This is a genomic window from Streptomyces sp. NPDC054783 (genome assembly GCF_053611725.1).
On record NZ_JBSHAY010000014.1, the window covers coordinates 1 to 112,236 of the forward strand.

Below are 112,236 nucleotides of genomic sequence, written 5' to 3' on the forward strand. Positions count from 1 at the left end.
GCCCGGTCCACCGATGTGGACCGGGCCGTCGCATGTCCGCACGCCGGCGGAGCCGCACGGCAGCCAGAGCCCCGCCTCTTGGGGGCGCTCCGATAGCCTCTCCCCATGAGCAGGCCCGCCACCTTCGTCCCGCCCCCCGGCGCCCGTGCGTACTCGCTGCGGACCGCGCGCGGGGAGTTCGCCGTAGTCGACGCTCCCGTGGCCGACGGGGTCGAGCCCCGAGGGGTGGCGCTGTTGCTGCCGGGGTTCACCGGGAGCAAGGAGGACTTCAATCCGCTGCATGTGCCGCTCGCGCGGCGCGGCTACCGGACCGTGGCCGTGGACGGGCGTGGGCAGTACGAGTCGGACGGACCCGAGACCGACGAATCCGCTTATGCGAGGCAGGAGTTGGCGCGGGACGTGCTGGCCCAGGCCGAGGCGCTCGGGGAGCCGGTGCATCTGCTGGGGCACTCCTTCGGCGGGCAGGTCTCGCGCGCGGCCGTGCTGCTCGACAACGCGCCCTTCCGGTCGCTCACCCTCATGGCCTCCGGCCCCGCGCAGATCTCGGAGTCCCAGCAGCAGCGCGTGAAGCTGCTGCGGGACGCGCTCGCGGTGATGACCATGGCTCAGGTGTGGGACGCGATGCGGGCGATGGAGACGCCCGAGGAGACCGAGACGGCGGCACTGGACGGCGGCCTGGACGACCGCGACGACCTGCAGCACCGCTGGCTGGGCACCAAGCCCGCCCAACTCATCGCCGCCGGACGCCAGTTGTGCACGGAACCGGACCGGATCAAGGAACTGGCCGCGCTGCCGCTGCCGTTCCACGTCCTGTCCGGGGCACGGGACGACACCTGGCCGCTGCCCCTGCTGGACGACATGGCGCTACGGCTCAACGCACGGCGGACGGTGATCGAGAACGCCGAGCACTCCCCCAACACCGACCAGCCCCTCGCCACGGCCCGCGCGATCGCCGACTTCTGGGACACCGCGGCCGGGCGGGGTTAGTACTGCGTCTGCAGATGCTCCCAGAAGCCGTCCCTCAGGGCGCGGCGCAGGTCCGCCTGGCCGCGCAGGGAGTACTGGAGCAGGCCCTCGGCCTCGACCAGCAGGTCCTGGTCGACGGAGCCGGGGAGGTAGGGGTGGCCGGGGAGCAGCTCGACCAGGGACTCGCGGCCCCGTGCGGCCAGCCACTTCGCGGCGATCTGGGCGCCGACGAAGCGGACGTCCTCACGGGTGGGGCGGGTGCCGGCGGTGGCGTCGTAGACGGCGGCCGTGCGGCGGGAGACGTACGGCTTGAAGAACTCGAGGTCGAGGGTGCGCTGGCTGTCCACCTCCCACAGCAGCGGCTCGGCCTGGTTGCGGCCCTCGGGGGCCTCGATGCCCCACAGGTGGACGCGGGCGCCGTAGCCCTGCGCCGCCTCGACCGCCGAGACCAGGTCCTCGTCGCCGCCGAGCAGGGCGGCGTCGCTGATCGCGCGGTGCCTCGCCAGTGATTCGAGGTCGCTGCGGATCAGCGAATCGACGCCCTTCTGCTGGTTGTTGGCGTTGAGGTTGCCGAGTCGGACCTTGACGTCGGGGAGTTCGGCGATGGACTGCTGCTCGGCGGTGTGGATGCGGCGGCGGGCACCGTCGTACCAGTACACACGCAGCAGGCGGCTGTCCGCGAAGACCTGGCGGGCCCGGTCGATGAGGGCCTCGATCAGGCCCTCGGCGTCGAGGTCGAAGGCCCGGCGGTCCTCGGTCCCGGCGACCAGCCGGCCCGCGGCCGCGTACAGATAGCCCGCGTCGACGAAGATCGCGTGAGTGGAGGGCGTCTTCGCCACCTCGGCGAGCATGCGTTCCAGCAGCTCGTTCGTGCGGTCGATGCGGGCGCCCAGGGCCGCCAGGTCGTCGTTCATCGCCTCCATTGTCCCGGTGGTCACGCTGCGAACACAACCGGTCCCGATGGGTCCGGCCGACCCGACTTACCAGTCAGTAATTAGACGTTCGAAAATTTTCTTTAGCGTAGGGAATGTTTGTAACAAGCACCGCGTTGGCTCCCTACGAACGCCGGATACACATCCGGCGCACCAAGTAGTTCTCCTCAGGAGGATGACCAGACGAAGGGAGAAGCCTGTGCGCTTCGAGATCATGCGACTCGACGAGGTCGACGGCACCACCGTGGACAGCACCGTCGTGGACGCCGCCTCCGTCAACCGGATCGTTCAGCAGGCCGCCGCCATCGGACAGCGCCTGTGGATCCGCCCGGCCGACACCCAGGCCTCGTAACGCTCACGCGCTGCGCGCCACTCAAGCTTTCCGGGGGAGCCGAGCCGACGAGGGCTCAGCTCCCCCGGATCACCTGAGTGATCCCGTTGATGATCTGCTGTACGGCGATGGCGGAGAGCATCATGCCCGCGAGCCGCGTCACCAGCACGACACCCCCGTCCTTGATGACCCGGATGATCAGCAGCGAGTAGCGCATCACCAGCCACAGCACGACATGGATCGCGAGGATCGCGGACCACACCGATACCTGCGTGGCCACGCTGTCGGCCTTCTGCACGGCCAGGATCACGGACACGATCGCACCGGGCCCGGCCAGCAGCGGCATGCCGAGCGGTACGAGCGCCACGTTCACGTCCTTGGTCTGCTTCGGCTCGTCGGTCTTGCCGGTGAGCAGGTCCAGCGCGATCAGCAGAAGCAGCAGGCCGCCCGCGATCATCAGCGCGGGGACGGAGACGTGCAGGTAGTCGAGGATCTGGTGGCCCAGGACACCGAAGGTGGCGATGACCCCGCCCGCCACGCAGACGGCCTGGAAGGCCATCCGCTTCTGCACCTTGGCCGGGCGCCCGGCGGTCAGGGCGAGGAAGATCGGGGTGATCCCGGGGGGATCCATGATGACAAAAAGGGTCAGGAACAGAGAGCCGAAGACGGCGACGTCGAACATGGGGAAGTACTGGCCTTGCTGGAAAAGGGTGAACTGGGGGCGCGTGGGGGCCGCTGACGGCGTCAGGCTCCGCCGGTGCCCGGCACCGGGAACGCGCCGGTCGCCCGTCGCGTGATCTCCCCGTACACCTCGGGGTCCGTCGCGTACGCGCCGAGCGTGACGGTCTTGCGGCTGCCGTGGTAGTCCGAGGAGCCGGTGACCAGCAGATCCAGGTCCTTCGCCAGGCCCCGCAGCCGGTCGCGCGCGTCGGCGTCGTGGTCCATGTGGTCGACCTCGAGGCCGTCCAGGCCGGCCCCGGCCATCTCGGCGATCCGCGCCTCCGGGACCGTACGACCGCGCTTGGCGGCGGCCGGGTGCGCGAACACACAGACCCCGCCCGCGTTCTTGACCAGCCGGATCGCCTCGAAGGGGTCCGTCTCGTGCTTCTCCACGAAGGCCCGGCCGCCGTCGGCCAGCCACTCCTCGGTGAACGCGTCGCTCACGGTCGGTACGACGCCCAGCTCGACCAGCGCCGTCGCGACGTGCGGGCGCCCCACGGAACCGCCGGCCGCGATCCGCTCGACCTGCTCCCAGGTGACCGGCACGCCCAGCGCGTCGAGCTTGGCGACCATGCCCTTGGCCCGCGGCACCCGGTCGTCCCGCACCAACTCGCGCTCGGCGAGCAGGGCGGGCTCCGCGGGGTCGAAGAGGTAGGCCAGCATGTGCATCGAGATGCCGTCGATACGGCAGGACAGCTCGGCCCCGGTGACCAGGGTGAGCCCCTCGGGCAGCGCGGCGATCGCCTCGGCGTACCCACGGGTGGTGTCGTGGTCCGTCAGCGCGACGACGTCCAGCCCGGCAGCGGCGGCATTGCGCACCAGCTCGGCCGGGGTGTCCGTGCCGTCGGAGGCCGTGGAGTGACAGTGCAGATCGATGCGCACGCAGACTCCAGGCGAAGGGCGGACGGAAGGGGACACCTAAGGATAGCGGGGTTTTGCAGCCCGCCTGTCACACCCGCACCCGGGAAGCACCCTTTACTGATCGGCCCAGGGGGCGCGGCGCTCTGTTCGATGTGCGGCTCCGTCGCCTGGGCGCGAGCGACCACCGACGGACCCACGCCCGCCGACGGACACACCCCCCGGTGAGCGCTACGGCCTGAGCAAGCGCGGCGACAACGCTCCGAAGGGCACCAGATCCAGCTCCGCCCCCGCGTCCCGCAGATCCGTCAGCACCAGCTCGTCGTACATCAGCAGGCCCGCCTGCTCGGGCCACATCACCGCCCACAGCCACATGCCGAGGGCCTCACCGGCGAAGACGGCCCGGTCGTCGGGGGTGCGGTAGACGTGCCAGAGCGGGGTCGGGCGACCGACGGCCAGCACCTTGGCCTGGGGCGGCTTCTCGACGTTCATGTACGACCCCGGGTCCGGGCCGTCGATGCCCGCGTACCGCGCGCCGAGGCCGACGCCGAGTTCCTCGGCGACCAGGATGAGTTCGGCCGGGCCGCCGAGCGGGCCGGGTCCGGAGCAGGCGACGGCGGTCGCGCGGCCACCGCTGCGGTCGTCACCCGCGTAGGCCACGCCCGTGAAGAGCCAGCCGACGGGCAGCGGCCAGGGCATCCACAACGGCACGTGCGTGCGGTGCACGACGGCACCGAGGGCTTCGACACTGGGCGGGATCACGGGCTGCAGCGGATACACCGTGCCGTGCACATCGCACTGCCACGCATCGGCGAAGAGACCGGGCGCCCTGACCCGGCCACCGCACCTCGGGCAACTGGGTTCGCCCCTCATAGGGCTCCACGGTCCTACCCCTGCCCGCCCACGTCAAGGACGATCACCCGTCCGGCAGATTTGATGCAATGCACATTAATTAGCCGACCTAACTTGCTCCGCACGTGACCACCGGCCAGGTGTCCCTGCTCTTCACCTCGCATTTCCTGATCACCACGTTCGCGATGCTGCTGACCGGGTTCGTCTCCAGCCGCATCGGCGGCCGCAGGACCCTGCTGCTCGGCCTCGCCCTCGTGGTCGCCTTCGCGGGCCTCGCGGGCACCTCCGACAGCGTCGGCCGGCTCGTCGGCTCCCGGGCGGGCTGGGATCTCGGCGACGCGCTCTCCGTCTCGACCGCGCTCGCGGTGATCGTCGGCGCGTCGGCCGGGGGCAGTGCGGCGGCGATCCTGCTGTACGAGTCCGCGCTCGGCCTCGGCATGGCCTGCGGCCCGCTGCTCGGCGCGGTCCTCGGCAACATCAGCCGGCACTACCCCTTCTTCGGCACGGCCACGCTGATGGCGGTCGGCTTCCTGTGCATCACGGCGTCCCTGAAGGAGCAGCCGAAGCCGGCCCGCAGGACCTCGGTCCTGGACCCGATCAGGGCACTCGGCCACGGCGGTCTCGCCTCGGCCGCGATCTCCGCGTTCTTCTGCAACTACACGTTCTTCACGGTGCCGGCCTTCACGCCGTTCGTGCCGGACATGACCCCCTACCGCTCCGGCGCGGTGTTCTTCGCCTGGGGTGTGCTGCTGGCGGTCTTCTCCGTGATCGTGGCGCCACGCATGCAGGAGCGCTTCGGCTCGCCGCAGGTGCTCGGCGGCTCGCTGCTGCTGCTCGCCGCGGACGTCCTGGTCCTCGACTACGGCAACCACACCACCGCGATCGTCTGCACGATCCTGTCCGGCGCGTTCATCGACGTGAACGCGGCCGTGGTGGCCGTACGCCGCAAGGCCCTGGCACTGCCCCACTCTCGGCTTCGCTCGAGCGGGGGACCCCCATGGCGGACGAGCTGAAGACGGCGCACGCCACCGAGGACGGCGTCACCGTCTTTGCCAACTGACCGAATCCGGCCTTGCGTTGGTGAGATCGGTCACTTCCGGCTCAGTCGAGCGGGACGGACCTGCGGGCGGGGTCCCTCAGGTCCGTCCCGCTCGCGAGCCAGCGCTCCTGGAGGGCCTGGGCGCCGTGCACCCGCTTCCAGGCGGCCTCGTTCGGGGTCATCGGCAGCAGTGGCAGGAACCGTACGGGCTCCATCGGGTCGTCCAGCTCCAGGTCCTCGACCAGGCCGCCGGGCTCGCCGACCAGGAACGAGGTGAAGGGGGCGCCGGGCCACAGCGGCTCACCCACGTCCAGCGAGGCGCCCGGGGTCACGATCAGACCCTCCACCTGCGGGGACGCGGCCAGTACGGCGAGCGGGCGGAGCACCTTGTCGGTGTCGGCGAGGCCCGCGCGGACGGAGAGGACCAGCTCGGCGCGGGGGCCCTTGACCGGGTCGGCGAGCATCGCGGTGGGGTCGGTCATGGGGTGGGCGGACATGCCGAGGGTGGCGTATCGCAGGACGTCCCCCTCCTGGAACCGGAGCACCTCGATGCGGTCCGTGCCGAGGAAGGTGACGGCGGCGCGCGCGTCCGGTTCGCCCAGGGCGGTGGTCAACCGTGCCTCGACCAGAGGAAGAACATCAACCATGACGCGAGCATAGAACTCGTCAGCAGCGGGCAAAGCGGCGCCTTGACACATCGGGCGGCTGCTACGCTGAGCCGGTGGTTCGGGACAGCACGCAGTAGCGTCGCTATCGAGTCCCGACGCCGATGAGACTCCCTTACGAGGGACCGGCCGGAGGAGGTGGGGCTGTCATGGATCGAAGTCGACCGTGCAGTACCACTCGCTCTTCCGCCCGTTGATGTAGTCACTGGCTGGTTTCCGGCTGTTCTACGCCTTCCTGTGCGCGTTGCCCTTCGGAAGAGCACTTCGTTTCGCTTTGCCTGATCCGTCTGATCATCCGATCCGTCTGATCACCCGATCTGCCGATCGCATCAGTTCTGCATCAGTAGCGAAGTCGCCACCGCGACGGTGCGGTGCTCCCCGCTTTGCGGACGTGCCAAACATCCTTCCCCTGCCTTGAGGGCAGGGAGACCCCTTGTCAGGACGTCCCCATTCCGGGTAGTTCCACCCGTAGCCGGCGGTCTTTCGTTGCCTGTCGCGAAGGAGCCTGCCCATGTCGATGATCCGCGACCTGCGCGCCGTGGTCCGTCCGTCCCGCGTCTCGCCGCGCAAGCCCACGAGCGCGTCGAACGCCTCGTACGACACCACCCGCGACCCGGCCACCCCGTCGGCCGTCGTGGACTGCGCCGTCTACCGCGACGGCGTGCGGGTGCGCAGCGACAAGCCGCTGAGCCCGCACGAGGCGATGCGGCTGGTGCGGCGCGACGGCGGCTTCGTGTGGATCGGGCTGCACGAGCCGACCGAGGCCGAATTCGCCGGTATCGCAAGCGAGTTCGGGCTGCACCCGCTGGCCGTGGAGGACGCGGTGCAGGCCCACCAGCGGCCCAAGCTGGAGCGCTACGACGACTCGCTGTTCACCGTCTTCAAGACGATCCACTACGTCGAGCACGACCGGCTCACCGCCAACAGCGAGGTCGTGGAGACCGGCGAGGTCATGTGCTTCACCGGCCGGGACTTCTTCATCACCGTCCGGCACGGCGGCCAGGGCTCGCTGCGGGCGCTGCGCCACCGGCTGCAGGACGACCCGGAGCTGCTGGCCAAGGGTCCCTCGGCCGTGCTGCACGCGATCGCCGACCACGTCGTGGACGGCTACATCGCGGTCGCCGACGCGGTGCAGGACGACATCGACGAGGTGGAGACCGAGGTCTTCTCCCCGGGCCGCAAGGGCGGGGTCTCGCGCGGTGTGGACTCGGCGCGGATCTACCAACTCAAGCGTGAGGTGCTGGAGTTCAAGCGCGCGGTGGCTCCGCTGCTGCGCCCGATGCAGCTGCTGAGCGAGCGGCCGATGCGGCTGGTCGACCCGGACATCCAGAAGTACTTCCGGGACGTCGCCGACCACCTCGCCCGGGTCCAGGAGCAGGTGCTGAGCTTCGACGAACTCCTCAACTCCATCCTCCAGGCCAACCTGGCGCAGGCGTCCGTCGCGCAGAACGAGGACATGCGCAAGATCACGGCCTGGGCCGCGATCATCGCCGTGCCGACGATGGTGACCGGCGTGTACGGAATGAACTTCGACTACATGCCCGAGCTGCACTGGAAGTACGGCTACCCGCTGGTCCTGGGCGTCACCATCGCCATGTGTGTGGGCATCCACCGGGTGCTCAAGCGCAACGGCTGGCTGTGAGCGGGCGCTGGAATAGGCTGGGCGCATGACAAGCGAGCTGCTCGACCGGGCCCTCATCGAGGAGGCCTCGAAGAAGTCCGGCCTCATCTGGGTCAGGGGCGCCGGGGCCTCCGCCGCACGTGCGCTGTGGCACGTGTGGCACGAGGGCGCGGTGTGCCTGGTCGGCGGCGGCCCCGGTGAGCAGCCGCTGGAGGGGCTGGTCGACGGGGGCACCGCCGAGGTGACCGTGCGCAGCAAGGACAAGGGCGGGCGGCTGGTGACGTTCGCTGCGACCGTGTCCGAGCTGCCCTCCGGCTCCGAGGAGTGGGAGGCGGCCGTCGCCGAGCTCAAGGGCAAGCGTCTGAACGCCCCCGACGGCGAGGAGATGCCGGCCCGCTGGGCCCGCGAATGCCGGGTGCTGCGCCTGGCTCCGGCCGGGTCCTTGGCGCCCTTGCCCGACGGCAGCCTGGCCGCGCGACCGGTCGCGACTGCGGCGACCACTCGGCGACCGGCGCCGGCGGGCCTGCCGAAGCTTCTCGTCAAGCGCCGCAAGGGCCGGTAGGCCGGGGGCCGGACGCCTGCTCACCGGCGCCCTTCGAGCACCGGCGCTCCTTCACCACCGGCACCCGGGCCCCCGGAACGACTAGGACGCCGGCAACTGCTGCCCGTAATCCACCGTGTCGGACTTGGCGGGCTCGGCGACGGCGAAGTCCTTGCCCCAGTCGGAGAAGCTGAGCGTTCCCGCCCCGCCGCCGCGGACCAGGCGGAGGGGGTACGGCGTGCCCTCCAGGGAGACGTCGAGGCTGCCGCCGGAGCCCTTGTCGCCGGTGATGCGGATGGTGCGGGTACCCGCGTCGTCGTGGTGGCCGTCCGTCGCCAGTGAGCCGTGCAGTGTGAACAGTCCGTCCAGGAGGACGTCCTTGTCCGTGAAACCGCTGAACTTCCTGTACGCGGGATCGTCCTGCGGCACCTTGACGTACTTGCCGTCCAGCTTGGTGGCCGCACCGTCACCACTGCCGCCGCCCTTGCCGCCCGCCTGGTTCCAGAAGTCCGCGTCGGCCTTCAGATACAGCTGCTTCCCCACCCGCAGCAGCTTGAAGGTCGCCCCCTTCGAGGTCACCGACCCGGTCCCGCCGTCGGCCTTCAGCCGCATGTCCAGCCGGTACGTCCGGCCGCTGGTGACGACGGTGCCGGACAGCCGCACCGCAGGTGCCCCCTGGGCGGCCGCGCGGGTCTTCGCCTGGATCCTGTCGGCGGGCAGCTTGCCGACGCCGTTCGTCCCCGCGTCCGGATCCTCACCGCCGCACCCGGCCAGCACCGCCATCCCCGTCAGGGCGCATACGCAGATCGAGGTGACCAGCGCGGCCCGGCGGGTACGGCCCTGGGGAATCGCAGTCACAGGTGGGGTCGCCTTTCTGACGGTTCCTGAGCGGTGGACCGCAGCGTACCCGTGCCTCGGCCGCCCGGCGGAACGAGACCGTCCGGACCCCCCACCAGGGCGTATCCGACCGGTACGGGCTAGCCTGAAGCGCACCCGAGCGGGCAACTCCGAGCAATTCACAAAGAAAGCGGAACACCCCGGAAAGGGGTGATTCCCAGGCCACGTCAGCAGAGGAAGCAGAGCCATGGCAGCCGGCGCCCCCCGGATCTTCGTCTCGCACCTCGCCGGGGTCCCCGTCTTCGATCCGAACGGCGACCAGGTGGGCCGCGTGCGCGACCTGGTCGTGATGCTGCGCGTGGGCCGCAGACCCCCGCGCCTCCTGGGGCTGGTCGTCGAACTGGTCACCCGGCGCCGTATCTTCCTGCCCATGACCCGGGTCACCGGCGTCGAGTCCGGGCAGGTCATCACGACCGGCGTGATGAACGTCCGGCGCTTCGAGCAGCGGCCCACCGAGCGGCTGGTCTTCGGTGAGCTGCTGGACCGGCGGGTGACGCTGGTGGAGACCCGCGAGGAGGTCACCGTCCTCGACCTGTCCGTGCAGCAGCTGCCGGCCCGCCGCGACTGGGAGGTCGGCCGCGTCTTCGTGCGCAAGGGCAGGAAAGCGAGCGCCTTCCGGCGGGCCAAGGGCGAGACGCTGACCGTCGAGTGGTCGGCCGTCACCGGCTTCTCCCTGGAGGAGCACGGCCAGGGCGCCGAGAGCCTGCTCGCCACCTTCGAGCAGCTGCGCCCCGCCGACCTCGCCAACGTCCTGCACCACCTCTCCGCCAAGCGGCGCGCCGAGGTCGCCGCCGCCCTGGACGACGACCGGCTGGCCGACGTACTCGAAGAGCTGCCGGAGGACGACCAGATCGAGATCCTCGGCAAGCTGAAGGAGGAGCGCGCGGCGGACGTCCTGGAGGCCATGGACCCCGACGACGCGGCCGACCTGCTCGGCGAACTGCCCGAGGAGGACAAGGAGCGGCTGCTGAGCCTGATGCAGCCGAGCGACGCGGCCGACATGCGCCGCCTGATGTCGTACGAGGAGCACACGGCCGGCGGTCTGATGACCACCGAGCCGATCGTGCTGCGCCCCGACGCCACGGTCGCCGACGCGCTCGCCCGGGTCCGCAACCCCGACCTCTCCCCGTCTCTCGCCGCCCAGGTCTACGTCTGCCGCCCGCCGGACGAGACCCCGACCGGCAAGTACCTGGGCACGGTCCACTTCCAGCGGCTGCTGCGCGAGCCGCCCTACTCCCTGGTCAGCTCCATCGTCGACACCGACCTGCAGCCGCTCGACCCGGACGCGGCGCTGCGCGTCATCGCCGGGTTCTTCGCCACGTACGACATGGTCGCCGCGCCCGTGGTGGACGAGTCCGGATCGCTGCTCGGCGCGGTCACCGTGGACGACGTACTGGACCACATGCTGCCGGAGGACTGGCGGGAGACCGAGTTCCACCTGAACGACGAGAACGAAGGGGTGGGGACCCATGGCTCCTGAGCGCGACGCCGCAACCCGCGAGCGCACCCCGGCGGGCGCCACCGCCGCCACCCGGCCGCGCACGCCCCGCCTGGACCAGCCGCGCCCGCCGCGCCACCGCGTGCTGCCCGAGTGGGACCCGGAGGCCTTCGGCCGGCTGTCGGAACGGATCGCCCGCTTCCTGGGCACGGGACGCTTCATCGTCTGGATGACGGCGGTCATCATCATGTGGGTGCTGTGGAACATCGCCGCGCCCAGCCACCTGCGCTTCGACGAATACCCCTTCATCTTCCTGACCCTGGCACTGTCCCTGCAGGCCTCCTACGCGGCCCCGCTGATCCTGCTCGCGCAGAACCGGCAGGACGACCGTGACCGGGTCAACCTGGAGCAGGACCGCAAGCAGAACGAGCGGTCCATCGCCGACACCGAGTACCTGACCCGGGAGATCGCCTCGCTGCGCCTGGGCCTGGGCGAGGTCGCGACCCGCGACTGGATCCGCTCGGAGCTGCAGGATCTGGTCAAGGAGCTGGAGGACAGGCGCCGGCACGACGGGCACCCCGGGCACGTCGTATTCCCGGCGGAACGGTCAGATCGGTCTCCGGGACGTGACACAGACGACCGCTGAGGGGCATCCCGGACGCCCCTCGGCGCGCCGTACCATCGTCCTTATGGCTACGGAAGACGCGGTGCGCGAGGCACTGGCGACGGTGAACGACCCCGAGATCAACCGACCCATCACCGAACTGGGGATGGTCAAATCGGTGGAGATCGGGGATGACGGCGCGGTAGCCGTCACCGTGTACCTGACGGTCTCCGGCTGCCCCATGCGCGAGACGATCACCCAGCGTGTCACCGAGGCGGTCTCCCGGGTCGAGGGCGTCACCCGCGTCGACGTCACCCTCGACGTGATGAGCGACGAGCAGCGCAAGGAGCTGGCCAACGCGCTGCGCGGCGGCCAGGCCGAGCGCGAGGTCCCCTTCGCCAAGCCCGGCAACCTCACCCGCGTCTACGCGGTCGCCTCCGGCAAGGGCGGCGTAGGCAAGTCCTCGGTGACGGTGAACCTGGCGGCCGCCATGGCCGCCGACGGCCTGAAGGTGGGCGTCGTCGACGCCGACATCTACGGCCACAGCGTGCCGCGCATGCTGGGTGCGGACGGCCGTCCCACGCAGGTCGAGAACATGATCATGCCGCCGTCGGCGAACGGCGTGAAGGTCATCTCCATCGGCATGTTCACCCCGGGCAACGCGCCGGTCGTCTGGCGCGGCCCGATGCTGCACAGGGCGCTCCAGCAGTTCCTGTCGGACGTGTACTGGGGCGACCTGGACGTCCTGCTCCTGGACCTGCCGCCCGGCACCGGCGACATCGCGATCTCCGTCGCCCAGCTGATCCCGAACGCCGAGATCCTGGTGGTGACGACCCCGCAGCAGGCGGCGGCCGAGGTCGCCGAGCGCGCCGGTTCCATCGCGGTCCAGACCCACCAGAAGATCGTCGGCGTGGTCGAGAACATGTCCGGCCTGCCCTGCCCGCACTGCGGCGAGATGGTCGACGTCTTCGGCACCGGCGGCGGCCAGGTGGTCGCCGACGGCCTCACCCGCACCACGGGTACGGCGGTCCCGGTCCTCGGCAACATCCCGATCGACGTCCGCCTCCGCGAGGGCGGCGACGAGGGCAAGCCGGTGGTCCTGACCGACCCGGACTCCCCGGCGGGTTCCGCCCTGCGGGCGATCGCCGGGAAGCTCGGCGGCCGGCAGCGCGGCCTGTCGGGCCTGTCGCTGGGGCTCACACCGAAGAACAAGTTCTGAGGATTCTCCGCAGACCTCTACGACAAGAAGATTTCCACGACAAGAAGACCTCGACGACGAAGGGGCACCGAAATCGATCGGTGCCCCTTCGTTGACCGCATGGGCGGATGTCACGCGTAAGCGGAGACGTCCTTCACCACGGCGAACCCAAGACCGTACGCGCTCATCCCCCGTCCGTACGCCCCCAGGTGCACCCCCGCCTCAGTAGTGCCGGCGAGCACCCATCCGAACTCGGACTCCCGGTAGTAGAAAGAGGCGGCGACCCCGTCCACCGGAAGAGAGAGCCGACTCCACTCCGGCCCCTCAAGATCGTCGGCCAGGGCCCACGCCGTCTCCGTCTGCTGATCCAGCCAGTCGTCCCGCAGGCTGTGGTCCATCTGCCCGGGCCAGGTGAACGACAGCAGCCCCACCCCGGCCAGCCACGCCGCCGAGGACACCGACGTGGCCTCCAGCAGCCCCGTACCGTCGGCGCTCCTGCGCGACGGCTGCGCGGCGACGGTGACGACCACCGCGAACTTCTCGCGCGGCTCACCGGCGGAGCCCGCCTCCCCCCGCACGGAGGGCTCGTCGCCGTGCCCGATCGACCCGTGCTCCACGGCACCGTCGGCCGCCGTACCGACCTGCATCAGCCAGCGCGGCCCCGTGAACGCCTCGTCGAGGCCGTACCACGGGAAGGATGCCTGCAGATAACCGTCGACCGTACGCCGGGCGGAGGGGAGCTGCTGCGCACCCTCCGCGGCCGGCGCCTGCGCGCCCACCCGACTCGTCGTCTCCATCTGCCCGGACGCCTCCTCGCTCTCGTCGGACCAGCGGTGGCCCGCCCCCCTTCGGGCGTACTCGTCCGGTCCGCACAACAACTCGGCAGCATATCCACACCGATGGGAGCCTCAGGGCAGGCGCTGGATGCGTGGGTCGCGCGAACGGCCTGTTCAGGCCGTGTGCGACGGGTGCGTGCTATGAAACGCGTCACGTGCGCGGCGTACGCCCGCGTGCGCGTGTCGGCGCCTGAGGGTGCGCCGGGTGGCGTCCGTCAGGTGGCGTCCGCGTCGAAGGGCGGCCGCTCGTCACTGGCGGGCTCCTCCGGCTTCTTGGTCATGTCGATACGGCCCGAGGAGGCCGAACCCGAGGAAGACGCGGACGACGAGGAGGACGAGGACGACGTGAGGGCTTCGCTCTCCCGCCCGTGGACGGCGTCCGTGACCTCGGCCATCTCCTTCTTCAGGTCGAACCCGTTGCGGATCTCCTTCAGGCCCAGTTCGTCGCCGTCCAGCTGCTTGCGGATGAACGTCTTCGGGTTGAGGTCCTCGAACTCGAAGTCCTTGAACTCCGGGCCCAGTTCGCTGCGGATGTCCTGCTTGGCGCTCTCCGAGAACTCGCGGATCTTCCGGATCGTGCGCGTGACGTCCTGGATGACCTTCGGGAGCTTGTCCGGACCGAAGACGAGCACGGCGAGCACGATGATCGTCACCAGCTCCAGTGGTCCTATGTCATTGAACACCTGACGCTCCTTGCGATGTCCTCGGTCGCTCAACGGTACCCGGCGTTCCCGTCCGACCGGTACCGTCCCGAGGTGAGACTTGTGTCAGTTCTGCTCCGCCGCGCCCAGTCGGAGCGGGACGTCCCGGTCCGTGCCGGCGCGGCGGACGGTCAGCCGCAGCTGGTCGCCGGGCCGGTGGGCGCGGATCTTGACGATCAGCTCCTCGGCGGTGTGCACGGGCTGTCCGTCGACCTCGGTGATGACGTCGCCGGCCTTGAGCCCGGCCCGTTCACCGGGACCGCCCTTGCTCACGGCGGGGCCGCCGCCCGCGCTCCTGCTGTCGATGCGGGCGCCGTCGCCGGTGTACGCCATGTCGAGCGTGACACCGATCACGGGGTGGGTCGCGTGGCCGTCGTTGATCAGTTCCTCGGCGACACGCTTGGCCTGGTTCACGGGGATGGCGAAACCGAGCCCGATGGAACCGGCCTGGCCGCTGTCCGAGCCGGAGCCGCCGTCGGCGGAACGGATGGCGGAGTTGATGCCGATGACCTGGGCCCGGGAGTCGAGGAGCGGGCCCCCGGAGTTGCCCGGATTGATGGGGGCGTCGGTCTGCAGCGCGTCGACGTAGCTGACGTCGCTTCCGTCGCCCTTGTCTCCCCCGGCCGTGACGGGCCGCTCCTTGGCGCTGATGATGCCGGAGGTGACGGTGTTGGCGAGGTCGAAGGGGGCGCCGATGGCGACGACGGGGTCGCCGACCCGGACGTCGTCGGAGTTGCCGAGGGGCAGCGGGGTGAGCCCGTGCACGCCGTGGATCTGGACGACGGCGAGGTCGTAGCCGCTGTCGTGGCCGACCACCTTGGCCTTGACCGTGTCGCCGCTGCTGAACGTCACGGATATGGTGCCGTCTGATCCGGCCGGCGCTACGACGTGGTTGTTGGTGAGGATGTGCCCCTGTGTGTCGAGTACGAAGCCGGTGCCGGTGTCGCTCTGTTCGGTCCCGGTGACGTGCAGGGTGACGACGCTGGGCAGCGCGCGGGCGGCTATCCCGGCCACGCTGTTCGGCGCCCGCCCGGCGGGCACGCGCCCGGCCTGCGGCAGGTGGACGTCGTCCCCCAGCCCCTGACGCTGGACCCAGGCACCGGCCACCCCGCCGACACCTGCGGAGAAAACGGCGACCAGCAGGCTCCACACGACCAGCAGCCGCTTCCCCCGTCGCTTGCGCTGCTCCTCCGTCAGCACCCGCACGCCGCTCTGCTGCAACGCCCCCTGCCCGAACACCTGCTCCTGGGGCGACCCGACACCCCAGGGGTCATAACGCGGAGCCTCCTCGCCCCCCGAGGGGGGCGGTACTGGGGGGCCTGCGGGGGCTGGAGTGGCGGGGGTGACGGTGGCGGGGACGCTGGGGTTGGGCGCCGTAGGGGCGGGGGTGCCGGGGGCGGAAGCACCGGGCGCGGGGGCCGCGGGGGCGGGGGTGCCGGGAGAGAGGGCGCCGGTGGCCGGAGCACCGGGGGCGGGGGCCGCAGGGGCGGGAGCGCCAGAGGCTGAAATACCGGGTGCAGGCATCCCGGAGTCCGGAGCGGCGAGGGACGGAACGCTGGGAGCGGGCGCCGCAGGCGCGGGCGCGGGCGCGGCGGGGGACGGAACGCCGACTGCCGGTGCGCTGGGCGCGGGCGCGCCGGGCGCCGGGAAGGGTGTGGTGCCGCCTGGGACGGGTACGCCGGCTGCCGGGGTGTGCGGACCCGGTGCGGGTGCGGGTATGCCCGGTACCGGCGTGTGCGGACCCGGTGCGGGCGCGGATGCGGGCGGGCCGGATGCGGGCGCCGGTGCGGGGGTGGGAGCCCCGGGTGCCGCAGGCGGAGCCGTAGGCGTCGGCGCAAGTGGGGCCGCCGTGACCGCGGGGTGCTGTACAGGGGGTGCGGGCGCCCAGGGGCCCGGCTCGCCGTATGGCGGGGTGCCGTAGGGGTCCGGGTCGTGCAACGGCTTCGGCCGCTCGCTGGGAGCCGCCCAGGCGCCTTCCGCGCGCTCGGGCGACACCGACACCGGCTTGGCCAGCTCGAAGTCCCCGTCGGCCTCGGCCGACCCGAGGCCGACGGGCGTCTCACGCTGCCCGGCGCTCTCCCGCTCCGCGGTGTCGGTTCGGTCGGTCGGTGGCGCCGCCGCCGTACCCTCCGGGTCGTCCTCCGGTGGGACACGGTTCCCCTCGTTCATGCTCTCCCCACGGCTGGCCGCGGCCGCACGCTTCGGCGGCGGCCGCGGAACGTCGACTACGCCCCCGGGTCATCGCCGCGGGAACGGTCCTCACCGGATTCAACCAGGTTCGCGGGCCGTGGCGTAGTGGCCGGTCGGGGCCGGTCAGGGGGTCTGGTCGGGTGTGGAGGGGGAGGGCGTGGCGGCGGGGGAGGTGTCGGGGACGGAGGCGGACAGCAGGCTGGAGCCGTTCACTCCGGGGACGGCGGACCAGGCGTTGAGCGGGTAGACCACGGTGTCGTCGAGCGGACGTATCAGCGGGGAGACCGCGGCCGCACCCGCCATCAGCGGCGCGGTCAGGCCGCGCACGGTGCCGTCGCCCTGGGTCCGGCCGGTGCCGGGGGTCGGCAGTCCGGGCACCAGCGGCGCGGCCATCGAGGTCGGGACGGCCGGCGCCGGTCCGAACCCTGTACCGCCCTGGGCGAACAGCGGTCCCAACGCGCGGCGGCGCTGGCTGTCCGGCGTGGCCGCCCCCGAGCCGGCGCCGCTGCCCGCCGAGCGCGCCGGGATCACGTTGTTGCCGGTGCCCGAGCCGCCGCGGCCGTCCGCGGTGGTGTCACCGGGGATGGCGGTGGTCATGCCGCCGAGGGCGACCGCGGCCAGCGACACCGCACCGGCGGCGGCGAACGCGAACCGCAGACCGCGCGAGGCGGAGCGGCCGTCGTCCGGGCGGCCGACGGGATGGATACGGAAGCCGCGCTCCTCGGCGGCCGGGACAGGGCTGTCCGGATACGCGGGGCCGTGCGGGCGGGCGGGGACGTAACCGAACGTGAAGCGCTCGCCGCGCCTCACTCCGAAGACCCCGAAGACGCCGGAGACGCCGGAGGCTCCCCCCGCCCCGGGGGGTTCGTCGTCCCCCGAGCCGCGGCCGAAGAGTCCCCCGGGCGGCGACATTCCGTCGCCGTCCAGGTCACCTCCTCCGGGCAGGCCCTGCAGGCGGGCCAGGAGACTCGCCGAGGGGGGCGGCGGGGCCGCCTCCGCGAACACGTTCTTCAGTCGGCGCTGGGCGTCCGCCTCCGCCTTGCACCGGGCACAGGTGGCCAGGTGCGCGAGGACCCGCTCACGCGACTCATGACCGAGCTCTCCGTCCACCAGGGCGGAGAGCCGGTCTCCCAGGTGCTGCTCTGCGAGGTGTGCCTCCGCAGGTTTGGGCCGGGATCCACTCACGCGGTCGCGCCCCCTCCCCCCAGAGCGGGGACACGGGCCACGAAGGAGCGCCGCTCGGCCGCGCGGGCCTCCGGGGAACGGTGCGCGAGGGCCTTGCGGAGCTGGGAGCGGCCACGGTGGATACGGGAGCGGACCGTGCCGAGCTTGACGCCGAGGGTCGCGGCGATCTCCTCGTACGACAGTCCCTCGATGTCGCACAGGACGACGGCGGCGCGGAACTCGGGCGCGAGGGTGTCCAGGGCCTGCTGGACGTCGGCGTCGAAGTGCGCGTCGTTGAAGAGCTGCTGCGGGGTGGGCTCGCGGCTGGCCAGGCGCTCGGCCGCGTCCTCGCCCAGGGCGTCGAAGCGGATGCGCTGCTTGCGCCGGACCATGTCCAGGAAGAGGTTGGTGGTGATGCGGTGCAGCCAGCCCTCGAAGGTGCCCGGCGAGTACGTCGACAGGGAACGGAAGACGCGGACGAAGACCTCCTGGGTGAGGTCCTCGGCGTCGTGCTGATTTCCCGTCAGGCGGTAGGCCAGCCGGTAGACCCGGCCGCTGTGCGTGCTGACGATCTCCTCCCACGTGGGCGGAGTCCACGCCTGCCCGTCCGCGTCGGTGGAGAAGGTCGCGGTCTGGGCCTCGCCTGCGGCGAAACCGGCGTGATGGTCAGCAGCGGTGTCGGTCACGGATTTCGGCCTGCCCGCCGACCCGAGGAAGCGCCGCAGCACTCCACCCCGGTTCCCGGGCGCAGCCGCACCTCCCCTGTCAGCTCTGGTGGTGTCCAGTGGAGCCCCTACCATAGCCACCTCGCCCGTTAGCTCCCCATAAGCGGTTTTACGAGAATTTGATCTGGGCTGATACGGCTCATACGGCTGCGTCAGCTGCTCCTCGGTGTCCTGATCCACCCCTTGCACCCCCGTCTTACCCCCGTCGCATCCCGGGCCACCGTCTCACCCCTTTAAACGCCCGGTCCCATCTGCGGGTTCCCGCCGCCAACGGATACAGTCACGCCCAGGCAACCACGGGGACAGGAGAGGGTCATTACCGGCAACCGGCAGACGAGCTGGGCGTTCGCCGACGCCTTTGTCGCCGAGGACGAAGCGCTGCGGTGGGCCCGTGACCGGGCCCGCGAGGCAGGGCTGCGCTCGGTGTCGCCCGGCACCGGCGCCGCGCTGCGACTGCTCGCCGCCTCCGTGGACGCGAAGGCGGTGGCGGAGATCGGCACGGGCTGCGGGGTGTCCGGGATCCATCTGCTGCACGGCATGCGCCCGGACGGGGTGCTCACCACGGTCGATCCGGAGCCGGAGCACCAGCAGTTCGCACGGGAGGCCTTCCGCGGCTGCGGTTTCGCCAGCAACCGGGCCCGCTTCATACCCGGCCGCGCCCTGGACGTACTCCCCCGGCTCGCGGACGCCGGCTACGACCTCGTCTTCTGCGACGGCGACCGGCTGGAGTACCTGGACTACCTCGCTGAATCGTTGCGCCTGCTGCGGCCGGGCGGTCTGGTGGTCTTCGAGGGTGTCTTCGCCAACGGCCGTACGGTGGACTCGGGACCGCAGCCCACGGAGGTGCTGCGGCTGAGGGAGCTGCTGCGTGCGGTGCGCGAGAGCCAGGAACTGGTCCCTTCGCTGCTGCCGGTGGGCGACGGGCTGCTGTGCGCCGTCAAGCGTTGACCGGCCGCCGCGGGACGGCATACGCGACTGCCCCGGCACCGCGTACGATGCCGGGGCAGCCCGAAGGACAGGATCGTTGGGACGTCAGACGACGACCTTCTTGAGGGCGTCGCCGAGCGCCTCGGCCTCGTCAGGGGTCAGCTCGACGACGAGTCGACCGCCGCCTTCGAGCGGAACGCGCATGACGATGCCCCGCCCCTCCTTGGTCACCTCGAGCGGGCCATCGCCCGTCCGCGGCTTCATGGCCGCCATGCTCGTTCCCCTTCCTGAAACCAGCTCATCGTCTGCCGAGAACCCCGGGAGGGCATTCGCGTTTCCGAAACGGACACGCGACACCGGCATCGAACACATTGCTTCCCAGCCATTATCCCGCATCGCAGGACCCGATGACCAACATCAGTCGGCATCGCTTGGGCAACGCGCGCGAGCAAAACCACCCAATTCGGCGATGTGGCTGCGATACTGCACCGCCACACGGACATCCACCGGTCGGCACCCCTCCGTTTTTCTTTGACGCAGCTCACACGACAGGTCCGGCCCTCGGGCGGCGATCTCCGCCATGCTGTCCTTCATACGGACGTACTGAGCGGTACGTCACCCGCGAACCGGAGGGGATGCGCCATGGCCGACACCGTGCTCTACGAGGTGAGCGACGGACTCGCGACGATCACGCTGAACCGCCCCGAGGCGATGAACGCGCTGAACGTCGCGACCAAGGTCGCCCTCCGGGAGGCAGCGGAATCAGCGGCAGGCGACACGGCCGTACGGGCGATCTTGCTGACCGCCGCCGGGGACCGGGCGTTCTGCGTCGGCCAGGACCTCAAGGAGCACATCGGGCTGCTCGCGGCGGACCGTGAGACCGGGTCCGGGCAGACGATGAGCACGGTCAAGGAGCACTACAACCCGATCGCGCGGGCCCTCGCCGGGGCGCCCAAGCCGGTGGTCGCCGCGGTGAACGGGGTCGCGGCCGGGGCCGGCTTCGGCTTCGCGCTCACCGCGGACTACCGACTGGTCGCCGACACGGCCTCCTTCAACACCTCCTTCGCGGGCGTCGCTTTGACCGCCGACTCCGGTATCTCCTGGACCCTGCCCCGGGTGATCGGCCCGAGCCGCGCCGCCGACCTGCTGCTCTTCCCACGCAGCATCAGCGCCCAGGACGCGCTGGAGCTGGGCATCGCCAACCGGGTCGTCCCCTCGGCCGAACTGCGCGCCGAGGCGGAGAAGACGGCGCGGGCGCTGGCCGAGGGCCCGACCGTGGCGTACGCGGCCATCAAGGAGGCGGTGGCCTACGGCCTCACGCACTCCCTCGCCGAGACCCTGGAGAAGGAGGACGAGCTGCAGACCCGGGCCGGCCAGTCCGAGGACCACGCGATCGCCGTGCAGGCGTTCGTGAACAAGGAGAAGCCGAAGTACCTGGGCCGCTGACACGCCATCCGCCGCCTGCGGCGGACCAAGCGGCCGTGCCACGCGATGCGCAGGGCCTTTCGCGTTGGCCCAGAGAGCGGAGCGGGCGGCGGAATTGGTGGCCTATTGTGCGATGAGCAGGGCCTCCGCGCCCACGGGCCGGTAGCCGGCCGCCTGGAAGGCGCGCACGCTGCGGGCGTTCCCGGCGGCCTGCTGCGACCAGACCCATGCGCCCGCGGGAACGAGGTGCCGGGCGGCGGTGGCCAGCGCCCGGCCCAGCCCCCGGTGCCGTACGTCCTCGTCCACCTCGACGGCCGTCTCCCAGCGGCCCGCCACGCCCCGCCCGAGGACGACCACTCCCCCGTCCGTCGCCCAGACGCGCACATCGTCCCGGCGCACCCGTGCACGGCGCACCCGCGGATGGTCCGGGTCGGCGAGCTCCCGCAGTTCCAGCGGGGGGCCGTCGGGCAGGGAGCTCGCCACGGTGAGCAGGTCGATCGTGTCGGTCGACCGGCCCGTGCGGGCCAGGAACGAGGCCAGGAAGCGGGGGTTCATCGCCGCCGCCAGCTCGTCGCAGTCGAGGGACGCGAGCGTGCTGCGCACCCAGTCGGGGTCCTCGTCGGTGAACACCACGGAGTGCGCGGTGAACGCGATCACGCCGGCGTCGCGACGGCTCGGCTGCGGCACCACCGTCGTACCGCCGTCGGGCGCCGGGAAGCGTCCCCGGGCCGCCGCGTCCAGGATCTCGGCCAGGGTTCGGGACACGGCGGTCAGGCGCCCGCTCCTCTCGCCACGCACGCTTCCAGGTGGTCGTCGACCAGACCACAGGCCTGCATCAGCGCGTACGCCGTCGTGGGGCCGACGAATCTGAGGCCCCGTTTCTTCAAGGCCCTGGACAGGGCCGTGGACTCCGGGGTCACGGCCGGGACGTCGGCGAGGGTCTTCGGGGCGGGGCGGCCCGCCGGGGCCGGTGCGTGGGACCAGATCAGCTCGTCCAGCTCGCCCTCCGCCCAGTCGGCGAGCACGCGCGCGTTCGCGAGCGTGGCGTCGATCTTGGCGCGGTTGCGGATGATGCCCGCATCGGCCAGCAGGCGCTCGCGGTCCTCGTCCGTGAAGGCGGCGACCTTCTCGATGCGGAAGCCGGCGAAGGCGGCGCGGAAGCCCTCGCGGCGGCGCAGGATCGTGATCCAGGACAGGCCCGACTGGAAGGCCTCCAGGCTGACCCGCTCGAAGAGGGCGTCGTCGCCGTGGACCGGGCGGCCCCACTCCTCGTCGTGGTACGACACATAGTCGTCGGTTGACAGGGCCCAGGGGCAGCGCAGGGCGCCGTCGGGCCCGGCGAGGGCGGTGCCGTCGCTCATCGCTGGTCCTCGGGGTGATCGGGCTTCTCCATGCGGACGTGTGCCGCCGCGGCTCTGGCGCCTGCCAGTGCCGACTCCAGGTCGGCGATACGGGCGTCCCGCTCGGCGAGCTCGGCGCCGAGGCGGCCGAGGGCGTCATCGACGTCCGCCATGCGGTAGCCGCGCGGGGAGACCGGGAAGCGCAGGCTGTCCACGTCCGCGCGGTTCACCGGGCGGTCCGGGGGCAGCGGGTCCTGCAGCCGCTCCGGTGCCACCTCCGGCAGGGGGCCGCTTCCGCTGCCGCCCACCACGGCGAGCGTCACCGCGCCGACCACGACGGCCAGCGCGACGACCAGGAACAAGAACATCACCATCGCCAGGGGTCCCCACGCTCCGTGCCGGACGTTGTGCCGGACGCTGAATCTGTCTGGGTCCGATCGTGCCATGCGAGTCTGACAGTTAGGGTCACAGACGGTTGTACCGCGGAACGTACAAGGAGAGGTCACAGCTGATGCTCAGGCTGGGCAGGCGGGAATTCGGGCCCCATGAGCCGGTGATCATGGCGATCGTGAACCGGACTCCGGACTCCTTCTACGACCAAGGGGCCACGTTCCGCGACGAGCCGGCCCTCGCACGCGTGGAGCAGGCCGTTGCCGAGGGCGCCGCGATCATCGACATCGGCGGGGTGAAGGCCGGGCCGGGCGAGGAGGTCACGGCCGAGGAGGAGGCGCGGCGGACGGTCGGTTTCGTGGCCGAGGTACGGCGGCGTTTCCCGGACGTGGTCATCAGCGTGGACACCTGGCGGGCCGAGGTCGGCGAGGCGGTGTGCGAGGCGGGGGCGGATCTGCTGAACGACGCGTGGGGTGGCGTCGATCCGGGGCTCGCGGAGGTCGCCGCGCGGTACGAGGTGGGGCTGGTGTGCACGCACGCGGGGGGTGTGCAGCCGCGTACGCGCCCGCATCGGGTGACGTACGACGACGTGATGGCCGACATCCTCGACGTCACCGTGGGTCTGGCCGAGCGGGCGGTGGCGCTCGGGGTACCGCGGGAGTCGGTGCTGATCGATCCCGGACACGACTTCGGGAAGAACACGCGGCACAGCCTGGAGGCGACGCGGCGGCTGGACGAGATGGTCGCCACGGGGTGGCCGGTGCTGGTGTCGCTGTCCAACAAGGACTTCGTCGGGGAGACGCTGGACCGGCCGGTGAAGGAGCGGCTGATCGGTACGTTGGCGACGACCGCGGTGTCCGCGTGGCTCGGGGCGCGGGTGTACCGGGTGCACGAGGTGGCGGAGACCCGGCAGGTGCTGGAGATGGTGGCGTCGATCGCCGGGCACCGGGTCCCTGCGGTGGCTCGGCGGGGTCTGGCCTGACCAACCGGGGGGGGGCTCCGCCCAGTGGACGTCGGCCGAAGCCCCGCGCCGACGGCCCGCTACCGGCCTGCTAGCGGCCCGCCTCCTTCGACACCAGGGCCACCGCCTCCTCCACCTCGTCCGTGACGTGGAACAGCAGCAGGTCCTTCTCCGCCGCCTTGCCCTGGGCCACCAGGGTGTTCTTCAGCCAGGACACCAGGCCGCCCCAGTACTCGCTGCCGAAGAGGACGATCGGGAAGCGGGTGACCTTCTGGGTCTGGACCAGGGTCAGCGCCTCGAAGAGTTCGTCGAGCGTGCCGAGGCCGCCGGGCAGGACCACGAAACCCTGCGCGTACTTCACGAACATCATCTTGCGGACGAAGAAGTAGCGGAAGTTCAGCCCGATGTCGACGTAGGGGTTCAGCCCCTGCTCGAAGGGCAGCTCGATGCCGAGGCCGACCGATACGCCGCCCGCCTCGCAGGCGCCCCTGTTGGCCGCCTCCATCGCGCCCGGCCCGCCGCCCGTGATCACGGCCCAGCCCGCCTCGACCAGGCCGCGGCCGAGCCGCACCCCGGCGTCGTACTCCGGCGAGTCCACCGGCGTACGCGCCGAGCCGAACACGCTGATGGCAGGCGGGAGTTCGGCCAGCGTGCCGAAGCCCTCGATGAACTCCGACTGGATGCGGAGCACGCGCCAGGGGTCGGTGTGGACCCAGTCCGAGGGGCCGCCGGCGTCCAGCAGGCGCTGGTCGGTCGTACTGGCCGTCACCTGCCCGCGCCGCCGGAGGACCGGTCCGAGCCGCTGCTCGTCCGGCGGGATCTTCTTCCCCTCGGGGTTGCCGGTAGGCATGTGCGCTCCCTCCGCTCGGGGGTGGTTCCACCTCAGCGTAGATCCACCCCGGTTACGGAGGGGGGACAAGCGCGTGTCCGGCACGCGTGCGCCGTACGGGCGTCTTACGCCGCGCCGCCCGCCGTACGGCGTCCTACTCGGTGAGCCAGTTCCGCAGGCGTTCCTCGCCCGCGAGGATCTTGGCCGTCTCCACCCGCTCGTCGCGCTTGTGGGCCAAGTGCGGGTTGCCGGGGCCGTAGTTGACGGCCGGGATGCCCAGCGCGGAGAAGCGGGAGACGTCCGTCCAGCCGTACTTGGGGTGGGGGGTGCCGCCCACCGCCTCGATGAAGGCCGCGGCGGCCGGGTGGGAGAGGCCGGGCAGGGCCCCGCCACTGTGGTCGTCGACCACGAACTCCTCCACGCCGCAGTCCGCGAACACCTCGCGGACGTGCGCGATCGCCTCCTCCTCCGTGCGGTCGGGGGCGTAGCGGAAGTTGACCGTCACCACGCACTCGTCGGGGATGACGTTGCCCGCGACCCCGCCGCTGATGCCCACCGCGTTCAGGCCCTCGCGGTACTCCAGGCCGTCGATCACGGGGTAGCGGGGCTCGTAGGCGGCCAGACGGGCCAGGATCGGGGACGCCGCGTGGATGGCGTTGGAGCCCATCCAGGAGCGTGCCGAGTGGGCGCGCTCGCCCCTCGTCTTCAGCAGCACCCGCAGGGTGCCCTGGCAGCCGCCCTCGACCTCGCCGTCGGAGGGCTCCAGCAGGACCGCGAAGTCGCCCTCGAGCCACTCCGGGTGGGCCGTGGCCACGTGCTTGAGGCCGTTGAGTTCGGCGGCGACCTCCTCGTTGTCGTAGAAGACGAAGGTCAGGTCGCGGTTGGGGGCGGGGACCGTGGCCGCGATCCGCAGCTGCACCGCGACGCCCGACTTCATGTCGCAGGTGCCGCAGCCCCACAGCACGCCGTCCTCGTCGAGCCGGGAGGGCACATTGTCCGCGATCGGGACCGTGTCGATGTGGCCGGCCAGGATCACCCGCTCGGCGCGCCCCAGGTGCGTACGGGCGATCACGTTGTTGCCGTAGCGGTCGACCGTCAGATGCGGCAGGGCGCGCAGGGCGGTCTCGACGGCGTCCGCGAGCGGCTTCTCGGTGCCGCTCTCGGAGGGGAAGTCCACGAGCTGCGCGGTGAGCGCGGCGGCGTCGAGCGTGAGGTCAAGCGAGGTGTCGGCCATGGCGTCGACCCTAGCGCGCCGCCTGGCGGGGACTGCGGGCAAGCGCTGTCCGGTAACCCCCCGTGAGGTCGCGTCGGGCCTCAAGTACCTTGTACGCGTGCCAGAGCCGTCCCCCACCCGTCCCAAGCGTCGCGGCCGCCTCTTCCGTTTCGGTGCGGCCCTGTTGGTCCTGTGCGGCGTCGCCGCGTACCTCGTGGTGCAGTACGTCACCGGAGGCGGCGGAGCGCGCGGCTGCAAGGTGGTCTCGGACTACGGTGACAGAACGTCGTACGAGTTCACGCCGGAGCAGGCGGTGAACGCGGCGACGATCGCGGCGGTCGGCACCGGGCGCGGGATGCCCGAGCGGGCGGTGACGATCGCGCTGGCGACCTCCCTGCAGGAGTCGGGGCTGCGCAACATCGAGCACGGCGACCGGGACTCGCTGGGCCTGTTCCAGCAGCGGCCCTCGCAGGGCTGGGGCACCGAGCAGCAGATCATGGACCCGGCGTACGCGGCGGGCATCTTCTACGCGCACCTGGCCAAGGTGCCGAACTACACCGATCTGCCGCTGACGAGGGCTGCCCAGGAGGTCCAGCGCAGCGGCTACCCGGAGGCGTACGCCAAGCACGAGTCGGACGCGCAGCTGCTCGCGGCGGCGCTGACCGGGCGCTCGGCGGCCACGCTGACCTGCGACGGGCGCCCGGAGACCACGGCCTCGGCGACGGGTCCGGACGCGGTGCGGGCCGCGCTGGTACGGGATTTCGGGCGGGACGCGCTGCAGGAGACCGGTGCGGAGGTGGGCGGTACGCCCGTGCCGTCGCCCTCTCCCGCGCCGAGCGTGACCGCGACCGCGCAGGGGCGGACGGTGACCGTGCCGGTGCCGCAGGGCACGAAGGTGGACGCGATCGGGCGCGGCGAGCGGCAGCGGGGCTGGCAGCTGGCGCAGTGGGCCGTGGCCAACTCCTCGGTGCTGCACATCCAGCGGGTGGCGTACGCGGGGCGGGAGTGGGCCGCGGGAAGCGGTGGCGGGCAGTGGAAGCCGGCCGCGTCGGACGGGACGGGCGGCGTGGGGCCGTCCCTGGGGGTCGTCCGGATCGTGACCGGACAGTAGATCGTGACCGGACAGTAGTACGGGAGATCCCTCTCAGGGGTTGTACGGGGCCGGTTGGGGCGGCGGTTGGGACGGGCGGCGTACCGTCTCCCGAGTTCCCTGGAAAATCAAGGGCCGTAAGGATTCTGCGGGATTTCGGGCAGACGTTCTTTGCCCGTTTTTATCCACACCTGATAATGCGATGCGTTATCCATTCTTTACCTGGGGCGTCCGCAACCTTCGCGGGCTTCGAGCGGTAGTCACGGCGTCCGAGCCACGACACGGACCGGACACACAACACCGTTCTCTTCCGTCGAATGGAGCATCATGTCCCTCCCTCTGACCCGCCGGATCGCCCGTGCCGCGCTGCTCGTCGCAGCGGGAGCGGCAGCCGGGGTCGGTGCGGCCGGTTCCGCCGGTGCGGCCACGAACCTGCCGGCGGCCCCGAACGTGGGTGGTCTGACCGCCCTGGACGGAGCGCACGTCGCCGACAGCGTCGACGGTGCCGCGCAGAACGTCACCTCACTCGCGGGCCACACGGGCGGCAAGGCGGTCGAGCAGACGGTGCCGGCCGCGGCCAAGACCGGCGGCGGTGCCGTGAAGAAGACGGCGCCGGTCGCGCAGCAGGCCGCCGGCGGCGCTGCCGGGGCGGCGGGGGAAGTCCTCGGGGGCGCCGCGTCCGGCGCAACGAAGGGTGGGGTGACCAACCTGCCGGTGCAGGGGCTGCCGCTGGGTGGCTGAGCGCCGCTTCGACCGGTGACGGGGTCCAGGGAGTTCCCTGGGCCCCGTTGCCTTGTGTGTTGCGTTGTTGCGGTTGTTGCGGTTGTTGCGGTTGTTGCGGTTGTGCAGGGGTACGGCGGGGCTCTACGCCGTCAGGCGGGACACCGCTGCCTGGACGCGTTCGTCCGTCGCTGTCAGGGCCACGCGTACGAACCTTTCGCCCGCCTCCCCGTAGAAGTCGCCGGGGGCGACGAGGATGCCCAGGTCGGCCAGGTGGGCGACCGTGGTCCAGCAGGGCTCGTCGCGGGTGACCCAGAGGTAGAGGCTCGCCTCGCTGTGCTCGATGCGGAAGCCGTGGCCCAGCAGAGCCGCCCGGAGGGCCTCGCGGCGGGCGGCGTAACGCTCGCGCTGGATGCGGACGTGCTCGTCGTCGCCGAGGGCCGCCACCACGGCCGCCTGGGTCGGCGCCGGGGTCATCATGCCGCCGTGCTTGCGGATCTCCAGCAGCGGGCCCAGGACGGCCGGGTCACCGGCGATGAAGGCCGCGCGGTAGCCCGCCAGGTTGGAGCGCTTGGAGAGGGAGTGGACGGCGACGATGCCGTCGTAGGAGCCGCCGTTGACGTCCGGGTGCAGGACGGAGACCGGGTCGGCCTCCCAGCCCAGCTCCAGGTAGCACTCGTCGGAGAACAGCAGGACGCCGTGCTCGCGGGCCCAGGCCACGATGCCGGTCAGATCCTCCTTCGAGAGGACCTTGCCCGTGGGGTTGGACGGGGAGTTCAGCCACAGGAGCTTCAGGCCGGCCGGGTCGAGGTCGCGCGGGTCGTCGTAGACCTCGTAGCCGGCGCGGGCCAGGCGGGCGCCGACCTCGTAGGTGGGGTAGGCGAGGCGCGGGTGGGCCACCCTGTCGCCGGGGCCGAGGCCGAGCTGGGTCGGCAGCCAGGCGACCAGTTCCTTGGAGCCGACGACCGGCAGGACGTGGCGGTGGGTCACGTCCCGGGCGCCCAGACGGCGCTGAAGCCAGCCGATGATCGCGTCGCGCAGCGCCGGGGTACCCCAGACGGTCGGGTAGCCCGGAGAGTCGGCCGCGTCGATCAGGGCCTTCTGGATCAGTTCGGGCACCGGGTCGACCGGGGTGCCCACGGAGAGGTCGACGATCCCGTCCGGGTGCGCGGCGGCCGTCTTCTTGTACGGCTCCAGCTTGTCCCAGGGGAAGTCAGGCAGGCGGTCGCGAAGCGACTCCCTGGAAGGGTGGTGGCGGGCGACGGGCGGGCGGTCGGAGACTGCGGACACGGTCGGTGGCTCTCTTTCGTCGGTGGCGGCAAACGCCTCGGCCCCGTACGGCCGCGATCTGGGCGATCGGGCCGTACGGGACCGAGGCGGCGCGGTTGGCGAGCCGCTTGGCGCTTAGACGGTCACTCGCCCTGCGGCGGCAGCGCGGCGACGAACGGGTGGTCGCGCTCGATCAGCCCCAGCTTGCTGGCGCCGCCGGGAGAGCCGAGCTCGTCGAAGAACTCGACGTTCGCCTTGTAGTAGTCCTTCCACTCCTCCGGAGTGTCGTCCTCGTAGAAGATCGCCTCGACCGGGCAGACCGGCTCACAGGCACCACAGTCGACGCATTCGTCCGGGTGGATGTACAAGGACCGCTGGCCCTCGTAGATGCAGTCGACCGGGCACTCCTCGATGCACGCCTTGTCCTTGACGTCGACACAAGGCTGCGCGATGACGTAGGTCACGCTGTCGTTCCTCCTCGATAGGGCGCTGGCGGGCCTCCTCAGGCTCCGCCGCCTGGCGCGCGGGAGCGCGGCGTCGTCGATGCCCGCCTCTAGTATCTCCGTTCCGGAGCATGATCCGAACAGGAGGGGTGAACTGACCAGTGGAAATCTCGGCGACAGGACACTTGGAAGTCCGCATCACCCCTTCTGACGTGGGAAAACGCGTCTCCGTACGGCGCTTGAGCGAAACTGGTGCGACGCAAGAGAAGTTCACCGACACGGTGGGTGTTCTCACATCATGGGATGCTGGCGTGCTCATGATCACACGACGCGACGGGCAGAGCGTGCGGATCGCCGAATCCGCGTTGGTCGCGGGCAAGGTCGTACCGGCCGCTCCCGCGCGCCGCCGGGGGCCCGCCGCCTCGTACGAGGAACTCGCGCGGGTCTGCTCGCGCGGCTGGCAGCCGCTCGAGACCGAGCGGCTCGGTGAGTGGGAGCTGCGGGCCGCCGACGGGTTCACGCGGCGGGCCAACAGCGTGCTGCCGCTCGGCGATCCCGGCCTTCCCCTCGACGCGGCCCTTGCTGCCGTACGACGCTGGTACGGCGAGCGTGGCCTGCCCGCCTACGTCCAGACGGCCACCGGCGCCGAGGGCACGCAGGAGCTGCTGTGCGCGGAGCTGGAACGGCGCGGCTGGGTGCGGGAGGTGACGGCCGAGGTGTGGACCGGTGCCCTGGCGCCGGTCGCGGACCGCGCCGAGGGCACCGGTGTGGTGCTGTCCCGGCAGGCGGACGAGGCGTGGCTCGCCCGGTACCAGCGCAAGGGGGTGAGCGAGGTGGCCCTGCGGGTGCTCGGTGGGGCTCCGTCGGTGTGGTTCGCGACCGTGCCCGGCGCCGGGGGTGAGCCTCCGGCGGCGATCGGGCGGTGTGTCGTGGACGGGCGGTGGGCCGGGTTCGCGGCGGTCGAGGTGGACCCCGGGCGGCGCCGGCAGGGGCTCGCCACCGAGGTGATGGCCGCGCTGGCCCGGCGGGCGCTGGACGAGGGCGCGTCAGCGGCCTGGCTGCAGGTCGAGACGTACAACGAGGGCGCGCGCGCACTGTACGCCGCCCTGGGCTTCACCCCGCACCACACGTACCACCACTACCGCGCACCGGACGCGCCGGAGACGGACGCGTCCAAGGCCAGGGCCCGGCAGACGCAACCACCCGCCGCTCCGGTCCGGAACCGGGCAGCCGGCCGGCCCGAGGACCGGGGCCGGACAGCGGACACGATCGGCAACCGGGACACGGCCACGGACACACCGGTCCCCCAGGGCCACGCCACCCCACCCACCGACCATCGGAACCCGGCAGCCGCCGGCTCCGAAGACCGGGACCGGACAGCAAACGCGGACAACGACCGGCACGCGGCCACGGACACACCAGGCCACCCCAGCCACACCGCCGCGCCCGCACACCACCGCAACCCCGCAATCACCCCCGTCGGAGCCCCGGAGGCGGGCGATTTGCGGCCGGGCGGGTCGTAGAACCGCTGTGGAAGGGCATGAGCCTGGCATGCGTCACCCGTATCTGCCGCCGCCGTACCCGCCCCCGCCGGAGCGGTCGGCCGAGTTGCGTCGGAGGTTCGCCGAGGAGGCGCGGTCCGAGCGGCCGGACCTGTCGACGCTGTGCCTGCTGATCGGCGCCGAGGCGGACGGTTCGCTGGACGAGGCCGGGATCGACGCCGCGCAGCTGGAGCTGGACCGGCTCGCGGGCGAGCTGCCGTACCGGCCGGGCGGGCCGCACGCGTGGGCGGAGGCCGTACGGCGGCTGCTCGGCGGCCGGTACGACTTCCACGGCACCCCGGCCGACTACGACCGGCTGGAGTCCTCCCTGCTGCACGAGGTGCTGCGCCGGCGGCGCGGGCTGCCGATCCTGCTGTCGGTGGTGTGGCTGGAGGTCGCGCGGCGGGCCGGGGCCCCGGTGTACGGCGTCGCGCTGCCGGGGCACTTCGTGGTCGGCTTCGGCGCGGCGGAGGAGCAGGTGCTGGCCGATCCGTTCGACGGCGGGCGGCTGCTGACCGGGGCCGATACGGAGATGCTGGTGGTGGGCGCCACGGGGGCGCCGCTGGACGCCTCGATGCTGGAGCCCGCGGCGCCGCTGGAGGTCGTCCAGCGGATCCTGAACAACATCCGCGCGTGGGCCTCGGCCCGGCCCGAGCGGTCGGACGTGGCCCTGTGGGCCGTGGAGCTGGCGCTGCTGGTGCCCGCGCATCCGGCCCGGCTGCGCTACGAGCGGGGGCAGCTTCTGGTGCAGCGCGGGGAGTTCGCCTCGGGCGCGCAAGAGCTGGAGTACTACGCCGACCTGGTCGAGGTGGTGGACGAGTCGACCGCGCTCAAGGCACGGCAGCAGGCGCACACCGCGCGCGCGATGCTCAACTGATCCCTCAGAGCCAGCCCTTCTCCCGTGCTGTCCGTACCGCCTCCGCCCTGTTGCGTACCGCCAGTTTCTGGATGGCCGTGGACAGGTAGTTGCGGACCGTGCCCTGGGAGAGGTGGAGGGCCTTGGCCAGTTCGGCGTTGGTGGAGCCGTCGGCGGCCGCGCGCAGCACCTCGCGTTCGCGCTCGGTGAGCGGGTTCGCGCCCTCGGCGAGCGCGGCGGCGGCGAGCGTGGGGTCGATGACCCGCTCGCCGGAGAGCACCTTGCGGATCGCCTCGGCGAGCTGCGCGGCCGGCGCGTCCTTGACGAGGAAGGCGTCGGCGCCGGCCTCCATGGCGCTGCGCAGATAGCCGGGGCGGCCGAAGGTCGTCAGGACGACGAGCTTGACCTGCGGAAACTCCCGGTGGACCTGCGCGGCCGCCTCGATGCCGGTGCAGCCGGGCATCTCGATGTCGAGCAGCGCCACGTCCACGCCGTGCGCGCCGACGGCGGCCAGCACCTGGTCGCCGCGCGCGACCTGGGCGACGACCTCGATGTCCTCCTCCAAGCCGAGCAGCGCGGCCAGGGCCTCGCGGACCATCGACTGGTCCTCGGCGAGAAGGACCTTGATCGTGATCGTCATGCCCCGGATCCTACGTGCCCCCCAGGGGCCGCGGGGACGCGGGCGACCAGCCGGAACCCGTGCCTGATCCGGCCCGCCTCCAGGGAGCCGCCGGCCTTCTCCAGCCGCTCGGTGAGGCCGATCAGACCGTTGCCGGGTCCGCTGCCGGAGCCGCCCGAGCCGTTGTCCTCGACGGAGAGTTCGAGCATCGCGCCGTCCAGGGTCTGCCGGTGGGCGAGCTGGACGAGGCACTTGTCGGCGCCGCTGTGCCGGACCACGTTGGTGATCGCCTCGCGCAGCGCCCAGGCGAGCGCGGACTCGGACTCCTCGGGGACGCCGTCGAGGCCGGGCTCGGCCGGCACCTCGGCGATGACACCGGCGGCGGTCAGGGCGACCTGGGCGCCGGCGAGCTCGGCGGCGAGCCGGGGGCGCCGGTAGCCGGTGACGGCCTCCCGGACGTCGACCAGGGCCTGCCGGCTGACCTGCTCGATGTCGGCGACCTGCTGGGCCGCCCTGTCGGGATGGTCGGGCAGCATCCGGCCGGCCAGCTCGCTCTTCAGCGTGATCAGGGAGAGCGAGTGGCCGAGCAGGTCGTGCAGGTCGCGGGCGAGGCGCAGCCGCTCCTCGTTGGCGGCGAGATGGGCGACGGTGGCCCGCGCCTTGCGCAACTCGACCGTGGTACGGATGAGTTGACCGACGCCGACCATCGCGAACCCGATCAGCGGGACGAGGAGCAGGCTGTCGTCCGGCTTCTCGTGCCAGCGCAGTCCGACGAGGAACATCACCGCGGTCGCCGCGGGGATCGCCCAGAACGCGGCCCGGACCGGGAGGGTGGCCCCGCAGGCGACCGACAGGTAGATGAACAGGCCGATCCAGGCGTCGCCGAGGGTGTATGTCAGCAGGGGGGCGAGGACGGCGAGGACCGAGAGCAGTGAGATGACGACTCGCGGCGTGAAGTGCCGGCCGATGTTCCGGAAGACCAGGGTCAGGTAGGCGGTGACGAACGCGGCGAGGCCGGTCGCGCCGGCGACCGTGGCGAGCGTGGTGTGGTGGCCCGAGGTCAGGTCCTTGACCGGCGAGTTGAGGAAGACCAGCCAGACCCCGATCCACAGGATCTTGACCATCAGCTCGCGTCGGTTGTGCGGCCCCTGCCCGATCCGCACCTGGGGCTCCGGCCGCTTCCCGCCGGCCTGCGGGTCTTCCGTCATCGTGCTCACGCCTTCAGCGTGTCCTTCCGGTACAGCCAGGCCGCGCCGCCCGCGAAGAGGACGAAGTAGACGGCGAGGATGGCCACGTCCGTCGCGTGCGGGGCCTGGCTCTGTTCGATCGCCCGCCCCAGTGCAGCGTACGCGTGCGTGGGCAGCCACTTCGCGATGTCCTGCAGGAACTGCGGGAAGGTGGTGGACGGCATCCACAGGCCGCCGAGGATCGACAGACCGAAGTAGATGATCATCGTGATCGGGCGGACCGCGTCACCGGAGGCGACATAGCCGATGGCGACGCCGAGCGCGGCGAAGACGAGGCTGCCGGCCCAGATGACCCCGGTGAGGGCGAGCCACTGCCAGGCGTCCAGGTGGACGTGCTTGATCGCGGCGGCGGCCACGAACACCACGATGATCGACGGCAGGCTCACCACGGCGGCGCTGGCGGTCTTGGCGAGGACATAGCCGCGTCCGGGCAGCGGGGTCAGCCGCAGCTGCCGTACCCAGCCGCTCTCGCGCTCCTTGGCGATGCGCTCGCTGTTGCCCATCAGGACGGCCGTCAGGGCGCCGAAGGAGGCCATGGAGACCATGAGGTAGGTGGCGACGGTCAGGCCGGTGCCGTCGACCTTGGAGGTGGAGCCGGAGCTGCTGGAGAAGATCAGGAACAGGATCGAGGGGTAGAGCACCGAGAAGAACAGGAACTTCCGGTTGCGGAAGGCACGGGCCAGTTCGAGCTTGATCAGGGAGTTCATGACTGCTTGGCCTCCTCGGCCTCCGTGATGGCGACGAAGGCCTGCTCCAGACCGAGACCGGCGACTTCGAGGTTGCGGGGGTAGACACCGAGGCCGTACAGGGCGTGCACGGTGGCGTCGGCGTCGGACGACTGGATGCGGACGGTCTGACCGGAGACGTCTATCGAGGTGAGGAACGGCAGGGCGCGCAGGGCGGCCTCGTCGGTCTGCCCCTCCAGGTCGAAGGAGACGCGGCGGGCGCCGGCCTTGGCCTTGATCTCGGCGGCGGTGCCGTCGGCGAGGAGCCGGCCGCGGTGCAGCACCAGGACCCGGTCGGCGATGGCGTCGGCCTCTTCGAGGTAGTGGGTGGCGAAGAGGACCGTACGGCCCTGGTCGGCCTGCTCGCGCATGGTGGCCCAGAAGGCCTGCCGGGCGGAGACGTCCATGCCGGTGGTCGGCTCGTCCAGGATGATCAGGTCGCTGTCGCCCGCGGTGGCGAGGGCGAAGCGGACGCGCTGGGCCTGGCCGCCGGAGAGCTTGTTGACCTTGCGGTCGGCGATCTGCGCGATGCCCGCGCGGGCCATCACGTCCGCGGCCTTGTACGGCTTCGGGTGCAGGGAGCAGCTCAGCCTGACCAGTTCCGCGACGGTGACCTCGTCCATCAGCCCGCCGCTCTGCAGCATCGCCCCGACCCGCCCGGCGACGATCGCGTCGCGGGGGGTGCCCCCGAAGAGGCTCACCGTGCCGCTGTCGGGGTGCTTGAGGCCGAGGAGGAGGTCGAGGGTGGTGGACTTGCCGGCCCCGTTCGGGCCGAGGAGGGCGACGGTCTCGCCCGGGTACAGCCGGAGCGAGAGCCCGTCGACGGCCCGCACGCTCCCGTACGTCTTGGTCACCTGGTCGAAGCCGACCACCGGGGTGGTGGTGGCCGGTGCCGCAGTTGTCGTCATGGCATCCATGCTCGCGGCGCGGGCCTGGCGCCGGGCAGTGTCGGGGGTCCTGGGTGCCGGATGACAGATGTCATGCCGAACGGGTGACAGGCCTGGCGAAGGGGGCGTCCGCCGAACGCGGGACGCCCCCTGTCGTGTGTGGCTCGGCTAGGTGGGGTTGGTGTCGATGACCGCGACCCGGTTGGTCGTGCTCATCAGGGCCTGGCGCAGGGCGACATAGACGTCCTGTGGGGTGACGGGCGTCTTCTTGCCGTTGGCGCGGGTGATGAGCACGCCGTCGAAGGCCTTGCCGTAGAGCTGCTTCAGGGCGTTCAGGTCGGGCTTGTCGACCAGCTTGCCGTCCGGAGTGGGCACCACCTTGAGGAACTTCCAGAGCGATTTCTCCGGGCTCATCAGCACCGCGTGCCCCGGGCCCGCCGACACCGTCACCTTGGCCGACATCGCCGGCTTCGCGAACTCCTTCATCTCCTGGTCGACCGCCGCGTTCGACACCGTCGGCTGCTTGGTCGTCGTCGGGACGGTGACCGGGGCCGCCGTGTCCGTCTCCACCAGAGTGCGGTAGGCCTGTTCGACCGCCTGGGTCGACTGGGCGGCGTCGATGGCCTTGCCCGCCTTGCCGTAGACGGCGACCGCCTGGCCCGGCTTGAAGTCGATGCCGCCCTCGACGACCGAGCCGGAGCCGCCGCCGGCCTGCTGGAGCGCGGCCTGGAGCTTCTCCTCGTCCACCGGCATCTCGGGGTCGATCACCCGCTTCTGCCCGAAGAGGGAGCCGATGACGTGCACCGGGTTGTAGTCGCTGGTCGCGGCCTTGCTGACGGTGGCCTGGAAGTCGAACTGCAGACCGGCGTTCTCCGGGGTGAGGTTGACCGTGTTGCCGCCGACGGAGAGCTTCAGCGGCTTGTTCACCCGGCCGCCGAAGGCGTCGTCGAGCTTCTTGACGGCGTCGTCACGGGTGCCGCCGCCGATGTCCACGCCGAGGACCGTGGTGCCCTTGGGCACGTCGGTGTGGTTCATCAGCAGTCCGGCGCCGTAGGCACCGCCCGCGACGACGACCACGCCGGCGCCCAGCAGCACCAGCTTGTTGCGGCCCTTCTTCTTCGGCTTGGCCTGCGCCTTGGGCGCGCCGGACGGCTCCGGCTTGGCCGGGGACTGCGGGGCCGTGCCGCCGAACGGGGAGGCACCGGCCCCGGGGACGACCGGGATGCCGCTGGTGACGGTGTGTCCGGAGACGTTGTCGGCCGGACGGTAGCCGGGCGTGCCCGGTTCGGGGGCCGGCTTCTGCGGGGTGAGGATCGCGGTGTCGTCGCTGAGGCCGCCGCCCGGGCCGAGACCGCTCGCACCGGGGCCGGCGGCCGGGGCGCCGGGTCCGGCGGGGCCACCGCCCGGCAGGCCGGGTACCGCGGGCCCGTCGAGGTCGGCGAGATCGGCGAGGGCGCTGCGCGGGGGCCGGCCGCCGGGGCCGTCGTAACCACCCGTGCCGAGCGGACCGCCCGTGCCGGACAGGCCGTCGAAGGGCTCGCCGACCGACGGGAGGAGGGGGCCGTCGCCGGTGACCGGGCCGCTGGTGGGGCCGGCCGGGCCCTGCGGGCCGCCGGAACCGCCGTGGCCGTGCGGGCCGTTGAAGCCGCTGGGACCACCGGGGCCGCCGAGGCCGCCGTGCCCGTTCGCACCGGGGGCGCCGGGGAAGCCGTTCTGGCCGTTCGCGCCCGGCGTGTCGCCGAGGCCGTCGTGGCCGCCCGCGCCCGCCGGACCCGAACCCGCCGAGCCCGTGCCGCCGAAGCCGTCCTGGCCGCTGTTCTCCGAGAAGTACGGCAGGTCGTCGCGGCGCGCGTCGCCGCCGGCCGCGCCGGGGCGGGAGCCGCCGCCCAGCGGGCCCGCGTTCAGTGCCTCGGTGACGTCGAAGGAGCCGGTGCCGCCGCCGTGTCCGGGGGCGACGGGGCCGCCGGTCGCGCCGGGCAGGCCCTTGCCGGAGCCGGAGCGGGGGCCGCCCGGGACACTCATGGAGCCCACCACACCGCCGGGACGGCCGCCGCCGGGACGTGCGCCGGTGGTACCGGCCGCGCCGGACGCTCCCGAACCGCCCGGGCGGGTGCCCGACGCGCCGGGGGCGGAGCTGGAACCGCCGGGGATCCCGGCTCCGTTCGTGCCGCCGCCCGGAGCGCCCTTGCCGCCGGACTTGCGGGGCGCGAACCAGTCGCTGGTCTTCTCCTCGGCCTGGGCTGCGGGCTCGGCGGGGGATTCGGCGGGGCCGGTGGCGGTGCGGTCGGCCGCGGGCCGCGGGCCGGTGTCGGGCGCCTCGTCACGGGTGCTCTCGCCGTCGCCGACAGGCTTGCGCACGACGACCGGCGGGATGGGCCGGGACCCGGGAATGTTGATCCGGATCCGGGTCGTCAGCGTGGTCTCGGTCTTCTTCTCCGGTCGCGTGGCCGAACGGCCGGCGTCCGTACCGTCGTCGGAAGCCATGGGGGTCCCGTACGGCGGCGTGCCGGAGGGGTATGCGGCTCCGCCGCGCCCGTTGGGCCCGGAGGACGGAGTGTCAGTTTCACGACTCAAGGCAGGTTCTCCCGGTTGGCTCCGCCGCCCTTACGACCTGACTGCTTTGGGGGTCCCCCCAACTCGAGCGAAGTCGAGAGCTTGGGGGAGGCTCGGCGGCGCGCACCACCATACTGGCCACGTCTGGCGCTTATCCCGTGACCACTGAGGAAACCCACACCGGACTCCCACGTGCGCCGCACGGCGAAGTGGTACGTCACTTGCCAAGTCGGGCGGGACCGCCCCGAGGTTGCCGCCCGGCGCCAAGGGTGGCACAGATCACAGCGAGGGCCATGCCGCCGAGCAGGAAGAGATAGGAGCCGAGTCCCGCGCCGAACAGGAAGTCGCCCTCGGGACGCGAGGTGCTGAGCAGGATGACGGTGACGACCCAGCCCACCACCGGCGCGACCGCCCCGCCCCGGCCGCCCGTGGCGTACGCCCCGCCGAGGAACAGCCCCGCCGCGCCCGCGAGGGCCAGCAGCAGCCCCCCGGGGAACCAGGCGGCCTGCACGAGGGCCCCGGCGAGGCCGATGACCGCGCCGAGCAGGAAAAGGCCGGCATAGGCGGCGATTCGCCCTGCCGAGGGCCGTCGCAGCGGCTGGGCGAGCAGCGGCCCCTGTCCCGTGTTGCTCATGAGGTCTCCTCCGCGTCGAGGCCGAGGCCGGCGAACAGGTCGGTCTCCCCGGGCCGGCCCTCGCCGCGCACCAACTCGTAGTACTCGGTGGTGAACAGCGGCTGGGCCAGTTCGTTGGAGAGCGCGAAGTAGGGCTCGGCCACCTCGATCTGGGTGACGTGGGCGCGCATCGCGGCGGCCTTGGCCGGGGCGAAGGCTGTCCCCTCGATGCTGGTGGTGACCCGCTCGTCGGCGACCACGCCGGGTACGTCCGCCGCGGTGGCGCCCTTGTCGAAGGGCAGTACGGCCAGCTCGTCCTGGAGTCGGGCGAAGGCGGCCTCGACGACGGAACGCGGCACCCGGTTCCAGTACACCTTGTCGACCCGGTGCCCGCGCTCGTCCGCGAGCTCGACGGCGCGCATGGCGACGCGGTGGGCCTGGATGTGGTCCGGGTGGCCGTAGCCGCCGTTGTCGTCGTACGTCACGAGGACCTGGGGCCGGACCTCGAGGATCACGTCGGCCAGACGCCCCGCGGCCTCGTCCACGTCGGCCTGCCAGAAGCACCCGGGGTCGTCGTTGTCCGCAATGCCCATCATCCCGGAGTCGCCGTACCGCCCCGCGCCGCCGAGCAGCCGGGCATCCGCCACACCCAGCGCGCGCACGGCGGCGGCGAGCTCCCCGCGCCGGTGCGCGCCGAGCGCGGGCCCGGTCAGGTGCCGCAGCTCCGGCGGGATGACCTCGCCCCGCTCCCCGAGGGTGCAGGTGACCAGGGTCACATGCGCGCCCTCGGCCGCGTACCTGGCCATGGTGGCGCCGTTGTTGATCGACTCGTCGTCCGGGTGCGCGTGCACCAGGAGAAGACGCCGGGCGGAGAGTTCCGTCATGGGACCACCCTACGAGGCAACGGCGCCCCTGCCGCGCCTTGGGCGGGGCCGGGTGACCTCATAGGCGCAGTTCGGCCCAGACGGTCTTGCGCGGGAACCGGCCCTCCGCGACGTCCCAGCGGTCGGCGAGCGCGTCCACGAGGAGGAGGCCACGACCGGACTCGGCCTGCACGTCCGCCGCCCCGAGCCTGGGCAGCCGGTCACCACGCGTGTCCGTGACCTCGATGCGCAGGGTGCGGCCGACCACGTAGAGCGTGAGCCGGAAGCTGCGGCCGGGCAGACGGCCGTGGGTCGCGGCGTTGGCCGCCAGCTCGGCCGCGATGAGCGTCGCGGGGTCGGTGGGCAGGCCCCAGCTGCGGAGCTGGTCCGCCGCGAGCAGCCGGGCCAGGCGGGCGCCGCGGGGGGTGCAGGACAGCAGGACGGTGAAGTTCGGGACGGTGCCGGCGAGTTGGGAGTTCGTCTCGGCGATTTTCTGATTCACGTCACTCAGAGTGGCCACAGACGCCTACCGTGATGAGTGACCAAGCAGTTGCGTACGGTGACTGTCCGGGGATTGTCCGGTGTGTCGGGGCTTGTCGGGAGGGGTGGATGACGGTCGAACTCAAGGACGAGGCGGACGAGCCGGGTTGGGAGGTGGATCCGGACGACGAGTGGGGTGTCGCGGTCATCGCCACGGTCGGTCGACAGCTGAAGCTGCGCCGGGAGGCGGTGGGGATGAAGGCCGGCGACTTCGGCAAGGCCGTCGGCTACGGCGAGGACCTGGTCTACAAGATCGAGGGCGGCAAGCGGATTCCCCGGCCGGAATATCTGGACAAGGCCGACATGGTGTTGGGGGCGGGTGGGTTGATCGCCGCGATGAAGGAGGACGTGGCCAAGGTCCGGTATCCGAAGAAGGTGCGGGCTCTGGCGGAGCTGGAGGCCAAGGCGGTCGAGATCGCGCTGTACGAGTGCCACGTCATCGCTGGGCTGTTGCAGACACCCGAGCACGCACGAACGGTCATTGGAGCAGCCCAGCCGCCGTACTCGCCGGACGACGTGGAACGCATGGTGTCCGCGCGTCTGGCCCGGCAGTCGGTCTTCGAACGCTCGCCCGCTCCAGCGCTCAGCTTCGTCCTGGAAGAGGGAGTCCTGCGGCGTCCCATCGGGGGCACAATGGCGTGGCGGCAGCAGCTCGAACGTCTGCTGGAAGTCGGGCGGTTGCACAACGTCGTGCTTCAGGTGATGCCGATGAACTGCGACACCCACTCGGACTGGACGGCCGGATCGAACTGCTCAAGTTCGCGGACGGTACTGCCGTGGGCCGCTCCGATGGCGCGTTCAACGGCCGGTTGATCTCCGAGCCCAAACACCTGCGCGTCCTTGAGCTGCGGTATGGCACGATCCGGGCTCAGGCGCTCTCTCCGCGGGAGTCGCTGGCCTTCATCGAACAACTGGTGGGAGAAAAATGAAGCTGGCGTGGTTCAAGAGCAGCTACAGCGGCGGCAACGACGGCAACTCTTGCGTCGAGGTCGCGATAGCACCCCGCACCATCCACGTCCGCGACTCCAAGAACACCACCGGCGCCCAACTCACGCTGACGCCGCAGGCCTGGGTCGGCTTCCTGCGCGGAGTTGGCGCGTGAGTCTCAGAACTTGATGCTGCTGATCATGCTGGCGACGTTGGTCGTCAGTTGGCTGATCGTGGGGGCGACGGTCGAGGAGGCGAGGTAGAAGCCGAGCAACATGCAGACGATGGCATGCCCGCCCTTGAGCCCCGACTTCTTGATCAGCAAGAAGACGATGATCGCCAGCAGCACCACCGCCGAAATCGAGAGTGCCACGGCGGCTCACCTCCAAAGATCGCCAGATCTAGATCAGTTGAGCAAATCCATGCAGACGCCAGCAGGTTCATACCCACACAGCGGTAGTGATCATAACTATCCGTGCTCGCGCATCGCTCGGCGCACGGCCGCACAAGGGGGCGCATGGCCAATATGGTCGGGGTATGACGACCGAGTCTGACTCCTTCCCCCGTCGGCACGCCCGGACGCAGCGGTTCACGCTCGGCGCGCCGCGTGCGTTCACAATGGCGCCCGACGGTTCACGTGTCGCGTTCCTGCGCTCCGGCTCCGGCACCGACCGGGCCAACTCCCTGTGGGTGATGGATCTTCCGGAGGGCGCTGAGCGCCTGGCGGCCGATCCCGGCGCCCTCCTGGGGGGCACCGCCGAAGAGCTCTCCGCCGAAGAGCGGGCGCGCCGTGAGCGCAGCCGGGAGGGCGGCGCCGGGATCGTCGGCTATGCCACCGACAGCGCCGTGGAGCTGGCGTCTTTCGCCTTGTCAGGGCGGCTTTTCACGGCCGAGCTGCGGGCCGGAACGGCGCGCGAACTCCGGGTCCCGGGGCCGGTGATCGACCCCCGCCCCTCCCCCGACGGCACGCACATCGCCTATGTCGCGCAGGGTGCGCTGCGGGTCGTGGGCGCCGAGGGCGAGGGCGACCGGGCGCTCGCCGAGCCGGAGCCGGCGGACGGACCGGGGCGGGTCACCTACGGGCTCGCGGAGTTCGTCGCGGCCGAGGAGATGGGGCGTTCGCGGGGCTTCTGGTGGGCTCCCGACGGGCGCCGGCTGCTCGTGGCGCGGGTGGACGACACGCCGGTGGAGCGGTGGTGGATCGCCGATCCGGCCCACCCGGAGCGTGAGCCACGTAACGTCGCCTACCCGGCCGCCGGCACGGCCAACGCGGACGTACGGCTGTTCGTCCTCGGGCTCGACGGGGAGCGCACGGAGGTCGCGTGGGACCGGGCCCGGTATCCGTATCTGGCTCGTGTGCACTGGTCAGCGGCGGGTGCGCCGCTGTTGCTGGTGCAGGCCCGGGACCAGCGCAGCCAGCTGTTCCTGGCAGTGGACCCGGACACGGGGGCCACCCGGATGGTGCACGCGGATGAAGATCCAAGTTGGCTTGAATTGTTCGCCGGAGTGCCCTGCTGGAGCCCGTCCGGGCAGCTTGTCCGGATCGCGGACGAGGGTGGCGCCCGGGTGCTGACGGTCGGCGAACGGCCTTTGACCAGCGCTCAGTTGCATGTGCGCGCGGTGCTGGACGTGGGCGCGGACGACGTGCTGATTTCCGCCTCGGCGGGCGCGGAGGCGCAGGAGCCCGAGATCGGCCAGGTCCATGTGTACCGGGTGAACGAGCTGGGTCTGGAGCGCGTGTCGCAGGATCCCGGCGTCCACTCGGCGGTGCGCGCGGGCGCCGTGACCGTGCTCATGTCCGCGACACCGGACGCTCCCGGCCTCCGCGTCCAGGTGCTGCATGACGGAAAACCGGCGGCGACTGTCCGGTCGTACGCCGAAAATCCCGGTTTCTCCCCCCGGGTGACGCTGACCCAGGGGGGCGCACGCCGAATCCCGTGCGCCGTGCTTATGCCACGGGACTACCACGGTGACACGCCCCTGCCCGTCCTCATGGACCCCTACGGCGGCCCGCACGGCCAGCGGGTGGTCGCCGCACACAACGCCCACCTCACCTCCCAGTGGTTCGCCGACCAGGGTTTCGCGGTGGTCGTGGCCGACGGACGGGGCACCCCGGGACGCTCGCCGGCCTGGGAGAAGGCGGTCCGGGACGAGCTGGCGGCCGTCGTGCTCCAGGACCAGGTGGACGCGCTGCAGGCGCTCGCCGGGGAGTTTCCGCTGGACCTGGGGCGGGTGGCGATCCGCGGCTGGTCCTTCGGCGGCTATCTGGCGGCGCTGGCGGTGCTGCGCCGCCCGGACGTCTTCCACGCGGCGGTCGTCGGCGCCCCGGTCACCGATCTGCGGCTGTACGACACCCACTACCAGGAGCGCTACCTGGGCCTGCCGGACGAGCAGCCGGAGGTCTACCGCCGCAACTCGCTGATCGACGACGCGGGCCTGGTCGGCCCGGCCGAGCCGCACCGCCCGATGATGATCATTCACGGCCTTGCGGACGACAACGTCGTCGTCGCCCACTCCCTGCGGCTGTCCTCCGCCCTGCTCGCCGCGGGCCGCCGGCACGAGGTCCTGCCGCTGTCCGGGGTGACGCACATGACCCCGCAGGAGACGGTCGCGGAGAACCTGCTGCGGCTGCAGCTGGACTTCCTGCGGCGTTCGCTGCCACAACAGGGAAAATGACCGTCAACTGCGTTAACACGCAGGCAACTCCACGGAAGCGGTACCGATATACGGACGCGGGACGCTGATCAGCGTACGGCCGTGCGGGTGCCGTAAGCGGGCCGGGGTGCGCCATGTCACCCCGGCCCGCTGCCGTGCGCCGGCCCCTACGAGTCCTCCGCCGGAACCACCTGCTTCTCCTCCGCGAAGTGGCAAGCGGAAGCGTGGGCCGCCGGGCCGGAGGTGTCACGGAAGACGGCCGGTACCGCGAGGGCCGGCACCTCCCGGACGCAGCGCTCCTGCGCCTTCCAGCAGCGAGTGCGGAAGCGGCAGCCGGAGGGGATGTTCGTCGGCGACGGCACGTCTCCGCTGAGGATGATCCGCTCGCGCTGTTCCCTTGCCTCGGGATCCGGGACCGGGACCGCCGAGAGCAGCGCCTGGGTGTAGGGGTGCGTGGGGTGGTCGTAGATCTCGGCGTCCCGGCCGATCTCCACGATCCGCCCGAGGTACATCACGCCGACCCGGTCGGAGATGTGCCGGACGATGGACAGGTCGTGCGCGATGAAGACGTAGGAGAGGTCGAACTCCGACTGCAGGCGGTCCAGGAGGTTGATCACCTGGGCCTGGACCGAGACGTCGAGGGCGGACACCGGCTCGTCGGCGACGATGACCTCCGGGCGCAGCGCCAACCCCCGTGCGATGCCGATGCGTTGGCGCTGGCCGCCGGAGAACTGGTGCGGATAGCGGTTGACGTACTCCGGGTCGAGGCCGACCACGTCCAGCAGTTCCTGGACCCTGCGGCGGCGGTCGCCCTTGGGCGCGGCCTCGGGGTGGATGTCGTACGGCTCCCCGATGATGTCGCCGACCGTCATACGGGGGTTGAGGGAGGTGTACGGGTCCTGGAAGACCATCTGGATGTTGCGGCGTACGGCCTTCAGGGCCTTTCCGGACAGCTTGGTGATGTCCTCGCCCTTGAACCGGATGGAGCCGGCCGTCGGCCGTTCCAGGTTGCAGAGCATCTTGGCGAGCGTGGACTTGCCGCAGCCCGACTCGCCGACGATGCCGAGGGTCTCACCCTTGGCGAGGGTGAAGTCGACGCCGTCGACGGCCTTCACCGCGCCGATCTGCTTCTTGAAGAGGATGCCCCGGGTGAGGGGGTAGTACTTGACGAGCCCGGTCACCTCCAGGATCGGTTCAGGCGTCGAGGTCGTCGAGGTCGTCGAGGTCATCGAGGCACTCCCTCCAGAAGTGGCAGGCGCTGCCGCGGGTGCCGGAGACCTCGTACAGCGGGGGTTCGTCGGTGCGGCAGACGTCCCTCGCCATGGGGCAGCGGGGGTGGAAGGAGCAGCCCGGCGGGATGTGCATCAGGTTCGGCGGCAGCCCCTTGATGGCGCGCAGCTGCTGTCCCTTCTGGTCCAGGCGCGGGATGGAGTCCAGCAGGCCGCGGGTGTAGGGGTGGGCCGGTGCCTTGTAGATGTCGCGGACGGGCGCGGACTCGACGATCTTCCCGGCGTACATCACCGCGATCCGGTCGGCCACGTCCGCGACGACGCCCAGGTCATGGGTGATCAGGATCAGCCCCATGTGGTACTCGCGCTGCAGCTCCGCGAGCAGGTCCATGACCTGGGCCTGCACGGTGACGTCGAGGGCGGTGGTGGGCTCGTCGGCGATGATCAGCGCCGGTTGCAGAGCCAGCGCCATGGCGATCATGATGCGCTGGCGCATACCGCCGGAGAACTGGTGGGGGTAGTCCCGCACGCGCTGGGCGGCGGCCGGGATGCGCACCCGCTCCATCAGCTCGACGGCCTTGCCCCGCGCGTCCTTCTTCGACATCCCGCGGTGCACGACGAACATCTCGCCGAGCTGGTCCCCCACGGAGATGACGGGGTTGAGGGCCGACAGCGCGTCCTGGAAGATCATCGCCATTCCGGCGCCGCGGATCCTCCTGCGCTCCTCTTCTTTCAGTGTGAGCAGATCCCGCCCCTGGAACAGGATCCGACCGCCGGTGACCTTTCCTGGCGGTGTGTCGAGGATGCCCATCACGGCCTGCGCGGTCACCGACTTGCCCGACCCCGACTCGCCGAGCACGGCCAGGGTCTCCCCCGCGTCCACCTCGTAACTCACCCCGTTGACGGCATGGGCGACCCCGTCCCGGGTCCGGAACTCCACCTTCAGGTCCCGCACTTCGAGCAGCACGCCGCCATCGCTTCGCACGGCCGTCACCTCAACTTCGGATCGAGGGCGTCGCGGACCGCGTCGCCGAGCATGATGAAGGCCAGGACCGTGAGGGCCAGGGCGCCCGAGGGCCACAGCAGGGCGTGCGGGGCGTTGCGGATGTAGGGGGAGGCGGCGGAGATGTCGATGCCCCAGGAGACGCTGGGCGGCTTCAGGCCCACGCCGAGGTACGACAGGGTCGCCTCCAGCGCGATGTAGGTGCCCAGCGCGATGGTCGCCACCACGATCACCGGGGCCACGGCGTTCGGGGCGATGTGGCGCAGCAGGATGCGGGAGTCGGAGGCGCCGAGGGCGCGGGCGGCCTGGACGTAGTCGTTCTGCTTGGCGGTGATCACCGAGCCGCGGGAGATGCGGCCGATCTGCGGCCAGCCGAGCAGCACCATGAAGCCGATGACCGGCCAGACCGTGTTGCTGGTGACCACCGACAGCAGGACCAGACCGCCGAGGACCACCGGGATGGCGAAGAAGATGTCGGTGATGCGGGACAGGATCGAGTCCCAGACGCCGCCGAAGTAGCCGGCCAGGGCCCCCAGGACCGACCCGAGGACACTCACCCCGAGCGTCGCCAGCACGCCCACCGTGACCGACGTACGGGCGCCGTACACCGTGCGCGTGTAGACGTTGCAGCCCTGGCCGTCGTATCCGAAGGGCGCCCCCGGGCCCGGGCCGTCCTGTGCCTTGGCGAGGTCGCACTTCAGGGGGCTGCCGGAGGCGATCGCCGAGGGCCAGACGGAGATGAAGACCAGGAAGAGGATCACCACGGCGGAGATCAGGAAGACCGGGTTGCGGCGCAGGTCCCGCCAGGCGTCGGACCACAGGGAGCGTGGCTTGCCCGCCGGGCCCGTGCCCTCCGGGCCGCCCGGGGTCCGCTCCAGGGTGGCTGCCTCGCTCGCCCCCAGGTCCATCGCGCCGCCCATGCCGGTCCCGGCGATCGCGCGCTCGGGCTCGTACTGCTGATCAGGCATAGCGGATCCTCGGGTCGAGTACGGCGTACAGGAGGTCGACGAGGAGGTTGGCGACGAGGAAGACCAGGACGAGGACCGTCACGAAGCCGACGACCGTCTGGGTGTTCTGGCGCAGGATGCCCTGGTACAGCTGGAAGCCGACGCCGTGGATGTTGAAGATCCGCTCGGTGACGATCGCACCGCCCATCAGCGCGCCGATGTCCGCCCCGATGAAGGTGACCACGGGGATCAGCGAGTTGCGCAGCAGGTGACGGACGACGACCCGGCGCCTGGGCAGGCCCTTGGCGATCGCCGTACGGACGTAGTCGGCCCGTTTGTTCTCCGCGATGGAGGTGCGGGTCAGCCGGGTGACGTAGGCGAGGGAGACGGAGGCGAGGACCAGGCCGGGCACGATCAGCTCGTCGAAGCTGCCGTAGCGCACCGACGGGCTGATCCACTGCCACTTGATGCCGAGCAGCAGCTGGAGCAGCAGCCCGGTGACGAAGGTCGGTACGGAGATCACCACCAGGGTGGACAGCAGCACCCCGGTGTCGACGGGCCGGCCGCGCCGCATGCCCGTGAGCACGCCCAGCGTCACGCCGACGACGATCTCGAAGAGGATGGCGACGATCGTGAGCCGGATGGTGACGGGGAACGCCGTTCCCATCAGCTCGGTGACCGGCTGGCCGTTGAACGCCGTGCCGAAGTCTCCGGTGAAGAGGTTCCCCATGTAGGTGAGGTACTGCTGCCACAGCGGCTTGTCCAAGCCGAACTCCCGCTTCAGCTGGGCGGCCGTCGCCGGATCGCAGGCCCGCTCGCCGCACAGCCCGGCGATGGGGTCGCCCATCACGTTGACCATGAGGAAGATCAGCAGCGTGGACCCGATGAACACGGGGATCATCTGCAGCAGCCGCCGTGCGACATAGCGCCCCATGCCGCTCAGCCCACCCTGATCTCGTTGTAGACCGGCACGCTGAACGGGTTGAGCGCCACATGGGAGAGCCGGGAGGCGTAACCGGCGCTGCCGTTCTGGTACCAGAGCGGGATGGCCGCCATGTTGTCGCGGACGACCTCCTCGGCCTGCTGGAACAGCCGGACGGCCGCGGCCTGCCCGGTCTCGGCGTTGGCCCGGTCGACGAGCCGGTCGAACCGGCTGTTGGACCACTTGCCGTCGTTGGAGGAGGCGCCCGTGTAGTACAGCGGCTGCAGGAAGTTCTGGATCAACGGGTAGTCCATCTGCCAGCCGGCCCGGAAGGGTCCGCTCATCTTGTGCTGCCCGATCTGGTTGCGGAAGTCGGCGAAGGTGCCGACCGGGTTGCCCACACAGGCCTTGTCGTTGCCGAGCGTGTTGTTGATGGAGTTGCACACGGCGTCCACCCACTGCTTGTGCGAGCCGGTGTCCGCGTTGTAGGTGATCTTCAGCTGGCCGCCGGGGATCCCGCCGCCCTCCTGGATCAGCTTCTTGGCCTGGGCGGGGTCGTAGTCGCAGGCGTGGCCGCACAGCCCGGGCTTGTAGCCGCCGGCCGCGCCGAGGACCGGGGAGGTCCAGTCGGTGGCGGGGGTGCGGGTGTTCCGGAAGATGGTCTCGGTGATCTGCCTGCGGTTGATCGCCATGGACAGGCCGGTGCGGACCTTCGTCGCCCCGGGGGTGTCCCACTTCGGGTCGTAGTAGGGGAAGGCGAGGGTCTGCAGGATGCCGGCCGGGGTGTTGATGTAGCGGCCGTTCAGGTCGGTCTCGACGTTCTTGAGCTGGGTGGAGGGCACGTCGTCGACCAGGTCGAGGTTGCCGGCCAGCACGTCGGTGTAGGCGGTGTTGCTGTCGGTGTACACCAGCAGGGTCACCCCGGCGTTCTGCACCTTGTCGGGGCCGGGATAGCCGGCCCACTTCCTCAGGTTCATAGCCGAACCCCTGGTGTACGACTCGATCCGGTACGGCCCGTCGCCGACCGGCTTCTTCAGCCAGGCGGCGTGGTCGGTGAAGAAGACCCGGGGCAGCGGGGCGAAGGCGGCGTAGCCGAGGGTGTCGGGGAAGCTGGAGAACTTCTGGTTCAGCCGGACGGTGAAGGTGTCCGGACCGGTGACCCTGAGTCCGGACAGGGTGTCGGCGGTCTGGGTGCCGCTGTCGGGGTGGACCTTGTCGTAGCCGTCGATGTAGGCGAAGAAGTAGGCGTTCTTCTGGTTGTTGCGCAGGCTCGCGCCATAGTTCCAGGCGTCCACGAAGGAGTGGGCGGTCACCTTCTCGCCGTTGGAGAAGGTCCAGCCGTCCTTGACCTTGATGGTGAAGTTCTGCGAGTCGCCGGTGTCGATGGACGCGGCGAGCCAGTTCTGCGCCTTACCGGTCCTGGGGTCGTACTTCTTCAGCCCCCGGAAGATCATGTCGAGGACCTTGCCGCCCTGCACCTCGTTGGTGTTGGCGGGCTCCAGCGGGTTCTGCGGGTCGCCCCAGGAGGAGGTCAGCACCCCGGCGCCGCCGAAGCCGCCGCTGTCCCCGCATCCGGTGGCCAGCAGCCCGGCGGCGATCACACCGGCGGCCCATCGGGCGTGCGCGATACCCCGCATGGCTGCCTCCTCCGCGATCACCGAACCGGTACCGGCCAATATCGGCTTATATGACACATACCGCATGCGCGCCGCCGGGTTGTGAGGCCGTTAGGGGGACGCGCCCACCGAAAGCGGACGGCGATCGTCAGCGCCCGGACGATCTTGGGCGGGCGACGCAACAGATCTTCGAACAACGATGCCGAAACGTTGGATTACGTCGGACCGATGTACGCATTTCGACACACCACCGTCCGCATATCGAACTCATCGCCCGATTAGCCCAATTAGTCCGATGTGAAGCACGGATTCATCACGGCACGCTACCCGCGTAGCTACGGAATGATCAAGTACAGGTAAAGAAGGTAAAGACGCAACCAAGGCGACCGAGAATTTATTGACCTTGAATGAATTGCGTTGAAAAAGTCCGGCGTAGCCCGTAGGGGAGCGCCCTGCGGAGCCTTGACCCACAAGGCACGGAGCATCATGACCACCCCCGCATCCCCTTCCCCGGCCGCCGCACTCGAGGTGACCGAAGAAGACAGCGCCGCATCGGCGAAGCCCGGCAACCCGAAGGGCACCGAGAGCCGCTCTCCGGGACGGCTGGCCTGGACCCGCTTCAAGCGGGACCGGACGGGCGTCATATCCGCCTTTGTGGTGATCTTCTTCTTCGTCGTGGGCATCGGCGCGCCGCTGATCGCCAAGATCTACGGCAAGGACCCGTACACCACGTACGGCCAGAACGACCCGAACCTGCTCAACGACTTCGGTTTCCCGGTCGCGCCCAACGGCGGCATGAGCGGGGACTTCTGGTTCGGCATCGACCCGCAGCTGGGCCGGGACGTGTTCACGTTCCTGCTGTACGCGATCCGCAACTCCCTCATGATCGCGACCGCGACGACCGTCCTGGTGGCCTTCTTCGGTGTGGTCATCGGCATCACCGCCGGATACCTCGGCGGCAAGACGGACTACGTCGTCGGCCGCATCATCGACATCCTGCTGGCCTTCCCGCAGACCCTGTTCTTCATCGGCTTCTTCCCGGTGATGCTCACGATCCTGGTTGCGCCCGACGAGGCGACCCCGACGTGGCTCATCGTCGTCTCCCTCATCACCGTCATGACGGCGTTCGGCTGGGCGCCCATCGCCCGACTGCTGCGCGGTGAGGTACTCGCCCTGCGCGAGCGGGAGTTCGTGGAGGCGGCAAAGGTGACCGGCGCGTCCCCGGCGCGGATCATCTTCAAGGAGCTGCTGCCCAACCTCTGGACGCCGATCCTCATCCAGGCGACCTTGGCCCTTCCGCTGTACGTGACGGTCGAAGCCGGTCTGGCCTTCCTCGGTGTCGGCCTCTCCGACCCGACCCCGGACTGGGGCGTCATGGTCCAGAACGCGTCCAAGTACTACCAGGACGACATCACGTACATGCTCTTCCCGGGCGTGACCATGGTGATCTTCGTCATCGCCTTCAACCTCCTCGGCGACTCGGTGCGCGACGCACTGGATCCCAAGGCCGGGCGCTGAACCTCCCGTCCCACCATCCGGTCCGGGCGACGGGGCCCGCCGGAGAAGCTCGTATCTCTCCTCGACCAGAGCAGGAAACCATGTCCCTTTCCCGCAGAAACTTCGTCATCGCCACGTCGGTCGCGGCCGGCGGCTCCATGGTCCTCTCCGCGTGCAGCAGCGGCGGAGGTGGCGGGAAGGGCGGCAGCGGCGCCCACGCCGGCACGACCAAGTACACCGGTCACGTGACCGTGGGCACCAAGGAGGACTCGACCGGCGCCGCCCCCGAGATCCCGGGTGCGCGCAAGGGCGGCAACATCATCGGCATCGGTCCGGACGACTTCTCCCACCTGGACCCGCAGCGGATCTACTTCGCCTGGAACTCCACCGTCGCCAACCTCTACGTCCGTGCCCTGACCGGCTACAAGATCGCCATGGACGGCTCCATGAAGCTGGTCGGTGACCTCGCCACCGACGCCGGCACCATGGCCGACGGCGGCAAGACCTGGACCTTCACCCTGAAGGACGGTCTGAAGTGGGAGGACGGCAGCGAGCTGACCGTCGAGGACGTCCGCCACGGCATCGAGCGCGGCTTCGCCAGCTTCACCACCGAGGGCGCGCAGTACGTCCAGTCCGCGCTCGTCGGCTCCAGCGACTTCCGCTCGAAGTACAAGGGCCCGTTCAGCAACAAGCACCTGGACTCCATCGTCACCGACAAGACGAAGAAGACCATCACGCTGAAGCTGAAGGTCGCCCGCCCGGACCTCAACTTCACGCTGGCGATGCACTCCTACGGCGCCGTGCCGGTGAGCCACGACACCAAGGACAAGTACGACAAGGACCCGGTCTCCGCCGGCCCGTACAAGATCGCCCAGCACTCGGTCGACAAGTCCCTGAAGCTGGTCCGCAACCCGAACTGGGACCCGGCGACGGACGCGATCCGCAACGCCTACCCGGACAGCTTCACCTTCCAGTTCGGCACCGAGTCCCTGCCGGCCACCGACCGTCTGATCGCCGAGAGCGGCGACGACCAGTACTCGGTCATGGCCTACAGCGGTGTGCCCGCCGAGCGTCTGCAGAAGGTCCTGGGCGACCCGCAGCTGAAGCAGCGCACCATCAACGGCCTGCTCAGCGGCCTGTACTACTACGCCATCAACTGCAAGCGCATCACCGACCCGAAGGTGCGCCAGGCCCTCAACCACGCCTGGCCGCTGGAGCAGATCCGCCGTATCTACGGTGGTCAGGCCGCCGGTGACTACGCGACCTCCATCATCAGCCCCGACATCCTCGGCTACGCGCACCAGGACGTCTACGGCAAGCTGCAGAAGCCGCAGGGTGACCCGGAGAAGGCCAAGGCGCTGCTGAAGGAGGCCGGCAAGCTCGGCCAGAAGATCGTCTACACCTACCCCAAGGGCAGCAACGACGCCTACACCAAGACGGCGGTCGTCATCACCAACGCCCTGAAGGCGGCGGGCTTCGACCCGGTCGTCAAGCCGGTGGACTCCACCAGCTACTACGACCAGGTCCAGCAGATCAACAACAGCTTCGACGTGATGTGGTTCGGCTGGTCCCCGGACTGGCCGACCGGTTACACCGTCATGCAGCCGCTGTTCGACGGCGCCACGATCGCCAACGGGTCCAACAACGTCTCGCAGCTGAACGAGAGCTGGGTCAACGACGCGATCAAGAAGAACGCGGTCATCGCCGACCCCGCCAAGGCCGGCGCGGCCTGGGAGGACCTGGACAAGAAGATCATGACGGAGCTGGCTCCGATCATCCCCGAGACCTTCCAGCGCCGGTTCTACCTGCACGGCTCGAAGGTCGGCGGCGCGCTGTTCGACCCGCTGTTCTCGGCGTTCGTCATGTACAAGCTGTACGTGAAGGCCTGACGCCCAAGCCAGTCCAGGGGCGGGGCGCCGCACACCGGCGCCCCGCCCGTCCCCCTCCGCCCCCACCACGGCGTCGCCCAGGGAATCCCATCGCCATGTTCCGCTTTCTCGTCCGCCGGACAATCGGCGCAGCGGTGATCCTGCTGATCATCAGTGCCATCACCTTCTTCCTCTTCTATGTCGCTCCGCGTGACCCCGCCCGGGTCGCCTGCGGCAAGGTCTGCACGCCACAGACTCTGGCGCTCGTAAAGCACAACCTGGGTATCGACGATCCGCTGCCGGTGCAGTACTGGCACTGGCTCGAGGGCGTCTTCATGGGCCGCGACTACGCGTCGTACGGGCACTGCAACGCGCCCTGCCTCGGCTACTCGTTCATCAACCGTGAGCCGGTCACGGGCATCATCCTGGACCGCTTCCCGACCACGATCTCCCTGGCCCTGGGCAGCGCGGTCGTCTTCTTCGTCTTCGGCGTCGGCACCGGCATGATCGCCGCCGTCAAGCAGGGCAAGGCGCTGGACAAGATCGCCTCTTCGGCGTCGCTGATCGGTTCCTCGCTGCAGATCTACATCGTCGGTATCGTCGCGATGTTCTACCTCTCCGACGAGTGGCACCTCCTGCCCCGCCCGAACGACAACTCCGGCTTCACGGACAACGCCGGGGCCTGGTTCGGGGGCTTCATCCTGCCGTGGTTCGTGCTGGCGATCATCTTCACCGCCAACTACACCCGCATGACCCGCTCCCAGCTGGTCGAGACGCTGAGCGAGGACTACGTCCGCACGGCACGGGCCAAGGGCCTGTCCGGGCGCACCGTGTTCTTCCGCTTCGCCTGGCGCGGCGCGATGGGCCCGATCGTGACGATCCTCGGTCTGGACCTCGGCTCGCTGCTCGGCGGTGCGGTCATCACGGAGCAGACCTTCGGTCTGCACGGCATCGGCGCCGTCTCGGTGAAGGCCGTGAAGGACATGGACCTGCCGATGCTCCTCGGTGTCACCATGGTGGCCGCCGGCGCGATCGTCGTCTTCAACATCATCGTCGACGCGGTGTACGCCCTCATCGACCCGCGCGTCCGCCTCGCCTAAGGAGAGACAAGATGAGCACCCCCTTCCTCTCCGTCCGCGACCTGCGCGTGCACTTCTCCACCGAGGACGGCATCGTCAAGGCCGTCGACGGGCTCTCCTTCGACCTGGAGAAGGGCCAGACGCTCGGCATCGTCGGCGAGTCCGGCTCCGGCAAGTCGGTGACCAACCTGGCGATCCTGGGCCTGCACAACCGCGAGCGCACCGCCCTGGAGGGCGAGATCCTGCTCGACGGGCAGGAGCTTCTCACCGCCTCCGAGCGGACCCTGGAGAAGCTGCGCGGCAACAAGATGTCCATGATCTTCCAGGACGCGCTGGCCTCCCTGTCGCCGTATCACAAGGTCGGCGTCCAGATCGCGGAGACGTACCGCAAGCACACCGGCTGCTCCAAGAAGGAAGCCCGGGACCGTGCGATCGAGATGCTCCGCCGCGTCGGCATCCCCCAGCCCGAGACCCGCGTGGACGACTACCCGCACCAGTTCTCCGGCGGTATGCGCCAGCGCGCGATGATCGCCATGGCGCTGGTCTGCGACCCCGAGCTGCTGATCGCCGACGAGCCGACCACGGCCCTCGACGTGACGGTCCAGGCCCAGATCATGGACCTGCTGAAGGACCTCCAGCAGGAGTTCGGCACCGCGATCATCTTCATCACGCACGACCTCGGCGTCATCGCCGACATCGCGGACGACGTGCTGGTGATGTACGGCGGCCGGTGCGTGGAGCGCGGCACCAAGAAGCAGGTGCTGAGCACCGCGGACCACCCCTACACGCTGGGCCTGCTGAACTCGATGCCGAGCCTGGACGGTCCGGTCGACGTGCCGCTGTCCCCCATCCCCGGTTCCCCGCCCTCGCTGCTCAACCCGCCCTCCGGCTGCCGCTTCCACCCGCGCTGCGCGTTCGCCGAGAAGGTCGCCGGCGGCCTCTGCTCGACCGAGCGCCCGACGCTCGAGGTGGTCGACGGCCGGGGCTCCGCGTGCCACCTGACCGCGGAGCAGAAGCGGGAACTCTTCTCCGACTTCGCCGCAACCCGGCACAACTGACGGACACCAGACGGGACTTCACGACCATGAGCAACACGAACCCCCTCCTGGACGTCTCCGGGCTCACCAAGCACTTCCCGATCAAGGGCGGTTTCCCGATCCGCCGTACCGTCGGCGCGGTGCAGGCCGTGGACGGGCTGGACTTCCAGGTCGGCGAGGGCGAGAGCCTGGGCCTCGTCGGCGAGTCGGGCTGCGGCAAGTCGACCACGGGCCGACTGATCACCCGCCTGCTGGAGCCGACCGGCGGCAAGATCACCTATCGCGGGCAGGACATCACGCACGCGGGCCGCAAGGAGCTGGCGCCGATCCGCTCCGAGATCCAGATGATCTTCCAGGACCCGTACGCCTCGCTGAACCCGCGGCAGACGGTCGGCAAGATCATCTCTGGCCCGATGGAGATCAACGGAATCGAGTCCGAGGGCGGCCGCGAGAAGCGTGTCCGCGAGCTGCTGGAGATCGTCGGCCTGAACCCGGAGCACTTCAACCGGTTCCCGCACGAGTTCTCCGGCGGTCAGCGCCAGCGCATCGGCGTGGCCCGCGCGCTCGCGCTGGAGCCGAAGCTGATCGTCGCCGATGAGCCGGTCTCCGCCCTGGACGTCTCCATCCAGGCGCAGGTCGTGAACCTGCTGCAGGAGGTGCAGAAGGAACTCGGCATCGCGTTCGTGTTCATCGCCCACGACCTGGCCGTCGTCCGCCACTTCTCGCACCGGGTCGCCGTCATGTACCTGGGCAAGATCGTGGAGATCGCCGACCGCGACGACCTGTACGGCAACCCGCGCCACCCCTACACCCGGGCGCTGCTCTCCGCCGTACCGGAGGCGACGGTGGACGAGGTGCCGCGCGAGCGCATCCGCCTGGCCGGTGACGTGCCGTCGCCGATCAACCCGCCGTCCGGCTGCCGCTTCCGCACCCGCTGCTGGAAGGCGACGGAGAAGTGCGCGACGGAGGCGCCCACCCTGGTGCAGGTGGAGGGCAACAAGCCCGGTCATCTCACGGCGTGCCACTACCCTGAGACGCAGGAGACGATCCCCGCCCCCCGGACCTCGGCGGACCGTCTCTCCAAGGACCCCGAGGCGGCGGCCTGACACACCCCTTTTCGTCAGCCGCCCCCTTGCGGAAGGGACTTTCACCGGCCCATTGACCCGAGCCCATGAACGTCCGCTTCCAGGGGACGAAGGCCCGCGCCTCCCCAGACGCGGGCCTTTGTCGTACCACGGGCGTGGCTGCGGCCCAGAGTTGAAAGTCCCTCAAGAAGTGCTCCGGAACCTGACGCACCGTTCAGCATCGTGTGTCAAACTGCCGCGGTGGTAGATCATGTGTTCACCGATCTCACGCTCGCCGCGCTCTACGACCGCCTCAATCCCTGGGGACCGGGTGACGACTTCTACCTCGGTCTGGTGCTTCGGGCCCGTTCGGTGCTGGACATCGGGTGCGGTACCGGGCAGTTGCTGCGGCGGGCCCGGGCCGAGGGGCACCGGGGCCGGCTGATGGGGCTCGATCCGGCCCCCGCCATGCTCGTACAGGCGCGGCGGGCCCGGCCGGACGTCGAGTGGGTGCTCGGGGACATGCGCACCCGGCTGTGGGACGGGGAGTTCGACCTCGCCGTCATGACCGGGCACGCCTTCCAGGAACTGGTCGGGGACGAGGAGATCCGAAGCTGTCTGCGAGCCGTTCGCGCGGCCCTCGGCGACGGCGGACGGTTCGTGTTCGAGACGCGGAATCCGGCGGCGCGGGCCTGGGAGCGGTGGACCCCGGAGCGCGTCCACGAGATCACCGCCGGCGACGGCACACCGGTGCGGGTGTGGCACGAGGTGCAGAGCGACGACCTTCACCCCGACGGCCGGATCCGCTTCACCGAGACCTACGACTGCGACGGCTGGCCGACCCCGCAGGTGTGCCACAGCGTCCTGCGGTTCCTGGACCGGGAGTCCCTGGGAGGCTTCCTGACCGAGGCCGGGCTGACCGTCGTAGAGCAGCACGGCGACTGGGGGCGGGGGCCGCTCACCCCCGCCGGCCCGGAGATCATCACTGTGGCCGCACGGGCCGTCTAGTCGTCCGTGCCCTCCTCCAGCGCCGCCAGTGCCGGGTCCAGCACGATGTCCTCGTCGCGTGCCTCGGTCGTCGGCTCCTCCGGGAAGTGGCAGGCCGTCAGGTGGCCGGTGCGGTTGCCGGAGATCTGGATCAGCGGGGGTTCCTCGGTCGCGCACTTGTCCTGGGCCTTCCAGCAGCGGGTGCGGAAGCGGCAGCCGGAGGGCGGGGAGATGGGGGACGGCACGTCGCCGGCCAGGCGGATGCGCTCGCGGCCGCCCGAGTCCTCGTCCGACAGGTTCACCTCGGGTACGGCGGACAGCAGGGCGTGCGTGTACGGGTGGCGCGGCCGGGTGTAGATGGAGTCGCGGTCGCCCACCTCGATGATCTTGCCCAGGTACATGACGGCGACCCGGTGCGAGAAGTGGCGGACGACGGCCAGGTCGTGGGCGATGAACACGAACGCGATGCCGAGTTCCTTCTGCACCTCCTGCAGCAGGTTCACGACCTGCGCCTGGATGGAGACGTCCAGGGCGGAGACCGGCTCGTCGGCGACGATCAGCTTCGGCTCCAGCGCGAGCGCGCGGGCCACGCCGATGCGCTGGCGCTGACCGCCGGAGAACTCGTGCGGGAACCGGTTGAAGTGCTCCGGGTTCAGGCCGACGATCTCCAGCAGCTCGCGGACACGCTTCTCGCGGCCGCCCTCGGGCTCGATTCCGTTGATCTCCATCGGGCCAGAGATGATCTTGCCGACCGTCTGCCGCGGGTTCAGCGACGAGTACGGGTCCTGGAAGATCATCTGGATCTCGGAGCGGATCGGGGCGAGCTGCTTGCGGGTGGCCTGGCTGATGTCCTTCCCGCGGTAGGTGATCGTGCCGCTCGTCGGCTCCAGCAGGCGGGTGATCAGCCGGCCCGTGGTCGACTTGCCGCAGCCCGACTCACCGACCAGGCCGAAGCTCTCCCCGGCGTGCACGGTGATGTCGATGCCGTCCACGGCCTGCACCGCGCCGATCGTCCGGCGGATCGGAAAGCCGCCCTTGACGGGGAAGTGCTTGGTCAGTCCGGAGACCTCCAGCAGCGGCTCTCCGTCCGCGCCGGCGCTCTTCTCGCGCGGGGCCGGGAGGACCATGTCCTCGGTCATGACGGTGTCCTCCTAGGACAACTGGCGACTGGCGACTAGCCCAGACGGGGCTTGATCTCTTCGATGAAGATGGTCCGCTTCTGTTCCTCCGTGAGATGGCACGCGGAGGCCCGGTCCGGGGCGAGCAGCGGGCGCTCGCGGACACAGCGCCCCCTGCCCTCCACCCGCTCCTGGAAGCTGCAGCGCGGGTGGAAGCGACAGCCGGACGGCGGGTTGAGCAGCGAGGGCGGGGCGCCGGGGATCGGGGACAGCGGGGCGCCGAGGTCGGAGTCCAGGCGCGGCATCGAGTTCAGCAGGCCCCAGGTGTACGGGTGCCGGGGCGCGCGCAGCACCTCGTCGGTGCTGCCCCGCTCCACCGCGCCGCCCGCGTACATCACCATGATGTCGTCGGCCATGTCGGCGATCACCCCCAGGTCGTGGGTGATGAAGATGATGCCGGATCCGAACTCCTGTTGCAGGTCCTTGAGCAGGTCCAGAATCTGCGCCTGGACGGTGACGTCCAGGGCGGTCGTCGGCTCGTCGGCGATCAGCAGGTCGGGGTCGCAGACCAGCGCCATGGCGATCATGGCGCGCTGGCGCATACCGCCGGAGAACTGGTGCGGGTAGTCCTTCGCCCGCTCCCTGGGGTTGGGGATGCCGACCTTGCCGAGCATCTCCACGGCGCGTTCCCAGGCCTGCTTCTTCGGGGCGCCGGTGTGCTTCATGTACGGCTCGGCGATCTGCCGGCCGACCGTGTAGTACGGGGAGAGCGCGGTGAGCGGGTCCTGGAAGATCATGGCGACCTTGTTGCCGCGCAGCTTCTCCAGCTCGGACTCCCGGGCGGTGGTCAACTCCCGCCCGTCCAGCAGGATCTCGCCCTCGACCGTGGTGAACATGGGGTTGTGCAGGCCGAGGATGGTCAGGTTGGTCACCGACTTCCCCGAGCCGGACTCGCCCACGATGCCGAGCGTCCTGCCGCGCTCCAGGTCGAAGGAGAGCCCGTCCACAGCCCGTACGACGCCGTCCTCGGTCTTGAAGCTGACGTGCAGGTCCCGCACCGAGAGCAGGGGACCGGTGCCGGCCGGGTTCAGGGCGCCGGCCTCCTTGGTCAGAGTGGTCAAGACAGTGCTCCTAGGACAGCCGCACGCGCGGGTCGATGAAGGCGTACGTGGCGTCAACGACGATGTTGAACAGCAGGATCATGCTGGCGGAGAAGAGCATCACGCCGAGCAGCAGCGGCAGGTCGCTGAAGAACACGGACTGGACGGCGAGGTTGCCGAGTCCGGGCAGGCCGAAGGTGTACTCGGTGATGATCGCGCCGCCGAACAGCGAGCCGAGGTCGATGCCGAAGATGGTGACGATCGGGATCAGTGAGCCCCGCCAGGCGTAGCGGAAGAAGACGTAGGCCCTGGACATGCCCTTGGCGCGGGCGGTGCGGACGTGTTCCTCCTGGAGCTGTTCGATCATCGAGGACCGGGCCATACGGGTGTACTGCGCCGCGAAGATCGTGGAGAGGATCACCCAGGGGATGATCAGCCCGGTGAACCAGGAGACGGGGTCCTGGGTGAAGTCGGTGTAGGCGGGTTTGTCGAACCAGTGGGTCTGGTAGACGAGGATCGCCAGGGCCAGCGGGCCGAGGAAGTAGATCTGCAGCGAGCTGATCACCATGGCGCCCGCGGTGGCCGCCTTGTCGATCAGCGTGCCGCGCCGCCAGGCGGCGACCAGCCCGGTGCCGAGCCCGACGAACAGGAAGCACACGGCCGCGCCCAGGGTGAGGGAGACGGTGGTGGGCAGCCGGTCCATGAGGGTGGCCCAGACCTGCTCGTTGGTGTGGTACGAGTAGCCGAAGCAGGGGGCGGGGCACGGCCCCTGGGCGAACTGGTTGCTGCCCAGGACGAGGTTGTGCAGGAAGATCCAGTACTGCTCGGTGATGGGTTTGTCCAGGCCGAGCACATGGTGGATGTTCGCGATGGCGTCCGGATTGCAGGTCTTGCCGCACATCATCAGCGCGGGGTCCCGGGGCACCCCGAAGAACAGCACGAACGTGACGATGCTCAGCAGGAACAGAATGACGACGGCACCGATGATCCGGCGGACGAGGAAGCGCAGCATGACAGGGCAGCTCTCAGACGTCGGCGGCCTTGACGGTGCCCGGCGCGTCCCTTGTGCGGGAGCGCGCCGGGTACCGGACGGGGACGGTTACTTGATGAAGAGGCGACGCGGGTCGACGCCGCCGATCACGTCGTCGTAGACGAGGCCGCCGACCTTGGAGCCGGCGATCTGGGTCTGCTTGTAGTACGCGGTCGGGACCACGTTGACGACCTTGGTGAGCAGGTACTTGTCGAGCTTCTCCCACTCGGCCGCGGCCTTGACCGGGTCGGTGATCGAGTTGATGCGGTCGATCTCGCTGTTCACGTGGGGGTCGTTGATCTGCGAGTAGTTCGACGCACCGTCGGCGACGATGCGGCCGTCGTACAGCAGCGGGAGGACCGTCGAGGCGGACGGCCAGTCGGCGCCCCACGCGGTGTGGAAGATGTCGTAGTTGTTGTTGAGCTTGGAGACCTGGTCGTAGTAGGTCTCGGACGGGATCTCCTGGCGCTGGACGTCGAAGCCGGCCTTCTTCAGGCCCGCCGCCATGGCCGTGGAGTACTGCTGGCCCTCGGGGGTGTTGGTGTAGCCGAAGGTCAGCTTCATGTTGAGCTTGCCGGCCTGCTTGAGCAGGGCGCGGGCCTTGTCCGGGTCACCGGCCGGCTTCTTCTTCTTGCCGAACGGGTCGAAGGAGGCGTCGTAGCCGCTGATGGTCGGGCTGAGCAGGCCGCCGGCGACCTCCATCGCGTCCGTGCCGCCGAAGGCGCGGACGAAGGGGGTGACGGGGAGTGCGTAGGCGATGGCCTCGCGGACCCGGATGTCCTTCATCTCCGGCTTGCTCATGTTGATGTTCATCTGGCCGACGTACGGCTGGTAGCCGGAGACCGTACGGGACTTGAGCTGCGGGTTCCTGAGGACGCTGGACAGGTTGCCCGCGTCGACCTGGTTGCTGAAGCTGAGGCCGGTCTGGTCGGCGCCGCTGTCCGCCAGCAGGGCCTTGGTGGAGGTCTCGAACTGCTGGTTGAACGTGAAGTTGAACTGGTCCACGTACTGGTGCCTGATCGGGTCCGTCTTCGGGTCCCAGTTGGTGTTCTTGACCAGCACCATCGACTTGCCGGACTTGAACGACTGGATCTTGTACGGGCCGGTCGCCAGCGGGGCCTTGTCGTACTTCTCCTTGGTGTCGCCCTTCGCGGACACGATGGAGTAGCCGGCCATGGCGAGCGCGTACGGCAGGTCCGCGTGCGGCTTCTTGAAGTGGAAGATGATGGTTTTGTCGTCGGGCGTCTCGAGGATGCTGTTCGGGAGGTGCTTGCCCTTGTACGGCCCGGCGGGGAGCAGCTTGCGGTAGTCGGCGCCCGGTGTGTCGGCCAGCCACTGCTGGAGGTAGGGCGGGCCCTGGGTGATGAAGGGCGCGAAGAGCCGCTCGAAGGTCTGGCGGACGTCCTTGGACGTGATCGGGGTGCCGTCCTGGAACTTGATGCCGTCCTTGAGCGTGTACTTCCAGGTCTTCCCGCCGTCCGTGGTGGTGCCGGAGTCGGTGGCGAGGTCGCCGACGATCTCGTGCTTGTGGCCGTCGTTGCTGGTGGCCTTGTAGCCGGTGAGGCCTCTGTGGATCAGTTGCGCGAGCGCCATCTGGTCGGAGACGTAGATCTGCCCCGGGTCGAGGTGCGCGAAGCTGTCGCGCTGCAGCACCTCCATGCTGCCGCCGCTCTTGGCGCCCGGCACGTCGGGCGCGGGGCCCTGGGATTCGGCGGTGCCGCCGAACTTGATGGCCGCCTGCTGTGCCTTGGCGTTCTGCTGGTCCTTGTTGTCCTTGGTGCCGCTGTCGCTGCCGCCCTTGCTGCAGCCGGTGAGCACGAGAGCTCCGGCGGCGAGCACGGAGAGCGCGCTGGAGACTTGGCGTCCGCCCCTACTCATCACGAAATTTCCCACCCATCCTTGAAACTGACGTTCCGTGTGGTTGACGTACTGCGGTCAGCGCGCGGTCTTGGGATCGAAGGCGTCCCTGACCGAGTCCCCGAGCAGGTTGAACGCGACGACGAAGATGATCATCGATACGCCGGGGAAGAACATGTAGGTGATGTCGTTCTGCATCACCAGTTCGGTGGACGCCTTGGAGAACATCTGCCCCCAGTCCGGCGTCGGTTCGACGATGCCGACACCCAGGAAGGACAGACCGGCCTCGGCCGTCACGAAGCCGGGCAGCAGGTACGTCGCCTGCACCAGCAGCGGGGTGACGACGTTCGGGAGGATCTCCTTGCTGATGATCCGCCACGACGAGGCACCGCTGACCTTGGCCGCCTCGATGAACTCCCTCTCCCGCAGGGCGAGTGCGGTGCCGCGCAGGATACGCCCGAGCCCCATCCAGCCCAGGAACCACTGGACGATGATCAGGGCCACCACCCGGACGTAGGTGGGCGTCTCGTCGCGGGGGCTGACGAACAGGGACACCACGACCGGCATGCTCGCGATGAAGAAGAGCTGCGCCGGGAAGGCGAGCAGGAAGTCGATGACCCGGCCGATGAAGTAGTCGGTCCTGCCGCCGAGATAGCCGGCCGCGACACCGAGCAGGATGCCGGTGACGACGACGGCGACGGTGACGGCGACCGAGATCATCAGGGAGGTGCGGATGCCGTAGATCAGCTTGGTGAAGACGTCGTAGCCGTTGCCGGGTTCGAGGCCGAACCAGAACTCGCTGCTGATACCGCCGTTGGGATGCACCGGCACGCCGGCGCTGTCGAAGAGTTCCGGTCGCTCGTCCGCGTACACCGTGTACGGATTCTTGCCGTACAGCCTGGCGATCAGCGGTGCGAGCAGGCCGATCAGGAAGAAGAAGCCCACGACGTAGGCCGAGATCACACCGGTGCGGTCGCGCTTGAAGCGCAGCCACATCAGCCGGCCGGGGGACCGGCCTTCGAGCTTGACGGCTTCGCTCTTCGCCTCCGGCCCTGGTTCGCCGTCGACGACGACCGAAGTCCCGCCGCCCTCAATGTCGATAGGACTTGTCACGGTTCGTCCGTTTCACAGGTATGAGTGTGAGAGGTGCCCGGGTACTCCGAGGACGCGCGGAACCGCGAGGCGGACGCGCGTAGTTCTACAGCCGAATCACACCGCTGGAAGCGACGAACAGACCCACCTGGTGCTTGTGACACCGCGCATGGGGGTTCCTCCTCATGACTCCACGTGTTCACCAACAGGAGAGGGTTTCCGTCTTCCCTCCGACACCCCTGACGGAGGGCCAGACACCCCCTGGTGCTCGTGAGTCGGCGCACTGTCCCCACAGTGCGCTGGACCCATTGACCCGAGCGCTACGCGGCTAACTATCTGCCATGGGTCGAGCACCGACCACTGCCCGTAGATCTCAATTCAGTCACGGATCGCGGCTGCACCTTCCAAAATCTGGACAAACTGTTCGACGGAAGACGGCACGAAACGGACTTGTTACATGGCTATCGGGCAGCGATCTCCGCATGTCGGACATACGGTCACTGGAAAATGGGTTGCAAAAAGCCCGGATGCCCCCATCCTGGGGGCACCCGGGCTCAAGAGGTCTGGAATCAGCCGTGCTTGGCGCGGCTCGCGGCGCGCGCCCGCTCCCGCTGGTCGAGGTTGACCTTGCGGATGCGAACGGCCTCCGGGGTCACCTCGACGCACTCGTCGTCACGGCAGAACTCCAGCGACTGCTCCAGCGACAGCTTGCGCGGCGGCACGATCGACTCGGCCACATCGGCCGTCGAGGACCGCATGTTGGTGAGCTTCTTCTCCTTGGTGATGTTGACGTCCATGTCGTCGGAGCGGGAGTTCTCACCGACGATCATGCCCTCGTACACCTCGGTGCCCGGCTCCACGAAGAGCACGCCGCGCTCCTGAAGGTTCGTCATCGCGAACGCGGTGACCGCACCGGAGCGGTCGGCGACCAGCGAGCCGTTGTTACGGGTCTGCAGCGCACCGAACCAGGGCTCGTGGCCCTCGTGGATGGAGTGCCCGATACCGGTGCCGCGGGTCTGGGTCAGGAACTCGGTCCGGAAACCGATGAGTCCGCGGGAGGGCACGACGAACTCCATGCGCACCCAGCCGGAACCGTGGTTGGACATGTTGTCCATGCGGCCCTTGCGGACGCCCATCAGCTGCGTGACGGCACCCATGTGCTCCTCGGGCACGTCGATCGTCATGCGCTCGACCGGCTCGTAGACCTTGCCGTCGACGTCCTTGGTGACGACCTGCGGCTTGCCGACGGTGAGCTCGTAGCCCTCCCGGCGCATGGTCTCGACCAGGATGGCGAGCGCCAGCTCACCACGGCCCTGCACCTCCCAGGCGTCCGGACGCTCGGTGTCCAGCACGCGCAGCGAGACGTTACCGATCAGCTCGCGGTCCAGGCGGTCCTTGACCTGGCGGGCGGTGACCTTGCGGTCCTTCACGGCCGCCTTCGCGTCGGCGCCCTTGCCGGTGCCGCCGCGGCCGACCAGCGGGGAGGTGTTCGTACCGATGACCATGGAGATCGCCGGCTCGTCCACCGTGATCAGCGGCAGCGGGATCGGGTTCTCGGTGTCGGCCAGCGTCTCGCCGATCATGATGTCGGGGATGCCGGCGACCGCACAGATGTCACCAGGGCCGGCCTTCTCCGCCGGCTTGCGGGTGAGCGCCTCGGTCATCATCAGCTCGGAGATGCGGACGTTGCTGACGGAGCCGTCGCGCTTGATCCACGCGACCGTCTGGCCCTTGCGCAGCTCGCCCTGCTCGACCCGGAGCAGCGCGATACGGCCGAGGAAGTTGTCGGCGTCGAGGTTGGTGACGTGGGCCTGGAGCGGCGCGTCCTCCTCGTACGTCGGCGCGGGGATGTGCTCCAGGATCGTGGAGAAGAACGGCTCCAGGCTGTCGGAGTCCGCCGGGACCGTGCCGTTGTCCGGCTTGGTCAGCGAGGCGATGCCGTCGCGGCCGCAGGCGTAGACGATCGGGAACTCGATCTGCTCCTCGTCCGCGTCCAGGTCGAGGAAGAGGTCGTAGGTCTCGTTGACGACCTCGTCGATGCGGGAGTCCGGGCGGTCCGTCTTGTTGATGCACAGGATGACGGGCAGGCGCTGCTGGAGCGCCTTGCGCAGCACGAACCGGGTCTGCGGCAGCGGGCCCTCGGAGGCGTCCACCAGCAGCACGACACCGTCCACCATGGACAGGCCGCGCTCGACCTCGCCGCCGAAGTCGGCGTGGCCGGGGGTGTCGATGATGTTGATGGTGATCGGGTCCCCGCCGTCCTTCGGGTGGTACTTCACCGCGGTGTTCTTGGCGAGGATCGTGATGCCCTTCTCACGCTCCAGGTCATTCGAGTCCATCATGCGGTCGTCGACACCTTCGAGCTGGTGGGCGGCGAAGGCGCCGGCCTGCTTCAGCATGCCGTCGACGATGGTGGTCTTGCCGTGGTCGACGTGAGCGACGATGGCGACGTTGCGGATGTCGTGGCGCGTGGCCATAGTGCGACGAACTCCCGGAGTGTGAGGATTGCCCTGCGCGTACGTCTGTGTCGCGCGGGTCCTGCCGGGCTGGACACGCCACGGCCTCACCCCATGGTACGTGGCCCCGGCGGAACCGGCCTCCTCAGGGCTGTGTGATCATCTCCGCGCAGGTCAGCCCTGGGGACTCGCGGAGGCGTTCGTGGGACTGGCGGGGACCTTCGCGCCCTTCTTCAGAAAGCCCATGTCCTCGTAGACCGGCGTCTGGAATCCGAACGCCCCGGCGTTGACCAGGTTCTTCCGCACCGCCACGAGCTGGGGCCGCTGATAGAGCGGAATGGACCCGGCCGAGGCCCAGATCCTGGCGTCCGCCTTGCGGATCAGCGACACCTCGTCGTCCTCGTCCAGGGTGGCCGCGGCCTCGTCGAACAGCTGGTCCACCTGGTCCGTGCCGACCCGCGTGTAGTTCTGCTCGACGTTCACCGAGCCGTCGGCCGCCGGCTCCGGCTTGGCGAACACCGGCCGGTCGTCCGTCGCCGGGAACGCGGAGGACGGCCAGGAGTACAGCGCGAGGTCGTAGTCGCCGGCGGCGATGTGGTCCTTGAAGTAGCTCGCGTCCGAGACCTTGCTGATCGTCGTCCGGATGCCGACCCGCTCCAGCATGGCCGAGATCCGCTCGGCGACCGAGTTCAGCGTCTCGGAGCCGGCGCCGGACGGGAGCACGAAGCGGAGCAGGAGCGGCTTGCCGTCCTTGGCGAGCTGCTGTGCCGCCGCGGCTGCCGGCGCTGCCGTGCCCTGGGGAGCGTAGGCCCCCTGTGCACCGCCGTGCCTGCCCTCCTGGGCCAGGTGCCGGTCGCCGCCGTCCCCCCGTCCGCCGTTCTTGCCGTCCTCGTCGTTGTCCTCGCCGACGATGTACTCGCCGTCCCTGCCGCCGTCGGACTTGTCCTCCTTGTCCTTCTTCTGGGTGTCCTTCTTCTCGCTCTTCCTGCCCTCGGGGCCGGCCGCCTTCTGGCCCTTCTTCTGCTCCTTGACCGGGCCGCCCGGCACCCAGCCGGCGTCGGCGAGCAGCTCCTGCGCCTGCTTGGTGTCCTGGCCGCCGATCGCGTCGCTGTTGTCGGCGTACGCAGCCTGCCCGGACAGGGCGAGATGGCTGCCGACCGGGACGGCGGGCAGGCCCAGCGGGGTGAGGACCAGCTTGGCCAGTTCCCGGCGGTCCAGGGCGCGGGCGACGGCCCGGCGGACGCGTTCGTCGGCGAGGGGGCCCCTGGAGCCGTTCAGGGCGAGCTGGGTGTATGCGGGCTCCAGCGACCTGCGGACCTCGACGTCGCGCAGCTCCTGCTGCTCGTCCAGGTAGTCGGAGATGGCCTTGTGCAGCTTCTTCCGGCCGGCCCTGACGTCGTCGGAGTCGAAGTCGTGCGCGCGCGCCCACGCGCGCAGCTTCTTCACCGAGGTCTTGCCGGAGCCCTGCAGCGGGTTCGCGGCGCCGTGCGCGGCGAGCCCGATCCGCTGGGCGTCGCCGGGGTCGACGTCGGCGATGTCCACGCTGCCGTCGGCGAGCGCGGCGGCCCGCTTGTCGCGGGGTACGGCGTGCAGCACGATCTCGTTCAGCTTGGCGGGCCGGCCCCACCAGCGCGGGTTGCGGGTGAGGACGACGTCCTTCTTGGCGGTGTCGACCTTGTCCACCCGGAAGGGCCCGGCGGTGACCTTCAGGTTGCGGCGGGCGCCGTCGTTGAAGGCGTCCGGGCTGCCCATGACGTCCTTCGGGTACAGCGGGGAGAACAGCGACTTCCAGTCGGCGTAGGGGCGGGAGAAGGTGACCCTGACCTGGAGGTCGTTGGCGCCGCGCTCGATCTTCTCGATGCGGTCGTAGCCGGCGTTGCGGGCGGTCCAGTAGGAGCTGTTCTTCCCGGACAGGGCGCGCCACTGGGCGACGAAGTCGGCGGCGCCGATCTCCCGGCCGTCGCTCCACACGGCCTGCTGGTTCAGCTTGTACAGCACGACCTGGCGCGGCTCGGTCTCGATGACCTTGGCCGACTCCAGGTAGGCGGGGTTGGGCACCGGCCGGCCGGTGGCGTCCAGCCGGAACATCGACGGCAGGACGGCCTGGGCGACACGGCTGGTGCCGGCGTCGGCATCGGCCTGGAAGGCGTTCAGGGTCTCCGGTACGCCGTCGACGGCCCACTTCAGGGTCCCGCCGTCGGCGACCAGGTCACGGGCGGCCGGGGCGATGTCCTGCCCGGCGAGGGGCTTCGCGACCTTCTCGTCGGAGCTGCATCCGGCGAGGAACGGCACCGCGAGCGCGCCGGCGGTGAGGAAGGAGACCGAGCGCATCACCGCACGCAGTCCGACGCCGTGGTGGTACATCTCTGCTACCTCCGGGAAGCCGCGGGTTTATGCTCGCTTGTGTCAATATGTGGAGCTGATCACTTTTGGCGGTATTTGGAGCTGATCAGATCTATGCGGCCCACTGAAGAGGAAGGGATCCGGACACAGCAGGCGACACGGCGACGACGGGCGGTAACCCCACCCGTGTGGCGCAACACCACCGGAGATGCACCAGTGCGCCTCCGCCAATCGCTGCACACGCCTTCACATCGACAGGCGTGACGCGCAACACTCCAAGGCGCATGAACGTTGCCGCCCAGGGCCCGCCGGATCCGCGGAAGTGAGGGCAAGTCATGTCCGTGCACGACGACATCACCTCGGTCCAGCGCTCTCTCGACGACCTGAACCGGTCGCTGGGACGCTTGGAACACCAGCTCGGCAGCGGCGGCCTGGAGATGCGCCGGGTCCGGTTGGACGCCGACCATCTGCGCGAGAGCGTGGCGCTGCTGCGTGAGGCCGCCACCACCGGGGAAGCCCCGCGCCGCCCCGACCTCGTCACCATCTCCGACGTGCCGTACGACACCAGCCTGTGGGTGGGCTCGGACGACGAGGGCCTGGGCGCCCGCGACCGGCACGCCCCCTGATCCCCGACGACCGGAGCCTGCCTTGGCCACTGGTACGGAACCCCAACAGAACAGCGGCGGCGTACGAACCGGTGCGCGCGCCGCGATCACGGCCCCGCATCTGCGGACCGACCGCTGGTGGCTGGCGCCCGCCGTCACCGCGGCCGGTCTGCTGGCCTTCGTCGTCTATTCGACCTGGCGGGCCTTCGCAGGCGCGCACTACTACGCGGCGCCGTACGTCTCGCCGTTCTACTCGCCGTGCCTGGCGAGCAACTGCCGGACCATGCACTCCGGGCCGAACGCCGACCTGTTCGGGAGCTGGTGGGGCATCTCCCCCGCGATCATCATCCTGATCTTCCCGCTCGGCTTCCGGCTGACCTGCTACTACTACCGCAAGGCGTACTACCGCAGCTTCTGGGCCTCCCCACCCGCCTGCGCGGTGGCCGAGCCGCACAGGACGTACACCGGCGAGACCCGCTTCCCGCTGATCCTGCAGAACGTCCACCGGTACTTCTTCTACGCGGCCCTGCTGGTCGCCGGCGTGCTCACCTACGACACCGTGCTGTCCTTCCGGGACACCCACTACCGCTGGGGCCACATGGGGCTCGGCACCCTGGTGTTCCTGGCCAACATCGTGCTGATCTGGGCGTACACCATCTCCTGCCACTCCTGCCGGCACATCGTCGGCGGCAAGCTCAAGCACTTCTCCCGACACCCCGTGCGCTACAAGGCGTGGCAGTTCGTCGGCAGGCTCAACGCCCGGCACATGCAGCTGGCCTGGGCGTCGCTGCTGAGCGTGGCGCTCGCCGACTTCTACGTCTATCTCGTCGCGTCCGGGGTCTTCGCCGACCCGCGCTTCTTCTAGGAACAGGTGAGCCGTCTTATGTCCGTGGTGGACCGCCAGGAGTGGGACGTCGTCGTGGTCGGTGCCGGCGGCGCCGGGCTGCGGGCCGCGATCGAGGCGCGCGAGCGGGGCGCCCGTACGGCGGTGATCTGCAAGTCACTGTTCGGCAAGGCGCACACGGTGATGGCCGAGGGCGGCATCGCGGCGGCCATGGCCAACGCCAACGAGCACGACAACTGGCAGGTCCACTTCCGCGACACCATGCGCGGCGGCAAGTTCCTCAACCAGTGGCGGATGGCCGAGCTGCACGCGCAGGAGGCCCCGGACCGGGTGTGGGAGCTGGAGACCTGGGGCGCGCTGTTCGACCGTACGAAGGACGGCCGGATCTCCCAGCGCAACTTCGGCGGCCACGAGTACCCGCGGCTCGCGCACGTCGGCGACCGTACGGGCCTCGAGCTGATCCGCACGCTCCAGCAGAAGATCGTCGCCCTGCAGCAGGAGGACTTCAAGGAGACCGGGGACTACGAGTCCCGGCTGAAGGTCTTCCAGGAGTGCACGGTCACCCGGGTCCTGAAGGACACGGCATCCGACAGCGGCTCCGCCGCGGGCCGGGTCTCCGGTGTCTTCGCCTACGAGCGCGAGACCGGCCGCTTCTTCGTCCTGGAGGCCCCCGCGGTCGTGATCGCTACCGGCGGCATCGGCAAGTCCTTCAAGGTCACGTCGAACTCGTGGGAGTACACGGGTGACGGGCACGCCCTCGCCCTGCTCGCGGGCGCACCGCTGCTGAACATGGAATTCGTACAGTTCCATCCGACGGGCATGGTCTGGCCGCCGTCGGTGAAGGGCATCCTCGTCACCGAGTCGGTGCGCGGCGACGGCGGGGTCCTCAGGAACTCCGAGGGCAAGCGGTTCATGTTCGACTACATCCCGGACGTCTTCAAGGAGAAGTACGCCGAGTCGGAGGAGGAGGCCGACCGGTGGTACGAGGACCCGGAGAACAACCGGCGCCCACCGGAACTCCTCCCCCGCGACGAGGTGGCCCGCGCCATCAACGCCGAGGTCAAGGCGGGCCGGGGCTCGCCGCACGGCGGGGTCTTCCTGGACGTGTCCACGCGCATGCCGGCGGAGGTGATCCGGCGCCGGCTGCCGTCGATGTACCACCAGTTCAAGGAACTGGCGGATGTCGACATCACGGCGGAGGCGATGGAGGTCGGGCCGACCTGTCACTACGTGATGGGCGGCATCGCCGTCGACTCCGACACGGCGGCGGCGCGCGGGGTGCCGGGCCTGTTCGCGGCCGGTGAGGTGGCCGGCGGTATGCACGGCTCCAACCGCCTCGGCGGCAACTCGCTCTCCGACCTGCTGGTCTTCGGGCGCCGCGCGGGCTGGCACGCGGCGGAGTACGCGCAGGGGGTGGCGTACCAGCATCCGCCGGTGGACGAGGCCCAGGTCAACACGGCCGCGGCGGAGGCCCTGCGTCCGTTCTCCGCCGAGGCGGACCGGGAGGGCGAGGCGGGCCCGTCGGAGAACCCGTACACCCTGCACCAGGAACTCCAGCAGACCATGAACGACCTGGTCGGCATCATCCGCCGCGAGGGCGAGATGGAGCAGGCCCTGCGCAAGCTCGCGGAGCTGCGGGTACGCGCCCGCCGGGCCGGGGTCGAGGGCCACCGCCAGTTCAACCCCGGCTGGCATCTGGCGTTGGACCTGCGGAACATGCTGCTGGTCAGCGAGTGCGTGGCCCGTGCGGCCCTGGAGCGCACCGAGTCGCGTGGCGGCCACACCCGCGAGGACCACCCCACGATGGACCGCAAGTGGCGCAACGTGAACCTGCTGTGCACGCTCGCCGACCCCACCGGCGGCCTCGCGGCGACCGACTCCGGCCGCGGCCAGATCCGCCTCGCCCGCGAGAGCACCGCCCCCATCCGCCCGGACCTGCTCGCCCTCTTCGAGAAGGAGGAGCTGGTCAAGTACCTCGCCGAAGAGGAGCTGTACGAGTGAGCAGCTACGAGGCCCGCTTCAAGGTGTGGCGGGGTGATGAGCAGGGCGGTGGCCTGGAGGACTTCACGGTCGAGGTGAACGACGGCGAGGTGGTCCTCGACATCGTCCACCGCCTCCAGGCCACCCAGGCCCCCGACCTGGCCGTGCGCTGGAACTGCAAGGCCGGAAAGTGCGGTTCGTGCTCGGCGGAGATCAACGGCCGGCCCCGGCTGATGTGCATGACCCGCATGTCGGTCTTCGACCGCGCGGAGACGATCACGGTCACGCCCCTGCGCACCTTCCCGGTGATCCGGGACCTGGTGACGGACGTCGGCTTCAACTACCGGAAGGCACGGGAGGTCCCGGCCTTCGTCCCGCCCGCCGGGCTGGGCGCCGGCGAGTACCGGATGATGCAGGAGGACGTGGACCGCTCGCAGGAGTTCCGCAAGTGCATCGAGTGCTTCCTGTGCCAGGACACCTGCCACGTCGTCCGCGACCACGAGGAGAACAAGACGGCGTTCGCGGGCCCGCGTTTCCTGATGCGGATCGCCGAACTCGACATGCACCCGCTGGACGCGGCCGCCGAGACGGGTCTGGACCGCAAGCGCACGGCCCAGGACGAACACGGCCTCGGCTACTGCAACATCACCAAGTGCTGCACGGAGGTCTGCCCCGAGGGCATCAAGATCACCGACAACGCCCTGATCCCCATGAAGGAACGCGCGGTCGACCGCAAGTACGACCCGCTGGTGTGGCTGGGTTCGAAGATCAGGAGGCGGTCTTCGTAGGAGCGGAGCGACCGGGGCGCTGGGAAAGATGCTGGACCACCATGCCCGCCATCCACAGGCACCACCCGGCGGCCGGAAGGGCTTCCAGCCCCGCGTCGGCGAGCGGCCCGAGGAACATGAACAGGCCCAGCCCGACCGCACTGGCCAGCGCCCCGTACCCCCACAGCCGGGGCCGCAGCACCCGGCGACGGGCCGGCGGCGGTATCCACTCCGCCGCGACGGCCAGCACACCGAGCACCCCCATGAGCGTCACCGCGAGCACGGCCGCCACCACCAAGAACATGTGCATGCCGATCAGGCTCTCACCAGTGCCAGGGCCTCGCACAGGTTGTGCTCCGCGATCCCGCGCATGAACTCGGCGTGCGGGAAGTCGCCGTCGGCGAGCCGCAGCGGGCCGGCGACCAGGTTCAGGTGCATGGCCAGCCGGTACAGCCGCAGCCGGTCCTCGTCCAGGCCGCCGTCGCGCAGCGCGCGGTAGTGCGGCCCGAAGCGCAGCCGCAGGAAGACGTGCTCCCACTCGGCGTCGAAGTACATCAGTCCTTCGATGTCGATCAGGGCGGGCCGGCCGTCGGTGTCCAACAGGACGTGGTCCGGCCCGAGTTCGCCATGAACGAGGGTGTGCTCCGCGCGCGGACGCACCGCATCGGCCAGCGAGCGCACGCCGTCCTCCAGTCGCTGCCGGGCGGCGGCCACACGCGGGTCGCGTACGGCGGTCTCGGCGATGTCGGACAGGGCGCGCTCGGTGACGAGCCGGGCGCAGGAGGCGCCGTACGCGGTACCGCCGCCGTCGACCAGCGCGACCTTCCCGTACTCGGCGGAGCGGCAGCCGCGCAGGGTCCGCAGGGCGTCGGCGAGCTCCCGCAGCGCCGGGCCCGCCGCGTCCGGGTCCCGGCGCAGGGCCTCCTCCAGGCAGCCGCCGGGCAGGTCCTCGACCACGGCCGCGGTCGCTTCGGGGTCGACGTGGAGCAGGCGCGGGGTGCGGACGCCGGCGGCCGCGAGACGGTCGTGGGAGGCAGTGAACAGGTCGAGCCCGGAGGCGTGCGAGAAGGGGTCGCGGGGGTCGGCGTCGGGCTGGTCCCAGTAGTCCTCGTCAGGCGACCAGACGTATGCGATCGCGGTGCCGCCGCCGTCGAGGCGAAGCCGGTAGACGCCCTTCTTGGAACCACCCCGCAGCCGGGTGACGGCCGTGAGCGTGCGGTGCCGGCCGAGGGCTGCACGGGCGAGCGGGGCGAGGTCGGCGACGGTCCTGTGCTGTCGTGTTCCGGTCACCGGACCCAGTCTTTCCGATAGGCCTCCCAGTCCGCCTCGGTGGCCGCGAAGTCGACGTAGAGGGCGACGCCGAAGCGGGCCCGGTCCCTGTCGGTGCGGGACAGGCCGAGACGGACCCCGCGCACGGCGGCCGGCACGGTCTCGGCACGGGCCCAGTGGCCGAAGCGGTTCTCGTGGTAGAAGGGCAGGCCCATGAGCAGGTCGGTGGACTCGGGGGTGACCTCCAGGGCCAGCGAGGTCTGCTGGGCGACATAGCCGCCGTACAGGCTCTGCAACGGCTGCATGGTGTCGTACGACATCACCGCGATCTGGTCGACGCGGCGCGCCACCTGCCCGAAGTACGCCTGCGACCACCACTTGGGGTGGCCGGTCACGGTGCCCCAGAAGGAGTGGAAGGCCGGCAGCGGATCGATCTGGTGGGCGGCGACGGAGAGCACGGCGTGGCGGGCGCGGGTGACACGGTGCAGGGCGTCCAGGAGGGCGAGGTAGTTCCGGTCGCCGGAGTGCAGGGGCTCCAGGTCGAAGTGGGCGCCCTCGAACCCGGCGTCCAGGATCCGGCGGGTGGACTCCACCACGGCGGAGCGGGTCGCGGGCCGCTCCAGGTGCATGGCGTACGGCTTCTCGGGGGCGACCTCGTCGCCGAGCCAGGCCTGCACACGGATGTGCGGCGCCCGGCGGCGCAGGGTTTTTGTCAGCCAACGGGCCCTGGGATACGCCGACTCGGGGAGCGTGCCGTCGTGTTCCAGGGGGCCCGCGTGGACGTACAGGTCACGGATGCCGGTGTCGCGCAGACGGCCGGCGAGTGCGGTGACGTCGGCGTCGGTCCTGCGGCCGTCGATCCACGCGTGGCCGAGCCAGATGGCGTCGCGGTTGCGGGTGTGGGTGCCGCTGTCGGGGGTGCCGGTGTCGTTGAGGCGGAGGGCGGTCTCCGCGGCGAGGACGGGAAGGAGCAGGAGGAGGACGAGGACGAGCGCGGTGCGCCTGAGTGTGCGCGGCCATGTGCGTCTCGGCCCCGTGTCGGCGGGGCCGCTTCCGTCGTCCGGTGCGGGTGGCTCTTCGGGGGCGGGCTCGGCGTCGGGTGCGGGTGGAATTCGGGTGGCGTCGGCGGCCGCGGGCGGCCGTGGCGTGAGCTCGCCGGTCTCCCCGTCCGTTTCTGCCCCGTCGCTGTCCCTGGTGTCCATTCCTGCCCCCCTGCCCATCGCGTCCCCCACCCGTATCCGTCCCGCTCGCGAAGGCGTCTACCTGCCCATACGCTCCGAAATGTGACGTCCTCCCTGATCCGCGGCCGGCCCCGGTGCGCCAAGGCGCACATATGGGTGCGGGTGGCGCACGCCGTGGTGGGTGTGGTGGTCGGGATCGGGTGGCTGGTGTTGCCGGTGATGACGGTCGGTGCGCAAGATCCGGTTCCCGTGACGCCCGGCGGGACCGTCGCGAGCGCCACCGCGCCGCAGCGGGACGAGACGTCCGCCACCGACCTCCTGCTGCCCCTGATCGCGCTGGTCGCCGCCGTGGGGCTGGCCGGATACGGCTACCTGCGCCGCACCCACCGCGCCCGTACCCGTACGACCCCCGGGATCGTCTCCGCCGCCCCGCCCGCGCCCACACCGGCCGACTCCGAGCGCCAGGCGCGCGCCGCGCTGGTCCTGGCCGACGACTGTGTGCGCACGAGCCGGGAGGAACTCTCCTTCGTCCAGGAGCAGTTCACGCAGGGGGACACCGAGCCCTTGGTGCAGGCGCTGCGGGCCGCCGAGACCGAGCTGACGGCCGCGTGCGCGATCTGGCGGCGCTACGAGCAGGGGGTGCCGGAGGACGACGTGGCCCGGCGGCAGGCGCTGGTCGGCGTGGTCGGCCGGTGCGCGGAGGCGGGGCGTCGGCTGGACGCCCAGGCTCCCGCGCTGGACCGGCTGCGGGACCTGGAGGGGCCGGGCCTGGCCGGGGCACTGGAGGTCGCCGAGGGGCGGTTCCGGGAGCTGACGGGGCGGACGCTGACCGCCTCGGACACCCTGACCGGCCTGTACGACCGCTGCACGCCTGCGGCCGTCGCGCCCGTCACCGGGTACCTCGAACAGGCCAAGGACCGGCTGCTGTTCGCCACCACGCGGCTCAACGAGGCCCGCCAGTCGGCCGACGCGGGCGAGGGCACGCGGGCCGCCGGGCAGCTGCGCGCCGCGGAGGGCGCGGTGGCCCAGGCCGACGTCCTGGTCACCGGGGTGGAACGGCTCGCCGCGGAACTACGGCAGGCGACGGAACTCGTGCCGGCCGCGCTGACCGGCGCGGAGGCGGAGATCGCGGCGGCCCGGAAAGGGGGCGTTGCGGTTCCTCTGACCAGCGGCGAGCTGCACGCCCGGCCGGCGCACGCGGACGGCGTGCTGGCCGCCGTACGGGAGGAGCTGACGACGGGCCCGTACGACCCGCTGGACGCCCTGCGCCGGATCGCGCGGGCGGTGGAGCGGCTGGAGACGGGCCACGCCGGTGCGCCGTCAGCCGCGGCGCTGCTCGTGGCCAGGAGTTCCGTCGCCGGGGCGGAGGACTTCGTCACGGTGCACCGGGGTGCGGTGGGCCCACGGGCGCGGGTCCGCCTGGCGGAGGCGGCACGCGAACTGGGCGCGGGTCACGCCGGCCAGGCCGACGACATGGCCCGCGAGGCCCGGGACCTGGCCGAGCAGAACGTACGGGCCCACGGCAACCCGCACACGAGCGCCGACGGAGACGCACCGGGCCTGGCCGCTGCGGTCCTGGGCGGAGTCCTCCTGGCAGAGGACCCGGACGGGGGTCCACCGGCGAGCTACGGCGGACCGGAGACCAGGGGCCGCCACCGCTTGTCGGCGCCTGACTAGTGCCGGTGTCAGAAGAGGCTCAGCAGGGCCTCCGCCGGGTCGGTGAGGCCTGCCTCGCCGCCGGGCAGCGGCAACTCGAACCACACCGTCTTGCCGCGAGGCGTCCGGCGCGAACCCCAGGCCGCACTGAGCAACCCCACCAGCTGCAGCCCCCGGCCCCCCTCGTCGGTGTCCCGGGCCCGCCGCCGCCGGGGCTGGACCAGCCCGGAGTCCCACACCTCGCAGACCAGCGTGCGGTCCAGCAGCAGCCGTAGCCGTATCTCCCCCTCGCCGTACCGCAGCGCGTTGGTGACCAGCTCGCTGACGAGCAGTTCGGTCGTGTCGACGAGCGGTTCCAGGTCCCAGCTCAGCAGCTGCCCCCGGGCGTACTCCCGCGCCCGCCCCACACTCCGCGGCTCACGCGGCAGCGTCCAGTCGCCGACGGACTCGGCCGGCAGCCCCTGCACCCGGGCCATCAGCAGCGCGATGTCGTCCTCGCCGTGGTGGGTGTCGAGGGTGTTGAGGACGTGGTCGCAGACGTCCTCCAGCGGGCGGGAGGGGTCGGTGAGCGCGCCGACGAAGGCCTGGAGCCCCTCGTCCAGGGGATGGTCCCGGGACTCGACCAGGCCGTCCGTGTAGAGCGCCAGCAGCGCGCCCTCCGGCAGTTCGACCTCGACCTCCTCGAACGGCTCGCCGCCCACCCCGAGCGGCATGCCCGGCGGCACGTCCAGCATCAGGGCCGGCTCACCGGGCTCGACCAGGACCGGCGGCAGATGGCCGGCGTTGGCGAACGTACAACGTCTGGTGACGGAGTCGTAGACGGCGTAGACGCAGGTCGCGAGGTAGACCTCGGACAGGTCGGCGTCGCGCGGCTGGCGGGCCGTGCGCGTCGCCTGCTGCACCCCGCCCGGAGTGCCCAGTCCCCGCGCGATCTCGTCCAGCGCGGAGAGCACCTCGGCCGGTTCCAGATCCAGTAGCGCCAACGTCCGTACGGCCGTGCGGAGTTCGCCCATGGCCACCGCCGCCCGCAGGCCGCGCCCCATCACGTCGCCCACCACCAACGCCGTACGGTGGCCCGGCAGTTCGATCACGTCGAACCAGTCGCCGCCCACCTCGGTCGCCGCGTTGCCGGGCAGATAGCGGCAGGCGATGTCCAGCCCGGAGGCCTCGGGGTCGCCCGGCGGCAGCAGCGAGCGCTGCAGGATCAGCGCCCGCTCGTGCTCCCGGCGGTACAGGCGCGCGTTGTCGATGCAGACCGCCGCGCGCGCGGCCAGCTCCACCGCAAGGTCCCGGTCGCGGTCGCCGAACGGCTCGCTGCCCTTGGTGCGGGCGAACTGGGCGAGGCCGACGACCGTGTCGTGGGCGACCATCGGCACGGCCAGGGTGGACTGCACGAGCCCGCCCTCCTCGGGCGGCACGGCCTGCGGCCGGGCGGTGCGCAGGGCGTCCGCCCAGGGCGAGTTGAAGGGAAAGTGGTGGACCGCGCCGACCTCGACGGGCTCGCCGGAGACGGCGAAGGGGGCGCCGGAGACGGCGCTCGCGAAGGCGACGCGGCGCAGTTCGGCGCTGCCGTCGGTGAGTCCGGGCGGGGTCTCGTCGCCGGTGAGCAGGCCCTGGTAGAGGTCGACGGTGGCGAGGTCGCAGAAACCGGGGACGACGACGTCGAGGAGTTCCCGGGCCGTGGTCTCCAGGTCGAGGGAGTTCCCTATGCGCGCGCCGGCCTCGTTGAGCAGGGCGAGGTTGCGCCGGGCGGCGGCGGCCTCGCGGGCGGCGGCCCGGCGGGCGGTGATGTCGGTGCCGAGCCAGGCGATCCCGATGGGCCGGCCGCTGCCGCTGCGCACGCGGTAGAGGTTGACGGACCAGTGCCGGCGTTCCTCGGAGCCGGGGACGTGACCGGTGACGTGCATGTCGGTGATGGACTGGCCGCTCTCCAGCACCCGCCGCAGGGTGGCCGAAACCCGCTCCGCCTCACCGCGGGGCAGATAGTCGTGAACTCCCTTGCCCCGGTGGTCGTCCGGGGTTCCGCCGAAGATGGAGGCGAACCGCTCGTTGGCCCGACGGACCCTCAGATCGGTGTCGATCAGCAGGAATCCGAACGGGGACTGGCCGAAGATGGCCTGTGAGGCGGCCAGATCGGTCTCGATGCTGCGCAGGGTGCGGACGTCCACGACGATGCACACGGCGGCCTTGTCGCCCTCGGCGGTCCGGGTGGGCATGACGTAGACCTCGGCCAGGCCCTCCTCGCCGCACCCGCCGTCCGCCTCGTCCGGCATCCGGAAGGGCACGACCCCGGTCCACTCCCGCCCGTCGAGAATTTCGGCCATCTTGCGCTGGCCGCGCTCGCGCAGGTCGGGGTCGATGAAGGCCTCTATCGGGTCCATGCCGACGGCGCGTGCGGCGGGGACGCCGAAGAGCTGCTCGGCGCGCAGGCTCCACTGGTCGACCAGCCCGCCGGGGCTGATGGAGAAGGACGCGACCTTGATGTAGTCGTACATGGAACCGGGCGGACTGCTCTGCCACATGGCGTCGCCGGGTGCGGCGGCCTGCGCGGCCTGGTTCATCGCGCCGTCCGACGGGTCCTCGGACTCCGTGGCCTTCGCTGGTATCTCGCTCACGCGAACCGTCCCCTCCAGCTCACCGCGCCCGGCACCGGTCACCGGCAGCGGCTGCCCGCAGTATCCAGCACTACGGCGCCGCACGACACGGTGTTCACGATCACAGCTCGGTCCAGATGTTTTTCGGACCGGTCCGTGACAACACTTCCACTCTTCTAACCAGGGAACACGCCCTCGAATCACGCACCCCGGAGCCGGCGGCGCGCCCGCGGCGCACGATGGACGTGCCGCCCCGGGGTGTACACCCCCGTGCCCCCCCGGATGCTTCCGGCTCACCCCGGCACCGTCAGTTCGAACCAGACGGTCTTTCCGCTCGCGCCGGGCCGGGTGCCCCAGCGGCGGGAGGAGCCTGCGACCAACTGCAGACCGCGCCCGCTCTCGTCCTCGTCGTGGGCGACGCGTTCGCGCGGCAGGTCGGGCAGCGGGTCGGAGACCTCGACCAGCAGCGCGTCGTGCAGCCCGACGGGACGTACGAGCCGTACCCCGATGGGACCGGTGGCGTGCCGCAGCGAGTTGGTGACCAGCTCGCTGACCAGCAACGCGGCGAGATCGGCCAGGCAGTCGAGGTGCCAGCCGTGCAACTGGCCGCGGACCGCGGCGCGCGCGGTGCGCACGGCACCCGGTTCCGCGGGAAAGGTCCACTCGGCGCAGTCGCCATCGGTGTCGATCACGCCGATCACTTCCCAGGCCAGCAAGCCCACCCATGTCCGGTTTCATGGGGTTAATGGGCACATACCCGATATCCCAGGGGCAGTACCGCACGGGAGGGCGCGCAGTGGCACGAACGGCGTAGAAGGCGCTCAGTGCAGGCCGGTGGTGAGCCGGGGTGCGACTTCACGGACCGCCGGGACGTCCTGGTCGAGCCAGTCCACCTCCCAGATCCGGTCCGGGGTCAGCCAGCGGAGTTCGTCATGGTCCTGGAGGGGGCTCGGCGCTGGGGAGCCGGGGCACAGGCGGGCGGTCCACACCTGCAGGACGTACGGCGCCCGCAGCGGCCACTGTCCGGGCACGCGCTCGACCGCCTCGGCCTCGATGCCGAGTTCCTCGCGCAGTTCACGCACCAGGGCGTCCTCGGGCCGCTCGCCCGGCTCGACCTTGCCCCCGGGCAGCTCCCAGCGGCCGGCCAGGTCGGCGGGTGCGCTGCGGCGGGCGGCGAGCAGTCGGCCGCCGTCGAGCAGAGCGGCTCCCACCACCACGATCCGGTCCTTCAGCGGTGTGCCGGGTGTCATGGGCGTCATGGGGCGGAGCCTACGGGAGGGCGCGCGAGGTCAGTTGGGGCGCCGTCGCCGTGTCAGTTGCCGGCGCCATGCCCGTGGTTGCAGGCGCCGTCCCCGTGTCAGTTGCGGGCGCCGTCCCCGTTCTGGCCGATCCGCTCGACCCAGTAGAGCTGTTTGTGTCCCCGGCCCTCGAGGCTGTCGGCGATCTTCTGGGCCTCGGCGCGCGTCGCGTACCGGCCGACGCGGTAGCGATTGCCGTTGTCGTCCTGCCGTATCACGATCCAGGGCAGGGAGACCGTCCCCTCATTCATCGGCCCCACCGCCCGCGTCGCTCCTTCTTGCACCACCCCACCCGCCCCCTGTCCCGGGTCCCCGCCGCGCCCCGCCTAAGGAAACCGCAATACGCATATGCCCGAGCGTACGCCCAACCTTTACGCAGCGAACACGGCTTTTCACAAAGAGGTATGCAACCAGCCAGAACGCAGGGGGCGCACGGGAGCAAGTGCGCCGTCGTGAGCGCCGCCGTCCCGAGTCGGGGGCATATCCGTGTGCCCCCTGGTCACCTGCTAAAACGGCCGAATTGTGGCGTCGGCCCACATCCGGTGGCCGAACGCGCGACCGCCCCTCCCCCACCGGACCCCACCAAGGGTGTGCGCTACCTCACTCGGGGGGCGCACGCCAGACCGATCCCCGTCCACCACGCCCAAGGACCGCCGACTGACTGGACCGGTCGGACAGTTGGGCGTGGGCCCGGCAGACACCGACCCGGCCACCCCGCCCAGCGGCCCGCCGGCGCCCCTCACCTCACCGGCAAGTGATAGGCCACCTGGTATCGATCCGCCGGGATCACCACATCGGCCGTTTCCACCGGGCGGCCGGAGGCGTAGTACGTGCGGTGGACGACCAGGACCACGTGGCCGGGGACGCCGCCGAGCACGTGCAGTTCCTCGGCCAGGCCGGGGCGGGCGCCGACCTCCTCGGTGACGTTGTCCACGATGACGTCGATGGCGCGCATGCGCTCGACCACGCCCATGCCGCCGAGCGGCCCCTCCTCGGGCAGCATCACCGGGGTGCGGCCGGTGACGGCGAGGGGCTCCCAGGAGGTGGAGAGCATCATCGGCTCGCCGGCCTCCCGGAACAGGTACTTGGTGCGCATGACCCGGTCGCCGACCTGGATGCACAGCCGCTCGGCGATGGCGGTCCCGGCCTCGGTCTGTTCGCTGCTCGATTCCCAGGTGCCGCGCACCGAGGCGTCGGCCTGCTCCTGCCGGAAGGGCGTGGCCCCGCTGGAGGGGCGGTATCCGGAGCGGGCCACGCGGCGGGGCACCGGACGCTCGCGCACATACGTCCCCGAACCGGACCGGCCCTCAACCAGCCCCTCCGCCATCAGCACCTTGCGGGCCTCCAGCGCGACGGTGTCCGAGACGCCGTACTCCTCGCGGATACGGGCCTGGGAGGGCAGGCGGGTGTGAGGCGGCAGTGAACCGTCGACGATCTTCTTGCGGAGATCACCCGCGACACGCAGGTACGCCGGCTGCTCACCGAAAGTCACTGGCCGCTCCCATCAGGTTGTACAGACAGCAACAGCCTGGCAACCCTGGGTTGTGCCACGCAAGCAAAGGCCAGAGAATCACTCGATGTGATTACACGGGATGCGGGAAGGCTTTACGCAGGCACTTTCTCCGTATAGATGCATAGATGCGCTCACGCGGCCGTCCTCACACCTGAAGCGTGCTCACACCTGGGCGGCGTGGCCGCACCGTCGTCGCCCCGGGGGCGGGGCGTTGCCAGGCCCAAGGCCTTTCGTACGGTGACCGACCCGTGCGGCTCGATCAGGCCGAGGGCGGTCCCCCAGCGGTCCTGGCCGATACGGCCCTTGTGGCTGATACGGCCCTTGCGGCTGGTGGGGACCGGGAGGCGGGGGTATCGGCACCGGTACCGTGCTCCTGGGGCGGGCGACGGCAGCGCTCGGGACCGGTGCACGGCCGGTGGCCGGGCGGACGTACGACCGGCATGGCAAGCGGGGCACGAACGGGGGCGGAATGAGGGTGGACACCACCCTGCCCGGGCACCGGGTGGGCGACGAGGTCGTCCGGGCGGTGAACGGGCTCACCAAGCGCTGGGCGGCAACGGCGCAGGACGGCACGGTCTTCTCGGCGGCCGGGGTCTGGCCGCTGCTGGCATTGCTGGCGGACGGCGCAGCGGGGCCGGCGCGGGCCGAGCTGAGCGAGGCCATCGGGCTGCCGGCGGATCAGGCGGCCGGTGCCGCACGGGAGTTGCTCGGCGTGCTGGGCGCCCTGCCCGGTGTGGGCTCCGCCGTCGGTCTGTGGACGAAGCGGACGGTGCAGCTCGTCCCGGAGTGGGAGGCGGGGCTGCCCGCCGAGGCGCACGGCGTGCTCACCGGGGACCTCGACGCCGACCGGCGAGCGCTGGACGCCTGGGCGGCGGACCGTACCGGCGGGCTGATCGACCGGATGCCGGCCACGCTGGACGAGGACACCGAGCTGGTGCTGGCCGGGGCGCTGACGATGCGAACCAGGTGGCTCAGCCCCTTCGACGAGGTTCCGCTGGAGACGGCGTACGAACCCTGGGCCGCCACCGAGCGGTTGGGCCTGCGGCACAGGAGCCCCCTGCTGGACCGGGTCGGCGTCGCCGACACCCCGCACGGCTGGGTCACCGAACTGAAGGTGCCCGGCACGGACGTGCTGGACGTGCATCTGCTGCTGGGCGAGGAGGGGATGGCGCCGGGCCGGGTGCTCGGCGCGGGCGTGGACCTGCTGCACGGGCCGCGCACGGTCGTACCGGGCTCCCGGCTGCCGTGCGGGGAGGCGGGCCCGGGACTGCGGGTGGTCGAGGAACGCCGCCCGGCCCCCGCCCCGCCGGTTCTCGACGTCCTGACGGCCGCGTACGAGATCACGGCGGACCACGATCTGCTCCAGCGGTCCGAGCTGTTCGGGCTGACCACGGCACGGGACGCCCGGCAGGGGCACTTCCCGGGGATCAGCGGCTTCCCGCTGGCCGTCGGCTCGGCCGCGCAGAGCGCCTTGGCGCGGTTCGGGGCGCTGGGCTTCCACGCGGCGGCGGTCACGATGGCCGGGGCGTACGGGGCCGGCATGCCGCCGCTGCGCCATGTGAGGCGGCGCGTGGACGCCGTCTTCGACCGCCCCTTCGGCTTCCTCGCGCTGCACCGGCACTCGCGGCTGGTGCTGGCGGCGGGGTGGGTGACGGATCCCGTGCCCTTGCGGCGGCACCCGGAGGATTCGTGGGACGACGAGTGAGCAAGGCCCTGTGGAAGGACGATCAGTGAGCAAGGTGACCGCCGAGACGGTCCGTCGGGTGAACGGGCTGACGGCCCGCTGGGCGCAGGCCCTGCCGGAGGGCACGGCCTTCTCCGCGCCGGGGGTCTGGCCCCTGCTGGCCTTCCTGGCCGACGGGGCCGCGGGCCCGGCGCGGGCCGAGCTGAGCGGGACCCTCGGTCTGCCGGCGGACCAGGCGGCCGGTGCCGCACGGGAGTTGCTGGCGGCGCTCGCATCGGTGTCCGGGCTGGACGCGGCGCTCGGCCTGTGGACGCACCAGGCGCTCCCCCTGCGGGAGGAGTGGCGGGCCGGGGTGCCGGCCGGGACGTACGGGGTGTTCGGGGACGACCTCGTCACCGCGCAGGAGCGGCTGGACGCCTGGGCGGCCGAGCGGACCGGCGGGCTGGTGGAGCGCATGCCGGTGACGCTGACCCGGGACGCGCGGATGGTGCTGGCCAGTGCCCTGGCGCTGCGCGCGACCTGGCGGCAGCCGTTCACCGAGCTGCCGCTGCGGCCCGGCTCCGGCCCCTGGCAGGGGCGTACGCTGCGCGGCCTGCACCGCAGGAGCGTGCGGCCGGACCGGGTGGGTGTGACGGGCACCCCGGACGGCTTCGTCACCGCGCTGACGGTGCCCGGCGACAACGGCATCGACGTGCATCTGGTGCTCGGGGAGGAGCGCATGACCCCGGGCCAGGTGCTCACGGCCGGGGTGGGGATCGTCGAGCGGACGCTGCCGCTGACCGGGGGCGGCGCGCTGCCGCACGGACATGTGGGGCCGGGCCTGTACGTGGAGCAGCAGCCGGCCCTCGCGCCGGAGCCGCTGACACTGGATGTACGGACGGTGGCGTACGAGGTGCGCGCCGACCACGATCTGCTCGCCCTGGCGGGACTGTTCGGCCTGACGGCGGCGACGGATGCGCGGCACGCCCATTTCCCCGGCGTCAGCGACCACCCGCTCGCCATCGGCGCGGCCCGCCAGTCGGCGCTGGCCCAGTTCGGCGCGCTCGGCTTCCGCGCGGCGGCGGTGACGGCGGTGATGGCGGCGCCGGGCAGCGCCCCGCCGCAGTACCGCTACGAGTCGACGGTCGTCCGGGTCGTCTTCGACCGTCCCTTCGGCTTCCTCGCCGTCGACCGGGAGTCGCGTCTCGTGCTGGTGGCGGGCTGGGTGACGGATCCGGCGCCGGAGCCCGTCATGAGCTTCCCGGGCGCTGTTCCTCCAGGACTCTGACACAGCGGGCGAGCAGCCCGGTCAGGGCGCCCCGCTCGGCGTCGGTGAACTCCGCGGCAAGGGCCCGTTCGACGCGTACGGCGGCCGTGTCGGCCTCGGTCATGACGGCGCGGCCCTCGTCCGTGAGGCGGGTCTCCAGGACGTTCTTGTGCCACTCGTGCGGGCTGCGGGTGATCAGACCACGGTCCTGGAGGTTCTTCAGGACCGTGTTCATGGTCGGCGGGGTGACCCCGCACAGCCGGGCCAGGGCGGCGGCGGAGATGCCGGGGTTGTCGGAGAGGTGGAGCAGCGCGGCGTACTGGGCGACGGTCAGGCCCGCGGGCTTGAGGACCGCGGTCTTCGTGGCGTTGAGGGCCTGCTCGGCCCGCTTCAGGTGGGAGCCGAGGCGCTCGGACGCGGGCATGGAGGTCACCCGGCCCAGATTAGTGCTTGGGCGAGGATGAAGCCGCTGACGGTAATTAATACGCTAGCAAGCATTAGGACTCTAATGTAGATTCGCACTCGTCCTACAGTGAGCAGCCGAGCCGAGAGGCACTGCCGTGTCCCGTTCGATCCACCGCCGCACCTTCCTGACCGGCGCCGCCACCGCGACCGTGGCCCTCGCCGCGCCCCGGGCGACCGCGGCCACCGGCCCCCGCATCTCCACCGCCTTCACCCTGCCGGACGACCGGGCCTACCCCGAGGGCATCGCCCTCGACCCACGCACGGGCGACGCGTACGTCGGCTCCTTCACGACCGGTGCGATCTACCGGGCCGCCGCCGGCAGCCGCGCCGCCGACGTCTTCCTGCCGGCCGGCGCGGACGGCCGCACGACGGCCAACGGCCTGAAGGCCGACCCGGCCGGCCGCCTGTGGGTCATCGACCACACCGCCGGAATCGACGTCTACGACCTGCGCGACCGCTCCCTGCTGGCCCGCTTCCAGGTGCCGCAGGGCGACCCGCACTTCATCAACGACCTCGTGATCGGCGCGGACGGCACGGCGTACGCCACCGACAGCGTGCGCCCGGTGATCTACCGGGTCACTCCGGCCGAGGTGGCCCGGGGCGGCAGCGCGCCGCTGGCCGCACACTGCGACCTGAGCGGGGCCGTCCCTCCGCACTCGCCGAACGCCTACACCCTCAACGGCATCGTCGCCGACCCCACCGGACGCCTGCTGTTCGCGGTCGACATGACCGGCGGCGGCCTGTACCGGGTCGACGTGACCGACGGGTCGGTCCGCCAAGTCGCCCTGCAAGGGGGTGACTTGGTGAACGGCGACGGCCTGGAGCTGTCCCACCGCACCCTGTGGGCGGCCCACAACCGGACCAACACCCTGACCCGCTGGCACCTCTCCCCCGACGGCACCGAGGCCCACCTGGCCCGCACGCTGACCACGCCCGACCTCCAGATCCCCACCACCCTGGCCCACACCCACCACGGCCTCCTCGTCGTCCGCTCCCAGTTCGACAAGGGCGGCCCGATGGGACCGGGGACCCCGACCACGCCCTTCACGGTGGCCCGGGTGACGGGTATGTGAGCCCAGCTGCCATCAACCGACCGGCCGACCGCCCGAGTTGAAGCACTACGTCGAGAAGGCCCTACGCCTGCGCCGGGTGCCCTCGCCCCATCAGGTGCAACACCAGGCCCGCACGGTCATGGCGGCCGCGCAGAGCGCGCTTACGGCCCTTGGGTGAACCAGCGGGATGCCGGGGACCGGCTCCCCGGTGACGTCAGGTGTTCCCGTGGCGGCCATGCCTCGGGCCGGCCGCCGTGGAGGTGGTGGCGGAAGGGAGCGAGGTGGGTGGGTTCGGGGGCTCGGTGAGGTGCTGGGTGCCGCCCGGAGAGGTGCAGGCGTGCACCCCGGAGGTGAGCAGAACACAGCCCTTGGCCGCTGAGGGGCTTGGGGCGGCGACCATCGCGCTGAACGTGTCGGTGTCGTAGTGGACCTTGTTCTGGTACGTCCGGCCCCCCTGACCGACGACCCGTGCGATGTCGCCGGGGTGTCCCCAGCTGATACGGGACCAGGCAGCCTTGCAGGCGTCGCTGTAGCGCAGCTCCACGTAGACACCGGCGACCTTGTACAGGGCAGCGGTCCACGCGTCACCGCCGCAGCCGGTTTGTCCGGGGTCTTTCCCGGTGCAACTGTCCGCGAAGCAGTTGACGTCGAGTTGCCTGGTCGGTGTGTCCGCGCCCAACGTGCCGTCCTGGCCGGCATGCGCGGCCGAAGGCCGGCCGAAAGCGCCGTACAACGAGACGGACAGGGTGACGACAGCTGCCAGGGCGACCACCGCCCAGATCAGCGGCCGCCTGCCGAACCGACGGCCCGCGGACGGCGGCTCTTCGGCCTGCGCGGCAGGAGGGCGCCCTGTTGCGGCAGCGGGTTGCTCGGACCGCCGGTCGTGACCGTCCGCGGCATCGCGCGCGCCGTCCGCGTCACTGGTCTCGCAGTCGTGCCAAGCGGTGTTCGCCAGTTCCCACAAGGCCACGAGCCGGGCGGGGTCGGCGTCGGCCAGCTTGCCGAGGGAGGCCACCGCGTGCTGCGGCGGCAGTGCCTTGCCGTTGAGATACCGTTCCCAGGAGGACTTGCTGTACGGAGTACGGCCACCGAGGGTGGCCAGGCTCAGTCCGGCGCGTTCCTTCAAGGCCCGCAGTTCGACGACGAGATGCCGGACGTCCGAGGCGAGGCCGTCGGGTAACGGCTTCCAGTCAGTCACGTACGCCCTCCGGGGCCCCAGTACTCTCTGCGGTCATCGCTTTCTTCCCTACCGTATCCACCGCGGACGGCCCCGGGAACGTTGGTTCCAGCAAACTGGGCACGTTCACAAGGCAGTTGACGTCATGACAGTAGGACGGTGCCATGGGCGGAGTGAACGCGGCGCGCGCCGCACTGTGCGTACTGGTTCTGGCGGTGGTGTGTGCGGGGGCCGTGGGCCCACGAGATCACCGGTCCGGCGACCGGCGTGGCGGCCTGCTCCTCGCCGGCGGGCCGGCCGCCACGCAGCAGCTGGCGGTCGGCCGCACCCCTCGCAGCGACTTGGTCGGCCTGTGGCAGAGCGTGCTGTGGGCCGACGGGTACTCGGCGCGCTCCGGGGTCACCTGCGCGTACGACGAGGCGACGGCCGATGCCACCCGCGCCTGGCAGAGCAACCACCACCTGTCCGCGGACGGGATCGTCGGGCCGGTCACCTGGGGCGCCGCGGAGGAGCGTATCGTCCCCGCCGGCCAGTGGATGGTCTACCAGGGCGAACGTCATGACCTTCCGCTGGCCCTGGACCGTGGCGGGGTGTACGAGGTCTACGACAGCGGGCGGTTCCACCAGCTGCGCACGGATGCCGTCACCCTCACGCGCTGCCGCTGACGGCGTCGATCCAGCTGTCGTACCGTGCGACGCCGAGTTGGTGACCACGGACGACGACCGTGGCACGCACCGCGTCCGGCCCGCTCGCCACCATCGCCGTGTACGCCCCGCCCTCGGTGGCCACTTGCTGGTCGCCGCCGGTAGTGGCGATCCGCAGCCCGGCCGTCGCCGCCGCAGTGTCGACCTTCGCCCAGCTCGCCAGGCAGGCGGAGCTGTACTGAAGCGTCAGCACGAGGCCATACGCGCGCATCCGGTGGACGACGACACCGTCGCGATCGCACCTCTCGCGGTAGGGGTCCAGGCCCCGGCAGCCGGCCGCCCGGCACCCGGCGGACGCCCGCTCCGCCGAGCTGTGCAACGGCCACGGCCAGGCCGGTGCTCCGGAGGGAGCGCCGTACGGCAGGCGGCCGGCACCCGCTCCGTCGGCCCACGGCAGGGCGAGCAGCACAGCGGCCAGCAGCGAGCAGGCGGCGGCGACAACGACGAGTACGCCCGCGTGCGGCACCCGGGAGCTACGCGGGGGCGATCCCTCCGCCGCCGGTAAGGGGTCTGCGGGCACGGTGTCCGGGTCCCGCGCGTTACCCGCCGGACGCCGCGGGGCGGGTGGCGGGCCGGTGTCGCCGGACGGGCGCTCCCGTGTCCAGGCGTGGGCCGCCGATTCCCACAGCACGCGCAGGGACTCGACGTCGGCCTGCGCCAGCCGTCCCAGCCCGGCGACCGCCGCCCAAGGGGGCAGTCTGCGCCCGTTGAGGTAGCGCAGCCAGGAGCTGCGGCTGTAGCCGGTCTTGGCGGCGACGGTCATGGTGTTCATCTCGCACCGGTCCACGTACTGGCGCAGTTCTCGCACCAGCCGGACCACTTCCGCGGGCAGGTCGCCCCGCAGCGGCTGCCAGCGTCCCACGACGGCGTCCCCCTTCTCCCGCCCGGCCCACTATCTCACAGGCGTCCCGTCCCGCAACCCACCTGACGGATGTCTCCGCAGGTCAGAGGGTTGTCCGTCCCAGGATTGAGGCAACCGGCGGGCAGCGCTGGCCCGCGGTCGTCCGCCCGCTCCAGACTCGGGGGGCACCTGCGCGACGGCCCCGATCCGGCCGCCGGTCCGGGCGTCGCGGGGTGCGCACGCCACTTATGCACGCTGCGGGGGAATTTCCGACATGACGGCTCACGGCAGCTCGCCCGGCACGGACGAGCTGGAGATCGCGAACACCACGGCGACCACCACCGGCAGGCGCCGCAGGCCGCCCGCCGCCAGAAAGCCGGGCTCGGGCGCGGGGCGGCGGTACCGCGCCACCGCCGACCGCCCGACGGCCCCGGAAGCCGGGGAAGCTCCACAAGCCCGGGAAGCCGGGGAAACCGACGTCGACCTGGGACCGGTACGGCTGTCCCTGCTGAGCCCACCAGCGCCCCCGGCCGTGCTGGAGATGGGGGGCCGGTACGCCGACGGCCTCCCGCGGACCTGGCACCTGGTCTTCGCGACCCGCGGGCCACTGCTCCTCGGCCGCGACCACCGGCTTCTCCGACTGGAGTCCGGCAGCGTGACGCTGTGGGACTTCACCGAGTGCTCCCAGCTGTCCGCCGTCACGGCCGGCCCACCGCTCCGGGCGCTGATCCTGCACGTGCCCGAAGCGGTCCTACCGATGCCCGGCGAGGTGCTGCACGACGTGTCCGGGCGTCCCGCGCCGACCCGGTCGGGGCCGGCGGCCCTCCTCGCGTCCTTCGTGGACGGGCTCGCCGTGCACGCGCCGTCCGCCGAGGCCCGGCACACCGCGTGGTGGGGCACCGCCGCGGTCAGCCTCGCGACGGCCTTCCTCGACAGCGAGACCGCACTCCTTCACGGCGGGACCGAACCAGCGCCCGCCACCGCCCGACCCGTCCCTTCGGCCACCGACGTGCTGCTGCACGACATCAAGACATACATCCAGCACCACCTGCACGACCCCGACCTGTCGCTCACCTCCGTCGCCGCCGCCAACCACATCTCGCTGCGCTACCTGCACCACCTCTTCCAGCGGGACGGCCGCACGGCCGGCGCGTTCCTGCGCGAACGCCGCCTGGAGCACTGCCGGGCCGACCTGTCCGACCCGGCCCATGCCGGGCGCGGCGTGTGCGAGATCGCGAGGCGCTGGGGCTTTCGCGACCCCGCGGTCTTCAACCGCACCTTCAAATCGGCCTACGGGGTCACTCCCGGCACCTACCGCGAGCATCGACTGGGGCAGGGTGGGCGGGAACGGCAGTGACCTGGGACCGTGACTGCCCCACCCGCCCAGAGGACGCACGAAGTTCGGCCGCTCGTCCCGGGGTCACTCGGCCTCGGGCACCCTGATCTTTCTGACGAAGTACCGCAGTGTCACTTGCTCGCCGTCCGGAAAGACCACCCAGTACCGTTCAGGCAGGTCGTCGATCTTCCCACCCAGGGCCTCCATCCCACGGTGGTCGCTCAGCTTGCCCCAGGTGACCCGTGGTCCGTTCCGGCCATCACGCACATAACCGCCTGTAGACAGCCTCGCCACGGCCATCATCCGTGCATAGTGTTCCATTGCCCGGCGGAAGACATTCGAAGGTTCCTCGCCCTCCTCCGCTTCCTCTCCGAAGATCAACTTTGTAAACCGCGGCTCGACTGCGAACACCCCACCACCCGCCGCTCCGCCGATTACTGCTTTCGAGGCCATTCCCGCAAGCCTTGCGCTGCCGAACAACTCGCCGCCGAACAACTCCACTTCCGGCAAGCCGGTCTCGACGCCGCCGGCCACGAGGACCGTTGTCATGAAGGCTTTTGCCCACTCGGAGGACTTCGCGTAGTCGAGGTGCTCCTTGTTACCGGTGTTGACCATGGCCGAGTAGAACGGCGCCAGATTCCCCAGGGTGCCGGTGATCCGCTCGTCCCATTTATCCAGATCATGCGACGGCTTGCCTATCTTGACGGAGAGATAGGCGCGCAGAAAAGCGGCCATCTGCGGAGACATTCCCTCGAAGCCGCCGCTGGTCACGGTCAGCAGGGCACGGTCGGCCCGGTTCGCCTCCCCTTTCGGATAAGTGATCAGCAGCGACTTGGCCAGGGCCAGCAGGGAATCGGCTTGCCGAGGATCGCCCAGCAGGTCCGCACGGAGGAACGCGAGGTATGCGGCCTGCTGCTCGGTCGAACCGCCTTTGAACAGCGAAGTCAACTGCTGCGGCGGATGCGTCCTGGCGAATGCCACCGCTCCGGCCGGGCTGTCGCCGAGTGCGTTGAGCAATGGGGTTACCAGATCGCCGCCGCGATCATGACTGAACACCGACTGCAAGAACAGGCGTTCATGCGCGGGATCGAGACCGCCCCCGGCCTCGGCGTTGACGAAGGCCTGGAAGAGATCCTGGAGCCCGGTGGGAAAGGCGTTCCTGCCGTTGAGGTCGGCGGACTGCCAGTGCCGGTACGCGAGCAGATTGCTCATGTCGGTGGGAGTGAGGCTGTTGAAGAACCCGGCGTTGAACGCCGGGTCGTTCAGTCCCGTTGCCCGCAGTTGCTCGAAGAACAACCGCAGATCCGGCCCGTTCGGACTGTCGAGACCTTCCCTGAGCACCTGCGCGAGGTGGGCCCCGTCCCTTCGGGCAGCAAAATCCAGGGCGGCGTCGTTCGTCCGGATGGCCGAGGTCCGCCAACCGAGACCGAAAGGATCGGATCGTACGACTCCCGGAGTTCCGGGCTGCACGTCCGCCGGCGGGGTGAGACCGGAACCCCGACCGGCCTCCTCAAACTCGCGGCCGACGCTGCTGACCCAGTGGTCCAAGGCGACGATGGCCGAAACCGCCTTCAGAACCGCGGTGTCCAGGTGCTCGGAGCCAGCGCCTTCGCCGACGCTGAAGATCCCCCGGCCGTAGTCGATCGCTGATGCCTGATAGGAGGCGATGTATCCGGAGAGGCTTCGCGTGAACGCCTGCAGGTCCTGGATGCCACTGACCGAATTCTTCGCGTACTCATAAAGGTTCTGTGGTACCGCCGACGCGTCACCTGCGTGTTTGCCCATGGACCTCTCCGGTTACTTGTTGGCTTCGCGCGCTTGGGCGGTCGCCTGGTCCACCAGCTTCATGAGGGCCGACGCCTCTCGGGCAAGCCTGCGGAGTTCCTTGTACTGATCGTCGAAGTCCGATTGGAAACGTTTCCGTCTGGCGCCTCGCCACGGGACCGATGTCGGCGGGGCGTCCGGGCAGTCCAACATGGTTGAGACCAGGTGTTGGCGGTAACCCAGATACCAATTGATCTTCGCCGTCAACTGCCTCAGGGCTCCGCTTAGTTCGTCCGCGACGGCGATGCTGTACTTGACTGGCTGGCTCGGATTTGGCAAGGGCCCTCCCGATTTCGGATTTCACGCCCGCAGGGCGGCCCACGTATTCACGCCGACCTCGCCGTCGACCCGGAGGTGTTGGTTGCTCTGGAACTTCTTGACCTCGGTCAGGGTGTCGGGGCCGAAGATGCCGTCCACGCCGTTGGGGCCGACGTTGTAGCCGCGGGCCTTGAGGATGCACTGGACCTCCTTCACGCGGGAGCCCTTCTGGCCGTAGACCGTGAGGGTGGTGCCGGAGTAGTACGTGCAGGACTTCCAGGGCTCGGCAGGGGTCGTGGGCGGCGGGGCGTGTTTCGTGGTCGGGACGGAGGCGGTGGGCTGCGTGGCCGGCGGGGGATCGTGCGGCTGCTGCGGCTGGGCAGGGGCCGTGGCGCCGCCGGCCAGCTGGTTTCCCGGCGGGGGTGGAGCCGTGACAGTCGTGCTCACCGCCGTCCCGGGCCGGGACTGCGGCCGCGGCGAGGCGTGCGGGGAGTTCGTGGTGGTGGCGGAGGAGTGTGACCCGGCGGGCGTGGTCGTGGCCTCTTGGCGGGCGGCGTCTTCTCCGGAAGCCGCGAAGGCGATGGCCGCTCCCGCGATCGCCACGGCTGCCGCCGCACCCGCCACGAGCGGCCACCGGCGTCGGCCGGACGTCTCCTTGCCCGGGTCCTCGGGCTTCGTGCGGCGCAGAATCGTCAGCTGGTCCATGGGCGGCACCGCCACCGCCGTCCCACGCCAGCCCGCCCGTGCGGCGACGGTCTCGGCGACCGCATCAGGCCACTCCTCGTCGCCGGCATGGCCCCGCGTGGCTTCGACGACGTCCCGCGCGCTCGGCCGCCGCCGCGGGTCCTTGTCCAGGCACCGGCCGATCAGTTCGGCGAGGCCCGGATCGTGCCGGGCGACCTCGGCGAGCACCTGCTCGCTCGGCGGCGCGTAGATGATCCGGTGGATGACGTCGGCGGTGCTTCCCTCCCCGAAGGGAACCGTGCCCGTGACCGCCACGGCGAGGACCGAGCCGAGGGAGAACACGTCCGAGGCCGTGCCCACCTCCCGGCCCTCCGCCTGCTCCGGGGACATGTAGGCCGGTGTCCCCAGGTGCTGGCCGGTCATGGTGAGCGAACTGGCGTCGGCGGTGTGCGCGACCCCGAAGTCGATGATGCGCGCCCCGTCCGGCCCCAGCAGGACGTTGGACGGTTTGAGATCGCGGTGGACGATGCCGACGGCGGCGATAGCGGTGAGCGCCTGCCCGATCTCGTACGCCAGCCGCCACACGACCGGCGCGGGCAGCGACCCGTACCGCACGACGGCGTCGCCCAGGCTGAGCCCTGGTACGTAGGACGTGGCCATCCACAGCAGTTCGTCGCGGTCGTATCCGGAGCCGAGCAGTTCGGCTGTGTACGTGCCGTGCACCCGGCGCACCGCCTCGACCTCGCGTTCGAAGCGGCGGCGGAACCGCTCGTCCTCGGCGTACTCCGAGCGGATCACCTTGACCGCGACGAGCGAGCGGCCCCCGTACATGCCCTCGGTGTCGGCTTCCCGGCCGAGGTACAGCCGGCCCATCCCCCCGCCGCCCAGCCGGGCGAGGACCCGGTACGGGCCGATGTCGGACGGGTCGGTCCGGCGCAGCGGTTCGGCGCCGAGCAGCGCCAGGTCGTCCGCGGACAGCTCGCCCGTCGGCGTCTCGGTCGTGCTCTGCCGGCCTGCCTCGGGCTTCGCCGGATCTGTCTCGGACATCAATGATCCCCTGGGACTGGTCTGCGGGTCCTGCGCGGCCGATGAGGCCTAGTGCACGCCGCCGGCTTTATCGATGTCGTGGAGGATCCTCTGCACCTGCTGCTGGAGTTCACGCAGCGAGTTGTGCATCTTGTCCAGGTCCCTGCTGGCCTGGGGCCACACCTCGCCGCGGAACTTCTGCGCCAGCGGGCCGTCCCAGTGCTTGGGGTCGCTGAGGGTCCGGCCGTGGCCGTTGAGTTTCCCGATGAGCGCAGGAAGCTCGTTCGTGATGATGGTCATCATCCTCGCGACTTCCTGGTGTGCGGTATCGGTGGAAATTACCGCCATTTCCTTCTCCTCTCACAGGGCGCTGCTGTCGCGAAAATTCTCCGCCGCCGGTTTCGCCCTGTCGTTGATGTGCAGCGCAGACCCGTTGACGCTGGGCGCAGGGACGGTCAGCGGGCGACATGGAGGCCGGTCGCGATGCCGTCGGTGACGAGGTAGCCGCGGCCCGGCAGGGGGGCGAGGCGGTCGTGGCGGGGCAGGGTCGTGCCGAGCAGGTCGCCGTCGAGGTCGTGGTCCGGGACGAGCAGGATGCCGCAGCGGCTGTCGCGGGCGCGTTGGGTCCAGTGGCCGTAGGTACGGCGCAGGGCGTCGGCGCGCCCGGCGGCGACGAGGTGGTGTCCGGGCCCGGGCGTGGACAGCCAGCGGTCCAGGACCCCGAGGTCGTCCTCGACCGTGTCGGCGTCGTCGACGAGGAGGAGGGTGGGTCCCGGGTGCCGGGCGAGGGCGGCTTCGAGGCCGCCGTACTCGATGACGAGCGCGGTCAGGCCGGGCAGTTCGCGCAGCGGTGAGCGGCGGGGGGCGAAGGCGACGACCGCCGGCGGGTCCGCCGCGGCGGTCGCCTGGCCGGCGATCGTGCACAGGGCGCTGGAGCGGCCGGAGCGCTGCGGCCCGGCGATCAGCGCGTGCTCCTGTTCGTACAGCCGCAGGGCCGTGCCGCCGAGGGTGTCCGCGTCCAGGCCGACCGGGATGTACCAGGGCTCGGCGGTCACCGCAGCCGGCGCCGCGAGGGCGCCGAGGGCGACCTCGGCGGGCAGCAGGCCGACGCGGGGCGCGGTGGTGACGGCGCCGGGCCTGCGGGCGCCGCAGGCGGCCACCGCTGCACCGAGGTCCTCGGCGGGCAGGGCGATCTGGATCACCTGGCGTGTCGCGGCCACCAGTGCGCGCCCGGGAACATAGGCGGGGACGGAGCCGCGTGGCACGTCGAAGTAGCCGTACTCGCCGGGGTCGGCCATGCGCATCAGCAGCTTCTGCTGGGTCAGTGCCGCCCACGCGGACGGCACCGCGCCGGACCGGTCCGCGCTGACGGCGAACCGGATGCCGACGGCCGGACCGTCCGCGTAGACCCGGGCGAGTTCGTCGATGAGGTTCATCCCGGCGACGTCCTTGTCGAAGTCCGACAGCAGCGCCCCCAGGTTGTCCAGGAGCACCAGCCAGTCCGGGTCCGGCGCCCCGTGGCCCGACGCCGCGGCGCCGCGTGCCTTGCGCTCGTCGAGTTCCCGGCGCAGCAGCCGGATGAGGCGGATCTGCCGCTCGCGTTCGGCCGGCCCGATGTGCGCCCCGGTGTGCGGCAGGCCTGTCAGCGGCGCCAGGTCGCCCGCGCCCATGTCGAGGGCGAAGATGTGGCACCGCTCGGGCGGCTGGGCGTCGGCGACGGCCAGGGCGAGGGCGGCCAGGGCGGTGGACCTCCCCGAGCCGCCGCCGCCGTAGATCAGGACGTTCCCCGCCGCGGGATCCCAGCCGACCGCGTACTGCCGCTGCCGCTCGGGGTCGTCGGCGAGGGCGTACGCGGGCAGGCCGGTCGTGTCCGTCTGCAGACCTCGTTCCGCGACGGGCGGCAGATCGGCGGTGCGTACGACGGCGGGCAGGGGGTCGGGCCACGGGCGGCGCGGCTCGGCGAAACCGGCCAGCCCTGCCGCCTCCTCGGCGGCCGCGACCAGGCGCTGCAGGTCGGTTTCCCCGTCGGATTGTGCCGCGCCCGGCTCGGCGACGGGCAGGGCCAGCAGGAAAGGGACTGCGGTCGCCGGGGCCGTGACGGCTGTCTCGGGGGTGACGCCGGTGGACAGAGCGGTCTGCACCGGTACGACTTCACGAGCGCTGAGCCGGTAGAAGGCGCGGCCCCACTGCCGGCTGCCGATCGCCGCGGCGGCCGGATTGTCGATGACGTCCTGCGAGTCGCCGGTGGATTCCAGCCGGAGCGCGATGCGGAGCTTGACGTTGTTCTTGATCGCGTCGTTGACGGAGCCGGCGGGCCGCTGCGTCGCCATGATCAGATGCACGCCGAGACTGCGGCCGCGCTGCGCGATGCCGACCAGGGCGTCCACGAAGTCGGGGAGCGCCTTGACCAGCGTGGCGAACTCGTCGATGACCACGGCCAGCCGCGGCATCGGCTCCAGTTCGGTCCGCCCGGTGTCCCGCAGCCGCTGGTAGTCGCGTACGTGGCTCAGGCCCGTCTCGCGCAACAGCCGTTCACGGTGGTGCAGTTCGGCCTCCAGGCAGCGCAGGGCGCGTTCGCTGAGCTGCTCGTCGAGGTCGGTGACCAGGCCGACGGTGTGCGGCAGGGCGGCGCATTCGTCCAGCGCGCCACCACCCTTGTAGTCGATCAGCGCGAAGGTGAGGTGCTCCGGGTCCGCGTCAACCGCCATGCTCGCGATGAGGGTGCGCAGCAGCTCGCTCTTGCCGGAACCGGTCGTTCCGGCGATGAGTGCGTGCGGACCGTCGTCGTCGAGATCCACGGTGAACAGGTCGCGTTCGGTGACGCCCAGCACCGCCCGGACCCGTAGCTCGGGCACCCGCTTCTTCCAGTGGCCGGCCACCGCGGCGCCGTCCACGCTCTCCAGGTCCAGCAGAGGGAGCAGGGAGATCCGGTCGGGCAGTCCGGCGCCATCGATCCGCAGTTCCGGATCCTCGAAGCGAGCCAGAGCCCGCGCCGTGTCCCGCGCTTCGGCCAACGGCACGCCATCGAGCACCACCCGCTCCACGGTGACGCCCAGGGCCACGTCCCGGACCTGCCCGACGCCCTCGGGCGAGGCCGTGACCACGGAGGTGCACAGCGCGGGCAGGCGGGTGGTCAGCACCAGCGCTCCGCAGCGTACGGAGGTGCCCGCGATCAGGTCCCGCAGCCGGTTGGGGCGGCCCTCCAGCAAGGTGGCGCCGTCCACGACCACGAGCAGCACCGGACCTGTGGCCGGCCGACCGGCCGCGGCCTGTGCCGGCCTCGCGGCGAGCAGGTGCCGGGCCAGCGTGTCGGCCTGCTCCGGACCGACCGCCACCAGCCGTGTCGTCCCGGATCGTACGTCGGCTGCATGCGGCAGCCACTTGGTCCAGTCCCAGTCGGCGAGCCGGTCGGCGTCGGTGAACACGGCGACCGTGACGTCCGCGGGCCCACTGCCCACCACGGCCTGGCACAGCAGGGACCGGGCGACGGCCAGGCACGCCTTCCGGTTGCCCTCGAAGCCCACCGCCTCACCGGCCGAGACACCCACCACCACGGGCACCTGCGGCAATACGGACCTGCGCGCGAGAACGGCCGCGGGTTCCGGTGCCGGCTCGCCGGAGTCCCGGTCCAGCGGCGGATCCCAGGGCAGGTCAGCCGTCCCGGCCACGAGCTGGAGGAAGTCGTCCGCGGCCGGACGCCGCTCCCACAGCGCGGTCCCGGGGGCGGTCGCCCGGTGGAGCACCTCAGCCGGATCGGGGTGGGCCGCGCGCCGGGACCGTACTTCTTCGGTGTGCCTGCGCTCCACCGCCGTCTCGAACTCCGCGAGCCGTGCGGCGTACTCACGGCTCCCCCGGCGCAGCGCGGACCTGCCGCGAAGGCGCTCCTCGGCGAAGTTGGCCAGGAACATCAGCGGGGTGAGCGCCGCGATGGCCGCGTAGCGCGGATCGCCGGTCAGCAGAACGGTCGCGGCGGCCATGGCCAGCGGGCCGAGCAGGGCCGCGACGCTGAAGGGAGCCTTGTGCGTGCGAGCCGGCGGCGCGGGGACGACGATCGGCACCGAGCCGGCCGGACGCCCGCCCCTCGGCGGGCGGTTGAACGGCAGCACCCCAGCGGGCCCGGCCTCGCGGACGGCGTTGATCCGCTGCACCGGACCGAGCCGGTCGGCGGGCAGTGCACGGAGAAGCAGTTCACCGCCGAGCGACACCAGGTCGTCCGCATGGACCTGGACCGTTTCGCGGATCCTGGCGCCGTCGACGTCCGTGCCGTTCGCCGAGCCGAGGTCGGTGACGGTGACCCGGCCGTCGGGCAGGACGTCGAATGCGGCATGGAGCCGTGACACGCCCGAGGCCACAACACGGACGTCCGCCTCCGCTCCACGCCCGACGATCGTGCGGCCCGCCGCCAGCGGGAAACCACGGCCCGCCTCCAGACCTCCCACCAACCGCAGGACGACCACCGGCTTGCGCAGCCCACCGACCACGGGCCCCCGGGCACCGGCCACCCGCGACCCGTGCACGAGGCCGGACTCGTGCACGACCGTCTCGGGGGGCATCACCCGGCCATCGACAGCAAGCACATGGCCTGGCATCCCCACGGCCGCGGCCAGATCGGCGAGGGTGGCGTCCGGCCGGCCGAAACGCACCTCCACGTCCCACTCGCGACCACCGTCGACACAGACGATCCGCACCGCGCGCCGCCTCCTCATCGCTCCAGATGACGGGGCGTCCAGTCTTCGGCGGCTCGCCGGGGAGGGCATCGGCACCGCGCGCAAACCGATTGACCGAGCACGCAATCCCAACGCCGCGGCCCGTACCACAGCACCGGCTGTGCGTTCTGTGTCAATGACGCCTCCGCCGACGGGCGGGACGCCATCCAGCAAGCCGTCGGCTTGGCCGGAGTAGATCCGCAGAGGCAGGAACCGAGCGCCCACGGAGCGGCGTTCAGCAGGTCCGGCCCGCTGCAGGAGATACACGACGTGTCTGGGCCCGACGGCCTACCCGCCGCGCTCTTCGGCCTTGCGCACGCCCGCACCGTACGTCCCGGATTCGAGGACGCCGTCACCGCGCAGCTCGCCGAACTCTTCGGCCCGGCCGCCGCCACCCCCGACGCCCTGCACGTGCAGGACTGGAGCGCCGAGCAGTGGACCGCGCCCTCCACCGTGCAGAACCTCGCCGACCACTCGCATGGCCGCCCACGGCCACGGCGCAGTCGCCTCTGGCCTGGTCATCGGCACCCAAGCCGGCGCCATGTACCTGCCGTCCCCGCTCACCGGCCGACTCGTCGACCGCTACGGCCGCCTGCCCGTCGCCGCCGCCTCAGGCATCACCCTCCTGGCCGCCGGAGTCCTGGCCGCCACCGCGCCCGCGAACTCCGTCGCCCTGCTCGCACTGGCCCTCGCCCTGCTCGGCATCGGCTGGAACTTCGGCCCGGTCTCCGGTACCGCGATCATCACCGACGCCGTCCCGCTCGCCACGCGCGCCAGCACCCAGGGCATGGTCGACGTCTCCATCGCCGTCGCGGGTGCCACCGGCGGCCTCGCCTCCGGCATGGTCGTCGCCGCCACCGGCTACTCGTTCCTCTCCCTCACCGGCGGCGTCCTCGCCCTGGCGATCCTGCCCGCCATCGCCGCCACTGCCGCCGGAAAGCCCCGGTGACCGCACCGCATACGATCCCAGCACGGGAAAAAACCAGGGGCCCGACTCCGAAGAGTCGGACCCCTTCCGACCTGCATGTTTGCCAGATCAGCGATGTGGTGATGCGTCAGCCGCTAAACATTGAAGCGGAACTCCACCACGTCCCCGTCCTGCATGACGTAGTCCTTGCCCTCCATGCGGGCCTTGCCCTTGGCTCGGGCCTCGGCCACCGAGCCGGTCTCCACCAGGTCGGCGAAGGAGATGACCTCGGCCTTGATGAAGCCCTTCTGGAAGTCGGTGTGGATCACGCCGGCCGCCTCGGGAGCCGTGGCGCCCTTCTTGATCGTCCAGGCGCGGGACTCCTTGGGGCCGGCCGTGAGGTAGGTCTGCAGGCCGAGGGTGTCGAAGCCGACGCGGGCCAGGGTGGCGAGGCCGGGCTCGTGCTGGCCGACGGACTCCAGCAGCTCCAGCGCCTCCTCCTCGTCCAGTTCGGCGAGGTCCGCCTCCAGCTTGGCGTTGAGGAAGATCGCCTCGGCCGGGGCGACCAGGACGCGCTGCTCGTTCTTGAAGTCCTCGTCGATCAGTTCGTCCTCGTCGACGTTGAAGACGTAGAGGAAGGGCTTGGTGGTGAGCAGGTGCAGGTCGTGGAGCAGTTCGTTGCGCTCGGTGCCCTGGACGATGCCGTGCGCGAAGAGCGTGTCGCCCTTCTCCAGGATCTCCTTGGCCTCCTCGACCGCCTTGACCTTGGGAGCCACGTCCTTCTTGATCCGCGACTCCTTCTGGAGACGGGGCAGGACCTTCTCGATCGTCTGGAGGTCGGCGAGGATCAGCTCGGTGTTGATCGTCTCGATGTCGTCCTTCGGCGAGACCTTGCCGTCGACGTGCACGACGTTCTCGTCCTTGAAGGCGCGGATGACCTGGCAGATCGCGTCGGACTCACGGATGTTCGCGAGGAACTTGTTGCCGAGGCCCTCGCCCTCGGAGGCGCCGCGCACGATACCGGCGATGTCGACGAAGTCGACCGTGGCCGGAAGGATGCGCTCCGAGCCGAAGATCGAGGCCAGCTTGGCCAGGCGGCCGTCGGGCACGCCGACCACGCCGACGTTGGGCTCGATCGTGGCGAACGGGTAGTTGGCCGCCAGCACGTCGTTCTTGGTCAGGGCGTTGAACAGGGTCGACTTGCCGACATTGGGCAGGCCGACGATTCCGATCGTGAGCGACACGTTGCGACTTCCCGTAAATGAGTGGGCCAGGGGCTGCCAGGGGCCAGAGACTCACACTGGCCGATCCACCAGTCTACGGCGTCCGCGCCGGGCGGCTCCGGGGAGCTTCGAACGTCCGGCCAAGCTCTGCCCACCGGCGTGTCTGATGGGCTATTCGGCACATAAACAGACCTAAGTTGGTCCAGTGGAGCAACACGGAAGGCGATCCCCGAAAGACGGACCGCGACGCGGCAGGCCGCAGCCCGCGCACCTTCCACCGCAGTCCCGGGGCGGGCCCGGCGGCGAGCGCGGGCCGGGGCAGGGGACGCGGCGGCCGGGGCGGTACGGGCACGGCGGGCGGCTGGCAGGGGCCGCCACCCGCCCCATGTCGCCGGGGCCGCGGCTGCCGGGGCCCCGGCTCACCGGGCTCGGCAGCGGACTGTTCTGCACCCTCGTGATGTTCCTGCTCGGCTGCCTGGACGCGCTGCTGCTGGATGGGGCGCTGCCCATGTACGGCCTGCTGTTCGTGCCGGTGTGCGTGCTGACCGCGCTGTGGGTGCGGGCCGGGGACGTGCTGACCGCCCCCGTGGTCGTACCGATCGCATTCGCGGTGGGGATGATTCCCGTCGCCGACGGCGGCGGGGGGCTGCTCGGCAGCCTGATGGGGCTGTTCACCGGGCTCGCGACCCAGGCCGGCTGGCTGTACGGAGGGACGGTCGTCGCCGGAGTGATCGTGCTGGTACGCCGGGTGCTGTGGGTACGGCGGCGCCGGCGCCGAAGCTGAGCCGACGCCCGCGGCCGTCCCCCATCACCCGGTCATCTCTCCTGGGCGGCTCTCATCGCCGCTCCCACGATCCCCGCGTTGTTCTGCAGCTGCGCGGGCACGATCTCGGCCTTGACGCCGTCGATGAGGTGCAGGAACTTGTCGGCCTTGCGGCTGACCCCGCCGCCGATGATGAACAGCTCCGGCGAGAACAGCATCTCCACGTGCGCCAGGTACTTCTGGACGCGGTGCGCCCACTGCTCCCAGCTCAGGGCGTGGTCGTCCTTGGCCTTGCTGGAGGCCCGCCGCTCCGCGTCGTGGCCGCCCAGCTCCAGGTGGCCCAGTTCCGTGTTCGGCACGAGGACGCCGTCCACGAAGACGGCGCTGCCGATGCCGGTGCCGAAGGTGAGCAGGATGACCGTGCCCCCGCGGTCCCGGCCGGCGCCGAACTGCATCTCGGCGACGCCCGCCGCGTCCGCGTCGTTGACGACCGTCACCGGCAGGCCGCCCAGCTTGCCGCTGAACAACGCGCGCGCGTCGGTGTCGATCCAGCTCTTGTCGACGTTCGCCGCCGTACGGACCGTGGCGCCGCCGGTGACCACTCCGGGGAAGGTCAGGCCGACGGGGCCGGTCCAGCCGAAGTGGTCGATGACCTGCTTGACCCCGTCGGCCACGCCGTCTGGCGTCGCCGGGTGCGGGGTGAGCACCTTGCAGCGCTCCTTGGCCAGGTCGCCCCTGTCCAGGTCCACAGGGGCGCCCTTGATCCCGGATCCGCCGATGTCCACGCCGAAGATCTGCATGGCACCACGTTACGACGGACGACTGACAGTCACTTCTCGGAAGTGCCGGTGCCACCGCGCTCGGCGACCAGGCCGGCGGCCTCCTCGCGCAGGTCGCGGCGAAGCTCCTTGGGGAGGGAGAACGTGATGGACTCCTCGGCGGCCTTGACGATCTCCACGTCGCCGTAACCGCGCTCGGCGAGCCACTCCAGGACCTGCTCGACGAGTACCTCGGGGACGGAGGCGCCGGAGGTGACACCGACCGTCGTCACGCCCTCCAGCCAGGCCTCGTCGATCTCGTCGGCGAAGTCCACCAGGTGGGCCTCGCGGGCGCCGGCGAGCTTGGCGACCTCGACGAGCCGCTTGGAGTTGGAGGAGTTGCGCGAGCCGACGACGATGACCAGCTCGGCCTCGGCCCCCATCTGCTTCACGGCGAGCTGGCGGTTCTGCGTGGCGTAGCAGATGTCGTCGCTGGGCGGGGAGACGAGACCCGGGAACTTGGTCTTCAGGGCGTCGACGGTCTCCATGGTCTCGTCCACGGAGAGGGTGGTCTGGGACAGCCAGACGACCTTCGACGGGTCGCGGACCTCGACCTTGTCGACGTCGCCGGGGCCGTCGACGAGCTGGATGTGCTCGGGGGCCTCGCCGGAGGTGCCGATGACCTCCTCGTGGCCCTCGTGGCCGATCAGGAGGATGTCGTAGTCCTCCTTGGCGTAGCGGACGGCTTCCTTGTGGACCTTGGTGACCAGGGGGCAGGTGGCGTCGATGGTGGCGAGACGGCCCTGCTCGGCCTCCTCGTGCACGACCGGGGCGACGCCGTGCGCCGAGAACATGACGATGTTGCCCGGTGGCACCTCCTCCGTCCGCTCGACGAAGACGGCGCCCTTGTTCTCCAGGGTCTGCACGACGTACTTGTTGTGGACGATCTCGTGCCGGACGTAGATCGGGGCCCCGTACTGTTCGAGGGCCTTCTCGACGGCGATCACGGCGCGGTCCACACCGGCGCAGTAGCCCCGGGGGGCGGCGAGCAGGACACGGCGGCCAGGCGAAGCGGTCATGCGTCCCATCGTAAGGCCGAGTCCGGCGCCGCCGAGATCGCGTGTCCGGTGCCGCGCGAGCCCTGCGGCCGCTGCGGCGGCACCGCATCCGGCAGACGACCGCGAGGGCGACGGCGCTCCGCTGTCGGTGCCCCCCGTTACTCTCAACCGCATGGCTGCGAAAACCACCCCCGAAGCCCCCCTGCCCGTGGGCGAGGTCTCCCGGCTGATCGGGGGCTGGATCGATCGGCTGGGTGCGGTGTGGGTCGAGGGGCAGATCACGCAGTTGTCGCGGCGGCCGGGCGCCGGGGTCGTGTTCCTGACGCTGCGCGACCCGTCGTACGACATCTCCGTGAGCGTGACCTGCTACCGGCAGGTGTTCGACGCCGTCGCCGATGTCGTCGGGGAGGGCGCCCGGGTCGTCGTACTGGCGAAGCCGGAGTGGTACGCCCCGCGCGGGCAGCTGTCCCTTCGTGCTGCCGAGATAAGGCCCGTCGGCGTCGGTGAGCTGCTGGCCCGGCTGGAGCAGCTGAAGAAGGCGCTCGCGGCCGAGGGGCTGTTCGCGCCGGAGCGGAAGAAGCCGCTGCCCTTTCTGCCGCAGCTGATCGGCCTGGTCTGCGGTCGCGCCTCGGCCGCGGAGCGGGACGTGCTGGAGAACGCCCGCCACCGCTGGCCCGCCGTCCGCTTCGAGGTGCGCAACGTCCCTGTGCAGGGCGTGCACGCCGTCCCGCAGGTCGTACAGGCGGTGAAGGAGCTGGACGAGCTCGAGGACGTGGACGTCATCATCGTCGCCCGTGGGGGTGGCAGCGTCGAGGATCTGCTGCCCTTCTCCGACGAGCAGCTGGTGCGGGCCGTGGCCGGGTGTCGTACGCCCGTCGTGTCCGCCATCGGCCACGAGCCGGACAACCCGCTGCTGGACCACGTGGCCGACCTGCGCGCCTCCACGCCCACCGACGCGGCCAAGAAGGTCGTACCGGACGTGGGCGAGGAGTTCGAGCGGGTGCGGATGCTGCGGGACCGGGCCCGGCGCTGTGTGAACGCGTATCTGGAGCGGGAGGAGCGCGGGCTGGCGCACGCGCTGGCCCGCCCCTCGATAGAGGATCCGCACCGGATGGTCGACGAGCGCGCCGACCACGTGGCCTCCCTGGTCGAGCGGAGCCGGCGGACCCTCGGCCATCTCCTCGACCGCGCGGACTCGGAGCTGACGCACACGCACGCGCGCGTGGTGGCCCTCTCCCCCGCGGCCACGCTCAAGCGCGGGTACGCGGTGCTGCAGAAGGCGGACGGGCACGTGGTGCGCGGTCCGGACGAGGTGACGGAAGGCGAGGCGCTCCGGGCCCGCGTCGCCGACGGTGAATTCACAGTGAAGGTGGGCGAATGACCGGCAAGGTGGACGAGGCGCTGTCCTATGAGCAGGCGCGGGACGAGCTGATCGAGGTCGTGCGGCGCCTGGAGGCGGGCGGTACGACGCTCGAGGAGTCCCTGGCGCTGTGGGAGCGCGGCGAGGAGCTGGCCAAGGTGTGCCGGCGCTGGCTGGAGGGGGCGCGGGCCCGGCTGGACGCGGCGCTGGCCGAGGAGGAAGAGCACGAGGAGGAGGAAGAGGAGGGGGACGCCGGGTAGGCATCGGCCCGTGGGCTGTGAAGCGGGTCACCGCACACCGACCTTTGTTGAAGGTTGAACTTCATTGGCGTAGGGTCATCCCTGTCAGCCGATCCGGACCCCGGTCCGGTACTCGGATCACGGCGCCACCTAGGAAGTCCACGCATGTCTCTCGTTCTTGACCCCGCCGCCCAGGACCTGCTGTTCCGCGAGGCCCGCACCGCGAACACCTTCACCGACGAGCCGGTGACCGACGAGCAGCTCCAGGCGATCTACGACCTGGTCAAGTACGGCCCCACCGCCTTCAACCAGAGCCCGCTGCGCGTCACCCTGGTCCGTTCCCCCGAGGCCCGTGAGCGCCTGGTGCGGCACATGGCCGAGGGCAACCAGCCGAAGACGGCCGCCGCCCCGCTGGTCGCGATCCTCTCCGCGGACAACGAGTTCCACGAGGAGCTGCCGACCCTCTTCCCGCACTTCCCGCAGGCCAAGGACGTCTTCTTCGGCGAGCGTCCGGCCCGTGAGGACGCCGCCGCGCTGAACGCCGGCCTGCAGGCCGCCTACTTCATCATCGGCGTCCGCGCCGCGGGCCTCGCCGCCGGCCCGATGACCGGCCTCGACTTCGAGGGCGTCCGCAAGGAGTTCCTGGACGACGACCACACCCCGCTGATGGTCGTCAACATCGGCAAGCCGGGCCCGGACGCCTGGTTCCCGCGCTCGCCGCGCCTGGCGTACGAGGACGTCGTCACGACCGTCTGAGCCCCACCGGACACACGAAGAGGCCCCCGGCACCGGGGGCCTCTTTCGCATGCCATGCGTGGCTCACTGCATCTTCAGCGCCGCCACCATCTTCGCCAGCTCCGTGAAGGACGCCGTACCGGCCACCACCGTGGTGGAGCCGGGCGTGCCGTTCAGGACGAGGGCGTCGTAGCGGCCGCCGGTGTAGCGGATCCAGGTGCGGCCGTCGATCGTCTCGGTGTTCTTCGTCGCCGACGAGCCCTGGCTGGCCTGGTCGATGAAGTCGGCCCGCTTCTGCGTGGACTGCTCGATCTGTACATACTGGCTGTCCGGGGTCTGGAAGCCCAGGTGCCAGCGGTCGCCGTTCTCGCCCTGGAAGCGTACGGAGGTCGCCTTCCAGGTACTCGGCAGGCCCTCGGGAGCGGCCACCGGGTAGCTCGCCGCGCGACGGGCCGTGAGCAGTTCGACCTGGTAGTCGACCCGCTTGAGGTCGGGAGCGTGATCGTCGTGCGGGATGGTGAGGAAGTAGACGACCGCCGCCGCGATGCCGATCAGGGCCAGGGAGAGAATCATGTCCCGGGCCGTCTTCTGCTTGCCGTTCGAACCTGCCACGCCCCCTATCGTCGCAGGTGCCCCGACCGCTCATCCGTGGGGTCCCCTGCTCATTTTGTCTGCCTAACGATAGAGTCAGGGCCAACACCCTCATCCGGCCGTCGTCGTATCAGAAAGGTGCGCTCCGATGACCGAAAATCATCACCTGCCGTCCGAGCTCGATGTTCCCTCCGAGGCCCCTGACCGCAACCTCGCCCTGGAACTCGTCCGGGTGACCGAAGCCGCCGCCATGGCCGCCGGCCGCTGGGTGGGGCGCGGCGACAAGAACGGCGCCGACGGTGCCGCGGTGCGCGCCATGCGCTCCCTCGTCTCCACCGTGTCGATGAACGGCGTCGTCGTCATCGGCGAGGGCGAGAAGGACGAGGCCCCGATGCTCTTCAACGGGGAGCACGTGGGCGACGGCACCGGTCCCGAGGTCGACATCGCGGTCGACCCGATCGACGGCACCACGCTGACCGCCAAGGGCATGCCCAACGCGATCGCCGTCCTCGCGGCGGCCGAGCGGGGCGCCATGTTCGACCCGTCCGCCGTGTTCTACATGGACAAGTTGGTCACCGGCCCGGAGGCCGCCGAGTTCGTCGACATCGACGCGCCGGTGGCCGTGAACATCAAGCGGATCGCCAAGGCGAAGAAGGCCACGCCGGAGGACGTCACGGTGGTCATCCTCGACCGGCCGCGGCACGAGGGCCTGATCAAGGAGGTCCGGGATGCGGGTGCGCGCATCAAACTGATCTCCGACGGTGACGTCGCCGGTTCCGTGTACGCGCTGCGTGAGGGCACCGGTGTCGACCTGCTGCTCGGCATCGGCGGTACGCCGGAGGGCATCATCTCGGCCTGCGCCGTGAAGTGCCTGGGCGGGACGATTCAGGGCAAGCTGTGGCCCAAGGACGACGAGGAGCGTGCGCGGGCCATCGACGCCGGGCACGACCTGGACCGCGTTCTGACGACCGACGACCTGGTGTCCGGGGAGAACGTCTTCTTCGTCGCGACCGGGATCACCGACGGTGAGCTGCTGCGGGGCGTTCGGTACCGGTCGGAGACCGCGCTGACCGAGTCCATCGTGATGCGGTCGAAGTCGGGGACGGTTCGTCGCATCGACTCCGAGCACCGGCTGAGCAAGCTGCGGGCCTACAGCGCGATCGACTTCGACCGGGCCAAGTAGTGCCAAGCGCCCCCGGTGCGGCGGGGGCGCTCCCTCTTCGGTGTCCTAACCCGCTATGCGGTTGGCCGCCGTCGCCCGTGCCGCCTTCTTCAGTTCCATCTCCCGGCGGCGCCTTCGCGCCAGGACCACGCGGCGCTCCGCTGCCGTGAGGCCGCCCCAGACGCCGTACGGCTCGGGCTGCAGGAGGGCGTGTTCGCGACACTCGACCATCACCGGGCAGCGGGCGCAGACCCGCTTGGCCGCCTCCTCGCGGGACAGCCGGGCGGCGGTCGGCTCCTTCGACGGGGCGAAGAACAGGCCCGCCTCGTCGCGCCGGCACACGGCTTCGGTGTGCCAGGGAGCGTCTTGATCCCTGTCTCGCGCTGGTACCCGCTGGGCCGGAAGGGCAGCTACCTGCAGGGACGAATGCGGCGGTTGCAGCACGGGTCTACTCCTGACGACGGCTTCGCGAGCGAGAGACGATGCAGCAAGCCCTACCCGCTGTGCGCGCGCCTATGCACAGCGTTCCCAGTCGCAGGCGCATGGGCGGCTCGTTCGCGCCCCTGCCGGGGCCGCGCAGGAGGAGCGGAACCTTCCGCTCACCGGCGGATTCGCGACCGTCAACGCCCCAGGTGTTTGCGCATCTTCCGGTCGACCTTGTCCTGGACGCGCTCCAGCTTCCGGTCGACCTTGCTCTGCACCCGCTCCAGGATGTCCGCCACGAGCTTGCCGCGCCGGGGGCGCGCCTCGACGTTGCCGAGTACGGCCCAGCCGTCGACGTAGACGACCGGCGCGTCGGAATCGACCGAGTCCAGCGTGTCCACCTCGAAGTTGCCGAGGACGCCGCCTCCGGTGCCGCGCAGCGACACGTTCTCCGGGACCCGGATCTGGACGTCGCCGAAGACGGAGACGGCCTTGATCACGACCTGCTGGTACTCGAAGATCGCCTCGCTGAGGTCGATCTCGACGCTGCCGAAGACCGAGTACGCGTGGATCCGGCGACCGGCGCGCCAGCGGCCCCGGCGCACGGCGCTGCTGAAGACGGCGACAACGTTGGCGTCCGCCTCCTGCGGGATCGTGCCCGGGGCGGGGCGGGGCGGGACGGGCGTGTAGGCGCCGGCGGCGGGGCCCTGGTGTGCGGCGGGCAGGTCCCGGATGAAGACCTCCAGCTCGCCCACCGTCTTGGCGGCGAGGACGCCCTCGACCCGCTCGGCATGCTCGTCGGCGGTCAGCCGGCCCTCGGCCAGGGCCTCACGGAGAATCTCGGCGATGCGGTCACGGTCGGCGTCCGAGGCACGCAGCTCGGCGACAGGTGCGTCGGTGTGCTTCTGAAGGTCCACGGCAACAGCGTACCGAAACGCGATAGATCGCGACTAGGGGTGTGGACAACCCCTGCGTGTCCCGGTCACGGAACCGTGGCTTCCATCACTGCGTGCAACTGGGCGTGCAACTGGCGCGCCTGCTCGACTTACCGGATATTGATCAACCTGATTCTCCGTGTCCTGCCGTTCTGGCTCCGCGAACCGCTGCTCATCGGCGTCTCCCTGCTCTTCGCCGGCCTCGGCCTCCACTGGTTCGCCGTCGCCGGAGGGTGGCAAAGAGCCGTCGTCGGCCTCGCGTTCCTCGCCCTCGCGGTCTCCCGGGCGTTCATCCTGCGTCGCACGTGGAGATCCCGCCCGAGAGCCGGCCCGGCCGCCTGAGCCCCACCTCACACCTACTGAGCCCTACCTCACAGGTTCGCTGTCAGCGGCAGGTTCTAGGCTGGTGAGGCCCGCCAGCGTCGGCGGGCAGACGTCCGTCAGAGTGAGGAATGGGCTGAGATGCCTGAGTTCGCGTACACCGATCTGCTCCCCCAGGGAGAGGACACCACCCCGTACCGGCTGGTGACGTCCGAGGGCGTCTCCACCGTCGAGGGCCCGGACGGGCGGACGTTCCTCAAGGTGGAGCCGGAGGCGCTGCGCAAGCTGGCCGAGGAGGCCATCCACGACATCCAGCACTACCTGCGCCCTGCCCACCTCGCCCAGCTGCGCCGGATCATCGACGACCCGGAGGCGTCGAGCAACGACAAGTTCGTCGCCCTGGACCTGCTGAAGAACGCGAACATCGCGGCGGCGGGCGTACTCCCGATGTGCCAGGACACCGGCACGGCGATCGTCATGGGCAAGCGCGGGCAGAACGTCCTGACGGAGGGCGGCGACGAGGCGGCACTGAGCCACGGCATCTACGACGCCTACACCAAGCTCAACCTGCGCTACTCGCAGATGGCTCCGCTCACCATGTGGGAGGAGAAGAACACCGGATCCAACCTCCCGGCCCAGATCGAGCTGTACGCCACCGACGGCGGCGCCTACAAGTTCCTGTTCATGGCCAAGGGCGGCGGCTCGGCCAACAAGTCCTTCCTCTACCAGGAGACGAAGGCCGTCCTGAACGAGGCCTCCATGATGAAGTTCCTGGAGGAGAAGATCCGTTCGCTCGGTACGGCCGCCTGCCCGCCGTACCACCTGGCGATCGTCGTCGGCGGCACGAGCGCCGAGTACGCGCTGAAGACCGCGAAGTACGCCTCCGCGCACTACCTGGACGAGATCCCGGCCGAGGGATCGGAGCTGGGTCACGGCTTCCGGGACAAGGAGCTGGAGCAGAAGGTCTTCGAACTGACCCAGAAGATCGGCATCGGCGCGCAGTTCGGCGGCAAGTACTTCTGCCACGACGTCCGCGTGGTCCGCCTCCCCCGGCACGGCGCGTCCTGCCCGGTCGCCATCGCCGTCTCCTGCTCGGCCGACCGCCAGGCCGTCGCGAAGATCACCGCCGAGGGCGTCTTCCTGGAGCAACTGGAGACCGATCCGGCGCGCTTCCTGCCGGAGACGACGGACGAGCACCTGGACGAGTCCTCCGACGTGGTCAGGATCGACCTCAACCAGCCGATGGACACGATCCTCGCCGAGCTGACCAAGTACCCGGTCAAGACCCGCCTCTCCCTGACCGGCCCCCTGGTCGTGGCCCGCGACATCGCGCACGCCAAGATCAAGGAGCGGCTGGACGCGGGCGAGGAGATGCCGCAGTACCTGAAGGACCACCCCGTGTACTACGCGGGCCCGGCGAAGACCCCCGAGGGCTACGCCTCCGGCTCCTTCGGCCCGACGACGGCCGGCCGCATGGACTCCTACGTGGAGCAGTTCCAGGCCGCGGGCGGCTCCAAGGTGATGCTGGCCAAGGGCAACCGCAGCAAGCAGGTCACCGACGCGTGTGACGCGCACGGCGGCTTCTACCTCGGCTCCATCGGCGGCCCGGCCGCCCGTCTCGCCCAGGACTGCATCAAGAAGGTCGAGGTCCTGGAGTACGAGGAGCTGGGCATGGAGGCCGTCTGGAAGATCGAGGTCGAGGACTTCCCGGCGTTCATCGTCGTGGACGACAAGGGCAACGACTTCTTCACTTCACGGGAACCCGAGCAGCCGACGTTCACCAGCATCCCGGTGCGGGGTCCCGGCCTGGCCTGAGCGATCCCGTAAGCGCCTCGCAGACCCCTCGGCGTCGCCGGGGGGTCTGCTGCTGTCCGTGGGTGGCGCTACGAGCCCCCGCTCCAGTGGCCTGAAGCGCACCCTTGACCCCAGCACGGCAGCATCGGAAGGGTACGTGCGTAGAAGTCCGTGCAATCCGCGTAGCCCGGGAGGCTGCTGTGTCGCTACGGTTCATCGCCAAGGACCCGAACACGGACGGGGCGAACTGCCCCACGGTGTGGGTTGACGAGGAGAAGCAAGAGATCGTGTTGCAGGGTTGGACGGTGGATGAGGCAACGCGCGCCGAGTGCCTGAAGACCGGCCCCATCCCCGACAGTGAGACCGTCGTCCGGCTGCCTATGCGTATGGTCGCCGCCATCAGGGAGGCTTGCAGTGCCGCAGACGGCCCCACCGTTCAGTGAGCTGCTGGCGAACTGCCAGCGATCCGCCGTGCATCTGGAGATGCGCGACTTCTACGACGACCCCGACGAAGCTCCGCGCGTGGCCGCGTGGAAGGCCGGGCATCGGCCGGACCCGAACGACCGAGCGTCCTGGTGGCGTCCCTGGCTCGACATGGTGTCCGAGGCGGTCTCCCGTGGCGTCGTCATCCGCCGCGCCCGGATCGTCTCCGAGCCGGTGAGCGAGTACACCCGCTACCTCTACGACGGCACGTTCACCAACATCGCCGCCGGTGAGCAGATCCGTTGGCTTCCCCGCCGGAACGCGTCGGATCTGGCACTCCCTGGCAATGACTTCTGGTGCTTCGATGACCGGCTGGTGAGGTTCGGCTACTTCTCCGGTGAGGGCGTGTACCTCGGCGACGAAGTGGACGACCGAGCCGAGGTGGTCAAGCTGTGCGCCTCGGCGTTCGAAGCCGTCTGGGACCGGGCCCTCCCACACGACCGCTACAGGATCTGAGAACGCACAGCACCAATGGCCCGTTCCCCTTCGTCCAGCGTCCAGGCGGCCCGCGAGGCGCTTGCAGCACGCCTGCGGGACATTCGCCTAGACGCTGGCCTGAAGGCCCGTGAGGTGGCCATACGGGCCGGTTGGCATCCCTCCAAGGCAAGTCGGCTGGAGAACGCCGTAACGCCCCCCTCGGACGCGGATATCCGCGACTGGTGCCGCATCTGCGGAGCCGACGACCAAGCGGCCGACCTGATCGCCGCATCTCGCTCGGCGGAGTCGATGTACGTCGAATGGCGACGGCTCCAGCGCACCGGACTACGCCGACTCCAGGAGTCGTACGTACCGCTCTTCGAGCGCACCCGAACCTTCCGGATCTACTGCTCCAACGTGGTGCCCGGTCTGCTCCAGACACCCGCGTACGCAACCGCGCTGCTGACTGAGATCACCGACTTCCGGCAAACGCCCAACGACGTCACGGAGGCCGTGGCCGCCCGCATGGATCGGGCGCGTGTTCTCCGCGAAGGAGATCACCGATTCGCCATCCTCGTTGAAGAAGCCGTCTTGCGGTACTGCATCGGCGACGCCGGAGTCATGGCCGGGCAACTGGGCCATCTGCTGTCGATCATGTCCTTGCCGGCCATCTCCCTCGGAGTCGTGCCGTTTAGCGCCTCCCGGCACATGTGGCCGCTGGAAACCTTCTCGATCTACGACAGCGCGCAAGCTCAGGTAGAGCTGCTGACAGCGGCTGTGAATGTGACAGCGCCATCGGAGATCGACCAGTACGCGAGAGCTTTCGAACGACTGTCGGAAGCGGCGGTCTACGGGGCCACGGCACGAACCTTGATCGCGAAGGCCATCCAGGCACTCGGCTAACTCGCGTGCAATTTCGTAGAACTTCGTAGAGCCCCGATGTGGCCCATTCCTAACGTGGTCTGCACGACCAGAGGAGGGGCGAGCGATCACGGCGAGCGACGCAAGAGCCCGGCTGTCTGAGGCGTTCGACGTGTTCGGCAGCAACGGCATGCTGTTGGTGTTCCACGACTCGGATGATCCGTTGGGAACGACGGCTGAAGGGGCGGACGCTCCGCCTCATTCGGGAGTGGCCCGTACGAGCCTGCGGGAACGGGTCGCCGAGGCCGATGCTCGGAGCCGTGGCGAAATCCTCTGATGG

General features: G+C 70.7%; 103 protein-coding genes and 4 pseudogenes. 44 read left to right on the plus strand and 63 right to left on the minus strand.

All coding sequences use genetic code 11. The features are described from left to right. Nucleotides 1-105 precede the first annotated feature (105 nt). Nucleotides 106-987 carry an alpha/beta fold hydrolase gene (locus ACWGJ5_RS23900; RefSeq protein ID WP_453311708.1) on the plus strand — a complete coding sequence of 294 codons (882 nt, stop codon included), beginning with the start codon at nt 106-108 and terminating at the stop codon, nt 985-987. Here ACWGJ5_RS23900 and ACWGJ5_RS23905 read toward each other — a convergent pair. Next, nucleotides 984-1,880 carry an NYN domain-containing protein gene (locus ACWGJ5_RS23905; protein WP_453311709.1) on the minus strand — a complete coding sequence of 299 codons (897 nt, stop codon included), beginning with the start codon at nt 1,878-1,880 and terminating at the stop codon, nt 984-986. The two genes, ACWGJ5_RS23900 and ACWGJ5_RS23905, sit on opposite strands and share 4 nt — an antisense overlap. 193 nt (nt 1,881-2,073) lie before the next feature. On the opposite strand from ACWGJ5_RS23905, the gene ACWGJ5_RS23910 reads away from it, so the two are divergent. Next, nucleotides 2,074-2,250 carry a hypothetical protein gene (locus ACWGJ5_RS23910; protein ID WP_453311906.1) on the plus strand — a complete coding sequence of 59 codons (177 nt, stop codon included), beginning with the start codon at nt 2,074-2,076 and terminating at the stop codon, nt 2,248-2,250. Nucleotides 2,251-2,305: 55 nt separating this feature from the next. On the opposite strand, the gene ACWGJ5_RS23915 is transcribed toward ACWGJ5_RS23910, so the two are convergent. The 3 genes from ACWGJ5_RS23915 to ACWGJ5_RS23925 form a co-directional block, all read right to left on the minus strand. Continuing rightward, the gene (locus tag ACWGJ5_RS23915; protein WP_453311710.1) at nt 2,306-2,911 is read right to left on the minus strand and encodes a MarC family protein; all 606 of its coding nucleotides are present in this window, start codon (nt 2,909-2,911) and stop codon (nt 2,306-2,308) included. 62 nt (nt 2,912-2,973) lie between these two features. Then, complete coding sequence (locus ACWGJ5_RS23920) at nt 2,974-3,831, minus strand: PHP domain-containing protein (RefSeq protein WP_453311711.1); 858 nt, start codon at nt 3,829-3,831, stop codon at nt 2,974-2,976. Nucleotides 3,832-4,038: 207 nt separating this feature from the next. Further along, nucleotides 4,039-4,680, minus strand: coding sequence for a DUF6758 family protein (locus ACWGJ5_RS23925; RefSeq protein ID WP_228623358.1), 642 nt, complete (start codon nt 4,678-4,680; stop codon nt 4,039-4,041). 107 nt (nt 4,681-4,787) lie between these two features. On the opposite strand from ACWGJ5_RS23925, the pseudogene ACWGJ5_RS23930 reads away from it, so the two are divergent. Beyond that, nucleotides 4,788-5,719, plus strand: a pseudogene (locus ACWGJ5_RS23930) (MFS transporter); the annotation flags it as partial. A gap of 41 nt (nt 5,720-5,760) precedes the next feature. On the opposite strand, the gene ACWGJ5_RS23935 reads toward ACWGJ5_RS23930, so the two are convergent. After that, nucleotides 5,761-6,345 (minus strand): suppressor of fused domain protein, encoded by a 585-nt coding sequence (locus ACWGJ5_RS23935; protein ID WP_453311712.1) that lies wholly within the window; start codon nt 6,343-6,345, stop codon nt 5,761-5,763. Nucleotides 6,346-6,874: 529 nt separating this feature from the next. On the opposite strand from ACWGJ5_RS23935, the gene ACWGJ5_RS23940 reads away from it, so the two are divergent. Both ACWGJ5_RS23940 and ACWGJ5_RS23945 read left to right on the plus strand, forming a co-directional pair. Next, nucleotides 6,875-8,005 (plus strand): magnesium and cobalt transport protein CorA, encoded by a 1,131-nt coding sequence (locus tag ACWGJ5_RS23940; RefSeq protein WP_453311713.1) that lies wholly within the window; start codon nt 6,875-6,877, stop codon nt 8,003-8,005. Nucleotides 8,006-8,030: 25 nt separating this feature from the next. Beyond that, nucleotides 8,031-8,546 (plus strand): hypothetical protein, encoded by a 516-nt coding sequence (locus tag ACWGJ5_RS23945; RefSeq protein ID WP_453311714.1) that lies wholly within the window; start codon nt 8,031-8,033, stop codon nt 8,544-8,546. 81 nt (nt 8,547-8,627) lie between these two features. Here the strand turns inward: ACWGJ5_RS23945 and ACWGJ5_RS23950 are convergent, their stop codons facing one another. Further along, complete coding sequence (locus tag ACWGJ5_RS23950; protein ID WP_453311715.1) at nt 8,628-9,383, minus strand: hypothetical protein; 756 nt, start codon at nt 9,381-9,383, stop codon at nt 8,628-8,630. 226 nt (nt 9,384-9,609) lie between these two features. Here ACWGJ5_RS23950 and ACWGJ5_RS23955 point away from each other — a divergent pair, with 226 nt between their 5' ends. Genes ACWGJ5_RS23955 through ACWGJ5_RS23965 form a run of 3 tightly spaced genes read left to right on the plus strand, consistent with a single transcriptional unit; the run spans nt 9,610 to nt 12,683 of the window. Beyond that, nucleotides 9,610-10,902 carry a magnesium transporter MgtE N-terminal domain-containing protein gene (locus tag ACWGJ5_RS23955; RefSeq protein ID WP_453311716.1) on the plus strand — a complete coding sequence of 431 codons (1,293 nt, stop codon included), beginning with the start codon at nt 9,610-9,612 and terminating at the stop codon, nt 10,900-10,902. Beyond that, complete coding sequence (locus ACWGJ5_RS23960; RefSeq protein WP_453311717.1) at nt 10,892-11,506, plus strand: DUF1003 domain-containing protein; 615 nt, start codon at nt 10,892-10,894, stop codon at nt 11,504-11,506. The genes ACWGJ5_RS23955 and ACWGJ5_RS23960 overlap by 11 nt, the downstream gene beginning before the upstream one ends. Nucleotides 11,507-11,549: 43 nt before the next feature. Continuing rightward, complete coding sequence (locus ACWGJ5_RS23965; RefSeq protein WP_453311718.1) at nt 11,550-12,683, plus strand: Mrp/NBP35 family ATP-binding protein; 1,134 nt, start codon at nt 11,550-11,552, stop codon at nt 12,681-12,683. A 110-nt stretch (nt 12,684-12,793) separates the two neighbouring features. Here ACWGJ5_RS23965 and ACWGJ5_RS23970 read toward each other — a convergent pair whose 3' ends face one another. From ACWGJ5_RS23970 to sigE, 5 genes are all read right to left on the minus strand, one after another. Further along, the gene (locus ACWGJ5_RS23970; RefSeq protein ID WP_453311719.1) at nt 12,794-13,459 is read right to left on the minus strand and encodes a hypothetical protein; all 666 of its coding nucleotides are present in this window, start codon (nt 13,457-13,459) and stop codon (nt 12,794-12,796) included. Between the two features lie 254 nt (nt 13,460-13,713). Continuing rightward, nucleotides 13,714-14,181, minus strand: a complete 468-nt coding sequence (locus tag ACWGJ5_RS23975) for a sec-independent translocase (protein WP_453311720.1) — start codon at nt 14,179-14,181, stop codon at nt 13,714-13,716. 84 nt (nt 14,182-14,265) lie between these two features. Further along, nucleotides 14,266-15,918, minus strand: a complete 1,653-nt coding sequence (locus tag ACWGJ5_RS23980) for a S1C family serine protease (protein WP_453311895.1) — start codon at nt 15,916-15,918, stop codon at nt 14,266-14,268. Nucleotides 15,919-16,512: 594 nt separating this feature from the next. Then, nucleotides 16,513-17,574: a zf-HC2 domain-containing protein gene (locus ACWGJ5_RS23985; RefSeq protein ID WP_453311721.1), complete on the minus strand. Its 1,062-nt coding sequence runs from the start codon at nt 17,572-17,574 to the stop codon at nt 16,513-16,515. Continuing rightward, a complete protein-coding gene (sigE, locus tag ACWGJ5_RS23990) occupies nt 17,571-18,281 on the minus strand; it encodes an RNA polymerase sigma factor SigE (RefSeq protein WP_228623347.1) in 711 nt (236 codons plus the stop codon). Before sigE ends, ACWGJ5_RS23985 begins: the two co-directional genes overlap by 4 nt. A 246-nt stretch (nt 18,282-18,527) precedes the next feature. On the opposite strand from sigE, the gene ACWGJ5_RS23995 reads away from it, so the two are divergent. Further along, nucleotides 18,528-19,226: an O-methyltransferase gene (locus ACWGJ5_RS23995; protein ID WP_308280817.1), complete on the plus strand. Its 699-nt coding sequence runs from the start codon at nt 18,528-18,530 to the stop codon at nt 19,224-19,226. Between the two features lie 84 nt (nt 19,227-19,310). Here the strand turns inward: ACWGJ5_RS23995 and ACWGJ5_RS24000 are convergent, their stop codons facing one another. Then, nucleotides 19,311-19,478 (minus strand): DUF3117 domain-containing protein, encoded by a 168-nt coding sequence (locus ACWGJ5_RS24000; RefSeq protein ID WP_018544333.1) that lies wholly within the window; start codon nt 19,476-19,478, stop codon nt 19,311-19,313. 144 nt (nt 19,479-19,622) lie between these two features. After that, a complete protein-coding gene (locus ACWGJ5_RS24005) occupies nt 19,623-19,787 on the minus strand; it encodes a hypothetical protein (protein WP_453311722.1) in 165 nt (54 codons plus the stop codon). 60 nt (nt 19,788-19,847) lie between these two features. Here ACWGJ5_RS24005 and chcB point away from each other — a divergent pair, with 60 nt between their 5' ends. Further along, complete coding sequence (gene chcB, locus ACWGJ5_RS24010) at nt 19,848-20,651, plus strand: 2-cyclohexenylcarbonyl CoA isomerase (protein ID WP_453311723.1); 804 nt, start codon at nt 19,848-19,850, stop codon at nt 20,649-20,651. Nucleotides 20,652-20,753: 102 nt separating this feature from the next. Here chcB and ACWGJ5_RS24015 read toward each other — a convergent pair whose 3' ends face one another. The 3 genes from ACWGJ5_RS24015 to ACWGJ5_RS24025 are packed head-to-tail and all read right to left on the minus strand — an operon-like array spanning nt 20,754 to nt 22,344. Beyond that, nucleotides 20,754-21,395 (minus strand): GNAT family N-acetyltransferase, encoded by a 642-nt coding sequence (locus ACWGJ5_RS24015; protein WP_453311724.1) that lies wholly within the window; start codon nt 21,393-21,395, stop codon nt 20,754-20,756. A gap of 5 nt (nt 21,396-21,400) precedes the next feature. Next, complete coding sequence (locus ACWGJ5_RS24020; RefSeq protein ID WP_453311725.1) at nt 21,401-21,991, minus strand: DNA-3-methyladenine glycosylase I; 591 nt, start codon at nt 21,989-21,991, stop codon at nt 21,401-21,403. Beyond that, on the minus strand, nt 21,988-22,344 hold the full coding sequence (locus tag ACWGJ5_RS24025; protein WP_228623342.1) for a DivIVA domain-containing protein: 357 nt from the start codon (nt 22,342-22,344) through the stop codon (nt 21,988-21,990). Before ACWGJ5_RS24025 ends, ACWGJ5_RS24020 begins: the two co-directional genes overlap by 4 nt. Before the next feature lie 137 nt (nt 22,345-22,481). Here ACWGJ5_RS24025 and folP point away from each other — a divergent pair, with 137 nt between their 5' ends. Beyond that, nucleotides 22,482-23,342: a dihydropteroate synthase gene (gene folP, locus ACWGJ5_RS24030; protein WP_453311726.1), complete on the plus strand. Its 861-nt coding sequence runs from the start codon at nt 22,482-22,484 to the stop codon at nt 23,340-23,342. Between the two features lie 70 nt (nt 23,343-23,412). Here the strand turns inward: folP and ACWGJ5_RS24035 are convergent, their stop codons facing one another. Beyond that, complete coding sequence (locus tag ACWGJ5_RS24035; RefSeq protein WP_351799286.1) at nt 23,413-24,171, minus strand: LOG family protein; 759 nt, start codon at nt 24,169-24,171, stop codon at nt 23,413-23,415. 133 nt (nt 24,172-24,304) lie between these two features. Further along, nucleotides 24,305-25,384 carry a succinyl-diaminopimelate desuccinylase gene (dapE, locus tag ACWGJ5_RS24040; RefSeq protein WP_453311727.1) on the minus strand — a complete coding sequence of 360 codons (1,080 nt, stop codon included), beginning with the start codon at nt 25,382-25,384 and terminating at the stop codon, nt 24,305-24,307. Between the two features lie 97 nt (nt 25,385-25,481). On the opposite strand from dapE, the gene ACWGJ5_RS24045 reads away from it, so the two are divergent. Beyond that, the gene (locus tag ACWGJ5_RS24045) at nt 25,482-26,474 is read left to right on the plus strand and encodes a heavy metal transporter (RefSeq protein WP_453311728.1); all 993 of its coding nucleotides are present in this window, start codon (nt 25,482-25,484) and stop codon (nt 26,472-26,474) included. A 306-nt stretch (nt 26,475-26,780) separates the two neighbouring features. Continuing rightward, complete coding sequence (locus ACWGJ5_RS24050; RefSeq protein ID WP_453311729.1) at nt 26,781-27,194, plus strand: ATP-binding protein; 414 nt, start codon at nt 26,781-26,783, stop codon at nt 27,192-27,194. Between the two features lie 123 nt (nt 27,195-27,317). Here ACWGJ5_RS24050 and ACWGJ5_RS24055 read toward each other — a convergent pair whose 3' ends face one another. Together ACWGJ5_RS24055 and fdxA are read right to left on the minus strand one after the other, a co-directional pair. Further along, entirely contained in the window at nt 27,318-28,463 is a 1,146-nt protein-coding gene (locus ACWGJ5_RS24055) for a bifunctional succinyldiaminopimelate transaminase/glutamate-prephenate aminotransferase (RefSeq protein ID WP_453311730.1), read from the minus strand. Between the two features lie 122 nt (nt 28,464-28,585). Beyond that, nucleotides 28,586-28,906 carry a ferredoxin gene (fdxA, locus tag ACWGJ5_RS24060; RefSeq protein WP_030746389.1) on the minus strand — a complete coding sequence of 107 codons (321 nt, stop codon included), beginning with the start codon at nt 28,904-28,906 and terminating at the stop codon, nt 28,586-28,588. Between the two features lie 140 nt (nt 28,907-29,046). Between fdxA and ACWGJ5_RS24065 the strand changes: the two are divergent. Further along, nucleotides 29,047-30,039, plus strand: a pseudogene (locus ACWGJ5_RS24065) (GNAT family N-acetyltransferase); the annotation flags it as partial. 397 nt (nt 30,040-30,436) lie between these two features. Continuing rightward, nucleotides 30,437-31,303 (plus strand): transglutaminase family protein, encoded by an 867-nt coding sequence (locus ACWGJ5_RS24070; RefSeq protein WP_453311731.1) that lies wholly within the window; start codon nt 30,437-30,439, stop codon nt 31,301-31,303. A 4-nt stretch (nt 31,304-31,307) separates the two neighbouring features. Here the strand turns inward: ACWGJ5_RS24070 and ACWGJ5_RS24075 are convergent, their stop codons facing one another. From ACWGJ5_RS24075 to ACWGJ5_RS24110, 8 genes are all read right to left on the minus strand, one after another. Next, the gene (locus ACWGJ5_RS24075; protein WP_453311732.1) at nt 31,308-31,922 is read right to left on the minus strand and encodes a response regulator; all 615 of its coding nucleotides are present in this window, start codon (nt 31,920-31,922) and stop codon (nt 31,308-31,310) included. Next, entirely contained in the window at nt 31,919-33,109 is a 1,191-nt protein-coding gene (locus tag ACWGJ5_RS24080) for a sensor histidine kinase (RefSeq protein ID WP_453311896.1), read from the minus strand. The genes ACWGJ5_RS24075 and ACWGJ5_RS24080 overlap by 4 nt, the downstream gene beginning before the upstream one ends. 5 nt (nt 33,110-33,114) lie before the next feature. Beyond that, nucleotides 33,115-33,855: an ABC transporter permease gene (locus ACWGJ5_RS24085; RefSeq protein ID WP_453311733.1), complete on the minus strand. Its 741-nt coding sequence runs from the start codon at nt 33,853-33,855 to the stop codon at nt 33,115-33,117. Beyond that, a complete protein-coding gene (locus ACWGJ5_RS24090) occupies nt 33,852-34,781 on the minus strand; it encodes an ABC transporter ATP-binding protein (protein WP_453311734.1) in 930 nt (309 codons plus the stop codon). The genes ACWGJ5_RS24085 and ACWGJ5_RS24090 overlap by 4 nt, the downstream gene beginning before the upstream one ends. 147 nt (nt 34,782-34,928) lie before the next feature. Beyond that, on the minus strand, nt 34,929-37,334 hold the full coding sequence (locus tag ACWGJ5_RS24095; RefSeq protein ID WP_453311735.1) for a hypothetical protein: 2,406 nt from the start codon (nt 37,332-37,334) through the stop codon (nt 34,929-34,931). Nucleotides 37,335-37,530: 196 nt separating this feature from the next. Next, nucleotides 37,531-37,947, minus strand: coding sequence for a DUF6113 family protein (locus ACWGJ5_RS24100; protein ID WP_453311736.1), 417 nt, complete (start codon nt 37,945-37,947; stop codon nt 37,531-37,533). Next, complete coding sequence (mshB, locus tag ACWGJ5_RS24105) at nt 37,944-38,810, minus strand: N-acetyl-1-D-myo-inositol-2-amino-2-deoxy-alpha-D-glucopyranoside deacetylase (protein ID WP_453311737.1); 867 nt, start codon at nt 38,808-38,810, stop codon at nt 37,944-37,946. Before mshB ends, ACWGJ5_RS24100 begins: the two co-directional genes overlap by 4 nt. A 58-nt stretch (nt 38,811-38,868) precedes the next feature. After that, nucleotides 38,869-39,291, minus strand: a complete 423-nt coding sequence (locus ACWGJ5_RS24110; RefSeq protein ID WP_453311738.1) for an ATP-binding protein — start codon at nt 39,289-39,291, stop codon at nt 38,869-38,871. A gap of 107 nt (nt 39,292-39,398) precedes the next feature. Between ACWGJ5_RS24110 and ACWGJ5_RS24115 the strand changes: the two are divergent. Both ACWGJ5_RS24115 and ACWGJ5_RS24120 read left to right on the plus strand, forming a co-directional pair. Further along, nucleotides 39,399-40,258 (plus strand): annotated as a pseudogene (locus tag ACWGJ5_RS24115) (helix-turn-helix domain-containing protein). Next, nucleotides 40,255-40,431 carry a DUF397 domain-containing protein gene (locus ACWGJ5_RS24120; RefSeq protein ID WP_453311739.1) on the plus strand — a complete coding sequence of 59 codons (177 nt, stop codon included), beginning with the start codon at nt 40,255-40,257 and terminating at the stop codon, nt 40,429-40,431. The pseudogene ACWGJ5_RS24115 and the gene ACWGJ5_RS24120 overlap by 4 nt, the downstream one beginning before the upstream one ends. Before the next feature lie 3 nt (nt 40,432-40,434). Here the strand turns inward: ACWGJ5_RS24120 and ACWGJ5_RS24125 are convergent, their stop codons facing one another. Next, the gene (locus tag ACWGJ5_RS24125) at nt 40,435-40,629 is read right to left on the minus strand and encodes a hypothetical protein (protein ID WP_228623323.1); all 195 of its coding nucleotides are present in this window, start codon (nt 40,627-40,629) and stop codon (nt 40,435-40,437) included. Between the two features lie 164 nt (nt 40,630-40,793). On the opposite strand from ACWGJ5_RS24125, the gene ACWGJ5_RS24130 reads away from it, so the two are divergent. After that, the gene (locus ACWGJ5_RS24130) at nt 40,794-42,932 is read left to right on the plus strand and encodes a prolyl oligopeptidase family serine peptidase (RefSeq protein WP_453311740.1); all 2,139 of its coding nucleotides are present in this window, start codon (nt 40,794-40,796) and stop codon (nt 42,930-42,932) included. A gap of 146 nt (nt 42,933-43,078) precedes the next feature. Here ACWGJ5_RS24130 and ACWGJ5_RS24135 read toward each other — a convergent pair whose 3' ends face one another. From ACWGJ5_RS24135 to ACWGJ5_RS24155, 5 genes are read right to left on the minus strand one after another with little or no spacing between them, the layout of a single operon-like run. Next, on the minus strand, nt 43,079-44,140 hold the full coding sequence (locus ACWGJ5_RS24135) for an ABC transporter ATP-binding protein (RefSeq protein WP_453311741.1): 1,062 nt from the start codon (nt 44,138-44,140) through the stop codon (nt 43,079-43,081). Then, a complete protein-coding gene (locus tag ACWGJ5_RS24140) occupies nt 44,106-45,107 on the minus strand; it encodes an ABC transporter ATP-binding protein (protein ID WP_453311897.1) in 1,002 nt (333 codons plus the stop codon). The genes ACWGJ5_RS24135 and ACWGJ5_RS24140 overlap by 35 nt, the downstream gene beginning before the upstream one ends. Before the next feature lie 23 nt (nt 45,108-45,130). Further along, a complete protein-coding gene (locus ACWGJ5_RS24145; protein ID WP_453311742.1) occupies nt 45,131-46,111 on the minus strand; it encodes an ABC transporter permease in 981 nt (326 codons plus the stop codon). Beyond that, entirely contained in the window at nt 46,104-47,024 is a 921-nt protein-coding gene (locus ACWGJ5_RS24150) for an ABC transporter permease (RefSeq protein WP_453311743.1), read from the minus strand. The genes ACWGJ5_RS24145 and ACWGJ5_RS24150 overlap by 8 nt, the downstream gene beginning before the upstream one ends. A gap of 5 nt (nt 47,025-47,029) precedes the next feature. Continuing rightward, on the minus strand, nt 47,030-48,649 hold the full coding sequence (locus ACWGJ5_RS24155; protein ID WP_453311744.1) for a peptide ABC transporter substrate-binding protein: 1,620 nt from the start codon (nt 48,647-48,649) through the stop codon (nt 47,030-47,032). Between the two features lie 465 nt (nt 48,650-49,114). Here ACWGJ5_RS24155 and ACWGJ5_RS24160 point away from each other — a divergent pair, with 465 nt between their 5' ends. The 6 genes from ACWGJ5_RS24160 to ACWGJ5_RS24185 all read left to right on the plus strand — a co-directional run bounded on the left by ACWGJ5_RS24160 (nt 49,115) and on the right by ACWGJ5_RS24185 (nt 56,181). Beyond that, nucleotides 49,115-50,146, plus strand: coding sequence for an ABC transporter permease (locus tag ACWGJ5_RS24160; RefSeq protein WP_453311745.1), 1,032 nt, complete (start codon nt 49,115-49,117; stop codon nt 50,144-50,146). A gap of 80 nt (nt 50,147-50,226) precedes the next feature. Then, entirely contained in the window at nt 50,227-52,014 is a 1,788-nt protein-coding gene (locus ACWGJ5_RS24165; protein ID WP_453311746.1) for an ABC transporter substrate-binding protein, read from the plus strand. A 95-nt stretch (nt 52,015-52,109) separates the two neighbouring features. Beyond that, entirely contained in the window at nt 52,110-53,093 is a 984-nt protein-coding gene (locus ACWGJ5_RS24170) for an ABC transporter permease (protein ID WP_453311747.1), read from the plus strand. Between the two features lie 11 nt (nt 53,094-53,104). Beyond that, nucleotides 53,105-54,130 (plus strand): ABC transporter ATP-binding protein, encoded by a 1,026-nt coding sequence (locus ACWGJ5_RS24175; protein ID WP_453311748.1) that lies wholly within the window; start codon nt 53,105-53,107, stop codon nt 54,128-54,130. A gap of 26 nt (nt 54,131-54,156) precedes the next feature. Beyond that, nucleotides 54,157-55,215 (plus strand): ABC transporter ATP-binding protein, encoded by a 1,059-nt coding sequence (locus ACWGJ5_RS24180; protein ID WP_453311749.1) that lies wholly within the window; start codon nt 54,157-54,159, stop codon nt 55,213-55,215. Nucleotides 55,216-55,434: 219 nt separating this feature from the next. Beyond that, complete coding sequence (locus ACWGJ5_RS24185) at nt 55,435-56,181, plus strand: class I SAM-dependent methyltransferase (protein WP_453311750.1); 747 nt, start codon at nt 55,435-55,437, stop codon at nt 56,179-56,181. Here ACWGJ5_RS24185 and ACWGJ5_RS24190 read toward each other — a convergent pair. From ACWGJ5_RS24190 to ACWGJ5_RS24220, 7 genes are all read right to left on the minus strand, one after another. Further along, entirely contained in the window at nt 56,178-57,299 is a 1,122-nt protein-coding gene (locus ACWGJ5_RS24190) for an ABC transporter ATP-binding protein (protein ID WP_453311751.1), read from the minus strand. The genes ACWGJ5_RS24185 and ACWGJ5_RS24190 overlap by 4 nt on opposite strands. Before the next feature lie 35 nt (nt 57,300-57,334). Then, nucleotides 57,335-58,399 (minus strand): ABC transporter ATP-binding protein, encoded by a 1,065-nt coding sequence (locus tag ACWGJ5_RS24195; protein ID WP_453311752.1) that lies wholly within the window; start codon nt 58,397-58,399, stop codon nt 57,335-57,337. Nucleotides 58,400-58,409: 10 nt separating this feature from the next. Then, nucleotides 58,410-59,390, minus strand: a complete 981-nt coding sequence (locus ACWGJ5_RS24200) for an ABC transporter permease (protein ID WP_453311753.1) — start codon at nt 59,388-59,390, stop codon at nt 58,410-58,412. Between the two features lie 87 nt (nt 59,391-59,477). After that, entirely contained in the window at nt 59,478-61,286 is a 1,809-nt protein-coding gene (locus tag ACWGJ5_RS24205; protein WP_453311754.1) for an ABC transporter substrate-binding protein, read from the minus strand. Nucleotides 61,287-61,343: 57 nt separating this feature from the next. Continuing rightward, nucleotides 61,344-62,378: an ABC transporter permease gene (locus ACWGJ5_RS24210; protein ID WP_453311755.1), complete on the minus strand. Its 1,035-nt coding sequence runs from the start codon at nt 62,376-62,378 to the stop codon at nt 61,344-61,346. Nucleotides 62,379-62,926: 548 nt separating this feature from the next. Continuing rightward, the gene (gene typA, locus ACWGJ5_RS24215; RefSeq protein ID WP_453311756.1) at nt 62,927-64,834 is read right to left on the minus strand and encodes a translational GTPase TypA; all 1,908 of its coding nucleotides are present in this window, start codon (nt 64,832-64,834) and stop codon (nt 62,927-62,929) included. A 153-nt stretch (nt 64,835-64,987) separates the two neighbouring features. After that, nucleotides 64,988-67,177 carry an ABC transporter family substrate-binding protein gene (locus ACWGJ5_RS24220; protein ID WP_453311757.1) on the minus strand — a complete coding sequence of 730 codons (2,190 nt, stop codon included), beginning with the start codon at nt 67,175-67,177 and terminating at the stop codon, nt 64,988-64,990. 314 nt (nt 67,178-67,491) lie between these two features. Between ACWGJ5_RS24220 and ACWGJ5_RS24225 the strand changes: the two genes are divergently transcribed. From ACWGJ5_RS24225 to ACWGJ5_RS24240, 4 genes are read left to right on the plus strand one after another with little or no spacing between them, the layout of a single operon-like run. Next, nucleotides 67,492-67,782, plus strand: a complete 291-nt coding sequence (locus ACWGJ5_RS24225) for a hypothetical protein (RefSeq protein WP_453311758.1) — start codon at nt 67,492-67,494, stop codon at nt 67,780-67,782. A gap of 22 nt (nt 67,783-67,804) precedes the next feature. Continuing rightward, on the plus strand, nt 67,805-68,626 hold the full coding sequence (locus tag ACWGJ5_RS24230) for a hypothetical protein (RefSeq protein WP_453311759.1): 822 nt from the start codon (nt 67,805-67,807) through the stop codon (nt 68,624-68,626). Nucleotides 68,627-68,644: 18 nt separating this feature from the next. After that, a complete protein-coding gene (locus ACWGJ5_RS24235) occupies nt 68,645-70,606 on the plus strand; it encodes a fumarate reductase/succinate dehydrogenase flavoprotein subunit (protein WP_453311760.1) in 1,962 nt (653 codons plus the stop codon). Beyond that, on the plus strand, nt 70,603-71,373 hold the full coding sequence (locus ACWGJ5_RS24240; protein ID WP_453311761.1) for a succinate dehydrogenase/fumarate reductase iron-sulfur subunit: 771 nt from the start codon (nt 70,603-70,605) through the stop codon (nt 71,371-71,373). The genes ACWGJ5_RS24235 and ACWGJ5_RS24240 overlap by 4 nt, the downstream gene beginning before the upstream one ends. On the opposite strand, the gene ACWGJ5_RS24245 is transcribed toward ACWGJ5_RS24240, so the two are convergent. The 3 genes from ACWGJ5_RS24245 to ACWGJ5_RS24255 are packed head-to-tail and all read right to left on the minus strand — an operon-like array spanning nt 71,354 to nt 73,823. Further along, complete coding sequence (locus ACWGJ5_RS24245) at nt 71,354-71,662, minus strand: hypothetical protein (protein ID WP_453311762.1); 309 nt, start codon at nt 71,660-71,662, stop codon at nt 71,354-71,356. The two genes, ACWGJ5_RS24240 and ACWGJ5_RS24245, sit on opposite strands and share 20 nt — an antisense overlap. 5 nt (nt 71,663-71,667) lie before the next feature. Beyond that, nucleotides 71,668-72,642 carry a phosphotransferase gene (locus ACWGJ5_RS24250; protein ID WP_453311763.1) on the minus strand — a complete coding sequence of 325 codons (975 nt, stop codon included), beginning with the start codon at nt 72,640-72,642 and terminating at the stop codon, nt 71,668-71,670. After that, entirely contained in the window at nt 72,639-73,823 is a 1,185-nt protein-coding gene (locus tag ACWGJ5_RS24255) for a hypothetical protein (protein WP_453311764.1), read from the minus strand. The genes ACWGJ5_RS24250 and ACWGJ5_RS24255 overlap by 4 nt, the downstream gene beginning before the upstream one ends. A gap of 81 nt (nt 73,824-73,904) precedes the next feature. Between ACWGJ5_RS24255 and ACWGJ5_RS24260 the strand changes: the two genes are divergently transcribed. Next, nucleotides 73,905-75,479, plus strand: coding sequence for a hypothetical protein (locus ACWGJ5_RS24260; protein WP_453311765.1), 1,575 nt, complete (start codon nt 73,905-73,907; stop codon nt 75,477-75,479). An 8-nt stretch (nt 75,480-75,487) separates the two neighbouring features. On the opposite strand, the gene ACWGJ5_RS24265 is transcribed toward ACWGJ5_RS24260, so the two are convergent. From ACWGJ5_RS24265 to ACWGJ5_RS24285, 5 genes are all read right to left on the minus strand, one after another. Then, a complete protein-coding gene (locus ACWGJ5_RS24265) occupies nt 75,488-78,073 on the minus strand; it encodes a SpoIIE family protein phosphatase (protein ID WP_453311766.1) in 2,586 nt (861 codons plus the stop codon). Nucleotides 78,074-78,345: 272 nt separating this feature from the next. Next, nucleotides 78,346-78,774, minus strand: coding sequence for an ATP-binding protein (locus ACWGJ5_RS24270; protein ID WP_453311767.1), 429 nt, complete (start codon nt 78,772-78,774; stop codon nt 78,346-78,348). 99 nt (nt 78,775-78,873) lie between these two features. Beyond that, nucleotides 78,874-79,284: a (deoxy)nucleoside triphosphate pyrophosphohydrolase gene (locus tag ACWGJ5_RS24275; protein WP_453311898.1), complete on the minus strand. Its 411-nt coding sequence runs from the start codon at nt 79,282-79,284 to the stop codon at nt 78,874-78,876. A gap of 125 nt (nt 79,285-79,409) precedes the next feature. After that, complete coding sequence (locus ACWGJ5_RS24280) at nt 79,410-79,601, minus strand: SPOR domain-containing protein (RefSeq protein ID WP_453311899.1); 192 nt, start codon at nt 79,599-79,601, stop codon at nt 79,410-79,412. A 488-nt stretch (nt 79,602-80,089) separates the two neighbouring features. Beyond that, a complete protein-coding gene (locus ACWGJ5_RS24285; protein ID WP_453311768.1) occupies nt 80,090-80,842 on the minus strand; it encodes a GntR family transcriptional regulator in 753 nt (250 codons plus the stop codon). 490 nt (nt 80,843-81,332) lie between these two features. Between ACWGJ5_RS24285 and ACWGJ5_RS24290 the strand changes: the two genes are divergently transcribed. Both ACWGJ5_RS24290 and ACWGJ5_RS24295 read left to right on the plus strand, forming a co-directional pair. Next, entirely contained in the window at nt 81,333-82,568 is a 1,236-nt protein-coding gene (locus ACWGJ5_RS24290; protein ID WP_453311769.1) for a serpin family protein, read from the plus strand. Between the two features lie 25 nt (nt 82,569-82,593). Beyond that, on the plus strand, nt 82,594-83,814 hold the full coding sequence (locus ACWGJ5_RS24295; RefSeq protein ID WP_453311770.1) for a serpin family protein: 1,221 nt from the start codon (nt 82,594-82,596) through the stop codon (nt 83,812-83,814). On the opposite strand, the gene ACWGJ5_RS24300 is transcribed toward ACWGJ5_RS24295, so the two are convergent. Then, on the minus strand, nt 83,777-84,217 hold the full coding sequence (locus ACWGJ5_RS24300) for a MarR family winged helix-turn-helix transcriptional regulator (protein WP_453311900.1): 441 nt from the start codon (nt 84,215-84,217) through the stop codon (nt 83,777-83,779). The two genes, ACWGJ5_RS24295 and ACWGJ5_RS24300, sit on opposite strands and share 38 nt — an antisense overlap. Nucleotides 84,218-84,353: 136 nt before the next feature. On the opposite strand from ACWGJ5_RS24300, the gene ACWGJ5_RS24305 reads away from it, so the two are divergent. Beyond that, the gene (locus ACWGJ5_RS24305; RefSeq protein ID WP_453311771.1) at nt 84,354-85,331 is read left to right on the plus strand and encodes an SMP-30/gluconolactonase/LRE family protein; all 978 of its coding nucleotides are present in this window, start codon (nt 84,354-84,356) and stop codon (nt 85,329-85,331) included. 193 nt (nt 85,332-85,524) lie between these two features. On the opposite strand, the gene ACWGJ5_RS24310 is transcribed toward ACWGJ5_RS24305, so the two are convergent. After that, entirely contained in the window at nt 85,525-86,508 is a 984-nt protein-coding gene (locus tag ACWGJ5_RS24310; RefSeq protein ID WP_453311772.1) for a DUF2690 domain-containing protein, read from the minus strand. Between the two features lie 143 nt (nt 86,509-86,651). Here ACWGJ5_RS24310 and ACWGJ5_RS24315 point away from each other — a divergent pair, with 143 nt between their 5' ends. Continuing rightward, nucleotides 86,652-87,152 (plus strand): peptidoglycan-binding domain-containing protein, encoded by a 501-nt coding sequence (locus ACWGJ5_RS24315; protein WP_453311773.1) that lies wholly within the window; start codon nt 86,652-86,654, stop codon nt 87,150-87,152. Here ACWGJ5_RS24315 and ACWGJ5_RS24320 read toward each other — a convergent pair. Next, nucleotides 87,136-88,053, minus strand: coding sequence for a DUF2690 domain-containing protein (locus ACWGJ5_RS24320; protein ID WP_453311774.1), 918 nt, complete (start codon nt 88,051-88,053; stop codon nt 87,136-87,138). The genes ACWGJ5_RS24315 and ACWGJ5_RS24320 overlap by 17 nt on opposite strands. Nucleotides 88,054-88,306: 253 nt before the next feature. Here ACWGJ5_RS24320 and ACWGJ5_RS24325 point away from each other — a divergent pair, with 253 nt between their 5' ends. Further along, nucleotides 88,307-89,389, plus strand: coding sequence for a helix-turn-helix transcriptional regulator (locus ACWGJ5_RS24325; RefSeq protein ID WP_453311775.1), 1,083 nt, complete (start codon nt 88,307-88,309; stop codon nt 89,387-89,389). A 63-nt stretch (nt 89,390-89,452) separates the two neighbouring features. Here ACWGJ5_RS24325 and ACWGJ5_RS24330 read toward each other — a convergent pair whose 3' ends face one another. From ACWGJ5_RS24330 to ACWGJ5_RS24350, 5 genes are all read right to left on the minus strand, one after another. Next, entirely contained in the window at nt 89,453-91,153 is a 1,701-nt protein-coding gene (locus tag ACWGJ5_RS24330; protein ID WP_453311776.1) for a hypothetical protein, read from the minus strand. 339 nt (nt 91,154-91,492) lie between these two features. Beyond that, on the minus strand, nt 91,493-93,181 hold the full coding sequence (locus ACWGJ5_RS24335; protein WP_453311777.1) for a protein kinase domain-containing protein: 1,689 nt from the start codon (nt 93,179-93,181) through the stop codon (nt 91,493-91,495). Between the two features lie 48 nt (nt 93,182-93,229). Continuing rightward, nucleotides 93,230-93,463 carry a hypothetical protein gene (locus tag ACWGJ5_RS24340; protein ID WP_453311778.1) on the minus strand — a complete coding sequence of 78 codons (234 nt, stop codon included), beginning with the start codon at nt 93,461-93,463 and terminating at the stop codon, nt 93,230-93,232. Nucleotides 93,464-93,615: 152 nt separating this feature from the next. Continuing rightward, on the minus strand, nt 93,616-97,848 hold the full coding sequence (locus ACWGJ5_RS24345; protein WP_453311779.1) for an FtsK/SpoIIIE domain-containing protein: 4,233 nt from the start codon (nt 97,846-97,848) through the stop codon (nt 93,616-93,618). Between the two features lie 306 nt (nt 97,849-98,154). Beyond that, nucleotides 98,155-98,277 carry a hypothetical protein gene (locus ACWGJ5_RS24350; protein WP_453311780.1) on the minus strand — a complete coding sequence of 41 codons (123 nt, stop codon included), beginning with the start codon at nt 98,275-98,277 and terminating at the stop codon, nt 98,155-98,157. A 67-nt stretch (nt 98,278-98,344) separates the two neighbouring features. Here ACWGJ5_RS24350 and ACWGJ5_RS24355 point away from each other — a divergent pair. Then, nucleotides 98,345-98,815 (plus strand): annotated as a pseudogene (locus tag ACWGJ5_RS24355) (MFS transporter); the annotation flags it as partial. A gap of 113 nt (nt 98,816-98,928) precedes the next feature. On the opposite strand, the gene ychF reads toward ACWGJ5_RS24355, so the two are convergent. After that, nucleotides 98,929-100,017 (minus strand): redox-regulated ATPase YchF, encoded by a 1,089-nt coding sequence (gene ychF / locus ACWGJ5_RS24360; RefSeq protein ID WP_453311781.1) that lies wholly within the window; start codon nt 100,015-100,017, stop codon nt 98,929-98,931. A gap of 364 nt (nt 100,018-100,381) precedes the next feature. On the opposite strand from ychF, the gene ACWGJ5_RS24365 reads away from it, so the two are divergent. After that, nucleotides 100,382-100,780 (plus strand): DUF6542 domain-containing protein, encoded by a 399-nt coding sequence (locus ACWGJ5_RS24365; RefSeq protein ID WP_453311782.1) that lies wholly within the window; start codon nt 100,382-100,384, stop codon nt 100,778-100,780. 32 nt (nt 100,781-100,812) lie between these two features. On the opposite strand, the gene ppgK is transcribed toward ACWGJ5_RS24365, so the two are convergent. Beyond that, entirely contained in the window at nt 100,813-101,559 is a 747-nt protein-coding gene (gene ppgK, locus ACWGJ5_RS24370) for a polyphosphate--glucose phosphotransferase (RefSeq protein ID WP_453311783.1), read from the minus strand. Nucleotides 101,560-101,588: 29 nt separating this feature from the next. Further along, nucleotides 101,589-102,596: a 4-hydroxy-3-methylbut-2-enyl diphosphate reductase gene (locus ACWGJ5_RS24375; protein ID WP_453311784.1), complete on the minus strand. Its 1,008-nt coding sequence runs from the start codon at nt 102,594-102,596 to the stop codon at nt 101,589-101,591. A 151-nt stretch (nt 102,597-102,747) separates the two neighbouring features. Here ACWGJ5_RS24375 and xseA point away from each other — a divergent pair, with 151 nt between their 5' ends. From xseA to ACWGJ5_RS24390, 3 genes are all read left to right on the plus strand, one after another. After that, the gene (xseA, locus tag ACWGJ5_RS24380; protein WP_453311785.1) at nt 102,748-103,956 is read left to right on the plus strand and encodes an exodeoxyribonuclease VII large subunit; all 1,209 of its coding nucleotides are present in this window, start codon (nt 102,748-102,750) and stop codon (nt 103,954-103,956) included. Next, complete coding sequence (locus ACWGJ5_RS24385) at nt 103,953-104,195, plus strand: exodeoxyribonuclease VII small subunit (RefSeq protein ID WP_453311786.1); 243 nt, start codon at nt 103,953-103,955, stop codon at nt 104,193-104,195. Before xseA ends, ACWGJ5_RS24385 begins: the two co-directional genes overlap by 4 nt. A gap of 144 nt (nt 104,196-104,339) precedes the next feature. After that, nucleotides 104,340-104,930, plus strand: a complete 591-nt coding sequence (locus tag ACWGJ5_RS24390; protein WP_453311787.1) for a malonic semialdehyde reductase — start codon at nt 104,340-104,342, stop codon at nt 104,928-104,930. A 63-nt stretch (nt 104,931-104,993) separates the two neighbouring features. Here ACWGJ5_RS24390 and ACWGJ5_RS24395 read toward each other — a convergent pair whose 3' ends face one another. Beyond that, nucleotides 104,994-105,521: a DUF4245 domain-containing protein gene (locus ACWGJ5_RS24395; RefSeq protein ID WP_453311788.1), complete on the minus strand. Its 528-nt coding sequence runs from the start codon at nt 105,519-105,521 to the stop codon at nt 104,994-104,996. Nucleotides 105,522-105,648: 127 nt separating this feature from the next. Here ACWGJ5_RS24395 and glpX point away from each other — a divergent pair, with 127 nt between their 5' ends. Beyond that, on the plus strand, nt 105,649-106,683 hold the full coding sequence (glpX, locus tag ACWGJ5_RS24400) for a class II fructose-bisphosphatase (RefSeq protein WP_228625933.1): 1,035 nt from the start codon (nt 105,649-105,651) through the stop codon (nt 106,681-106,683). Nucleotides 106,684-106,728: 45 nt separating this feature from the next. Here the strand turns inward: glpX and ACWGJ5_RS24405 are convergent, their stop codons facing one another. Both ACWGJ5_RS24405 and ACWGJ5_RS24410 read right to left on the minus strand, forming a co-directional pair. Continuing rightward, nucleotides 106,729-107,106, minus strand: coding sequence for a WhiB family transcriptional regulator (locus ACWGJ5_RS24405; protein WP_228625931.1), 378 nt, complete (start codon nt 107,104-107,106; stop codon nt 106,729-106,731). Between the two features lie 176 nt (nt 107,107-107,282). Next, nucleotides 107,283-108,002, minus strand: a complete 720-nt coding sequence (locus tag ACWGJ5_RS24410; protein ID WP_453311789.1) for a DUF1707 SHOCT-like domain-containing protein — start codon at nt 108,000-108,002, stop codon at nt 107,283-107,285. A 75-nt stretch (nt 108,003-108,077) separates the two neighbouring features. Between ACWGJ5_RS24410 and ACWGJ5_RS24415 the strand changes: the two genes are divergently transcribed. The 4 genes from ACWGJ5_RS24415 to ACWGJ5_RS24430 all read left to right on the plus strand — a co-directional run bounded on the left by ACWGJ5_RS24415 (nt 108,078) and on the right by ACWGJ5_RS24430 (nt 111,938). Further along, nucleotides 108,078-108,362 (plus strand): hypothetical protein, encoded by a 285-nt coding sequence (locus ACWGJ5_RS24415; RefSeq protein ID WP_453311790.1) that lies wholly within the window; start codon nt 108,078-108,080, stop codon nt 108,360-108,362. A gap of 120 nt (nt 108,363-108,482) precedes the next feature. Continuing rightward, nucleotides 108,483-110,156, plus strand: coding sequence for a fumarate hydratase (locus tag ACWGJ5_RS24420; protein ID WP_453311791.1), 1,674 nt, complete (start codon nt 108,483-108,485; stop codon nt 110,154-110,156). 393 nt (nt 110,157-110,549) lie between these two features. Continuing rightward, nucleotides 110,550-111,074: a DUF6879 family protein gene (locus tag ACWGJ5_RS24425; protein ID WP_453311792.1), complete on the plus strand. Its 525-nt coding sequence runs from the start codon at nt 110,550-110,552 to the stop codon at nt 111,072-111,074. 15 nt (nt 111,075-111,089) lie between these two features. Next, the gene (locus ACWGJ5_RS24430) at nt 111,090-111,938 is read left to right on the plus strand and encodes a helix-turn-helix domain-containing protein (RefSeq protein WP_453311793.1); all 849 of its coding nucleotides are present in this window, start codon (nt 111,090-111,092) and stop codon (nt 111,936-111,938) included. Nucleotides 111,939-112,236 lie beyond the last annotated feature (298 nt).

What these genes read in the sequence shown, in the direction of transcription:
- ACWGJ5_RS24155 (WP_453311744.1), bottom strand. Translation starts at nt 48,649, where the DNA reads ATGCGGGGTATCGCGCACGCCCGATGGGCCGCCGGTGTGATCGCCGCC.
- ACWGJ5_RS24420 (WP_453311791.1), top strand. Translation starts at nt 108,483, where the DNA reads ATGCCTGAGTTCGCGTACACCGATCTGCTCCCCCAGGGAGAGGACACC.
- ACWGJ5_RS24315 (WP_453311773.1), top strand. Translation starts at nt 86,652, where the DNA reads ATGGGCGGAGTGAACGCGGCGCGCGCCGCACTGTGCGTACTGGTTCTG.
- ACWGJ5_RS24335 (WP_453311777.1), bottom strand. Translation starts at nt 93,181, where the DNA reads ATGTCCGAGACAGATCCGGCGAAGCCCGAGGCAGGCCGGCAGAGCACG.
- glpX (WP_228625933.1), top strand. Translation starts at nt 105,649, where the DNA reads ATGACCGAAAATCATCACCTGCCGTCCGAGCTCGATGTTCCCTCCGAG.
- ACWGJ5_RS24150 (WP_453311743.1), bottom strand. Translation starts at nt 47,024, where the DNA reads ATGGGGCGCTATGTCGCACGGCGGCTGCTGCAGATGATCCCCGTGTTC.
- ACWGJ5_RS23945 (WP_453311714.1), top strand. Translation starts at nt 8,031, where the DNA reads ATGACAAGCGAGCTGCTCGACCGGGCCCTCATCGAGGAGGCCTCGAAG.
- ACWGJ5_RS23905 (WP_453311709.1), bottom strand. Translation starts at nt 1,880, where the DNA reads ATGAACGACGACCTGGCGGCCCTGGGCGCCCGCATCGACCGCACGAAC.
- ppgK (WP_453311783.1), bottom strand. Translation starts at nt 101,559, where the DNA reads ATGCAGATCTTCGGCGTGGACATCGGCGGATCCGGGATCAAGGGCGCC.
- ACWGJ5_RS23940 (WP_453311713.1), top strand. Translation starts at nt 6,875, where the DNA reads ATGTCGATGATCCGCGACCTGCGCGCCGTGGTCCGTCCGTCCCGCGTC.
- ACWGJ5_RS24190 (WP_453311751.1), bottom strand. Translation starts at nt 57,299, where the DNA reads ATGACCGAGGACATGGTCCTCCCGGCCCCGCGCGAGAAGAGCGCCGGC.
- ACWGJ5_RS24255 (WP_453311764.1), bottom strand. Translation starts at nt 73,823, where the DNA reads ATGGACACCAGGGACAGCGACGGGGCAGAAACGGACGGGGAGACCGGC.
- ACWGJ5_RS23900 (WP_453311708.1), top strand. Translation starts at nt 106, where the DNA reads ATGAGCAGGCCCGCCACCTTCGTCCCGCCCCCCGGCGCCCGTGCGTAC.
- ACWGJ5_RS23935 (WP_453311712.1), bottom strand. Translation starts at nt 6,345, where the DNA reads ATGGTTGATGTTCTTCCTCTGGTCGAGGCACGGTTGACCACCGCCCTG.
- ACWGJ5_RS24075 (WP_453311732.1), bottom strand. Translation starts at nt 31,922, where the DNA reads ATGACGATCACGATCAAGGTCCTTCTCGCCGAGGACCAGTCGATGGTC.
- ACWGJ5_RS24290 (WP_453311769.1), top strand. Translation starts at nt 81,333, where the DNA reads ATGAGGGTGGACACCACCCTGCCCGGGCACCGGGTGGGCGACGAGGTC.
- ACWGJ5_RS24135 (WP_453311741.1), bottom strand. Translation starts at nt 44,140, where the DNA reads ATGACCTCGACGACCTCGACGACCTCGACGCCTGAACCGATCCTGGAG.
- ACWGJ5_RS23925 (WP_228623358.1), bottom strand. Translation starts at nt 4,680, where the DNA reads ATGAGGGGCGAACCCAGTTGCCCGAGGTGCGGTGGCCGGGTCAGGGCG.
- ACWGJ5_RS23955 (WP_453311716.1), top strand. Translation starts at nt 9,610, where the DNA reads ATGGCAGCCGGCGCCCCCCGGATCTTCGTCTCGCACCTCGCCGGGGTC.
- ACWGJ5_RS24070 (WP_453311731.1), top strand. Translation starts at nt 30,437, where the DNA reads ATGCGTCACCCGTATCTGCCGCCGCCGTACCCGCCCCCGCCGGAGCGG.
- ACWGJ5_RS24205 (WP_453311754.1), bottom strand. Translation starts at nt 61,286, where the DNA reads ATGAGTAGGGGCGGACGCCAAGTCTCCAGCGCGCTCTCCGTGCTCGCC.
- xseA (WP_453311785.1), top strand. Translation starts at nt 102,748, where the DNA reads ATGGCTGCGAAAACCACCCCCGAAGCCCCCCTGCCCGTGGGCGAGGTC.
- typA (WP_453311756.1), bottom strand. Translation starts at nt 64,834, where the DNA reads ATGGCCACGCGCCACGACATCCGCAACGTCGCCATCGTCGCTCACGTC.
- ACWGJ5_RS24085 (WP_453311733.1), bottom strand. Translation starts at nt 33,855, where the DNA reads ATGAACTCCCTGATCAAGCTCGAACTGGCCCGTGCCTTCCGCAACCGG.
- ACWGJ5_RS24280 (WP_453311899.1), bottom strand. Translation starts at nt 79,601, where the DNA reads ATGAATGAGGGGACGGTCTCCCTGCCCTGGATCGTGATACGGCAGGAC.
- ACWGJ5_RS24390 (WP_453311787.1), top strand. Translation starts at nt 104,340, where the DNA reads ATGTCTCTCGTTCTTGACCCCGCCGCCCAGGACCTGCTGTTCCGCGAG.
- ACWGJ5_RS24300 (WP_453311900.1), bottom strand. Translation starts at nt 84,217, where the DNA reads ATGCCCGCGTCCGAGCGCCTCGGCTCCCACCTGAAGCGGGCCGAGCAG.
- ACWGJ5_RS23965 (WP_453311718.1), top strand. Translation starts at nt 11,550, where the DNA reads ATGGCTACGGAAGACGCGGTGCGCGAGGCACTGGCGACGGTGAACGAC.
- ACWGJ5_RS24245 (WP_453311762.1), bottom strand. Translation starts at nt 71,662, where the DNA reads ATGCACATGTTCTTGGTGGTGGCGGCCGTGCTCGCGGTGACGCTCATG.
- ACWGJ5_RS24375 (WP_453311784.1), bottom strand. Translation starts at nt 102,596, where the DNA reads ATGACCGCTTCGCCTGGCCGCCGTGTCCTGCTCGCCGCCCCCCGGGGC.
- ACWGJ5_RS24330 (WP_453311776.1), bottom strand. Translation starts at nt 91,153, where the DNA reads ATGGGCAAACACGCAGGTGACGCGTCGGCGGTACCACAGAACCTTTAT.
- ACWGJ5_RS24385 (WP_453311786.1), top strand. Translation starts at nt 103,953, where the DNA reads ATGACCGGCAAGGTGGACGAGGCGCTGTCCTATGAGCAGGCGCGGGAC.
- ACWGJ5_RS23970 (WP_453311719.1), bottom strand. Translation starts at nt 13,459, where the DNA reads ATGGAGACGACGAGTCGGGTGGGCGCGCAGGCGCCGGCCGCGGAGGGT.
- ACWGJ5_RS23960 (WP_453311717.1), top strand. Translation starts at nt 10,892, where the DNA reads ATGGCTCCTGAGCGCGACGCCGCAACCCGCGAGCGCACCCCGGCGGGC.
- ACWGJ5_RS24020 (WP_453311725.1), bottom strand. Translation starts at nt 21,991, where the DNA reads ATGAGCGACGGCACCGCCCTCGCCGGGCCCGACGGCGCCCTGCGCTGC.
- ACWGJ5_RS24100 (WP_453311736.1), bottom strand. Translation starts at nt 37,947, where the DNA reads ATGAGCAACACGGGACAGGGGCCGCTGCTCGCCCAGCCGCTGCGACGG.
- ACWGJ5_RS24035 (WP_351799286.1), bottom strand. Translation starts at nt 24,171, where the DNA reads ATGCCTACCGGCAACCCCGAGGGGAAGAAGATCCCGCCGGACGAGCAG.
- ACWGJ5_RS24160 (WP_453311745.1), top strand. Translation starts at nt 49,115, where the DNA reads ATGACCACCCCCGCATCCCCTTCCCCGGCCGCCGCACTCGAGGTGACC.
- ACWGJ5_RS24430 (WP_453311793.1), top strand. Translation starts at nt 111,090, where the DNA reads ATGGCCCGTTCCCCTTCGTCCAGCGTCCAGGCGGCCCGCGAGGCGCTT.
- ACWGJ5_RS23910 (WP_453311906.1), top strand. Translation starts at nt 2,074, where the DNA reads ATGACCAGACGAAGGGAGAAGCCTGTGCGCTTCGAGATCATGCGACTC.
- ACWGJ5_RS24200 (WP_453311753.1), bottom strand. Translation starts at nt 59,390, where the DNA reads ATGCTGCGCTTCCTCGTCCGCCGGATCATCGGTGCCGTCGTCATTCTG.
- ACWGJ5_RS24340 (WP_453311778.1), bottom strand. Translation starts at nt 93,463, where the DNA reads ATGATGACCATCATCACGAACGAGCTTCCTGCGCTCATCGGGAAACTC.
- ACWGJ5_RS24325 (WP_453311775.1), top strand. Translation starts at nt 88,307, where the DNA reads ATGACGGCTCACGGCAGCTCGCCCGGCACGGACGAGCTGGAGATCGCG.
- folP (WP_453311726.1), top strand. Translation starts at nt 22,482, where the DNA reads ATGCTCAGGCTGGGCAGGCGGGAATTCGGGCCCCATGAGCCGGTGATC.
- ACWGJ5_RS24025 (WP_228623342.1), bottom strand. Translation starts at nt 22,344, where the DNA reads ATGGTGATGTTCTTGTTCCTGGTCGTCGCGCTGGCCGTCGTGGTCGGC.
- ACWGJ5_RS24365 (WP_453311782.1), top strand. Translation starts at nt 100,382, where the DNA reads ATGTCGCCGGGGCCGCGGCTGCCGGGGCCCCGGCTCACCGGGCTCGGC.
- ACWGJ5_RS24175 (WP_453311748.1), top strand. Translation starts at nt 53,105, where the DNA reads ATGAGCACCCCCTTCCTCTCCGTCCGCGACCTGCGCGTGCACTTCTCC.
- ACWGJ5_RS24130 (WP_453311740.1), top strand. Translation starts at nt 40,794, where the DNA reads ATGACGACCGAGTCTGACTCCTTCCCCCGTCGGCACGCCCGGACGCAG.
- ACWGJ5_RS24080 (WP_453311896.1), bottom strand. Translation starts at nt 33,109, where the DNA reads ATGACGGAAGACCCGCAGGCCGGCGGGAAGCGGCCGGAGCCCCAGGTG.
- ACWGJ5_RS24090 (WP_453311734.1), bottom strand. Translation starts at nt 34,781, where the DNA reads ATGACGACAACTGCGGCACCGGCCACCACCACCCCGGTGGTCGGCTTC.
- chcB (WP_453311723.1), top strand. Translation starts at nt 19,848, where the DNA reads ATGGCCGACACCGTGCTCTACGAGGTGAGCGACGGACTCGCGACGATC.
- dapE (WP_453311727.1), bottom strand. Translation starts at nt 25,384, where the DNA reads ATGGCCGACACCTCGCTTGACCTCACGCTCGACGCCGCCGCGCTCACC.
- ACWGJ5_RS24235 (WP_453311760.1), top strand. Translation starts at nt 68,645, where the DNA reads ATGTCCGTGGTGGACCGCCAGGAGTGGGACGTCGTCGTGGTCGGTGCC.
- ACWGJ5_RS24165 (WP_453311746.1), top strand. Translation starts at nt 50,227, where the DNA reads ATGTCCCTTTCCCGCAGAAACTTCGTCATCGCCACGTCGGTCGCGGCC.
- ACWGJ5_RS24120 (WP_453311739.1), top strand. Translation starts at nt 40,255, where the DNA reads ATGAAGCTGGCGTGGTTCAAGAGCAGCTACAGCGGCGGCAACGACGGC.
- ACWGJ5_RS23915 (WP_453311710.1), bottom strand. Translation starts at nt 2,911, where the DNA reads ATGTTCGACGTCGCCGTCTTCGGCTCTCTGTTCCTGACCCTTTTTGTC.
- ACWGJ5_RS24180 (WP_453311749.1), top strand. Translation starts at nt 54,157, where the DNA reads ATGAGCAACACGAACCCCCTCCTGGACGTCTCCGGGCTCACCAAGCAC.
- ACWGJ5_RS24225 (WP_453311758.1), top strand. Translation starts at nt 67,492, where the DNA reads ATGTCCGTGCACGACGACATCACCTCGGTCCAGCGCTCTCTCGACGAC.
- ACWGJ5_RS24005 (WP_453311722.1), bottom strand. Translation starts at nt 19,787, where the DNA reads ATGGCGGAGATCGCCGCCCGAGGGCCGGACCTGTCGTGTGAGCTGCGT.
- ACWGJ5_RS24145 (WP_453311742.1), bottom strand. Translation starts at nt 46,111, where the DNA reads ATGCCTGATCAGCAGTACGAGCCCGAGCGCGCGATCGCCGGGACCGGC.
- ACWGJ5_RS24220 (WP_453311757.1), bottom strand. Translation starts at nt 67,177, where the DNA reads ATGTACCACCACGGCGTCGGACTGCGTGCGGTGATGCGCTCGGTCTCC.
- ACWGJ5_RS24050 (WP_453311729.1), top strand. Translation starts at nt 26,781, where the DNA reads ATGTCCCTCCCTCTGACCCGCCGGATCGCCCGTGCCGCGCTGCTCGTC.
- ACWGJ5_RS24170 (WP_453311747.1), top strand. Translation starts at nt 52,110, where the DNA reads ATGTTCCGCTTTCTCGTCCGCCGGACAATCGGCGCAGCGGTGATCCTG.
- ACWGJ5_RS24000 (WP_018544333.1), bottom strand. Translation starts at nt 19,478, where the DNA reads ATGGCGGCCATGAAGCCGCGGACGGGCGATGGCCCGCTCGAGGTGACC.
- mshB (WP_453311737.1), bottom strand. Translation starts at nt 38,810, where the DNA reads ATGACGGAACTCTCCGCCCGGCGTCTTCTCCTGGTGCACGCGCACCCG.